The organism is Enterococcus sp. DIV1421a (genome assembly GCF_051711025.1).
Classification (GTDB): Bacteria; Bacillota; Bacilli; order Lactobacillales; family Enterococcaceae; genus Enterococcus_B; species Enterococcus_B hirae.
In genome coordinates this window covers 2,535,857-2,647,500 of the sequence record NZ_JBIOLU010000001.1, presented here as the reverse complement: position 1 = coordinate 2,647,500, position 111,644 = coordinate 2,535,857, and the positions used below count along the sequence as shown (strand labels likewise).

Here is a 111,644-nt window from a genome sequence, read left to right as displayed (position 1 = left end):
AGTGATGCGATCTTGGATGCAATTTTAGCAAAGGATCCAAATGCACGCGTGGCTTGTGAAACATCTGTTACCACTGGTCTTGTATTGGTATTTGGAGAAATCTCAACCACTGCCTACGTGGATATTCAAAAAGTGGTACGTCAAACGATCAAAGAGATTGGCTACACACGAGCAAAATTTGGCTTTGATGGAGATACAGTAGCTGTATTAGCTGCAATTGATGAACAATCACCAGATATCGCTCAAGGTGTTGATGAAGCACTTGAGATTCGTGACGAAGCGAAGAGAGATGTATTGGATGAGATCGGTGCTGGAGACCAAGGATTGATGTTTGGTTTTGCAGTCGATGAAACACCTGAATTAATGCCTTTACCAATTGCATTAAGCCATCGTCTAGTTCGTCGTTTAGCTGATTTACGTAAATCCAATGAATTAACTTATCTACGTCCAGATGCAAAATCACAAGTAACAGTTGAATATGATGACAATGGTCAGCCAGAACGAGTGGATACCATCGTTATTTCAACACAACATGATGATGCAGTGGACAATGAAACAATTCGTCATGACGTCATTGAAAAAGTAATAAAAGAAGTTATTCCAGCTGAATTACTTGATGACGACACAAAATACTACATCAATCCTACTGGTCGCTTTGTTATTGGGGGACCTCAAGGAGATGCTGGGTTGACGGGAAGAAAAATCATCGTTGACACATATGGCGGCTATGCTCGTCATGGTGGTGGAGCATTTTCTGGGAAAGATGCTACTAAGGTTGACCGTTCAGCAAGTTATGCCGCTCGTTACATTGCGAAAAACATTGTAGCAGCTGGTTTGGCAAGAAAAGCTGAAGTTCAGTTAGCCTATGCGATCGGTGTTGCACAACCTGTATCTATTTCAATCAATACTTTTGGTACGTCAACTGTTCCAGAAGAAGACTTGATTGCCGCTGTGAGAGAAAACTTTGATCTACGACCTGCAGGTATTATTGAAATGCTTGATTTACGTCGTCCAATTTATCGTCAAACAGCAGCTTATGGTCATTTCGGTCGTACGGATATCGAATTGCCATGGGAAAAAACAGATAAAGTTGATGCAATTAAAGCAAGCTTAGCAAAATAGCTTTTTGATGGCTGGAATGGTTCTCTTTATGGGATCATTCCAGTTTTTTTTATCCTAACGACTGAAGAGAAATCCATGGTCGTTTTTGATTCGTGTTTTTGATAAATGATAAAGCCTATTTTTTTTGGCTAAAATTTATTTGGTAACAACAAAAAAAGGAGGAATAAGATGAAAAGAGAAACAAACGTCAAATTAGTAACGATCAGTGTGTTTATTGCAACTTTCATGACAGCAATTGAAGGAACGATCGTGACCACTGCTATGCCTACGATCGTCGGCTCTCTTCACGGTATGGAGATCATGAATTGGGTATTTTCGATTTATTTACTAACGAATGCGATGCTGACACCGATCTATGGCAAACTTGCAGATAAAGTGGGGAGAAAACCTATTTTTATCTTTGGAACGCTATTATTTATTATTGGTTCTTTATTTTGTGGACTTTCTCAAACCATGATGGGGTTGATTGCTGCTCGTGCTGTTCAAGGAATGGGCGCTGGAGCAATGATGCCAGTGGCGTTAACGATCATTGGCGATTTATATACGATTGAAAAAAGAGCAAAAGTTTTAGGTTTGAACAGTTCGGCTTGGGGAATTGCTAGTGTTTTTGGACCATTAGCTGGAGGTTTTATTGTAGAAACGATCAGTTGGCATTGGATCTTTTTTATTAATGTACCGATCGGGCTTTTATTGATGGTTTTGATCTGGCTTTATTTGAACGAACCACAGAGAGAACATGAGTCAAAACCGATGGATCTATTCGGGAGCTTTAGTTTGATGGCGATGTTGGTTGCTTTACTTCTTGGATTTCAATTGTTAGGGGATCAAGGATTTACTCCAGTAGTGATCGGGCTTTTGATCGGAAGTCTTCTTCTATTATTTTTATTTATTGCAGCCGAAAAAAGAGCAAAAGACCCTGTGATCATGTTGCATCTTTTTGCTAATCCACTATTTGTGGTCGTGAATCTAGCAGCTGCTTTAGCCAGTGGGTTCTTAATGGGCATCGATGTGTATATCCCAATGTGGATGCAAGGGGTATTAGGGCTAAATGCTGCAGTAGGGGGATTGGTCTTAGCACCGCTTTCACTTGTTTGGATGGTTGGTTCTTTCTTAGCAAGTAAGTGGATGACTCAAATGGCAACGAATTGGGTATTGCGAATTGGTCTATTGATTGCCTCTCTAGGCGGTGCCTGGCTCTGGTTAATGCCATTTGAAAGTAATTTTTTATGGTTCTTTGCTATTTCAACGGTCATTGGTGTAGGACTAGGAATCACGATGACTACCTCAACTGTTAGTGCCCAAAATAGTGTGTCTCGAGATCAACTAGGGGTAGCTACCTCGTTCAATACATTGGTGCGGACGATTGGACAAACTGTGATGGTAGCAGTCTTTGGCTTATTGATCAATGGAGTAACACAACGGGAGCTGAATGCGACTAATTTGACGAATGATGCAGATATCATGAATAAGCTAGTCAACCCACAAACAGCTAAAAACATTGCGTCAGAGTTGATCACGCCTTTACGGAAGATTTTATATGAAGGATTGCATCAAGTCTATTTTGTGGGGCTGTTACTAGTAGTGATTGCTTTTGCATTGACATTTGTCGTTCGTGAAAAAAGTGATAGAATAAGAGAGTAGTAGTACAAGAAAGTAGTACTAAATGTTACTTTGTGAGGTCGTTTGACCAATTATTTCACAACGATAACCGGTGTTAGAATAGTTGTTTTATCAAAATTTGTCATTATTGGTCAGGTCAAAAACACTATTTTTCACACCTTAGAGAGGATGTTTCAACGTGGCATTTATTCAAGCAAATATTTATTCGAATGTTTTAGAGATGGAAGTAAACCTGAATGTAATCCTTCCACAAACAACAAATAAAGTGATCGGTACGAGTTCACAACAAGCGACAACAGATGTTCCTGTCTTATACCTTCTGCACGGAATGGGAGGAAATCATAGTGTCTGGGAGCGTCGGACGTCAATTGAAAGATATGTCGCAGACCATGGATTAGCGGTCATTATGCCTTCTACTGACCTAGGTTGGTATACCGACACGGCCTATGATATGAAATACTGGACGTTTATTTCAGAAGAGCTTCCCGAAATCTGTCATGAACTGTTTCCACAATTAACGACAAAAAGAGAAAAGACTTATGCTGCTGGATTATCAATGGGTGGCTATGGTGCTTTGAAACTTGGACTAGCAAAACCAGAAAATTTTGCTGCAATCATTTCTTTATCAGGAGCCATTTCAGTAGGCAATCGGATGGATGATTTATTGATGATTCGAAAGGCAAAATTCTGGGAGGGCGTATTTGGACCGTTAGATCAGATCAAAGGTTCAGTTAATGATCCTCAGTATTTATTAGAAGAATTAGTAAAGAGTGACAAAACAGCACCTCGTATCTACTTGGCATGTGGGGAATCAGATTTTCTTTATCAAGCAAATCAAGAAATGACTGATTCATTGAAAGCAAATGGGATTGGCGTAACCTTCGAACATGGTCCTGGCGAACATAACTGGGTATTTTGGGATCAGTGGATTCAACGTGCTTTGGAATGGTTATTTGAAGAAAAATAGGTGAAGAACCCTTGATCTTTCTTAGCTTTTGAGACTATTTTTCAGGACGATTGCTAGGGCTCGGACATTGTCTTGGCCTTAGCTTTTTTATAGGACGAATCATTAGGAAATAATTTGAAAGAGGTGTTTTTTTGGAAGAGATAAAGCATTGTAAAGAATCGATAGTCATTCAAACACATCGGATTTTTCCATTCGATCTTAATCCTTTTGGGTTTTTATTTGGTGGAAAATTGATGACGATGATTGATGATGCTGCGTCGATCTCTGTGACAAGACATTGTCGTAGAGGTGCAGTTACCGCTTCTTTAGACAGCTTGAATTTTTTGAAACCATTGCATGAAAACCATTCTGTGTGTGTAGAATCTTATGTAAGTGGTACTCATCATAAATCGATGGAAGTATTCGTTAAAATTATTGGGGAAAATCTGACAACTGGGGAGCGTTACTTAGCCGCAACTTGTTTTACAACATTTGTCGCTGTTCCGTCTCATATGAATGAAGAAACGGAATTTACAGTACCTAAAGTCATACCTGACACGGCAGAAGAAAAACTAGTGTGCGCAGGATACGAAAAACGTCGCAAACAGCGCTTACAAGAACGAGAAGACTACCGAGCTTTTGCTGCTCAATTATCAAAAGACCTTCCTTGGTTAAAAAATGAAGGAATAGATGATTAGACTGCTTCATCTAGGATAAGTGAAATGGCTAAACTAGTAGCTAAACTGACTATTACTTGTGGAATAGGAAGTTTTATTCACGTAGTCAACTCAAACAGTAAACAAAAAATCATGAAGGCAAGTTCGCGAACTTGCCTTCATGTCTTTTTTTGTTTACGATTCTTTTTGTACAGCCAACCCTTGAAGATAGATCGTCACGCTATCAAGAAAGAGTTGTTTTTCATTTTCTTGGTTCTGGTGAGCGGTGATACTAGCCTTTAGTCCAACTAGTGCATTTTCTTCGACATAACTTCTCATAGAAAGAATAGCATCTTTGAGTAAGTGATTACCAGCCATGATTTTGTGCCGAAGATTCTGTTCATGCTGTTGATCCATCAGTTGACCAATCAACAAGTTATGAAGAGCAAACACTGCTTGACGACTACGGTCAATCGAAAAGCCCGCTTGGATAAGAATCTGGATCATCATTTCTAAGTGTTCCAAACGACTCGCATAAGAAGGAACGGTATTGATTTCTAGCTCTGCACCACAAGGAAAGTGGGTGTAAAGGTCGTAGTAGTTTTCCATGAATTGAACAAGACGTTCCTGCCAAGGTAAACGAGGCTCGGGAATGATTAGTTCATTTTCCATGAATTCAGCCATTTTTTGGAGCAAGTCTTGCTTATTTTTGAAATACCAGTAAAGCGCAGGGGCTTTTACTTGAACTTTTTGAGCAAGGTTTCGCATAGATAGTTTTGATAGTTCTTGCGTTTCTGCCAGAATCGCAAAAGCAGATTTGATAATCATTTCTTGGGAAAGCTTTGGTTCCAAATTTAATCAACCTCTTGTATTGCAATATTTTTTTAAACATGGTAAATTGTTAGTCGGCCTTATTTTACAGTGTTAAATAAGACCTGTCAATTTTAATAAAAAGGGGTGTAACAACCAATGGGCTTAATTTTAAGACATGCAAAAAAATACAAAGTTGCTGTATTTATTTCATTGTTTTCTGTAGCGATTATGGTAAGTGCCGCATTATGGCAACCGAAGCTTTTACAACAAGTATTAGAAGCTATTATTACAGAAGATAACGACAAGATGAAAACGATCGGTGTATACTTGATCAGTTTAGCTTTGTTAGGACTAGCAGCTGGAGTTTCAAATACGATTTTTTCAGCGAAAGTGGCACAAGGGATTAGTGCTGATATTCGGGAAGAAGCATTTCGTAAAATCCAGACTTTTTCATTTGGAAATATCGAAAAATTCTCTGCTGGAAATCTGGTAGTTCGACTAACAAATGATATTACACAAATTCAAAACCTAGTCATGATTTCTTTACAATCGCTCTTTAGAATTCCATTTCTGTTTATCGGGGCTTTTGTTTTGGCAATGATGACGATGCCGCAATTATGGTGGATCATTGTCGCATTGATCGTAGCAGTTTTCTTGATTACAGCTTTATCATTTACCAGAATGGGTAAACATTTTATGATCATCCAAAAACTGATTGATAAAGTCAATAGTATTGCCAAAGAAAATCTTATGGGGATCCGTGTAGTCAAATCTTTTGTCCAAGAAGACAATCAATTGAAAGAGTTTAGTAAAGTCAGCGAAGATCTAACGAAACACAACATCATTGTGGGAACCTTGTTTTCTGTGATGATTCCATCCTTTATGTTGGCTGCTAATTTAGCAGTAGTTGGCGCAATCTTTTTTGTTAGTGATTTAGCAAAAGATGATCCAACCTTAATCGGTGGTTTGGCTTCTTTCATGAACTATTTGATGCAGATCATGATGGCAATCATTATTGGTGGAATGATGATGATGATGACATCAAGAGCTGCAGTTTCATTGAAACGGATCAAAGAAATCTTAGACACAGAACCAGATTTAACATACCAAGATGTACCAGAACAGAATTTAACTGGATCAGTCACTTTTGATCATGTTTCTTTCCGTTATCCTGGCGATGATGCAGACACATTGAAAGATATCAGTTTTTCGATCCAACCAGGTGAAATGGTGGGGATTGTTGGTGCAACAGGAGCTGGTAAATCGACACTCGCTCAGTTGATTCCACGATTGTTTGACCCAACAGAAGGAAAAGTGGAAGTAGGGGGCGTAGATTTAAGACAAGTCAATGAAAAAAGCTTACGTCACACTGTATCCTTTGTTTTACAAAAAGCGATCCTTTTCTCTGGAACGATTGCGCAAAACTTGCGTCAAGGGAAAAAAGATGCTTCTGAAAAAGATATGGAACATGCTTCTGCGATTGCTCAAGCACAAGAATTTATCGAAAAATTAGCAGATCGCTATGAGGCTCCTGTGGAAGAACGTAGTAGTAACTTTTCAGGTGGACAGAAACAGCGGTTGTCTATTACCCGAGGTGTCATTGGTGATCCTAAGATTTTGATCTTAGATGATAGTACCAGTGCATTAGATGCACGTTCTGAAAAGTTGGTTCGTGAAGCATTAGCAAAAGAATTAAAAGGCACTACTACGATTGTAATCGCTCAAAAAATCGCTTCTGTTGTCAAAGCAGACCGGATTCTTGTGTTAGATGAAGGCAGATTAGTGGGTGAAGGAACACACGAAGAACTAGTAGCAACCAATCGGGTGTACCAAGAAATTTTCGAAACACAAAAAGGAACGGAGGAGTAGCCATGACTGATTTAATAAAAGCCAGTAAGTTTTTCTATCACTATTTAAAACGGTATAAGGTCTCCTTTTTCTTTATTTTTGTTACAGTTATCATTGCCACTTATCTTCAAGTGAAGGCACCACAATATATCGGAGAAGCCTTTCAAGAACTAGCCAACTATGTTGGGGCTTTGATGCAAGGAGTCGATGATAAGAGTCGCTTCGTTTCCATTATTTGGAAACTATTAATGTTTTATGTTTTAGCGAGTGCCGCAAATTTCATTTACAGTATCTTATTTACGCAAGTGGTGGGTAAATCGACGAATCGGATGCGTATTGGTTTATTCAATAAACTAGAAAAATTGACGATCCGCTTCTTTGATTCTCATCAAGATGGGGAAATTCTTAGTCGATTTACGAGTGATTTAGATAATATCCAAAATAGTTTGAACCAAGCTTTGCTCCAAGTAATCACCAATATCGTTTTACTTTTTGGGATATTGATTATGATGTTCCGCCAAAATATTGAGTTAGCTTGGGCAACAATTGCTTCTACACCAGTGGCAGTTTTGATTGCTGTTTTGATTATCCAAAAGGCAAGAAAATACGTTGATTTACAACAAGACGAAGTTGGGAAATTGAACGGCTATATGGATGAAAAAATCAGTGGTCAACGTGTCATCATCACCAATGGATTACAGGAAGAGACAATTGATGGTTTCTTAGAACACAATGAGACTGTTCGTAAAGCAACGTTTAAAGGACAAGCTTATTCAGGATTGCTTTTCCCAATGATGCAAGGGATGTCTTTAGTGAATACCGCAATCGTCATCTTCTTTGGTGGATGGTTAGCACTGAACGGGGATCTGGAACGCTCGGTTGCTTTAGGATTGGTAGTTACGTTCGTTCAGTATTCCCAACAATATTATCAACCATTGATGCAAATTTCATCTGGTTATAGCATGATCCAATTAGCGATCACAGGGGCACGTAGACTGAATGAGATGTTTGCTGAAAAAGATGAAGTGAAACCAGCGAATGGTCAATCCTTTGATGGGATCGATAAAGGCTTATCTTTGGAACACGTTGATTTTGGTTATAACCCTGATAAATTAGTGTTAAATGATGTATCTATTGATGTAAATAAAGGTGAAATGGTCGCGTTAGTTGGACCGACTGGCTCAGGTAAAACAACGATCATGAATCTATTGAATCGTTTTTATGATGTGAATAGTGGTGCAGTAACGATTGATGGGACAGACATCCGTGAGTATGATTTAGATGCTTTACGAAAACATGTAGGAATCGTTTTACAAGAATCCGTCCTATTCTCGGGTACTATTCGTGACAATATTGTCTTTGGGAAACCTGATGCGACAGATGAAGAAGTGATCAATGCCGCTAAGCAGGCGAATATTCATGACTTTATCATGAATCTAGAAAAAGGGTATGAAACAGAAGTATCTGAAGAAAACAACTTGTTCAGTACCGGTCAGAAACAATTGATCAGTATTGCCAGAACGATCATTACGAATCCTTCATTGTTGATTTTAGATGAAGCAACAAGTAACGTGGACACAGTAACAGAAGCTAAAATCCAAAAAGCCATGGACGAAGCAATCAAAGGACGTACCAGCTTTGTGATTGCCCACCGGTTAAAAACGATTTTAAATGCGGATCGTATTGTTGTTTTACGTGATGGAAAAGTAATCGAAGAAGGAAATCATCATCAGTTGTTGGCAGAAGATGGCTTCTATGCTGAACTTTATCATAATCAGTTTGTCTTTGAATGATCTGTTTTTGATGAACAAATAAGCTAACTAATAGACTACTTAGAAGAGGGAATGGCTCTTTTCTAAGTAGTCTTTTTTTGCATATAGAGATCTCTTTGACTTTAGCTATTGTGAGATAAGAAATGTTATTTTTCAGACTTGTCTGAAAAAGTTGAAGTAAGCTGTTTCAAGAAACCTGTTATATTTCATGTTAAATAAGGCGCTCCTTAAAAACTATAAAAAGGCAGGTAATGGGTATGAAGGTAAAAATAAGGCAGGTGTGCTTACAATTGATGATGCTCTTGACGATTTTGGTTCCTTTGTCCAACCCGCTCTTTTTGATGGGGCCGCTAGTCCATGCTTCCTCAAATGGTCATTTCCATGTAACTGGACAACCAACAGGGTTTCAGTTAGGTGAGACTCACGGGAACAATGATAACGGCGTCCAATTGATGATCGATCCTGAAAAAGACGGCACGTATACGAGTGATTTGCCCGAAACAGGCGTTCCAAGCGATACGAATGTCCGCCTTCAAATCAATTGGTGGTTGGTCGATGACGATATTTATCCTAGTGGCGATCTAATGGCTAATGAACGCTATACGATCATTGAAAATATTCCTGACACATTATTGATTCCAGCAGGTGGTCTATCGGGCGAATTGATGGATGAAACTGGACGATTTTCTTTTGGCACGTTTTATGTAAATGAGGATCGTAGTATAGCAATCCAATTTAATACCCGTATTTATAATTTTAGTGAGATTCAGGGTTCGTTTTCTATTGATACGAGTTTTGATAATATTACCGAAGAATTGATCGTAGATTTGGGAGAATATGGTGTAGTTGAAGTGCCAATCATTGTTAAAGGGGAAGAGATCGTTGAAAAACAGGGGATTAGTTTTAATCGGGATACTGGAATTGTTGAATGGGAAGCGTTGATCAACGAAGAACATCGGGCGTTGACAAATGTGAAAATCACAGATTTCTTTGGTGATAACCAGGAATTTGTGTCAGTTAGTATCCAAAAGAAAGAAGTTGAAGATGAACAGTTCCATCCTTTATTAGCAAGTGATTATAGTCAAGCGCAACAAGACAACCAAATAACTTGGACGATCAGAAATAATGAAGCACCTAAACGAACCGCTTATCGATTAATCATCCGTACCAGAGTCAAAGATCTGAGCCAACCAACTGTTCATAATCAACTCATTGTCGAAAGTGATGAGTTGGGTCGGACAGAAACGAATGACGTCGAATTTGATATCGTAAAACAAGACTTTTCAAAACGAATAGCTAAAAATCCAAATGGATCAGACAAAATTGATTTTTATCAGGCGACAGATGAGCCTGGTCAACCAACGGGGAATCGCGAAGCGTATGACTATGTACTCGTGACTTGGCAAATCGACACGTATTATTACGTCGATGGTGAAAAAGACCCTATCGTCGATCGATTATCCGTCATTCCAGCAAATGCTGCGAGCCATACCTTTGAACAAAACTCACTGCAGATCACTGGAACGAATGCGGAAGGCTTTACAGTCGGTTTCAATGCAGAAAACACAGAGATGACGCTCACACCACCAGGGGATGCGAATGGCACCTACCGAATCACCTACCAAACGAGGATACAAACGACGGATGGACAGGTTTCAGCGGATACGATCCAGTTTTCCAACCATGCGATCCAAGGAAGTTTTGGTGAAGGTAGCGCTGGCGGAATCATTCCTAACCCAAGCATGCCAGGGATCGTAAAACGTGGAGTTGGGGGTGACCAGACTCAGCAGATCCAACATTGGGAGATTTTGTTCAATCAGGAAAACAAATTAGTTGAACAAGTAGAAATCCGTGATTCTTCCATCATCTTTGAAGAGGATCTCGTGCGATTGTTCGATCCTAATAACTATCACGGCTACTATGAGAACAATGTTCGTCCTTTTAAATGGATCTATTATGCTCGCTCATTACTAGAATCGACATTAGTCATCACAGATGACGTAGGCAACACATTAGAAAAGGGTGTTGATTTTGAGTTGGTTTTGCATAATCTTTCTGAACCAGGCGAACGATTGATGTTGCCGGATGGGAGTTATTTACATCAAGCGAATAGTGCTTATCAAACAGGGTTTACGATCCGCTTGATTGGAGATTATGAAACAACGGATCGAACCATTAAGATTCATTTTTCAACGAAAGAGCATCAGTTATCTAGTAGAGGTTATTTAAAAATCTGGGATGAAGACCCTTCTCAGTTCAATAGAAGTAATTACTATTCGAGCGATCCAGTAGTCCAAGGGATCTATCCTTGGTTAGGTGGAACGTATATCCATCCAGATATTACGTTCTTCAACTACGCCAAAGCAACTTGGCGGCAAGGAGACGTTCAGTATTCTCAAGATTCAGTTGGTTATGGAACATTTGGCAATTGGCACTATAGCCTCATAAACGATGGACATAAAAAAGGGTTATTCCTACAGCCAGGGCAAAAGTATGAAGAAGCAATCGCTGAAGATGCAGAACAAGCTGATGCTGGAAATATCGGAACGTTTGAATATTGGACAGATGAAAGTTTTTCAAATGAGAGTCGACAACCGGTCTACACTGGAATCGTTGATCGCTACCAAACACTGTTTCGTCTAGAATTCAATCCTTCCAGTGGTCCATTACCAGCAGGAACCGTCATTGAAGATGATTTTTCGACCCTTGCTGGTTGGGAGTTTAAGCCAGACTCTGTTCACGTCTTTCAGGGGACCGCCAACCTAGCTGGTCCGATTGATCCTGATACGAATCAACACCGCTGGAAAATAGCGGCAGGAGATTATGCAGGGAATGAACGACTAGTGGAAGGTACGGATTATCGCCTAGAATATGATCCGCAAACACAATTGATGCGGATCGTTCTCTTAAAAGAGAGTCATCGACCAATCGTTATCTTCTTCATTGCCGATTATGTTGCCACTCAAGAACTAGCTGATAATCCATTACTAGCAGGTTCTTATAAAAATATAGCGACACTGACAAGTCCTGGTGGGCGCAAGACAGAAGTAGAAACGCAAGTCACGATACCGACAGAAAGTTTAGTGATCAAGACGGGTGAAGTAGCAGACGACGGCGAACATATCACCTACCGCGTGATCGTGAATCCAGGTGGCGCCAAATACCAGAATTTGTATCTCTTTGATCTCATGGATCATGAAGAAGAAACGACGCTTCTGCTAGATCCCGATACTGGAAAATATCGAATCAACGTTTTTGAAGGAAAATACAATCCCCAGACTCAGCAATTTGAAAAAATACGCCGTTTAATTGATGAACAAGATTTTCTACTGTTGGCACCACAACAACTCTTAGTCCCATATTTGCCAGAGTACATTGGCGTAGATGGGCGAGGTGCTTATCAAATCTTTGAATGGCAAGCAAATCCAGAAAATGATACAAGTGAAGCTCATTGGATCAGTCAGCAAACAGGAAGAGCTTTAAGTGAGCCAGGTGTGAAGGCAGAAACCGCCTTTGACCAGTTAGCTGCGGACGGGTTGATCAATTTATCGCAAAAAACTGCTCATTTCCAATTAGTTGTAGGTGATAATACTGGTCAGTCAGAAGTGACAGATAAAACATTGATCGTAGAATATACTGCCCAAACAACCGCTGATTCTGTCAATAATCGTGCAGGTGTTTTCTTGAATGGAAAACAAAAAGTGACGGAAGAATCCATTACGGACATCACGACGGGCGAAGGTTATGCTTCAGGAATCCACCGAATCGTGGAATTCTATAAAGCCGATCACGAAGGAAATGACCTTACAGGTTCAGAATTCCGTTTAGAGAAAAAATCTAAAGATTTTTTCCAAGAACAATTTCCTGAAAGAGTATTAGGGACATTTACGGTAGATAATCCTACTCAGATCGGTGGTGTTCATGAAGAAGAGGCTTATGGATTGACGAACGGAATCTATCGTCTGACAGAGATTACTCCACCAGCAGGTCCGTTTGCTGTACTACCAGAGCCCATTTATTTCAAGGTACAGGCATCAGGAACGACTAGTAGAGAAGAGGAAATTTTTTTCACCGATGAACAAGGGATTCCAGTGACACAAGAACGAGCAACGATCCAATTAGACAATGGACAGTTCAAGTTGACTGTTGAAAACCGACCAAAGCCTTTCATGATCGAAAAAAATTGGGATTTTACCACGCCTAATGCGGCAGTACCAGAGGAGATCAAAGAAGATTATAAAATTACGGTCAATTTATTAAGGGAACAACGGCATGAACAAAGCGATGAGTGGCGCTTGGATGCTTCATTCACACCCATGACTTTCACTTTGAATCAGGAGAATGAGTTTAAAGTGCTGGTCGAAGAGTTAGCCGATTTAGGTGAGGATTATCGATATATCGTAAAAGAAACCAGCATCATCAATACCAAAACAGGAAAAAACCTGCAACCATATTTTGATTTAAGTAGTGGGGAAGAGGGCGATCAGGTTGATAATCTCAATAAGATCGTGAAAGATGCTAATCAGAATTGGCAAATTACCCTGAAAAATAGCACGACACCTGAAAGTACCCCTGAACGCGTCTATGTGGGATTTGAGAAACAATTTGAATTCAGCGATTTAGATTACTCGAGCATTAACTACATTACCTTTGAGTTATTTAGAAGTGTCGAAGAAGGGGAAAAGCAGAAAATCCAAACGATTCTCTTAACGCCAGGAGATACAGGTGAAGGGTTGAAATGGATCAGTAACCGCTTGGAGAAATTTACTCCAGATGGTCAAGCTTATCATTATTACATTAGAGAAATAAGTATCACGGATCACGAAGGTAGTGACCTTTCTGAACGATTTAGGCTAGCTGATACAGATTACATTTTGCTACAACCACATGAAGCTGTCCAAAACTTGGACGAAATGGAAGTCGTACCAATCATGAATACGGAAACGTCTGGCTTATTGCCAATGACGGGTGGACCTGGACTTCGCTTCTTTCTAATTGCAGCCCTCACTACCATTGTTTTATTACTAGGTTGGTTGTTCTATCGCTTGAGAAGTAAGCGAAATAGCAAATAGTAATTAGGACGGTCTGATGGCATTTCAGCAAATGAGAAAGGAGTAGAGGATATGCAGAAAAAAAGAATGTTTCAATGGCTGCTGCTAGGTCTGCTGTTAGTAACCGGATTCTTCCCATATAGAGGCTATGCTACTGATCCTGAGACTGTGACGTTCATCTTACACAAGAGAGTCCTTGTAGATGAGTCGATCACAGATCCACAGACCTCTCCATCAAATGGCAGACAATTGACAGAAAATGAATTGGCTAACTTAAATGGCCTTGGTCTGAGTGTTCCTTATAATGGCGCCACGTTTCATGTCTATCATTTGACGGATTACTATCTTCAAGCACAAGAAGATGCGCAAGCTTTAGCTAAACGCTTGGGACAGATGAACCCGATCCAGATCGAACAATTTATTGCAGAGCAGCAATTAGAAGAAGTGACAGGTAGTCCTGTCCTAACGCAGACTCATGCTGAATTTGGCGAAGGAGTGGGTGTGATCGATGTTCCCAGAAAGCACAACGGTCACTATGGAATTTATCTGATCGTTGAGGATCATTCCCAGCAAACTAGTTATTTCAATGTGACAAATGCTGCACCGATAATGATTGGCTTGCCTCTAATGGACCCATTAAATGAAGTAGAGCTGACTCAGATTCATCTTTATCCTAAAAATGCTGGGTATTTTCGACAACCGTATTTTTACAAATATGGCAAAGAAGAAGACACTGAGCAGACCGAACCTCTCGAAGGTGTGATTTTTTCCCTGTTTCGTTATAACGAAGCTGGGGAAAAAATCTATTTAGCACAAAATCAGGAGGCGTTAGGGGATGTATGGAAACAAAGTGATGATCCCTTAAATGATGAAGCAATCGCAACCTTCATCTCTGATGCTGCAGGGCGTGTCAAGATAGCAGACCATTTTTTGATCGGTGGTGAATACTATTTTGAAGAATTGCAAACTCTTCCGGGGTATGAGATCAGTGAAGAAAATCGGCAGATTCCATTATTTATCCCAAATACTTGGAAAAATGAATCAGGTGAGTTTTTATTCATGACACTTAATGAACAAAAAATGTCGGAACCTTTTTCTGATGAACAGGACGAATCGGTAGAGAAAGGACCTAGAATCTATAACATTTCACGAGCAGGAGAGTCTCAAAAGGACGATGATCTGCCAACGGATGCTGGGGGAGAACAAGGAGGAACAGCGACAGGGAAGGAACAGCTATTCAATCGTCTGTTACCACGTACTGCAGAAATGAGACAAGCGCTAGCTATTTTAGGCATTGCGTTGTTATTACTGGCTTACTTGTTAAGGAAGTACATGAACAAAACTAGGAGGGAAGAAGATGACTGAAAGTAAAAAGAATAAATTCAGGATATTCGTGATGCTTGCTACGTTGTTGTTTTCGGCATTCAGTATTTTAGGAATGAGTCTTCCAGTAGCAGCAGCCCCAGAGCATGTGAATGTCACGCTTCATAAACGTGTTTGGCAGGATGAAATCCCGAAAGAAGCGTATCAACAAAATACTGGTGAACTAATGGAAAACTTTGGCGGCGATCCGTTAGACGGCGTGACATTTTCTGTCTATGATGTCACAGAACAATATTTTCGTTCTATCAGAGAGGATGGGAAAACAGCACGAGAAGCCTTGGAAAGAATCCAGTCTGATGCGGCTTTATATAAAAGAGCCCCTGATTATGCCAGTGGCCCTTTGCAGACTCAAGTGACAGCAACAGCAAGTGGCGAGACCGATCCAAACAGACAGGGGATTGCGGTCTTTGACCAATTACCTCGAAAAGATGCCCAAGGTAGAGATGCTGTTTATCTCTTTGTCGAAGAAGAATCACCAGCGAATATATATGAAATGGCATACCCACTACTTTTGGCTTTGCCAGTCTATGCTGGTGATGGAGAACTAACAGAGATCCACCTCTATCCTAAAAATATTTTGAAAGAACATTCGAAAACTTTAGTAGATAGCGGTCGGTTTAATGAAGTAACAATCACTCAAGATGGGAATCAAGTAACCTACTATGATGTTGGAACAGATGACATCTTAAATTATCTGTTGACGGTTGCTGTTCCCCGTGACTTAGGTAACAAAGCACTTTTCGAAATCACAGATACACCAACTAATGGGTTGCGACTAACGACCCCTGATTCAATCGAAGTATTGATTGATGGTATAGCGGTACCTAGTAGTTATTTTACGATTGATACAGCTACTCCGAATGGTGGGTTTACGATTACTTTCCACATTGACAATGAGGAAGTGGTTGAATTATTACAAGGAAAAACGCTCACGATTTCTTATGACATGTCGCTCACGGGTGATGCAATCACTCAACTATCTGATAATACTGCCACAATCGATTTTGGCTCGGATCCTACGATCTTAGATGGACCAAAAGTCAAGACGAATGAGCATCAATTTAGAAAGATCAATAGTCATGATGGTAATCCATTAAGTGGGGCGGTCTTTCGGATTTTTAAAGATTCTGATGGTCAAGTATTGTACGCACGTCTGAATGAAGAGAATGTCTTGATTGGTTGGGATGATGTCGGGACAGAAATAACCTCAGGACCAGATGGCTATTTTGATATTCGGGGCTTTAAAGCGGGAACCTACACGTTGGAAGAGGTGACGGCTCCAAGTGGTTACGTCATTTTAGATCCTTATACCACTTTTGAAATTGATTCAACTGCTTCAGAGACACCTTTAGTCACGATTGAAAACCAACCTCAAGGGCTTTTACCGGAAACCGGTGGTATGGGTATCTATATTTTCCTGCTGATCGGGGGACTGATTCTCTTAGCAGCTTATGTGGTGTACCGACAAACGAAAAAAAAGCCAATGTAAACAGGTTTTGAAGGAGGGAATATCCAATGTCCCAAAAACAGCGACCAAAAAAGTGGCTTCGGATCGTGATGTATCTCCTTTTTTTAACAGGTGGATTGATTGCGAGTTATCCTTTTTATGTCAATGCCTTCAACCAACTCGTTGATCATTATCGTATCAATGAGTCTCAAAAAACGAAAGCAGAACAGCAACAGACACGAGAAAGAGCCAAAAAGTATAATCAAGAACTAGCAGAAAGAGGCATGGGGGCGATCACGCTCCCAACCTACACTGGACGGAAAGAAGCGGACCTCGCTAATTATTTAGCAAATCACTTGATTGGTTCGATTCAAATTCCTAAGATTAGGGTCAGTGTTCCGCTGTTTGACCATGCAAGCCCAACGATCCTCCAATATGGTGCTGGTGTTTTGGAAGGGACGTCCTACCCTACTGGTGGTAAAAATAACCATAGTGTGATCTCTGCCCATAGTGGGATTCCTGAAAGAAAACTTTTTACGGATCTCGATCAACTGGAGTTGGAGGATATTTTCATTATCACCTATGCAGAAGAAAAGTTGGCCTATGAAGTGAATGACATCACTATTGTGACCCCTGATGACGTTAGCTCTCTAAAAATTTATCCAGAGGAAGATCTCGTGACTTTAGTCACCTGTACACCGTATATGATCAATTCCCATCGATTATTAGTCAGAGGACATCGAGTGCCTTATACAGAAGAACTAGCCCAAAAAGAAGCGAATGCAGAACAAAGACAATGGTGGCTCAATCTCATGATCTTACTCATTTTATTGCTCTTTGTAGGAAGTCTATCCCTGTTCATTCTGCGAGTCATACGTGAAAAGCCAATAGAATAGAAAAAGACATGTTGGATTACTTGAGAGAACCAATAATGAGAAAAAGCCCATAACCATAGAAAGCTTAGTGAAAACTTTCTAGTTATGGGCTTTTTTATATTCGTCAATTAACAAAACTGTCCAAAAAACATTGATAAGCCATAAAGAAGCGAACGGAGTAATTGAACAAAGCCAATTATTTCAACATTTTTTCTTCTCCACACAATACAAAATCGGTGGATTGTTTTTTTGATTAATAAATTGATAGTTTAAAACATTATACTGATCTTGAGAGAGCATTTGACAAAACTGTTGTACCATATCCAGTTCTGATTTCCCACCTTCATGACCATAGTAGACGACGATAATCATGCGTCCTCGAGGGGCTAAACGTTTCAGTATCTCTTCCATTGCGATTTTCGTTGTTTCAGGTAAAGTAATGATTGCTTTGTCACTCTTAGGAAGATAACCTAGATTGAAAATCCCTGCTTTGATTGGTTGCTCTGGAGCCACGACATTCCCCAGTGTCTCATGACCTTGTAAATAAAGAGAGACTCGATCGGTCAATGCTTGTTCAGCGAGTTTTTCTTTCGTGGATTGCAAGGCAGCAGGTTGGATATCAAAACTGTAAACATGTCCGGTCTTCCCGACCAATTCAGCCATAAAAAGCGTATCGTAGCCATTACCCATGGTGGCATCAATAGCATGGTCACCTGGTTGCAGGATTTCTGTTAATAACGTATGGCTAAAGTGTAAAGCAGTTTGTAGCATTAGCAACGCACTCCTTTACGAACATCAAATTTCCCTTGATAACTATTGCGACGAACCAATTCTTCATCTATCGCATTCAAGACTTCCCACTTTTTCAAACTCCACATTGGTCCGATCAACGAATCCCAAGGGGCATCACCGGTAAGCCGATGGATAATGATTTCTTGAGGGATCATTTCCAATTGATCACAAATCACATTGACATAATCAGGACGGGTCATCAGTTGTAAACGACCTTCATGATAATCACGAAGCATCCTTGTTTTGCGCATCAAGTGCATTAAGTGAAGCTTGATTCCTTGGATATCTGAATCAAGGATCGTACGTCGGACATTTTCACGCATCATTTCTAATGTTTCACCAGGTAAACCGTTGATTAAGTGAGTGCAGACACGAATGCCATGTTTTCGTAATTTATTCACACCATCAAGGTAAGTTTGGTAGTCATGTGCGCGATTGATCAGTGTAGAGGTTTCTTCAAAAGTCGTTTGTAATCCTAATTCGACCCACAGATAAAGCCGTTCATTTAGTTCTGCGAGATAATCCACGACCGCATCTGGTAAGCAGTCTGGGCGAGTACCAATCGACAACCCGACAACACCAGGAAGGTTGATCACTTGTTCAAAACGCTCGCGAATGATTTCTACAGGTGCATGAGTATTCGTGAAATTTTGGAAATAAACGATATATTGGGTTACCCCTGGCCATTTTTGATGCATCATATCGATTTCTTTATGGAACTGAATAGGTAATGGGTCTTCGGGAGCGACGATCATATCACCTGATCCAGAAACACTACAAAAAGTACAGCCCCCGTGAGCTACTGTACCATCACGATTGGGGCAGTCAAATCCTCCATCGATTGGCACTTTGAAAATTTTCCCGCCAAATTCATTTCTTAACGCATAATTCCATGAGTGGTAGCGTTTATTTCCATCTGAATATGTAAATTCCATTGTTATCCTTCTTTCTTAATGGTGCTAAATTCATCACTTTCTTCTACTCGTATTGAACGATTCAGATCATTATACCTGATGAATGACGCAAAATCTAAGCACTTTATAACGAGAATCGTTCTTAGAATCAAGTAAAGAGACAGATTAACTAATCATCAAAGAAAAAAGTTAACTGTCTCTCCACAATTTTTTATTGATTTGGATGATTTGTAACAAAAGTTCTCACTAAAAAATACTTGTGTGAGATCAAGACGTTTTCTGCGTGTTTAGCCATTTTTCTTTTTGGGTTCGATAAATTGGATACGTGAAGCATAACCACGAGAGGCTAAGTAAAAAGCCACCTAGAATATCACTTGGAAAATGAACGCCTAAATAAATACGGCTAATCCCAACACTTACTATAATAAACGCTAGAAGTATTTGAATCAATGGACGAAAGACCTTTTTTTGAATAATGACAGGAATTAGAAAAATCAGTGTACCATATAAAATCATACTACCAGCTGCATGACCACTAGGAAAACTGTAACTGTGCTCTACCACAAGGTGTTCAAGGGTTGGGCGAACGCGCATCACGAATAGTTTGATCACAGGATTGATGATCCCAGCAATGGCAATAAAATTAACCGCTAACCAAATCATTTCAGGGCTTTTTTTCTTCCACCATAACAAAAATGAAACCAGCAAGAAGACTAAGATGACCGTGAGTGGATTGCCAAATTTTGTCATAAACAGCTGATAAGCATTCCAATGAGGGTAGGGAGCGCGGATCATTTCTGTTATTGATTGATCAAATCCCGCCAGTAAAGAAATACGGTATTTGACAATGTAGCCTAAGACTAAAAAGAGCAATAAAAAACAAGCTCCAGCTACATGAAAAGTTGTACGTTGCTTCATAAATATCCTCCTTTTCAACAATGACTCATTATAGCATTATTCGCTCTATAAATAATATCCATAATTATTTATAGAATCGAGCACTTAATCAAAAAATAAAAAAAGGTATTTTATTTGTAAATCACTTTGTAATCTCCTAGACATTTTCAAGTAATATAACTGACATACTTTGACTGGGAAAGTTTAAATCGATTATTTGTTAAAAGTCGTTAAAATCAAGCGGGGAAAGGAGCTATTTTTTTCTCAGTGTTGAACATTACGAAAGGTTACAGTCTGATTACAATAAGCAGTCACACACTTAAATAACTTTTAATAAAGATTAAGAGAAGTTATAATTATTATAATAGTATAGAAATTGTAGATAGAAGTTGGAGGATAGAAGATGGAAAACATTGCAAGAAAAGAACGTAGACGTTTAAATGAAACCAAACGTTTTCGTAAAGTAAAACGTAGTGCTGCACTTGTCGGTACGGCGATGGTCGGCTGTTCTGTGGCAGCGCCATTGATTCAGCCTGTACAAGTAGATGCTGATCAAACCCCCACACAATTCGGTGCCAGAATCAATACAGCAGCGTTTATTGCTGAGATTGCTACGTATGCACAACCAATTGCTCAAGCCAACGATTTATATGCCTCAGTCATGATTGCTCAAGCAGTCGTCGAAAGTGGTTGGGGAAGTAGTGCCTTGTCACAAGCACCTTACTATAATCTATTTGGGATTAAAGGAAGTTATCAAGGTCAAACTGTTTATATGGATACACTCGAATATCTTAACAATAAATGGGTATCTAAAAAAGAACCTTTCCGTCAGTACCCTTCTTTTGCAGAGTCATTTAATGACAATGCCTATGTTTTAAGAAATACCTCTTTTGGTAATGGCTATTATTATGCAGGTACTTGGAAAAGCAACACTAAATCTTATACTGATGCTACTGCTTGTTTGACAGGTCGTTATGCAACTGATCCAGGGTATGCTGGAAAACTAAATAATATTATTACAACCTATGGATTGACCAAATACGATACACCAGCTAGCGGCAACGCTGGAGGCGGTGCAACGATTGGAAATGGCGGGAATACGGGAAATACATCCAATTCTGGAAGTACTAGTGGGAACTCAGGCGGTTCTGCAACTACGACTGGTACGACTTATACCGTCAAATCAGGAGACTCCGTTTGGGGAATCTCTCATTCATTTGGAATCACGATGGCGCAGTTAATCGAATGGAATAATATCAAAAATAATTTTATCTATCCAGGACAAAAATTAACAATCAAAGGTGGCCAATCTGCAGGTTCTTCAACCACTAACACTGGTAATAATGCTTCTTCTGGAAATACTTCTGGCAACACGAATACGTCTGGCAGTACGGGGCAAGCAACTGGTGCAAAATATACGGTTAAATCAGGCGATTCTGTTTGGAAAATTGCGAATGATCATGGGATTTCGATGAATCAACTGATCGAATGGAATAACATCAAGAATAACTTTGTTTATCCAGGTCAACAGTTGGTTGTTTCAAAAGGTAGTTCTTCAGCAAGCGGTTCTACTTCTAATACATCGACAGGTAATACATCTAGTAATACGGCAAATACAGGAAGTACTACTTCTGGAAGTACTTATACTGTCAAAGCAGGCGAATCGGTTTGGAGTGTTTCGAATAAATTTGGAATTTCCATGAACCAACTGATTCAATGGAACAATATTAAAAATAATTTTATTTACCCAGGGCAAAAATTGATTGTCAAAGGTGGTTCATCTTCAAGTAATGCGTCCACTTCGACAGCTAATAACAAGAACACCGCATCAAGCAATACCAGCTCAACTGCGACAGGGCAAGCGACTTATACTGTCAAGGCAGGCGAATCAGTATGGGGTGTTGCAAATAAAAATGGGATTTCCATGAACCAGTTGATTGAATGGAATAATATTAAGAATAACTTCATTTATCCAGGACAGAAATTGATCGTCAAAGGTGGAAGCAGTAAAGCAAGCGCAACAGCAACAACCAAACCAACAGCTTCAACGCCAGCTTCTACAACTCCAACGGCTTCTTCAACGGGTGATACGAAGTATACTGTCAAAGCAGGCGAATCGGTGTGGGGCGTTGCCAATAAACACCATATTACGATGGATCAGTTGATTGAATGGAACAACATCAAAAACAATTTTATTTATCCAGGACAAGAAGTCATCGTTAAAAAAGGCACTGCACAATCAACGCCAGCGAAATCAGATGAAAAAACCTATACCGTCAAAGCAGGCGAATCAGTATGGGGCGTTGCCGATAGTCATGGAATCACCATGAATCAATTGATCGAATGGAATAATATCAAGAATAACTTTATTTATCCGGGACAACAGTTGATCGTCAAAAAATAAGTAATGACACATGGCAGGAAATCAGTAAATGTGTGAAATAATATTTGAACTTGTAGCATTTATTTGTTACTATGAATCTACACTTTTGAGTAAATAAAAATCAACGCCTGAAAAGGAAGTAGTAAAAAGTCGAAAGTTTTAGAGAGCACATGGTTGGTGGAAATGTGTACGGACGCTTTTGAACTCGCCTTTGAGTTGCGCCTACTGAAATCACAAACAGAGTAAGTAGGAGCGGTGACGACCGTTACAACGTTTGAGGCCTTTGTGAAAAGGCAAAATTAGGTGGTACCACGTAGATTACGTCCTATAAAAAGAGCAATCTTTTTATAGGACTTTTTTGTTTTCTTCAGATGAAGAAGCAAAAAAGTGAGGGAGACCTCACTACACTTCGACAGATTGATGTGGAAGTACAAATAGATCAGGGGGATAGAAAATGAGTTATAACCATAAAGAAATCGAAAAGAAATGGCAAAAATACTGGGCAAAAAACAATACCTTCAATACCCATGATGATCCTGAAAAACCAAAGTTCTATGCGTTGGATATGTTTCCATACCCATCAGGTCAAGGACTGCATGTTGGACATCCGGAAGGCTATACAGCAACAGATATCTTATCTCGTTTTAAACGCAGTCAAGGATTCAATGTCTTGCATCCGATGGGATGGGATGCGTTTGGACTACCAGCCGAACAGTACGCATTAGATACAGGAAATGATCCAGCTGAATTTACACAAAAAAACATTGAAACATTTCGTCGTCAAATCAATTCTTTAGGGTTTAGTTATGACTGGAATCGTGAAGTCAACACAACTGATCCAGAATATTACAAATGGACACAATGGATCTTTACAAAATTGTACGAAAAAGGCTTGGCATATGAAGCAGAAGTAGCAGTTAACTGGGTACCTGAGCTTGGTACGGTGATCTCTAATGAAGAAGTGATCGATGGAAAAAGTGAACGTGGCGGCTACGATGTCGTCCGCAAACCAATGCGTCAGTGGATGCTGAAGATCACTGCATACGCAGATCGTTTACTTGATGATCTTGATTTAGTAGATTGGCCAGATAGCATCAAAGAAATGCAACGCAACTGGATCGGTCGTTCAGTAGGAGCAAATGTTGAATTTAAAGTTGCTGGAACAGACAAAACGTACACGATTTTTACCACACGACCAGATACACTATTTGGCGCAACGTACTCTGTTTTAGCTCCTGAATTAGACTTGGTGCAAGAAATCACGACACCAGAACAAAAAGCAGCAGTTGAAGCATACATCGAAGAGACAGCTAAAAAATCAGATTTGAAACGTACAGATCTAGCGAAAGAAAAAACGGGTGTCTTTACTGGAGCTTATGCCATCAATCCAGTTAATGGAAAAGAGATCCCGATCTGGATCGCTGACTATGTGTTAGCTTCTTATGGCACTGGAGCAATCATGGCTGTACCTGCTCACGATGAACGTGATTATGAATTTGCAAAAACCTTTGATTTAGAAATTCTTCCCGTGATCGAAGGAGGAAATATTGAAGAGGCTGCTTATACGGAAGATGGTCCTCATATCAATTCTGAATTTTTGAATGGCATGAATAAAGCAGAAGCCATTGCTAAAATGAATGAATGGTTAGAAGAAAATAGTTGTGGGAAAAAAGAAGTCAGCTATCGTTTACGTGACTGGTTATTCTCACGTCAACGTTACTGGGGGGAACCAATTCCGATCATCCATTGGGAAGATGGTACAGTCACAGCTTTACCAGAAGAAGAGCTGCCATTACGTTTGCCTAAAACGACTAATATCAAACCAAGTGGAACAGGAGAATCGCCACTTGCCAACATCGAAGAATGGGTGAATGTTGTCGATCCTGTGACTGGTAAAAAAGGTCGCCGTGAAACCAATACAATGCCACAATGGGCAGGAAGTTCTTGGTATTATTTACGTTATATCGATCCACATAATAAAACAGAATTAGCGAACTATGATAAATTAGAACGCTGGTTGCCAGTAGACATCTACATTGGTGGAGCAGAACATGCCGTTCTTCACTTGCTGTACGCTCGTTTCTGGCACAAATTCTTATATGATATCGGTGTTGTACCTACAAAGGAACCATTCCAAAAATTATACAACCAAGGAATGATCTTGGGAGAAAACAACGAAAAAATGTCTAAATCACGTGGCAATGTCGTTAATCCAGATGATGTCGTGGCCAAATATGGCGCAGATACATTACGTTTATATGAAATGTTTATGGGACCATTAGACGCATCGATTGCTTGGAGTGAAAATGGACTAGAAGGAAGCCGCAAATTCTTAGATCGTGTTTGGCGTTTGATCGTGGATGAAAACAATAAGATGCGTGATCGAATCACCACTTTAAATGATGGGAAATTAGATAAAGTGTATCATCAAACCGTCAAAAAAGTTACGGAAGATTACGAAAATCTTCACTTCAATACAGCCATCTCTCAATTAATGGTGTTTGTCAATGAAGCGTATAAAGTGGATGCACTACCTTATGAATATATCGAAGGATTTGTTCAATTGTTGGCACCGATCGCACCACACATGGGTGAAGAACTATGGGCAATCTTAGGAAATGAGGAAGGTATTTCTTACGCAGCTTGGCCAACTTATGATGAGTCAGCTTTAGTCGAAGATGAAATCGAAGTTGTCTTCCAAATCAATGGTAAGGTCCGAGGAAAAGCTAATGTTTCACGTGACTTACCAAAAGATGAACTTGAAAAAATAGCGATGAACAATGAAACGATCAAAGAAAACATTGCTGGCAAAACTGTTCGTAAAGTGATCGTTGTACCAAATAAATTAGTAAATATCGTGGCTAATTAAAAAGCAGGAACAAGTGAATTATAAGAGATTGTTGAAGGAGCTTTCGATGAAACCCAGAGCCACTTCCAGAATGAAGAACAGATCATTAAAAACAATTTTGGCTGTTTCAGTATTTTAAGATGTTTTATAAGTCGCAATCAGTCCAGCAAGTTTATAACTGAATAAACAAAATAGAGATTATGACAAAAGTGTCTAGCTCTGAGAAATAAGCCGGAAAAGAGGTTGAGCCATGTGTTGGCTCAACCTCTTTCTTCGGCTTATTTTCCGTTAGAGCTTGATACACCGTGGATAAGATCGTGAAAGAGGCGGATAGCTCCGAGCAGATGCTTAAATACTATTTATTTGTCTTGAAGGTCGCTTCCTCTCAAACTCTTTTATAGAAAAATAAAGTGAAGAGAAACTAAAACAAAGAAAATATCAATTGAAGAGTTAGAACCATTCACCGAGTGGAAGTTTGCTGACGTTTTTTTTTGTGAATGACTATCCAAGATGAACAGTTATTTTTTGTTAGTTACAAAAGTGAAAAAAACAAAAAGTGTTTTATTAAAATTGCTTATGTCTCATAATATTTGCATCGTGATACCTTTTGAACGTAAACAAATGACACATTTTTTTAAAACATTGTTATTTTTATTTAGTTGGCATGTTTTCTTTTTTTTTTAATACCAAGCTATAGTATTACGCTATTTTGTTTTTTTTATTTTAGAAAAATGACAGTCCGATGAAACAACCGCAAATCTGTTAAAAATTACCATTCTATCGGTAAAAAAAGGTTTTGTTCTAAGCGGATAATCGTAGATAATTTTAGTGTAGGTGTTTCATATGTTTTTGGAGGTGAGTATACGTAAGATTAAAATGAAAAATTTTTCTTTACATAGTGATTTTTGTTATGTTAATAGTCAAATAAACTATCATCTCATGAGCAAAAAAGTAACCTTTTACAAATATTAGGAACGTTCACACTAGGAATGTTCATAAGAAATAATAAAAATTTTGTTTATTTAATCTTTCCTTTTAGAGAATTTGAGCAAGGAAAAAGAGTGAGTGTATTAGTAAGAGAGGAGGACAGAAAATTTGAAAAGCAAGCATTTGCGAACGATAACAACCTCTTTGTTGTTGTTCCAAAATTGTCTTTATCCATTAACCGTTTTTGCTGAGGAAGCACCACCAGAACTAGATACGGAGTTTGTACAGGATTTACAAAATCAAGGGGAACAACCAGTGATGCAAGAACCTGTTTCACCTGAAACAGCTGCAAACGACTCAACAGAAGAGTCAATCGAGGTAGAGGAGCCAGTAGAAGAAAATACAGAGGAAATCGTAGAAGAAGCACCTGTAGTTGAGGAAGTACCGATCGTTGAAGAACAAGAAGTGGAAGAAGTACCAACTGAAATACCAACTGAACAGCCAACTGAAGTAACGGAACCTGTGACTCCATGGGAAGATCCTGTACCACCAGTCCTTCGACAAAGTGCTGAGTTAAGGAAGAATAATTTACCAAACCTAGATAAATATCGACCTGATCTGATAGCAAATGGGAAAAAAAGTTATATTGAGAAAACGTTAGCGACACAGATTAATCGCACTATTATGTTGGGAGCTGCCGTTGGTTCGAAGACTTCCTTTACTGTGAATGTGCCTACCTATGAGAAGGTCACTCAAGATAAAGATCATGGTTGGATTTCTTGGATAGCAAGTAATCTAACCACAACGGATGATTATCCATACGATACGATGTATTATGGGAATCATTCATCTTACCGCGGAACGTATACGTTAACGATTCCATCTGATCAAAGTGTCAATGGGTACCAAGTGACGGTTACGAAGCCTAGTATTTCTTCTTATGCCGCATCTTTTACCGTCACGATCACTAGGCTGGCATCGACCAGTGCAAAAGAAGATCGATTAGTACTTAACGGAGACGTGAAACTAGGGACGACGGCTGTAGCCTCCCAATACTCTGTTTTAGACTCGATCCCGATCGAAGATGTTTCGTATGTCAATGCTTTGCTGGGAACGATTACAGTGAAGAAAGAGCAACCTGAATTTGAGATCAAAAATGAAGTGACCGTTGAAGCACAAAGAGGAAAAGAACTGTCTACGAGCATCCTAAAATCGTGGTTTTCTACGATATCGGAGAATTCAGGGAATTATGACTATAGTCTGTCTTCCGGACCGGCAGAATGGGCACCTGGAGCAACTGGAAAAGCTACAGTTATTGTCAAAAATAAAACAACGAATAACACGCAAGAATTTACGACTAACTATACTGTTGTAGATACTACTGCACCAAAATACACAGTAATCAGGGATGCACCATTGGAGGCTAGACGAAAAGGGAGTCTTACTGATGAAGAACTAAGGAGTATATTTGAAAAACTAGAAGATAACTGGAGTAAACCGGAGGATCTCCAGATTGAGTTATTTGATTATAACGGTTCCAACGTTCCTTGGGAAATTGCTGGGACTCAACCAGGTGTTGAAATTGTCAAGGTACGTGTGACCGACCAAGCAGGGAATGCTGCTACGGGAAGTGGTTATCGTATCCAAGTGGTTGATACTACGCCTCCTGATGGGAAACTAAAAGACAAAATCGTGATTGAACAAGGAATGGAACTGAAAGATTTAAGAGGTTTACTAGAGGGTGATCCAACCGACAATTGGTCCTTGCCAGAAAAAATCAGTCTTTCGTTGGCTGTTGATGGCGGCAAGCAAGTCTCGGAATTACCTAGGGGAGAGCATAAATTTACGCTAACCTTGACGGATGAGGCTGGAAATCCTAAAGAGCTCAAAGGTACGTTACACGTCGGTGATGCGTTTAAAATCAAATCGGAAGTGGTTGTCCAAGCACAAAGAGCCAAAGAGCTATCAACTGAAATTCTCAAAAGCTGGTTTGAACAATTACCAAACAATCCTGACAGTTATGACTATCGTCTAGTCTCCGGACCGGCAGAATGGGCACCAGACACTAACGGACAAGCAACAGTCGCTGTCACAAATAAAGCAACAAATGAAACAAAAGAATATGAAACGAAATACTCCGTCGTAGACACTAAAGCACCCACCGCAACACTTAAAAAAGAGATCGTGTTTGAAGCAAGGCGTACAGGTGCGCTCACGCAAGCAGAACTACGAGAACTGTTGATTGAGAGTGATCTGCAAGATAATTGGAGTTTACCAGAAAAGATTACGATCGGATTGACTAAAATCGGATCCGCAAATGAACCGTTTGAACTTGTTGGAAAGGCACCAAGTATGTACGGTAACATTTTTATTACTTTAACAGATGAAGCTGGAAATACGGCTCGATACATGAAAAATATTTCAGTCGTTGACACGCAAGCACCAGAGGGCAAGCTTAAGGAGTCACTGTTTTTTGAAAAAGGCAGTAAAGAGCCAGATTTACGAGAGTTATTAGATGGCGAACCCACCGACAACTGGTCGCTACCAGAAAATATCAAACTTGCGTTAAGCTTCAAGGACGGCAAGCAGTTTTCAGAATTACCTGAAGGGGCGCACGAGTTTACGTTAACCTTGACGGATGAAAGAGGAAATGCTAGAGAACTTAAGGGTAAGTTGTACATCGGTGAACGGTTTGAAATAAAGTCTGAAGTGGTTGTTGAAGCACAACGAAGCCAAGAATTATCTCGGACGATTCTAGAATCATGGTTTGATAAACGACCAAAAGATACCGATGATTATGAGTATCGTCTGACTAATGGACCGAAAGAATGGGCACCTGGAGCAACTGGAGAAGTAACAGTTGCTGTGAAAAACAAAACAACGAATCACACGCAAGAACTTACTACTAAATATACAGTAGTAGATACGAAGGCACCGACAGCAGAGTTTGAACGGAGTGTTTCATTTGAAGCAAGACGTACAGGCAGTCTTAGCCGAGAAGAGTTAATGAGTGTGATTAAAGAAGGGACTTTACAAGATAATTGGAGTTTACCAGAAAAGATTACGATTGGGCTGGAGGATCTTCAAGGAGGAAAGTTTGAAATTGCTGGGAAAGTGCCTTCATCTACTGCGTATGTTGTAGCCTCTGTTCTAACAGACGAAGCAGGAAACCAACAACACTTTTCACCTATAAATCTATTGATCGAGGATACAACACCTCCAGAAGGAAAGCTAAGAGATTCACTTGTCTATGAGCAAGGAAGTGAAATGCCGGATTTACGAGAGTTGTTAGATGGCGATCCAACTGACAATTGGTCCTTACCAGAAAATATCCGACTTGAGTTAACTTTCGAGAATGGCTTAGAATTTTCTGAGTTGCCTGCAGACGATCATCGATTTACGCTGAAATTGATTGATGAATTTGGCAATAAAACAGAACTAGACGGAATATTGACGATTACATCTAACGCACAATACATCGATGTCACCATTCCTGCACGTATGAGTTTTGTACAGGAGGATATTCTAGCTGGTATCGCTTCACCAAATTATGAGATCAAAAATAATTCCAACCGTCCGGTATCCGTTTATGTGGATGCCATGACTAGTCTTGAAGAAACCGAACGATTAACTGAACTGACATTAGGTTTGCAAAATACAGATCATGAACAAGAGGTAGTTTTAGTATCAAATGGTCAAAATCTATCAGAAACCGTTGAACTTGTCACTTTAACAAGTGAACAGAATGCTTATGAGTTCTCTTTCTTTGGAACAGCAGGTGACAACATCTTGTCGGAAACCTTAGATGCGCCAATCAGACCTAGTTACTTGATGCAGTTGCATTTTAAAACACCATGAGATATAGACCTATTCAAAAGAGATCGTGAAAGCATCGGATAGTTCCGAAAACAAACAGAAAGAATTTTTTAACCAACTAAAAAAGAAACTGAGGCAAGTTTTAGCTCAGTTTCTTTTTTTGTATGTTTTTTTCTTCCTAATCGATACGGAAGTATTTCTTTTGTAAAGAAAACGTTTACAATCTATACTTTAAATAGAACGAAAAGGAAGGAGCAAATAAAATGAAAAAAGCATTGATTATTTGTGCAGCAGGGATGTCATCTTCTATGATGGCTTCTAAGACCACGGATCTATTCAAACAAAAGGGGGAAGAAATCGAAGTCGATGCGGTATCTGCGACAGAAGGCGATAAAATGATCAAGTCAAGCGACTTTGATTTATTTCTCATTAGTCCTCAAACCACGATGTTTTTAGATAAGTTTGTTAAACTAGGAAAAACGGTTGATAAACCTGTGGTTAGTATCCCCTTTCAAGCGTATGTTCCGATTCCCACAGGTATTCAGAAATTAGCGGAATTGATTGAAGAAAATATCTAACTAGGAGTGGATAAAGATGAAACAGATCGAAAAAGCATTGTTAGGGCTATTGATCAACTACCAAAAAAAATATATCACTAGTCATGAGCTTTCTTCTGAATTGTCTTTATCTGATCGAACAATCCGTAAATACATGGTTGATGTCAAAGAGAAAATTGAAAAAAACGGAGCAAAAATTATTGCCAAACAAGGACAAGGATATCAGTTGGCGATCTTAAAGCCTTTGGCATTTGCATTTTTTTTAAAACATCAAAATATCGCAGCTGATCAAGGCATGTCTGAAATGGAATTTTTTGAAACTGAAGATCGTCAAAAATATCTGTTAAATAAGTTATTGCTAGAAGATGAAGCCATTTTTATGGATGAATTAGAGTCGGAACTCTTTATCAGCCGTTCTAGTTTATCCAATGATCTAAATGAGATAAAGGCAAAAATTGAGCCCTATGCGTTAAAAATTTGTTCTAAACCACGACAAGGAATGTGGATCGAAGGATCAGAGCAAAACAAGCGCCATTTTATTATGGACACGTTTTTTGGTGATCAAGCAGCAAACTCTTTAAAAGATTATTTAGTGAACAGTCACTTTTTCAATGAATTCAATTTTGAAGAGGTTTTAATCATTATTTTAGATGAGATCCGAGAAGCAAATTTAAAAGTTTCTGATTTTATCATGCAAAATCTAGCATTACACCTAGCCTTAACGATCAAGCGAATCAACGAAGGATTCCCCATTGAAGCTTTAGATTTTAGTGAAGAGTTAGTGGATCGCCGTGAATATCAAGTAGCAAAAAAGATCGTTCAACGAATGAATCGTGTGACAAAAGTACCTTTTCCAGAAGCGGAAATTCATTATCTGACGTTGCATTTGGTTGCTAAGTCTAATCCCATCGAAAAAATAAATGATGAGCTGCTTTACGAGGAATTAGCAAGAGTGATTGAGCAGCTTGCCGACTTTTTTGGCGATTCACTGATTGAGGATCAACAATTAAAAAATGGTCTGCTTAATCATTTGACGCCAATGGTGGTTCGTCTACGGCAAGGGATTACTTTAGAGAATCCGTTGACTGAGGATATAAAAAAAGAAAATATGGTCGCCTTTGAACAGACGAAAAGAATATTTAGTCAAATGCCTATGTTACGACAATTCACGATCAATGAAGATGAATGGGCGTATCTTACCTTACACATCATGGCAGCTTTAGAAAAAGTCAGAACAGCGAAAAAAATACGGGTATTGATCATTTGTGCAACTGGTTATGGAAGTGCGCAATTGTTGAAGAATCGTGTGCTTGCTGAGTTTGGCGAAATGCTATTAGTGACTAATGTCAAAGGTTATTACGAGATCAATGAAATGACTTTGATGGGCGTAGATATGATTATTTCATCAATCGATTTATCAACGATGATTTTTAAGATCCCCGTATTACATGTGAGTGTCTTTTTGAATCCACTAGATAGCCAAAAAATTCGACAGACGATTGCGGACTTACAACCTTGTCCGTCAAAAAGAATAAAAACTATTTGCACAGATTCTCCGAAAAAAAGACAGGATTATCATGGCCAGCTTTCTGAAAGATGGTACAAAGTCTATTCTGAAAGACCAACTAAAGAGACGGTGATTTTAGACCTACTCTCGCTTTTAGAAAAAGACGAAGTAAAAGATTATACCCTTGAAATGATGGCACAAATCAGCAAGCGAGAGAAAATGGGACAGATTGTCTTCAGTGAAACCGTTGCAGTCCCACATCCAGCTATTCCAGTAGGGGTCACGACAAAAATTGCAGTCGCAGTGATTCCGGAGGGGATGTTTTGGGATGATTACCAACAGATCAAATTTGTTTTTCTCGTGTCACCATCTTTTATTGAAAACGAAGAAATTACTATAGTGACAAAAGCAATTGTGCAATTAATTGATCGCACAGATTTGCAACAACAAATTTTAATTGAACCAACGTTTGAAAATTTTAGCAATCATTTTGACGAGGTGATTGAATAAGGAGGAATACGTGTGACTGGAAATATGACGAGTGAAGAATTACAAGTCATCGCTTTTGATATTATTTTGCATAGTGGAAATGCCCGAACATTGATTCATGAAGCCTTCAAACTTCTACGGCAAGGAGAAAAAGCGGAAGCGAGTCAACAATTAGATAAAGCAAATGAAGCTATTTTAGAAGCGCATAAAGCCCAGACAAACTTGCTAAAAGAATATGCAAGTGGGCAAAAAATCGAGATGGAGATCATCATGGTCCATGCCCAAGATCATTTAATGACAACAATGACCCTTTTAGAAGTTGCAAATGAAATGAGTTATTTGTATCAACAAAAAGCTTGAAAGAGGAGATTAAGGTGGATGAAACTAAGAAGCAACAATTAGCTTTAGAAAAGAAACAATTTAGTTTGAAAATCATGTACTTCAATCGTTATCTTGTGATTCGTTATTTGACAGCCTTTTTCTTTTTCATCAATCTTAATTGGCTAGTACTACTATTAATCGCAAGAAGCAGTGCCTGGCTACTGCCGCTTAGCTTGCTGGGTTTGATCGTTCCTGCTATCGGTGAACAAGTCATACTTTATCGTACGCACACGAACCGAGCACCTTGGACGAGCAATTATTTTAAGATTCAAGGAATGATGAACGTAGGAATCAGTGGCTTACTACTTACCCCATGGTATCGCTCATTTTTTCCATTTATGGCTAATGATCATAGCACCAAGCTATTTTTACTCGCATTATTTGTAAGCGGTATCTTTATTTGTGGCTTTTGCTGGTTCCGCTTAGAAAAAATTGAACGTAATCAAGACCGTCAATATCAACGTGTTAAACAATATGAAAAGAGTTCACAATTAGGGAAGGGGAGTAACTAATGTTTAAATTTTTGGAAAAGTATTTGATGGGACCGATGGGGAAAATTGCACAAATGAAAATCGTTCGGGCGGTAATGGCAGCAGGGATGGCTTCGATTCCATTTACGATTGTCGGGTCGATGTTTTTGGTTTTGAATATCTTACCTTTACCATTTCCATTTCTTGAAGGGTTTTTCAACGCTACATTTTTTAAAGTCAGTGATTTGTACATGATCATCAACACGATGACCATGGGGATTTTATCCATTTATTTTGCTATTGTTTTTGCTTATGAACTGACTTCAATCGAACGAGATGAACAAGGGTTGAATGTCAATCCTTTAACTGGTTCACTGCTTGCGGTATTTGCTTTCTTCATGTGTATTCCGGAATTAGTGTTATCCGATGGGAAAGTAAGCTTGATTGCTAGTATCTCAGATACGGAAACTGTCGTGAACGGGATTCGGATGGGCTCATTTGTCGAGCGGCTAGGCACTTCCGGTATCTTTACAGCAATCATCATGTCATATATAGCTGTTGAATTATATTGCATCTGTGTCAAACGGAATTGGGTCATCAAGATGCCTGATGTAGTACCTCCAGGTGTTTCTCGTTCCTTTACAGCTTTGATCCCTACATTTGTGATTGGCTTCGTCGTGATGCTTGTTAATGGTCTGTTGGTTGTATTAGGAACAGATATCTTCAAAATGATTGCGATCCCATTCGGATTTGTTACGCAATTAACGAACACATGGTTAGGGATCATGGTGATCTATTTCTTGATCCATGCACTATGGATCGTGGGTATCCACGGCGCCAATATCATTACTTCTTTCTTGACACCAATCGTATTAGCGAACATGGCAGCAAATGCACAGGGAGCGAATTTCCCGCTTGCTGGCGAATTTAATAATTCCTATGTAACAGTAGGAGGATCAGGGGCCACATTAGGATTGATCTTCTTCATTGCCTTTTTGGCTAAATCCGATCAATTAAAAGTACTAGGGAAAGCTTCTCTAGTTCCAGGTATCTTTAATATCAATGAGCCAATTATTTTTGGGATGCCAATTGTTTATAATCCGTATCTGGCTGTTCCATTTTTCCTAGCACCGATGGCATCGGCTTCACTAGCTTATTTTGCCATTCGCTTCGAGATCGTTAAGCCAATGCTGGCGCAAATGCCTTGGCCTTCGCCAGTTGGTGTGGGCGCATTTGTCGGTAGTGGGGGAGACTGGAAGGCGGCTGTTTTAGCAGTATTATGTGCAATTTTAGCGTTCTTCATTTGGTTACCATTCATCAAATACTATGACAATAAACTGTTGACTGAAGAAAGAGAAAAAGCAGCCGAATTAGCTGCGGAATAAAGCCATGTGATTTGCTTCAATTAATTCAATAAAAACAAAGATAGAAAACTACGATAAATATGAAGCGACCTCCAAAAAATCTAATTTTTGGAGGTCGCTTTAATACGTTTCGCATCTCGTATTTTTTATTGTAAACAAGTGGTATTCATTGAAATACTCAGTCTTCAATCAGTTCTTTGACGACTTCATAATCGCCTTTATAAGGAACATCTATCCCATTGATTTTTTGATAAGGATCGACTCCTTTTCCAGCGACTACAACGGAATCTTCGGGATTGCTGATCGCTAATGCTTGTCTGATCGCTTCTGGGCGATCCATTTCATAATGAACCTCAAGTTCAGCATTAGTGATAGCTGCATTGATTTCTTCAGCGATTTTTTGCGGATCTTCAAACGCTGGATCATCCGCTGTTAAAAAGACGACGTCAGCCGTTTCTGATAATACTTTTCCGAAATCCTGACGGCGAGAAACTGCTTTGTTTCCGGGGCTACCTAGAACAACGATGACCCGACCCTTCGGATGTTCTTTTTTGGCAAATTCTAATAATGTTTTTAAACTGAGATAATTATGTGCATAATCGACATAAACATGACTACCATTTTTTTGGATCAACTGATCCATCCGTCCAGGCACACGTGCTGCTTTGAGTCCTTTTTGGGCATCCTCGATGGAGGCGCCAGTCAACGCAGCCGCAATGATAGCACTTGTTGCATTTTCTTGGTTGAAATCACCGGCTAATTGGATCTCATAGTCTGCTTCGATATCAAGTTTTCCGTTGTGTTTGATCAAATGAAAGGCATGGTTCCCTGAAGTTAAACTTTTTACTTCATAATCAGATTCGGCAGAACGTCCATAAGTGATGTAAGGGACGTTTGCTAACTCAGCCGTTTCCTGTAAAAGATCGAAATGATCACTTTCATGATCTAAAATCACAGTTTTAGAATTTAAAATCAATTGACGTTTGCAATAGAAATAATCATCAAAAGTTGGATGTTCAATGGGGCTGATATGATCAGGAGAGATGTTCAGGAAGATTCCTACATCTAGCGTTAAACCATATACCCGTTGCGTTTTGTAAGCTTGTGAGGATACTTCCATCACTAAATGTGTCATGCCATTTTTTACCGCTTCCGCCATCATGCGATACAAGTCTAATGATTCAGGCGTTGTTAAATGGGATTTAAAAAAAGTTTGTCCATCTAAAGTCGTGTTCATTGTTGAAAGCAACGCTGTTTTATTGTTTGTCGCATGATCTAAAATGGCTTTGGTAAAATAAGCTGCCGTTGTTTTTCCCTTAGTTCCAGTGTAGCCGATCACTTGCAATTGGTTTTGGGGATACTGATAAAAAGCCATGGAAAGGATCGCCATCGCTTTGCGAATATCAGTCACGATGATACCAGTTGCTGTATTTTCGTAAGGCTGTTCAGCAACGTAGTAGCTCAAACCATTCGAGATCGCACTTGTTAAATACTCTTCTTTGAAATTCAGACCTTTACAAAAAAACAGCGTCTCATGATCTACTTGGCGTGAGTCATAACTTAACTTTTTGAATACAAATTGCTCAGGAGCATCTAAATGCCAACCTTGAACAGAAACAAATTCTTTTAATAAATTTTCTTTGATCAATAATTTACGGATATCTTCTAAAGAGAAGCTCATTGAATCATCCCTCACTTTATTATTCATTGGGTTCTGATTTATTATAGCATACTTCAAAAGAGTTGCTAAAAAGGGAATCAGCTATCTAAAAAGAGAATAGGAAAGAGAAAAAAACTCAAAACGACCGAACGTGTTGAGCTTTTTCTCTTTTTTATATAAAAATTGCTTGTTACTTGCCTAGCATTACTGACCTATCTGAAACGAATGCATAACACATTGTTCCAACAGAACAGTTCTTGATTTTTTTGCACGTAATTCTTGAATCAACAGTGAGAGCATCACGCCTCTAGATCATTTGTGATCGGATAGATCCGTCCCAATAGCTTTAAGAATAGTGAACTTAAAACGATAGAAAATAAGACATAGAGGGTTTCCCTCAATCCAAACACAAGATAATTCAACCAAACAATGATTAGATTCGTTAAGAGTAATCCTTTAGAAACCGGGATACGGAAGAACTTTTGGAGGATGATTGGTGGGATTGTCACGCCACCGTTTGATGCACCAACTGTATAAAGCGTATAGACACCCGTACTAAAAAGTAGACTTCCCATGATCAACGAAAGAAGATGAGAATAAAAAATCGGTGTTTTAGGAATCACATCTAACACAAGTGGAAAGAGCAAACTACCAAATACTGCTTTAATGAAGATCATTTTTCCTAATAAGAGTATAGCTAATAGCAGCATGATGACATTCACTGACCAAACCGTGATGGATCGTGGAATCAAAAAGGCGGTCTCAACTAAATGTCCGATCGCTCCGACTCCTGCTGAAGCAATGTCATGTGGCAGTAAAAACCAATTCAAACCAATGGCAATAAAAACGACACCTAGTAAAATGATCGGTGTTTTTTTCAATTCTTTCAGCATAAGCGCATCCTCCGTTCGCTAATTATAGAACTAGTATAGCATAAGAAAAAAACAACTCGTTAGTAATTATAAATGTTAAATAATAACGAACATTATTGAGGAGAAACTTTATGATAACTAGAAAGAAAACGTTATCTTAAAAATGTTGAATTTACAGAAAAATCACACAAAAAAGATTGCCAGTTTTCCTTTTTACTATTAAACTGTTAGTAATGTTTTGAAGAAAGTTGGAATCTGATCGATGACTAATCAACGAAAACCAGCAATGGAAAATTTAACACCTCAAGAAAAAATGGCTCGTGGCTCTGCTTGGATGACAGCTAGTAATATCATATCCCGGTTACTCGGGGCTATCTACATTATCCCTTGGTACGCTTGGATGGGGGAGAATGCGAAAGCTGCTAATGGATTATTCAATATGGGCTACAATATTTATGCTTTGTTCCTATTGATTTCGACAGCTGGGATTCCGGCGGCGATCGCCAAGCAAACCGCTCGCTACAATTCATTAAATGAATATGGGACTTCTCGGCGTTTATTTATTCGAGCATTACAGATGATGGGTGTACTAGGACTCTTATTTTCATTATTTATGTATGTGGCTTCGCCTTGGCTCGCACATGCTTCTGGTGGCGGAGCAGAATTGATTCCAACGATGCGATCACTCAGTATTGCGGTACTTGTTTTTCCTTGTATGAGTGTTATACGAGGGTATTTCCAAGGAAACCAAGAAATGATGCCGTATGCACTTTCCCAAATCGTGGAACAAGTCGCACGGATCTTTTACATGTTGCTTGCGACCTTTATTATTATGAAAGTCATGAAAGGCGATTATGTCACAGCAGTTACTCAGTCGACTTTTGCTGCATTTATCGGAATGTTATCAAGTATTTTGGTTTTGTTGTATTTTTTGAAAAAACAACAGGCGTATTCAGCGGCACGTGTCCAGTATAGTCATAACCAAGTCAACGTAGCGACAAAAGAATTGTTACTAGATACGATCAAAGAAGCGATTCCGTTTATTATTGTTGGGTCAGGAGTGACGATCTTTAAATTGGTGGATCAGTTCACCTTTATTAAAATCATGTCAGCAACGACTGAATATTCCAAAGATCAGTTATTGGATCTCTTTTCAATTTTCAGTGCAAACCCAGATAAATTGACGATGGTCGTGATTGCGCTTGCTACTTCCATCGCTTCTACTGGGTTGCCGTTGATCACCGAAGCAGTGACGATCAAAGATCACCGTGGTTTAGCGAAACTGACAAGTGGCAATTTACAATTGTTTTCGTTCTTTATGTTTCCTGCTACCTTTGGCGTGATCCTGCTAGCCTATCCTTTAAATACGTTGTTTTATGCACCTGATAAACTAGGAAGTCACGTGTTGATCCAAGCCAGTTTTGTGGGGCTGTTCCTTGGTCTATATATGTTAGTTTCCAATATGCTTCAAGGGATGTTTGAAAATGCCGCAGCGATCCGTTATCTTGCAATCGGTTTTGTCGTGAAGGTGATCTTGCAATATCCAGCGATCCGTCTGTTTGAAGTCTATGGTCCACTATTTGCGACGATGATCGGTTTTGCTGTTTCTTGCACGCTGATTTTAAAAAAGATGCGTCAAGTGGCACGTTTCAAACCAAGTTTTGTTTGGCGGAGAACACTATTGATTTTTATTTTGACACTGATCATGCTGATAGCAGCTGGGGTCACGAAGTCTGTTTTCGGTTTATTCCTCAATCAAGATAGTAAAATTCAGTCATTGTTCTTGATTTTATTTGTAGCTGGTGTTGGCGGTACGGTGTACGCATACTTAGCGTTAAAAATTCGATTAGCAGAACGTCTTTTAGGGCCAAGTATGGTTCGATTACGCCATCGATTAAGGATCAAGTAGTAAATAAAATTTGAAAAAAGAAGTTAGGAATAATGTTCCCTATTATCCCTTAACTTCTTTTTTCAATCAAATGGAGGAAAAGCATGCGATTAGACAAATTTTTAGCGGATGTCGGATTAGGCAGTCGCAAAGAAGTCAAGGCACTAATCAAAAAAGGGCACATCAAAGTGAACGATCAAACCATTAAAAGTGACAAATTCCAAGTAGATGAATGGAAGGATCAAGTGACTTATGAAGGCGAACAGTTCATTTACCAAAAAGATTTTTATTATATCCTCAATAAACCAGCTGGAGTAATTTCAGCCACTCAAGACAACTACGATCAAACAGTGCTTGATCTATTCGACGATACTTCTTATCGAGAAGACCTTTTTCCAGTCGGGCGTTTAGATAAAGATACAGAAGGGTTATTGGTTGTGACAAATGATGGCGGCTTGGCGCACCGTTTACTATCCCCAAAGAAACACGTCGAAAAAGAGTACTTCGCTGAAGTTAACGGTATCATGACCGAAGCCGATGTACAGGCATTTAGTCAAGGATTGACGATTGATGGTGGCGAAGAAACCAGACCTGCTCAGTTATCGATTGTTTCAGTCAATTCGGAAGATGAAACATCGGTGATTCGCTTGATCCTGCATGAAGGAAAATTCCATCAAGTCAAACGGATGGTCAAAGCCGTAGGAAAAGAAGTCACTTATCTTAAAAGAATCCGAATGGGGAACTTCCTGCTCCCAGAAGACTTAGCACTCGGTGAGTATCGACCAATGACAGCTGAAGAAGTCAAGCAGTTAGAGGGAAAGGAAATGTAATCAAACAAAATACAAGAAGAAACAAAAGCCAGCTAGCCTGTTTTTAGGCTCATTGTCAAATGATAAAATGATAGTTAGGGTATCTTCGATAAGCTGAGTATAAGACATCTTGAATCCTTCGATGAATTGGTTCGCCCAATTCATTCTAAAGGAGTTCAAGGTGTCTTTTCTTATTACAGCCACATCGCTTTAGTTTATATAAAGCAATATAGTTGCTGTTAACAAAAGAGTGAATAGAAGCAGTATAGGATTGATCGTCTGTTCAAAACTCCTGTTCAACTAATCGTGAGTATTGTCTATCTCAAAACGAATATAACTTGTACAGTAGCAACTTAAGTACCTACTAGAATATCAGTGATTTTCATTCTAATGAGCGGCTGATTTTTCTGCATGTTCGACTTCTTTATCTATACCTAACACCCTTTTTTATGCTCATTTCATCCGTGTTTATTTAGAAATTACTGCCATTAGCCAACGATTTTTTGAAAAAATTGATCGCTAAAATTGAACCTCTGCCTAATTTTGTTATCTATATTTTGTATCATTTTATCTATAATTTGTTTATTTATTCCTTTTGTTGTAAGCGCTATAATTGGCTTGTGAATGACACGAAAGGAGTTTTACGATGAAAAAAAGAAAGGGGTTAAATCATTTTTTTGCTAATCTATGGCGCTACAAAGCTTTAGTACTGATGGCTGTGCCGGGGATGCTATGGATGATTTTTTTCTTTTATATCCCAGTATTAGCAAACGTAGTAGCATTTAAAAACTTCCATATTTCTGCTGACGGGTTTTTAGCTAGTTTAAGAGAAAGCCCTTGGGTTGGTTGGGAAAATTTCCGCTTCTTATTTACTTCTGATCAAGCTTTCTTGATCACTAAAAACACCATTTTATATAATGTTACTTTTATTCTTTTGAATTTATTGATTTCCGTTGTTTTTGCCATCATTATGAGTGAATTACGGAATAAACGACTGGTAAAAGTTTACCAAACAATGTCGTTACTTCCTTACTTTCTATCATGGGTCATCATTGGGTATTTTGTTTATGCCTTCTTGAGTCCTGACAAAGGAATCTTTAATCAGTGGATCACTGGGCATGGTGGAGAAGCGATCAACTGGTATAACGAACCGAAGTATTGGCCGTTTATTCTTGTCTTTATCGGCACGTGGAAAGGGATTGGCTATAACAGTATCATTTATTTTGCTTCTGTTATGGGGATCGATCCTACTTATTATGAAGCAGCGATGGTGGATGGTGCCAGCAAATGGCAACAAATCAAACATGTGACGATTCCACAATTGATTCCGTTGATGACGATCTTAACGATTCTAGCTGTCGGGAATATTTTCCGAGCAGACTTTGGTTTATTCTACAATATCCCGAGAAATTCCGGGGCACTTTATGATGTCACACAAGTATTAGATACTTACATTTATAATGGCTTGACCTCTACTGGTGACTTTGGAATGACAGCTGCAGCGGGATTGTATCAATCCGTTGTCGGGTTTGTTCTATTGATGATCACAAATACGATTGCTCGTCGTTTCGACAGCGAATCAGCATTGTTCTAGGGAGGAGAAAGAAATGAAAAAAAAGAAAGTCGAACGAGTACAGATTCGTTCATTTAACAAAACAACCAATTTTTTCTCTAACTTGTTGATCGCATTGTTTGCTCTTTCTTGCATCTTACCGTTTCTATTCGTGATTGCGATTTCTTTTACGAAAGAATCCGCTTTGACACAATATGGCTACAGTTTTTGGCCAAAAGAATTTAGTACATTTGGGTATACTTACTTATTCGGTCAAATGCAAGACAAGATTTTCCAAGCTTTATTTGTGACGATCCTTGTCACTGTTCTAGGGACTTTGATCAATAGTACAGCGACTTCTTTATACGCTTATGCGATTTCAAGATCAAACTTCCCATTTCGGCGCTTCTTTACCGTATTTTGTTTGATCACGATGTTGTTCTCACCAGGGATGGTTGCGAACTATTTAGTAATGACAAATCTCTTGCAGTTAAAAGATACGATCTGGGCATTGATTTTGCCAATGGCGGTCAGTCCGTTCAATATCATCGTGATGCGAACGTTCTTCAAACGCTCGGTTTCAGATTCGATCATTGAATCTGCAAGAATTGATGGAGCTAGTGAGCTGCGAATCTTTGTGCAAATTGTTTTACCACTAGCAATTCCAGGGATTGCAACGATCAGTTTGTTTGCTGCCTTAGGGTATTGGAATGATTGGTTTAATGCGTTGCTTTATATTCAAGATGATAAACTGGTTCCTTTGCAATATTTATTGATGAAGATCCAAAGCAATATTCAATATTTGACACAAAATTCAGGAGCGGGCAGTCAATTGACAGGCGGACTTGCTTCTGTTCCGGGAGAATCAGCTCGAATGGCGATCGTCGTGATTTCTACTTTACCGATTGCGATCAGCTACCCATTCTTCCAGAAACATTTTGTTAAAGGATTAACGATTGGTGGAGTAAAAGAGTAATGCAATAAAAATATAAAACAATTTAGGAGGAAGAAAAATGAAGTTATGGAAGAAATTAGCCTTTACTGGCGTTTCTGCAATGATGGTTGGAACATTGGCAGCCTGCGGATCGGGGACAAAAGAAAAAGCTGAAGCAAGTGATTCAACAACCCTTCAAATGTATCAAATCGGTGATAAACCAGAGAATTTCGATCAGTTGATGGATATTGCAAATAAACGGATCGAAGATAAAATCGGAGTTAAAGTTAACATCAACTACATCGGTTGGGGCGATTACGAGAAGAAAATGAATGTCATTATCTCTTCTGGTGAAAACTACGATATTGCCTTTGCCAACAACTATGTATCAAATGCGCAAAAGGGTGCATTTACTGATTTGACAGAATTAGCACCAAAATATGCAAAAGAAGCGTATGATTCTTTAGATGAAGCGTATATCAAAGGGAATTTAGTTAACGGAAAATTGTATGCCTTTCCAGTAAATGGCAACGTGTTTGCCCAACAAGTGTTGACTTTCAACAAGCCGTTATTAGACAAATACAATTTATCGATTGATGGAATCGAATCTTATCAGGATGCGGAAAAAGTGTTACAAGAATTCCATAAAAAAGATCCAAATACAGCTGCTTTTGCGATTGGACAAGGATTTAAGGTCCAAGGAGATTTCGATTATCCATTAGGGAATACATTACCATTTGCGGTTGATTTGAACGGCGATGACACTAAGATCATCAATCAATACGATAACAAAACGTTTATCGAATTATTACGTACGATGCACAGCTGGTATAAACAAGGATTGATTCCTAGCGATGCTGCTACTAGTAATAAAGATTACCCACTTGAAGGAAATACTTGGTTAATGCGTGGCGAAACGCAAGGACCATACGATTATGGCGATACGATCTTGACTAATGCAGCGAAACAAGAATTGGTTTCAAAAGCAATCACTGTTCCATTGAAGTCAACTGGACAAGCACAAATGGCCAACTTTGTCGTATCAAATACCTCTAAAAACAAAGAAAAATCAGTTGAATTTTTAGGTTTATTAAATAGCGATCCAGAATTATTGAATGGTTTAGTTTGGGGTATCGAAGGCGAAGCATGGAAAAAAGATGGCGATGACAAGATCAAATTATTAGATGGGTACCAACCAAACATGCACATGTCTGCTTGGAATACCGGTAACAATGAAATCTTATACACACAAGATACGATCACAGACGAAATGATCGCTGAAAGAGATAAATCAATTGAAGAAGCAAAAACTTCTCCAATCTTAGGCTTTAGTTTCAATACAGATAGCGTAAAAACAGAACTAAGTAATATCTCAAATGTCATGAATCAATACCTAGATGGATTAAATACTGGGACAGTTGATCCTGATGAAACATTACCAAAACTAAAAGATGCTTTGAACAGAGCAGGTTATGACAAAGTATTAACAGAAATGCAAAAACAATATGATGCATTTCGTAAGGAAAGTAAATAATTCAAGGAACTGAATCAGTTTCTTGAAAGAAGCAGAACTTTTTCCGAAATTTGCATGTCGAATTTTTGGAGAGTTCTGCTTTTTGATTAGTGTCCGAAGAAATGAAAGAAAAGCAACCAAGTAGCTAAAAGTTCATTAGGTTTTTTATCAAACTGGTTCTTTTACTTTTTTACTACTCTTGTATAATGAAAGGGAATACAATGTTTTTTATGGAGGGAATCGCATGTTAGGTAAAGCACTAGAAACATTATTTATCAGAGTGTGGGTGGTCATGAAATTAACTTTTTATTTTTGGATCTATACACTGATGGGAGCCATCGTATTAGGGATTGGACCTGCTTATAAAACAGTCAACGAATTGTTTTATCTTTATGGTTTTGAATATAAAGAGATTACGTTTAAGCGAGGGTGGGAAACATTTAAACAAACATTTGTCCGTGGGAATGTGTTGTTTGGTTTATTTTTAGCGGGGACATTTTTGCTTGGCTATAATTTATACTTATCGGTTCAAATTCAAGGCATTCTTTTTTTGATTACTGATTTTATCCTGATTTTTAGTTTACTTTATATTTACTCCACTTATCAGTATAGCTTGATTTTAGATAGTGAATACGAAATTTCGATTCCTAACCTACTTAAGTTAAGTTTTGTTTCAGGCTTTTCCAGTTTTTCGACCTTTTTGAAATTGTTGATTGGCGGAGGCATTATTTTTTGGCTAACTTGGAATTATAAAGGACTGATTCTCTTTGGTGTGATTGGCTTATTGACTGTTTGGAATGGGCTGGTAACCAAACAATGGCGGGAAAAACTGGATATGCAGTTAGAAAGCTATGAATAAATGGCGTATTTTATTTTCACAAGGAACACTTCTGAATCGTCTTTTCCGAAAATATGCGCTCGTCCTGATTTTATTAACAACGGTGGCGACTGCTATCATCAGTGTTCATACGTGGGTACAAACGCAAGAGCAAGCCAAGCGAACGACAAGTGAGGCGTTACAAAGTACCAGTCGTACACTGAACGATAAAACGACACTAAGTAAAATCATTAAAGACCAATTGTTGGGGAACTCTGATAAAATCGAGAATGCGACTACTTATCTGACAAAACCGATCAATGAATATTTGATGTACGCTTATGATCAACAACAAAAAACGACCGATTTTGTCTCTTTTCCTTATCTAATGAGAGATATTTATGTCAGCTATGAGGAAGTCAGCTCCGTCTATGTTGTTTTCAGTCAATTGCCTGAGTATCTGGAATCTTCTAGAGCAAATAAAGGTGGGGTGATTAAAAGTGGTACGCCTAAATTGACAGATGCTTTTTATATCAAAATGTCGATCACGCAAGGTGGAAGCGAAGTCGGGAGCATGTTCGTCGGTTTTGAAAAAGCGGAATTGGATGCGGCATTAAAGAGTTTGAATACCTTTAGCGGCTTATCATTGTATATGATCTCTGGTACCACCAACCGTTTATACACATTCCATGATCAAGGAATGACAAAGGATAAACTAGCAACCCAAGAACAATTGATTACAACCAGCCTTCAAGAAAATTCCACTTTGCCACTGATAAACCTTGAAAAAAATAATTTCATCCAGTACCAACAATTACCCGATGATTACCGGATATTGGCTACTTTAGATCGTTCGATGGTTAGACGAGCGGTTATCCAAGATTTAGCACCATTGATTTTCGGTGTATTTCTATTAGATGTCAGTCTGTTATTCTTTTTATACCAAACCTTCAAGCGCTATTCGCAACAAGTAGATCTCGTGATGGATGCAATGAATGAAACGGCCAAAGGGAATTTGGAGACGCGGATCGATACGACCCAAACGGAATATGAATTAAAAGACCTTTCTATAGGGATCAATGAGATGTTGGATAGCATCAACCAATATGTTGAAGATATCTATAAATTGGAAATCAAACAGCAAGATGCCCACATGCGTGCATTACAAGCACAAATCAACCCTCATTTTCTCTATAACACGTTAGAGTATATTCGGATGTATGCATTAAGTGAAGGCAGCGAAGAATTGGCAGATGTGGTGTATGCTTTTTCGGCCTTGTTGCGAAACAATACTAATCAAGAAAAGACGATCAGTTTAAAGGAAGAACTGGACTTTTGCGAAAAATATGTCTATTTATATCAGATGCGTTACCCCAACCGGATCGCCTATCATTTTTCCATTGATCCATCATTAGCAAGTATCGAAGTACCGAAGTTTGTGATTCAACCATTGATCGAAAATTATTTTAAACATGGGGTCGATTTTACACGTTTTGATAATGCCTTAAGCGTGAAAGTGTTTCGTGAAGGGCAGCGAGTCCAGATTATTGTGAAGGATAACGGCAAAGGGATCACACCGGAACGCTTGGCAGAGATCGAATCAAGATTGGCGCATCCTAAAGTCGAATTGTACCAATCGATTGGATTGCAAAATGTGAATGAACGTTTGCGTGCTAGTTTTGGACATAGTTATCAGATGAAGCTAAGTACCAATCAAGAAGGAGGATTGTCTGTCACTATTACATTTAAAGAAAAGGGGTAGGAACATGTACCGAGTGTTATTAGTCGACGATGAATATATGATCTTGGCAGGGTTGCAAAAAATTGTTGATTGGGCAAGTTTGGGATTTCAGGTAGTCGCAACGGCAGAAAACGCGATGCAAGGATTGTCTGTTTTAGAAAATCAATCCATTGATTTAGTTATAACAGATGTCACGATGCCCGAAATGAATGGTTTAGAATTTATCGAGGCGGCTCAAAAGGAACATCATGCGTTTGAATTTATGATTCTTTCTGGTTATCAGGAATTTGATTATTTAAAAAGTGGGATGCAATTAGGGGCCATCAATTACTTGATGAAGCCAGTTAATAAAACCGAACTGATTGCTAGTTTAACCAAAGTGAAGCAGCAATTAGATCATCAAATTGAACAGAAAAACCAGCAAGAAATCTATCAAGAAGTCCTTTTTAGTCAGTGGCTCAATGAAGAATTAGATGAAGTGAGTGAAGAAGAGATTTTAGACAAAATCGGAGGGAAACAACGAAGAGTTTTACTCGCTCAAGTGTCTAGATCCGTCGGGAAATCAGTGAATCAGTGGCTGAAAAACCACCAAGAACTTTTTTATTATCAACGAAACTTTGGAGACATGGAACGCTTTACTTTGTTGCTGGAAGAAGCGTCAGTTTCTGCATTTTGCCGCTTCATTCAAGAGAAGAGTATGGAAGAAAACTGGTTGATCAGTATTGGAGATGAAACAGCAGATCCTGATAAGATCCCTGAGAGTTATCAACATGCCAAAGATAATTTACAACTGCATCAATTCTACGGTGAAAAAGACCAACATATCTTTTTTGCCGAACAAGAAGCAGCAAAAGAACAGGCAATTGATTTTTCTTCGTTTAATCGTGTGTTGAAAAGCGGGCAATTGGCTAGTGCCCAACAAATGATCACTCAATTTTTTGACCAATTTCAAACTGCTGTAATGACACCGGATGATATCCGTCATTTTAGTTTTTTGTTGTTTATGGATATCCACCGGGAATTGATTCGGCTAGAAGACGATGAATATTTAAAAGGGATTCAACAGATCAATCAAGCAAAAACAGTCCAAGAACTGCATCAACTCTTACTATCTTTGATCAAGGAACAGCAAAAACAAGTCCGATATAGCGAGAATGTCGAACGAGTGATGACGATCTTACACGAACACTACCGAGAACCTTTAACCTTGAAAGAAGTTTCAGAAAGCCTGCATTTGAATGTGATGTATTTGGGGCAATTATTCAAAAAAGAAACGAAAAAAAGTTTTTCAACTTATTTAAATCATCTCAGAATGGAACAAGCGAAATGGTTGCTGCTGCATAGCAATCAAAATATCAATGAAATTTCTAGTGAGATCGGCTACAACAACACCACCTATTTTTCAAAGTTGTTCAAAAAAATCGTCGGCAAGTCACCAAAAGAATATCGTGAAAAAAATGGAATGATCGTATAAAATCAGCTACTGTGGTTCAGAGGAAAGTGCTCATTACCCTCATCAAGTAAATCCAAGGTACCGGATGTCTTGAAGCTTGTTTAAATTAGTATAATTCGGTACAATTTTTCTAGATGATGTCCAGAATGTTGAAAGAAAGCGAGCATGAAACTTTCTTTTTTCTGGTTGGTGAAAAGAGGATGCAGGATGGATTTTTTACGTAAGTATGGATTTTATTTTTTATTGTCAGGAGTAGTAAGTGATTTTCTGACGCCGTATGTTTTAGGGATTTTTTATCCTAAACTTAATCAAATGACTGCTGTGATCAGTCTTTTTGGGGATGTTGGTAGTCCCGTACGAAAAGCATTTTTGATTTGGTCGGTCATATCTGGCTGCTTGTATGTTTTGGCAATGCCAGCGTTATATCAAGCTTTTGTTACTACTTCAAAACCACTTGCTTTATTAGTGACAGCTGCCATCGGTCTATATGGTGTTACAGATTGTATTTTTACCGGGTTATTTAGTGTGGACACGAACGAAACTTCTTGGAATTTTTCGACTTGGATTCACAATCTTGGTTCAGGGATTGGGTATGGTGGATTTATTTTGTTCCCTTTATTTGTTTTCTTATTGTATCGCAAAATGGGCGATGCACAATTAACTCAATCGTTTTTTATTTTACTAGTTGCCAGCTTGGTTTTTGCAGGAATTTATGGCGCAGCACGTATTCCCGGATTAAATCAATTGCCGGTTTTGAATCAGTTAGGTTTTTGTCAACGGATCAGTTTCTTCTTTAATTATTTACCAATTGTGTGGTTAAGTATCTTACACATTAGGGCATAGCGGACTGTAGCCCTAACTAAATGCTGGAAATTAGTAAAACTGATTGAAACCACAGGACAAATGTGTCAGACTAAACCTTGACCGCACATCGTGATGTGCAAATGTATATCGTAGGGGAGTCTAATGAAAGACATGAGAAATATCAAATTAACGATCGAATATGATGGGAAACGTTACTCAGGCTGGCAACGTCTGGGAGATGACGATAAAACGATCCAAGGCAAAATCGAAGCAATCATCTCACAGATGACTGGAGAAAAAATTGAGATCATTGGATCGGGGCGCACGGATTCTGGGACACATGCCAGAGGACAAGTGGCAAACTTTAAAACGACTTCTCAAATGAGTCGTAATGAAATGCTAACTTTTCTCAACCGCTATCTACCAAGAGATATCGTGATCAAAAAAGTGGAAGAAATGCCTGAACGCTTTCATGCTCGATACAATGCGACAGGGAAAAAATATAGCTATTATGTGTGGAATAATCCCGTTCCAACTGTTTTTGAACGAAATCATAGTTTCTATTTTCCGCAAGAACTAGACCTGGAAAAAATGAATGAAGCTTGTCAAAAACTAATGGGAAGTCATGATTTTATCGGTTTTTCTGCCTTGAAAAAATCAAAAAAATCAACAGTTCGTACGATCCATGAGCTCTCAATCGAACAAGAAGGCGGCATGTTGCACTTTACCTTTGTGGGCAATGGCTTTTTGTATAAGATGGTTCGGATCTTGATGGGTACACTCTTGGAAATCGGTACAGGAAAGTTACCTGTTTCGGCGATTGATGATATTTTTGAGAATAAAGTAAGACAACAGGCAGGAGAAACCGTGCCGGCACATGGTTTATTTTTAGACGAAGTGTATTACCAATAAACATTCATATCAAATAGAACAAACTGAGAGAGTCGTTTGATTGCCTGTAGCAGGCAAAAGAATGGCTGTCTCAGTTTTTTTGAGTAGCCTACTCTCTCCCACGACTCCTCTAAGCGGTCTATTCGCAATTTCGCTAGTTTCGTGATACATTCAGGACGAATTTACATATTTGACCAAGAAGTGAGGGGAAAAGTGGTGGAGCAAGAGCTAGCAGAATTATACAATCTCATTTTAAACCCTAATACCCGTGAATGGGAACGGACATTGTTGATCCAAGCGAAAAACCAAGTAGGGGAAAGAAAACAAAGAAAAGAAATCCTTGAAATGATTGAAGTCTCTTTGCGACCACTAGCACTTCGGGGGAATTTGACGCCTGACGTGATGGACTTTTATTTGAAGATCACCCATGATCCGATGGGACAAGTGTCTTACGACTTTGCGAAACACCAGATCACCGATGAACGCTATCAAGAAAAAGCCGTCTTTGCCGGGGGCTGTTTCTGGTGCTTAGTCGAACCGTTTGAAACACGGCAAGGGATTATTTCCGTGTTGTCCGGATATACTGGCGGGGAGGTCGAACATCCTAACTATGACCAAGTTAGCAGTGGCACGACTGGGCATGTGGAAGCAGTGGAGATTATTTTTGATCGGCGAATGATAAACTATGAAGAACTATTAGCGATTTTTTGGCAAGTCACCGATCCAACAGATGCCTTTGGACAGTTTCAGGATCGTGGGAATCAATACCGCTCCATCATTTTTGTAGAAAATGAAGAACAAAAAATACTAGCAGAAAAATCCAAGCAACAAGTGATCGCTTCGCATCAGTTTGCGGAACCAATCGTCACACAGATCAAGCCAGCAACAACCTTTTGGCCTGCTGAAAATTATCATCAACAATTTTACAAAAAACAACAAAAACGTTATAAGAAGATCAAGAAGTCTCATCAACAATTTTTATTTTTTAAGCGGGCAAAGAAAAAATGGTCTGGAGGAGACGAATAAGTAATCGTGTAAGTGGAAGATGTTCTGTAAAAATCAGTCATTCCCTTAAAATTGCTAGATGATTTAATAACGATTAAAATCTAATAATACTTTTAAGTAAGCGCTGTTGATTAAGTGGTACACTTATTTGAGAAACCTCTCTCAAATAAAAGAAAGAAGGTACCTATGATGAAGAAAAGGCGTTTATTGGTTTTTAGTGTTCTTTTTTTATTTTCAGTATTTTCAATATTTTCAACATTTTTTGTGGTCCATACTTATGAAAAATCAGAAAGCACCCAAACAATTATCACTGAAAGCAAACAGCATTTACTAGACAATGTGGTGGCAAAACAACGTAATAATCGAGTAAATTTGTTGGATTCGGGGTCAGGCATTTCTGCTTCTGAAAATAGTAGACCGCCAAAAGATTTTATTGATGTTTCCTCACATAATGGTTATTTATCTGTCGAAGCATATGAAACAATGAAAAACTATGGGATCACAGGTGTAGTAGTTAAGTTAACAGAAGGGGATTCTTATAGGAACCCACTGGCCCCCGAACAAGTTGCGAATGCTATCCAGGCGGGGTTGAAAGTGAGTGTCTATCATTATGCTTGGTTTAATTATGCAGAAGACACCGAAAAAGAAGCCTACTATTTATTAGCCTATCTAAAAGAATTAAATTTACCTTATTCTACTGTAGTTGTGAACGATAGTGAAAATCCTCAAATGAATCTAGCAAGAGTGACTGAAAATGCGCAAGTGTTTAGTCAGGCCATTCAAGCAGCTGGTTTTTCCCAGGTGGTTCATTATTCCAATCTTTCATGGTTTACGAATGGAACTTTAGACTTGGATGTCTTAGGAAAAGAGAATTGCTGGGTAGCACAATGGCCTCAGAATCCTTCAGAAAACGAACTTTTACATATAGAAAAAGCTGCTTGGCAATGGGCAAGTGATTTATACTTTCCAGAATTTACCGAAAAACAATTCGATATCAACACCGATTACCTAGGGATATTTACCAAATGATCCATGGTGATGATTGAGGCTAAAGAGGATTTTTGTTAGTAATTCGCCAACGATAAGCGTATAATGCACATAGAACGATAGTTATCAAAAACGAAATACACGTACGCATACTAGGAAAAAGAAGTGACGAGTCACATTTTTTGAAAGCGTATACTTGGTTAAGAGGAGGATAAAAAATGTATGTAGCAAATCAGCAGCGATATGAAAAAATGACGTATCGAAAAACTGGAAAATCTGGGTTGAGATTGCCTTTGCTGTCTTTAGGATTATGGCAAAACTTTGGTGATTATGATCCTATAAGTAATCAACGGGAAATTTTACGTGGCGCCTTTGATATGGGGATCACACATTTTGATTTAGCCAATAACTATGGTGGACCAGCAGGAGCAGCAGAGAAAAACTTTGGTCGGATCTTTAAAGAAGACTTTCAAACGTATCGTGATGAAATGATCATTTCAACCAAAGCAGGTTATCACATGTGGGAAGGACCTTATGGGGAATGGGGTTCCCGTAAATCGATCATTGCTAGTTGTGATCAAAGCCTCAAACGGATGGGGTTAGATTACGTAGATATCTTTTATCATCATCGTCCTGATCCAGATACACCTTTGGAAGAAACGGCAGAAGCGCTTATGCAATTAGTTCGTCAAGGGAAAACACTGTATATTGGGATCTCCAACTACAACGGGGAAGACACGAAGAAAATGTCTGCTATCTTACGTGAAATGAACGCTCCATTTATTATCCACCAAATGCGTTACAATATGTTTTCAAGAGAGTTATTAGAAGAAGATTTAGCACCTGTTTTAGAAGAGACCGGTCTGGGAGCTATTACTTTTAGTCCTTTAGCGCAAGGGTTATTAACTAAACGCTATTTACATGGGATTCCAGAAGATTCTCGAGCCCATCGTAAAGAAATTCCTTTTCTATCAGAAGATCAAGTGACACCTACATTGGGTAAGATCAAGCAATTACAGGATTTAGCTGATTTGCGTGGACAGACGTTAGCACAAATGGCTTTAGCATGGAATCTACGACAAGAGTCAGTTACCAGTGTGCTTGTAGGCGCTAGTCGACTTAGTCAATTAGAAGAAAGTGTTCGGATGATGGATAATCTTTCCTTCTCACCTGAAGAAGAACAGAAAATTGAACAAATCTTAGGACACTAATGAAAGCTGTTTTTTCCTTTTTCTCAGAAAAATAACGTAAAGGAGGAGTGGCCATGGCTCATCAAGATTACGTTCATCTGAAAACAATTGATACAGATATTCGTTCATTTATTTTACAAAAAAATAAGAAACTGACCATAGAGTCCCAAATCCCTTTTATTACTTTTATGAATTATCATTTTGAGTATATAAAAGAAAAAATCATTCAAGACCAGAATGAAACAAAAAAAATTAATCAAGAAATGCTAGAGCAGTTGAAAAATAAGCAAATCATTAGTCAAAATTTAAATACAACGATCAATCAAAAAGCGACTTTTGGTCAAAAATCAGCAGATGCAATTGCCAAGTTTGGTGGTAGTTGGCCGTTTATCTTTCTCTTTGTAGTAATTTTAGGTAGTTGGATCTTGTTGAATACGTTACATTTTTTTGGCCTATCATTTGATCGATATCCGTTCATTCTTTTGAACTTAGTGCTTTCTTGTTTAGCTGCTATCCAAGCACCGATCATTATGATGAGTCAAAACAGACAAGCAGCTAGAGATCGGATAGCAGCCGACCATGATTATCAAACAAACCTAAAAGCTGAGTTAGAAATTAGTTTGTTGCATGAAAAAATCGATTATTTGATGTCACAGCAATGGCAACAAATGCTGGAATTACAACAATTACAAATTGAGTTATTAACCCAATTAAACAAAAAATTTCAAGAAACGACCAAAAGTGAATAGTAGGACAAGCAGATGAAAATAAGCTGGAATTCGCTCAAAGGAGTCATTTTTGCGAAACTACGGCTTATTTTTTTTGATACCATGAATGAGCTACACAAATTTATCAGAGAAATGATCAACTTTTGCACACTAATTTTAGTGTGCAAAGAAAAAAGAAGTGTGCATCTATACAGTGTTCTATTGAAAGCGTTAGCACGACAAGGGATTAAAGCGCTTTAAAAGTTGGCACGGTAATTGCTTTATATAAAAGTGTAAGATACAAGAAAGGGAAGTGTAGAAAATGGAAAAGAAAACAATCATGCTTGTATGCTCAGCTGGAATGAGTACTAGTTTATTAGTAACAAAAATGCAAAAAGCGGCAGAAGAAAAAGGAATCGAGGCTGATATCTTTGCAGTATCTGCTTCAGATGCAGACAATCAATTAGAATCAAAAAATGTAGACGTTTTACTTTTAGGTCCACAAGTACGTTTTATGCAAAATCAATTTGCTGAAAAATTAGCACCAAAAGGAATTCCTTTAGATGTAATCAATATGCAAGATTACGGTATGATGAACGGTGCCAAAGTATTAGAACAAGCAGAATCATTAATCAATAAATAATGGAGGAAACCAACAATGCAAGAGCAAAAAAATCTTGAAGCAATCATGGGTTTGATCATGTTTGGCGGAAATGCAAAAAGCGATGCAATGGAAGCGATTGCTGCAGCGAAAAAAGGAGATTTTGAGTTAGCTGATGCAAAAATCAAAGATGCAGAAGAATCTTTAGTGCAAGCTCATCACTCTCAAACAGAAATGTTAACACAAGAAGCACAAGGTAATCATATGGAAGTGACTTTATTGACGGTTCACAGCCAAGACCATCTGATGACTTCGATTGCATTTACAGATTTAGCAAAAGAAATCATTGATTTATATCGACGTTTAGATGCTTAAAGTAAACTGGTGAAATAGAAAAGAGGAAAGAAACATGGATAAATTTGTTGCATTTATGGAGAAACATTTTATACCTGTGGCATCAAAAATTGGTGCTCAACGTCATTTAGTAGCGATTCGTGATTCATTTATGGTCAGTATGCCTTTGATGATTTTAGGTGCGTTAGCAGTAATGATCAATAACTTGCCTATTCCTGGTTTCCAAGAATTAATGAATAAAATTTTTGGTGGCGAAGCTTGGAAAGGATTTGGCGCAGCTGCTTGGAATGGTACATTTGCGATTCTTTCAGTTTTGATCGCCTTTCTACTTGCTTATCATTTGGCAAATGGTTATCGTAAAGACGGCGTTTCTGCTGGAGTAATTTCTTTAGGTTCATTCTTCGCATTAGGCGGAGCGTTGGGCATGAGCTCAAATGGTTTATTTATTGCAATTATTGTTGGGATTATTTCAACAGAAATCTTTGTTCGTTTAAGTGGAAATGAAAAATTAATCATCAAAATGCCTGATGGCGTGCCACCAGCTGTAGCTAAAGCCTTTGCTTCATTATTACCTGCAATGATCACGATCTCATTCTTTGCTTTGATTGCTGCGATCTTTGCTGCATTTGGTGTAGATGATATCGTAGGCGCGTTTTATACAATTGTCCAAGAACCATTCATGGGACTAGCCAATTCTTATCCTTCAGCTTTGTTGTTAGCATTCATTACACCATTCTTATGGTTCTTTGGATTACACGGAGCAAACATGGTAGACCCTTTGATGCAAACAATCAATGCACCAGCAATCGAAGCAAATGTTAATGCGATCGCTGCTGGTCATAGCGCACCATACATTGTAAACAAACCTTTCTTTGATAGCTTTGTCAACTTAGGTGGTACAGGGGCAACATTAGGTCTGTTACTAGCGATTTATTTAGTGGGACGTAGAAATAAACCTTATATGGTTGTTACGAACTTGTCGATCGCACCAGGTGTTTTCAATATCAATGAACCAACAATGTTTGGTTTACCAATCGTATTGAACCCAATTATGTTTATTCCGTTTATTTTAACCCCAATGGTTTTAGTATCTGTTGCTTATTTTGCTACTGCTACCGGACTAGTTCCAGCTGCAACGGTGATGCCACCATGGGTAACACCACCAGTAATCGGTGGGGTATTAGCAACAAAAAGTATCGCTGGCGGTGTCTTAGCTGCTATCAACTTAATCTTATCTGTCTTGATTTACCTACCATTTGTGAAAGTAGCGACAGTTCAAGAAAAAAGAAAAGAAGCATTAAACGGCTAAAAGCACATAAAAGAAAGAAACAGCACATACTATCAAAAGTAACTATTCTTTAGTGAAAAGATCTTGTTTCGTTTAATGAGCGATCAAAAAAAACAGTTGTCTGACAGAGGTCATGACAACTGTTTTTTTTTTTGGATAAATGGCTCAAGGAATGCTTTCTTTTTTCTTAGTGAAAAAGAAGGATAAAAGGAGGTTTTTTTGGAGTTTAAAAAAACCATTTCGATAACAAGCGTGCTATAATAGTGCAAATGTATAGGGGAGTGAAAGGACGAAATGAAAGGTTATGAGTTGGTTAAGATCAGAGAAAGACCTGAATGGTTGGAACAGGCAGCGCAATGGTTTACGTCAAAATGGCATCTTCCGCTTTCCTTTTACCAAGAGAGCATGGAAGATTCTCTTCAATCATCTAACGCTGTTCCTCAATGGTATATAGTCGTGACGTCAGAACAAAAAATTATCGCTGGAGCAGGGGTCATCGCGAATGATTTTCATGATCGTCCAGATTTGACTCCGAATGTTTGTGCATTGTTTGTTGAAAAAGAGTATCGTAATCAAGGAATTGCCAAAGAGATTTTATCATTTATTCGAGAGGATATGGGAGCGCTTGGGATTTCGCAGCTCTATGTAACGACTGATCATACAGGTTTTTATGAAAGATATGAGTGGGAATATCTGACGACGGTGCAAGATAATGAAGGGATCCCGGTTTATTTATATCAACTAGCGATTTTTACAACGTGATCGGAGTTGATTACTCAAAAGGGTTCTTTGTCTGATCAGTAATCTTTTGTTTCTGGTGAGCAATGCCAAGAAAAATCGGAAATTGTTTCTTGATGCTATTTTTGTTGGTATATTGGTTATTCGAGTATTATTTAGTGGACGGTCCCATTTTTTAGCTTCAAAAAAATTCCAGGAGCAATAGAAAGTTCTATCAGTCCTGGAATTTAGAATGGTTGATTTGTTGGAAAAGCATGAATGAGCTCGCTGTCCTAAATAGGCGTTCCGTCTTTTTACCGAAAAATTAGGAAGCTTTCTTATTCATTCTTTTTTTCGCTCTTTTTTTGTTTTTTTTTTCTCGTCATAGATGAAGACATTACGTACTATTTTCAAAATAGGTCGTGCAGTCAAAAAGATCGCTCCTACTAGATAACAATAGGTACTATAACGGTCTGGAATATCTGTTAACAACGCTACGCTTCCAAAAATATAAAAAATCCCTGTTAATAAATCAACTGCAAGAGACAATAATGTATAGCGGTTCTGGAAATAAAGACGAAAACGTTGTCCAGCAATTTCGATATCTTCTTCTTTCCCAATATCTATTTCATGGCTTTTTCGTTTTATTTCTGGCATCTCTCACTCACCTATCTGTGAACAAAGCTAAGGTTTCAAAACAACTTTGATATTTTTATCTTCTTTTTTGTCAAAAATCTCGTATGCTCGGGCAGCATCAGCTAAAGGCATCGCATGTGTGATGATTTGGGTTGGATCGAACAGACCCGCAGCAATCATCTCGTAAATTTTAGGCATCAAATGAACGATCGGTGCCTGACCGTGCTTCACTGTGATATCTCTCATGAAAAATTCTTGTAGTGGGTACGAAGAAGCCGGGGTCATATAAACACCAGTGATTTGTACGGTTCCAAATTTTTTGACAGCTTGCGCAGCCATTTGGATCGGTGAAATCGTCCCGCTTTGCAAACTAACGAGATTCTTAGCTTTTTCTTTCACTGGTTCCAAGCCATCCATCCCTACACAATCAATGATGACATCAGCGCCACCTTTTGCTAATTCGTAAAGTTCTTTCCCAGCAGATTGAGTATCTTCTAACAAATAAGTTTCTACATGATTGTAACGAGCGGCTTTATCAATACGATGTTGGACCGGATCGACAGCAATCACTCGCTCTGCTCCTGCCATAGCGGCAAATTTTTGTGCAAACAACCCAACTGGTCCTGACCCTAAGACCACTACAGTATCGCCTTTTTTTACGTTGGCATTTTGTACGCTCCAATAAGCAGTTGGAAGGATATCAGATAAGAAAAGGACTTTTTCGTCTGCAAGATCATTGTCAGGTACGATAAACGAAGTGCTATCAGCAAACGGTACCCGAAGATACTCAGCTTGACCACCCCAATGATTCCCATTTAAACGGCCAAAGCCAAATAAACCACCATAAAGTTGATCTGGATTTGAGCGATCACATTGACTCTCCATCTCATGGGTACAGAAATGACAATGCCCACAACTAATATTAAAAGGAATAACGACCCGCTGTCCCTTTTTTAGTTTTTTTACTGCAGGACCTACTTCTTCAACAATCCCCATTGGTTCATGACCAACGACATATCCTTTTTCTAAAACAGCCTCCCCATGATGATAGAGGTGAAGATCCGAGCCGCAAATCGCAGTAGCGGTAATTCGAATAATAGCATCTGTCGGTTCCACGATTTTTGGATCATCTACGTTTCTGATTTCCATTTTTTGGTTTCCTTGCCAGGTAACAGCTTTCATGAAATAAAACTCCTTTCTTCAAACCCTATAACATGTCATTTTTTGAACGAACAGCTAATTTCATTCTAAAGGAGGAGCTGGCTTTTGAGTAGTGAAACGCTTTTAGTAAAGGGAAAATCACTTTAAAATAACTAGTGTATTATTTGGTTTACATTGAGAAGCTTTATAGTTAGAAGTATAATTAAATTATGTTGATTTCTTAGGTTAAGTAAATAACAGATTAAAAAATAGATCAAAAGGGAGGTTATTTGTGATAAAAGAAAAAAAGGGAGAACAAATCAGAAAACTGATGGTCACATTTGCTTGTTCAGTGACTTTTTTTGTGATTATTTCCGTAGGAATCATTCAAGTGACGTTTTTTGATCAGGCGTATTTACTCGGTCAAATCGAAAAAACAAAGTATAGCGAATTGATCCTCGCAGAAGCTGCTCAGAATTTTCGGAAAGAAAACACAGAAGAAAGTGAATTTTCAGAGGTCGTTGCAACGGCACTTTCACCAAGTTTTGTCGAAGGAGCCCTTCGACCATTTATCCAACATACATATGAAGAAACAAATTATGAGCTAAGAGACAGCAATGAGGTGAGTGAGAAAATTGCTCAGGCTGTGGCTACAATTGCAACAAAAAAACAACTGACTATCGATAAAGAGGAAAAAAATAAAATCGAGACAATGATCTTTATTTACATGTATCACTTCCAAAGTGCATTAGGTGATCGATACTTGACTATTTTTATCGAAAACATCGTGTCTGCTCGAAAAATAGTGGTACCTCTTTTTTACATCTGTCTGGGTCTTTTGGCGTTTTGGCTAGTCTATTTATATCGGGTAATTAACAAAACACCCTTTTCTTTCCTGCGTTACGGTATGTTTATTTTGGGAACGACTGGAAGTATGTTTTGTGTTTTAGCAGGATTGCTTTATATACAAGACGTTTTACATAATATAGCTTTTCATTCACAAGCGACTTTACAATTAATGACACATTACGTGCAAGATCTACTGATGTATCCAGCGATTATTGGAGGCATTCTTTTGTTTTGTGCTGTATTATTCGGTGGGGGAAGTAAGCTTCTGCAGAAACGGCAAAGTAAAAAGTGGCTGAAAACTGGAAGCAGTACCTTAAAAAAAGCCTGAGATCAATAGCTAAATAAAAATCATTTGTTGAATGATGAAATACTAAAAAACGACTGTCACTTCCATTACTAGGAAGTGACAGTCGTTTTTTGTTGCGGTTGTTCCTTGTTGATAGCTTGTTGCATCGATCATTCAAACATTTTCTTAGCAGCACGCATCAATGTAGGAATATCTTTGTCATATCTTGGAGTTTTAACAAGACGTGACATTGGAATACCAGCAAAATGGAAAGCAGCGATCTCGCCAGAGCGTACGGCACTTTGTTCCGTAAAGATCATTTGATAAGGTTGTTCGACAAATTCTCCAGTAAATGCCAAGTTCGTTGAGTGTTGAGGAATCACTTTTGGTCGGTCGCTTTTTGCTCGATTATTAAATAATGCAGAAGCATAAGGCATATACACAGGAATATTATTCACAACGCTATCAAAAATCTCGGTTTCCTTCGTTCGAATATTTTCAGGACCAGGATCGACTTTCGAAAGTTGTCCGATCAATTCTTCTAACATTTCTTTCCCAGTCATCTTGATATATTGCTTATCCACAAATTCTCCACGACGTCGAGGGTATAAGAAATATCCCCAAATGACGGTTTCGTTTGGTTTTTGTGAAGTAAAATGTGGTTGGTGATGAACGACGATCGACATATTGACATCTTTTTGTCCGAGTGGCGTGATTGGTGTAGTGGAGATAAATGAATTCAATGCATTACCAGGGACTTGTGTCGTGATCCGAGTAATTTCATTTAAAAGCAAATGATCCTTAGTTGTTAAAGTGAAACTAACCCATTCGCTGGCATCACGATCGGCAAAAAATTTGTCAGGGTTACCTAAATTATAGAAACGTTCACTGGCTTTCTTCCACAAACTAGAAGCAGCACCATAATCCATATTTTCAACAGCTGGTGTATCGTAGTCACCTAGTGTAGCCGAATCAGTAATTGATCCGTTAGTGAAAAGCACACCCGTATCACCATCAACCACGACGTGTTCTTCCTCATTGGTTAACGTGTTGATCATTTTTAAGCCAGTCACTGTAATTTCATCTTGCATCGGAGTTTCTTTGAATTCCCAATCGACTACGCGGCGGTTCAAAATGATTTGACATCCTTGGTCTTTTAAATAATTGATCAATGGCAACATGATACTTTCATACTGATTGTAGCGAGTTCGGTTTACTCCTACCAAATGTTCGATTTGTGTAAATTCATAAATCATTTGATGCATATAGCGACGAAGTTCTTGGGCAGAACTACGAGTACGAAAAGCAAAAGTTGTTTCCCACATAAACCAAAAGTTTGTCTCAAAGAAGTGAGGATCATCTTTGAAGTATTCTTCAATTGTGACATTATCTAATTTTTCTTCTTCTGAATCAGGCATGGCGATCAGCTTAGTCAATAACAAACGATCTTTATTGTTAAATCCTAGTTTGCCTCCGTCAATAATTCCTTTGCCGCCTTCCATCAAACGTGCTTTATCAAATGTTCGGTGTTTTGCATCAAAATCTCTAGTATCTTCAGCCGCAGTCATTCCTGGTTCGGTGACAGAGGGGATTCGGCTTAAGAGATCCATCAAATCTACGTATGTTCGATAATTGAGCATACGTCCACCACGGGCGATATAGCCCTTTTTGTTTTCTAAGGGATGATTTTTATTCCAATATTCATCGACAACGGTATCCGTTGGGGCACCATCATTGGAGCCATGGTCATCTAAAGAATAAAACGTAATCTGATCACCACGCCAGTTTCCTTCTTGAATCAAATAAACAGCAGCTGCCATATTGGCGATTCCAGCGCCAATCATTATTGCTTTACTTTTTCTCATTGTGATTCCTCCAGTATTTTACAAGTGAACAGTCTGACGATTCGTTTCTTTGACTAGATCGATTCAAATTCATCATACAAATGACGATCATCTTCTAACAAGCCTGTCTTTTTACCAAGATAAACAGCACCCAATGTTAATATGCCTAGTCCAATACCTAGTTTGATCCATTTTTTACTCATAAGATATTCCTCCTTTGTTTTTTCTCTCGTCCTTCTATGTAAAAGGATAGAACCTTTCATTCTAATTGCCAAATGATAGGGTAACCAAATATCCGAACTTTGGACAGATTGAACAGAGTGTCTAATTTTGAGCAAAAGTAAGTCAATGGAATCGAAAAGTTGGTCAGCTGAAAAAATGGAAAGCTTGGGAAGGAAATCAAGATTGGCAGAAAATCTGGAAAGAATGGTTTGCCAGATAGCAATGAAAAGATATGTAAGAGATTTGCGTTATTTTATATTTGATAAAACATTAGGTAATTAGAATTATTTTTTAAAAAAAGTTTCATTAGATTTGATTTTAAAATCAAAATTCTAAATAAAATGCTTTCAAAAATAAAAATCGCATAAAAATTTTGTGTTATAGTAAAACTGTTAAAAATCCTATATATAACAAAAAAAGGCAAAATAAAAAAGCACCGAGACAGTGCTTGCTTTAAAAGCTGATAACGGACAATGCCTTATTTTAACTCGCTATGTTGATTTGAATGCTACCAACAAATTGATTATAGCATAATACCAAAGAGTTACAAGTAGAAAAAGAAAATCACTTTGTCTAACTATTCATGATGGTTGGCAATTGTAAAGAAGACAACTTGCTAAGTTGTGTAAATGTTAAAAGAAGGGATGGATAGTGAATGACAAAGGACTATACGATTGGTTTAGATATAGGAACCAATTCTGTGGGCTGGGCGGTACTAAAAGATGATTATCAATTAATGAAAAGGAAAATGAGCGTTCACGGAAATACTGAAAAAAAGAAAATCAAAAAAAATTTTTGGGGCGCACGATTATTTGATGAAGGTCAAACAGCGGAGTTTAGAAGAACTAAGCGAACGAATCGCCGAAGATTGGCTCGCAGAAAATATCGACTCAGCAAATTACAAGATCTTTTTGCTGAAGAACTCTGCAAACAAGATGACTGCTTTTTTGTACGTTTGGAAGAAAGCTTCTTAGTTCCAGAAGAAAAACAATACAAACCAGCATCGATTTTCCTCACGTTAGAGGAAGAAAAAGAATATTATCAAAAATATCCGACAATCTATCATTTGCGCCAAAAGTTAGTCGATTCAACGGAAAAAGAAGATCTCCGATTGGTTTATCTGGCATTGGCTCATCTATTGAAATATCGTGGTCATTTTTTGTTTGAAGGAGACTTGGATACGGAGAATACCTCTATTGAAGAAAGTTTTCGTGTTTTTTTAGAACAGTATGGCAAACAATCAGATCAACCACTAATCGTTCACCAACCCGTTTTAACTATTTTGACAGATAAATTATCGAAGACGAAAAAAGTGGAAGAAATCCTCAAATATTATCCTACAGAAAAAATCAACAGCTTTTTTGCTCAATGTTTAAAATTGATCGTTGGGAATCAAGCGAACTTTAAACGTATATTTGATTTGGAAGCAGAAGTAAAACTCCAATTTTCAAAGGAAACCTATGAAGAAGATCTGGAGTCTTTGTTAGAAAAAATCGGTGATGAGTACCTAGATATCTTTTTGCAAGCGAAGAAAGTCCATGATGCGATCTTATTATCAGAGATTATTTCTTCAACTGTCAAACATACGCAAGCAAAACTGTCTTCAGGGATGGTCGAACGGTATGAACGGCATAAAGCTGATTTGGCAAAATTCAAACAATTCGTGAAAGAAAACGTACCACAAAAAGCAACAGCTTTTTTCAAAGATACCACCAAAAATGGTTATGCTGGTTATATCAAAGGAAAAACAACTCAAGAAGAATTTTATAAATTCGTCAAAAAAGAGCTAAGTGGGATAGTAGGAAGTGAACCTTTTCTAGAAAAAATCGATCAAGAAACCTTTTTATTGAAACAACGTACTTATACCAATGGGGTTATTCCTCATCAAGTACATTTAACAGAATTGAAAGCGATCATTGATCAACAAAAACAACATTATCCATTTCTAGAAGAAGCAGGACCAAAAATCATTGCGTTATTCAAATTTCGAATCCCTTATTATGTCGGTCCTTTGGCAAAAGAACAAGAGGCTAGTTCTTTTGCTTGGATCGAGCGGAAAACAGCTGAAAAAATCCTTCCGTGGAATTTTTCAGAAGTCGTAGATATCGAAAAATCAGCGATGCGTTTTATTCAAAGAATGACAAAGCAAGATACGTATTTACCGACAGAAAAAGTACTTCCTAAAAATAGCTTACTTTATCAAAAATATATGATTTTCAATGAACTAACCAAAGTGAGCTATAAAGATGAACGAGGTGTGAAACAGTATTTTTCCGGTGATGAGAAACAGCAGATTTTTAAACAGTTGTTTCAAAAAGAGCGAGGAAAAATCACTGTCAAAAAATTACAAAACTTTTTGTATACGCATTACCATATTGAAAATGCCCAGATTTTTGGTATTGAAAAAGCATTTAATGCTTCGTATAGCACGTATCATGATTTTATGAAATTAGCAAAAACAAACCAAAAAGCCATGCAAGAGTGGTTGGAACAACCCGAAATGGAACCGATTTTTGAGGATATCGTAAAAATACTCACCATTTTTGAAGACCGTCAAATGATTAAACATCAATTAAGTAAGTATCAAGAGGTCTTCGGTGAAAAGTTGCTCAAAGAATTTGCAAGAAAACATTATACTGGCTGGGGAAGATTCTCAGCTAAATTGATCCATGGCATCAGAGATCGAAAAACGAATAAAACGATCCTTGATTATCTAATCAACGATGATGACGTCCCGGCTAACCGTAACCGTAATTTGATGCAGCTGATCAATGATGAGCATTTATCTTTTAAAGAAGAAATTGCAAAAGCAACGGTGTTTTCTAAACATAAATCATTAGTTGACGTCATACAAGACTTACCAGGAAGTCCGGCGATCAAAAAAGGAATTTGGCAAAGTCTTAAAATCGTGGAAGAACTGATTGCGATCATTGGATACAAACCAAAGAATATCGTGATCGAAATGGCAAGAGAAAACCAAAAAACGCATCGGACGAAACCACGTCTTAAAGCTTTAGAAAATGGGTTGAAACAGATAGGAAGCACGTTATTAAAAGAACAGCCAACAGATAACAAAGCGCTCCAAAAAGAACGGTTGTACCTGTACTATTTGCAAAATGGCAGAGATATGTATACGGGAGAACCGCTAGACATCGAGAATCTTCACCAATACGAAGTGGATCATATCATACCGAGAAGTTTTATTGTAGATAATTCTATTGATAACAAGGTGTTAGTTGCTAGTAAACAAAATCAAAAGAAGCGCGACGATGTGCCGAATAAACAAATAGTCAACGAGCAAAGGATCTTTTGGAATCAACTGAAAGAAGCCAAATTGATTAGTCCAAAAAAATATGCGTATTTAACCAAAATTGAACTGACACCAGAGGATAAAGCTCGTTTTATTCAGCGGCAATTAGTCGAAACGAGACAAATCACGAAACATGTTGCGAATATTTTACATCAATCGTTTAATCAGGAAGAGGAAGGAACAGATTGTGATGGGGTACAGATTATTACGCTAAAAGCAACATTGACGAGCCAATTCAGACAAACTTTTGGGCTTTATAAAGTACGTGAGATCAATCCACATCATCATGCGCATGATGCGTATTTAAATGGTTTCATTGCGAATGTTTTGTTAAAACGGTACCCTAAATTAGCACCTGAATTTGTCTATGGAAAGTATGTCAAATATAGTTTAGCAAGAGAAAATAAAGCTACCGCTAAAAAAGAATTTTATTCCAATATTTTAAAGTTCCTTGAATCAGACGAACCGTTTTGAGATGAAAATGGGGAAATTTATTGGGAAAAAAGCCATCATCTCCCACGGATCAAAAAAGTTCTTAGCTCTCATCAAGTGAATGTAGTGAAAAAAGTCGAACAACAAAAAGGTGGTTTCTATAAGGAAACGGTCAATTCAAAAGAAAAACCTGATAAACTGATCGAACGGAAAAATAATTGGGATGTGACGAAGTACGGTGGTTTTGGAAGTCCAGTCATTGCCTATGCCATTGCGTTTGTTTATGCCAAAGGGAAGACACAAAAGAAAACCAGGGCAATTGAAGGAATTACCATCATGGAACAAGCGGCTTTTGAAAAAGATCCGACTACATTTTTAAAAGAAAAAGGCTTTCCTCAGGTGACAGAGTTTATCAAATTGCCAAAATATACCTTGTTTGAGTTTGATAATGGGCGCAGAAGATTCCTGGCAAGTCACAAGGAGTCGCAAAAAGGTAATCCTTTCATCTTATCGGACCAATTAGTAACCTTGTTATACCATGCGCAACATTATGACAAAATCACCTATCAAGAAAGTTTTGATTACGTCAATACTCATCTTTCTGATTTCTCAGCCATCTTAACCGAAGTTCTCGCTTTTGCAGAAAAGTATACACTTGCGGATAAAAATATAGAGCGAATTCAAGAACTCTATGAAGAAAACAAATATGGAGAGATTTCGATGATCGCACAATCCTTTTTGCAGTTGTTACAGTTCAATGCGATAGGTGCTCCAGCAGACTTTAAATTTTTCGGAGTAACGATCCCTCGAAAACGTTATACCAGCTTAACAGAGATTTGGGATGCTACGATCATTTACCAGTCGGTCACTGGTTTATACGAAACGAGGATAAGGATGGGTGACTTATGGGCTGGCGAACAGTAGTAATCAATACCCATTCTAAACTGACTTATGCAAATAATTATCTGGTGTTTAAAAATGCGCAACAAACGGAAAAAATCCATTTGTCTGAGATCGATATCCTTATTTTAGAAACAACCGATATCACGATCACGACAATGTTGTTGAAGCGTTTAACAGATGAAAAAATCTTAGTGATATTTTGCGATGACAAGCGATTGCCGTCATCGCAATTATTCTCCTATTATGGGCGACATGATAGTAGTTTGCAGTTATCTAAACAAATTCAGTGGGAATCGGACTTGAAGAGCGTAGTTTGGACAACGATCATTGCCCAAAAGATCCATAATCAATGTCGTTTTTTACAAGAAAATGATTTTGTTGAAAAGGCATCTGCGCTTTCCAAGTTATCAGAAGAATTGGAAACATTTGATCCGACGAATCGTGAGGGGCATGCGGCAAGAATCTACTTTCAAACGTTGTTTGGTAATCAATTCACGCGGGAGGAGTCGAATGAAATCAATGCGGGGTTAGATTATGGTTATACGCTGCTAATGAGTTTGTTTGCAAGAGAAATCGTTAAAAATGGTTGTATGACACAATTCGGTTTAAAACATGCGAACCAATTTAATGATTTTAATCTAGCAAGTGACTTGATGGAACCATTTCGTCCGCTAGTTGATCAAATTGTTTATACATATCGTGATCAACCTTTCCCGATTATCAAAAGAAGGCTGTTTGATTTGTTTTCACAAAAGTATTTATATGGGAAAAAAGAAATGTTCTTAACGAATATCGTGACGGATTACACCAATAAAACGATTAAAACATTGAATAATGAAGGGAAAGGAGTTCCTTATTTCGGAATATGAGTTATCGTTATATGAGAATGTTATTAATGTTTGGTCTGCCGACAGAGACGAGCGATGATCGAAAAGTTTATCGAAGGTTCAGAAAGTTTTTACTGAGTGAAGGCTTTATCATGCATCAATTTTCAGTATATAGTAAGTTGTTGTTGAACGGTACTGCTAATCAAGCGATGCTCGGTCGATTAAAAGCCCATCATCCTAAAAAGGGCTTAGTTACCTTACTAACGGTCACTGAAAAACAATTTTCACGAATGGTTTATTTGTGTGGGGGAAAAAGACCTGAGTCCAGCTAATTCAGACGAACGAGTCATTTTTTTAGGAGAGGATGTGGAGGATGAACCTTAACTTTTCTTTATTAGAACAACCGATAAGCTTTGAAAAAGCGCTGATTTTTGTAATTGAAGATGTGGAAGTTTTTTCAAAAGTCGTTCATGGAGTTTACCAGTATGGTGAAAATAGCATGTTAAAGTTTTTCAATGATAAATTACAGCTACTCAAACCATCAGAATTGATGGTTGTGACGGATATCTTAAGTTTTGATAGCCAAGCTCCGACTACATTGAAGCTGATCTATGCTGACTTAGAGCAACAATTAAATGAAAACATCGAACTAAAATCAAGGATTGATCAATTAACCACCAAGGTTCAGGAATGGATTAGTGAGGAACTCTTAGAACATGAATTAGATTTAGTCTGTGAAGAAATGAGTATGGTTGAGCTATTCAAATCATTAAAAAAAAGAATTACGACGCAACCAGAATCAATCTTTCAAAAAATAATGGAGATTTTACAGATTTATAAGTATCTAGTGAAAAAGAAATGCTTGGTTTTTATCAATGTTGGAGCGTACTTAACAACCACAGAAATGGCTGAACTACAGGAATACATTTCTTTGTGTCATATGCCTGTCCTTTTTATCGAACCACGAAAAATAAAAGGATTGAAGCAAACTGTTTTAGATCAAGACTATTTTTTGTGTGAAGAAATGTGGTAAAATAAGAACAATCAAAATAACAAAAAAACAGCATGAATGAGCATTCAAGACGAAAGTTTTGCTATGGACGAGTAGCGCGATTACGAGATTTCGTGAGAAAAAAATTTTTCTGCGAGGTTTTAGAGCTATGTTGTTTTGAATGCTTCCAAAACGTCCGTCATTGGATTTATATTATTTCTGGAGTTTTAGAGCTATGTTGTTTTGAATGCTTCCAAAACTAAGGGTTCAACGCAGTACACATTGAGTTTGTTTTAGAGCTATGTTGTTTTGAATGTTTCCAAAATGTAGAAGCGTTGTGCTTTATTCGATCGCTGTTTTAGTTTTGTGTTATTTTGAGTGCTGACCTCATCAACTATGATAAGAGGTAGCTTTAGAGTTATGTTGTTTTGAATGAATGAAGATGCCTACTTTATCATGAAAAGTAGGCTCTTTTTTTACTTATATATAGGAAAGTGTCTTCGGTTGTTGAATCTGCTAAGTTTTGATCATTGAAAGGGGGAATCGTGCCTTTTAAAAATGAATGGATATGTTTACGGAACAGGACACAATTGTTCAGTCTTTTCAACATTGAAACGAATTCATTTTCTCAAAGAAAAGATGAGTTGCTAATTTCGTGCTTTTTCTCTATCATCAAACAGTAGGCATTTGTTCGTGAACTAAAATGAATGTGAGAGGGGACAGTGAGATGTTTGATACAAATTTGATAACTTATTTGGACTGGTTGATCGCAATTTTGAATATTGCTTCAATCATTATTTTGCTGGTAGGGATTTTTTTAGTCTTAAAAAATCTTTTTGACTGGCACCCACTGAAAAAAGACTACGAACAGCGTAATTTCCGAAATGCGGAAGTACGCAAATTATTGGCTAGTTATATTTTGCTGAGTCTAGAGGTGCTAGTGGTAGCAGATATCATTGAATCAGTTATCAAACCAACTTGGACAGATATTTTAAAATTAGCAGTGATCATCATTATTCGAACGATTATTTCCTATTTCTTGAATTTAGAAACACAAGATAAAAAGCAAGTAAAGGTAGGAACACATAATGGAAATTAATTTGATCGAGAAACTTGCCCCTTATTTGGAACTATTAGTCATCGTATTAGACGTTTTTGCTATTTTAATCATTCTCTGGGGTGCTTGGTTAGCTATCAAAGATTTTCTCTACTTTTCTTTTACGGAACGAAGAATCAAAGCAGAGCGGATTAACCAAAACAATGCAATCAAAAAAATGTTAGGTGGCTATATCTTGTTGAGTTTAGAAGTCCTGATCTCAGCTGGTATCATTGAGTCCATTATCAAACCAACCTTGGAAGATGTCTTCCAGTTAGCTGCTTTGGTTGTGATCCGAACGATCATTTCGTTCTTTTTAAATAAAGAAATCGGCTCGGATGCACGACAATAAGTTATAAATATCACGCAACTCGTTTATTACGATGTGCCAACGTAGAAACATTTGCAATATAGAAAAAATCTCAAAACAACTTTCCAGGTTTTGAGATTTTTTGTTTTGCTTTTTAATTGCCTAACATCGGCCAGTTTATAGAACGAACGTTATTAAACAGTTGTGCTAACAACTTGGTTTCTTCACTGGAAGCTGGCTTTCAGTGAAGCATACGCCGGTTTTTCCCAGCACGGCTTATCGAACTGCTTGAACTGCCCAGACAATCGATTTTTCAATTGTGTCTACGGAAACGGGAACAATTGTCGGAAACTGTTCTGCTTCTGGCGTATAGAGAGTTTTTTCACATAAAATTCGAGTGTTTTCTTGTTGTGCAGCACTTTTTATTGCTTCGTCTAAGTGCTGATAAACAACGGGATCGACTTCCATATCGAAAGTAGTGACGGACTCTAAGGCTTCTCGGTAAATCAGATATTTTACGTCTGAGTTGGTAACGATACGGACGTTGAGTTTTGTTTTATTAATGCGTAAAATGCCACTTAATTCAATAACGAAAGCGTCCAAACAATTGATTTTAAGTCGTAGTCTATAAGGTAATTGGGCTAACCATTGGTTGAATAAAGGCTGTATTTCGGCTAATAAGGATTGCTGTTCTGGGGACAAAAGATAAAATTTTTCAGGTACAAAGAGTTGATAATTATCCCATGCGGTGCGCATCAAACGAATTAAAGCGCGTTCGAATGCTCGGTTACCGATGAATTTTCGATTGAAATAGCTTTCAAACTGGGTAATCAGTTGTTTGATTGATTGGCTATCTTCAATGAAAACTTGATGGAGGTGACAGAAGTCTTCTTCGATTGCTTGGTAAGAATTGAAGCCATAATCACTGAGATTAAATAAGATCAAAGCAAAGTATACTTCATTTTCTTGATAATAATATTTTAGTTTAGTTGTATGCCATGCATCCATCACATATTGATAAATGGGGCGTTTTTGAAGTTCGGCTATAAAATCTTGTTCAATCGATAAGGGATGCCTTTTTTGAGACAAATAGCTGATCAACAATCCAATACGTAAGATCTCACGGTTGTCTTTATCGTAGATACGCCTGCTATTAAAGGTTACCGATTCGATAAATTCATCTATTGCCAGGAAGTAGTCTGCTGGAAGTGTTGGGATCTTCAAGGTACCCGTTCGATAAGTCACATTCAATAATAATAAACGACGTTCGATCTCCGTAAATCGTGGAGAGTGGTGTTGGATTTGAATGTCACAATCTTCAAAATAAGCAAGTACTTGTTTTTTTAATGAATACGCTTTGCTAACAGAAATATACTCGATTTCAGTCAGTTGGAGATAATTAGGTTCATTTTCAAGATATAACTGACAAGTTTTAAGAAATAAAGAAGGGCGTGCTAATTTTTGTATCAGGCGAAAACGAGGGATCGTAGGATCAAAATACAAGGAACAAGTATCTTTTTCTCGTTGGCTATAGATGATCTCATCCTTGAGTTCAGTTCGAATCGCTTTGATGTCATTGAGTAACGTTGTTTTGCAGACTTGTAATAAATGGGATAGTTCGTCTAAATCGATTTCTTTTTTGTGATAGAATTGACCGCAAAGAAATAACTGGCGTAAAATATTTTTTTCCAAATAGTCTTCAAACATTAAAACTCCTCCGCTTTGTAGATGGTTGAACAATGTACCATTCATTATGCCATGATTTAAAGTTTAAAACACCTTTATTTTTTTTCATATGAATGAAAAAGCTTGTGTTGACAAGCTTTTTTGTTATAAAACGATGTTTTATAAAAATATAAAGAGAAAAGATTCTTGTGAAAAAAATACAATAAAAGTAAAAAATGGATGAGTAAACGGATAAATAAAATAATTATTTTTTTAATATACGTATTTATTTTTAAACACACTTAAGAAACGACAGTTTTTTATCTCACGTTTTTATAAAATATTCGTTATTATGAGTAGAAAATTCTGAAAAATCAGACTTTCTTTATTTTTTTCTAAAAAAAGGGGTTATTTTACAATGTTATAAAAAAAATTATCTCATTTTTTGTTCTATAGTCAGTAGTGTGATACAGATGGATGGTTTCATCTGCAGTTACAAAATCGTTGGCCAACGAGAACAATATGGAGGTAATAGACATGAAAGATATGGATATCAAAGCCGTCTTTATTGGCGACAAATCAGAAAATGGCGCATTTTACAAAATGCAATTGAACAAGATGGTCGATGAACATTTAGGCTGGAGAGAGAATTATCTTCCTGGTGACGTTGCAGCCATTAGTGAAGCCGACAAACAAGCACCTCGATATATCGCCACTCGTGAGCATATGGTGGAAGTCTTGGATGAAGTCAGTCAACGGATGCGTGCAGGATCAATCCCTTGGCATTCTGCTGGGCGTTATTGGGGGCAAATGAACGCTGAGACATTGATGCCTGCCTTGCTTGCTTATAACTTTGCTATGCTTTGGAATCCGAATAATGTGGCATTGGAATCTTCTATGGCAACTTCACAAATGGAGGCAGAAGTAGGGCAAGATTTTGCTGATTTATTCAATATGACCGGTGGCTGGGGCCATATTACAGCAGATGGCTCGATCGCAAACCTTGAAGGTCTTTGGTATGCACGTTGTATCAAATCTATTCCCCTTGCAGTGAAGGAAGTTTATCCTGAAAAAGTCAAAGATAAAACAGATTGGGAACTATTGAATCTTTCTGTCGAAGAAATCTTAGAAATGGTTGGAACCTTCAGTGATGAAGAATTAGATGCTGTCAAAGCAGCTTCATCTCGTAGTGGGAAACACCTCCAAGAACTTGGCAAATGGTTAGTGCCACAAACGAAGCATTATTCATGGATGAAAGCTTTAGACATTTGCGGGATTGGGTTAGATCAAATGATCGCTATCCCAGTTCAAGAAGATTATCGTATGGATGTTGCTATTTTAGAAAAAACGATCCGTGAATTAGCCGCACAAAAGATTCCAGTCCTAGGTGTGGTAGCGGTCGTTGGGACTACGGAAGAAGGCCAAGTGGATAGTGTAGATAAAATCGTCGAATTGCGAGAAAAATTATACAAAGAAGGAATTTATTTCTATCTTCACGTTGACGCAGCTTATGGCGGGTATGCACGTGCATTGTTCTTAAATGAAGCAGGCGAGTTTGTACCTTATGAATCTCTGCCAGACTTTTTTGAAGAACATCATGTATTTAATTATGATGTTTCCATTGATCAAAGTGTTTACGATGGGTTCAAAGCAATCTCTGAGGCAGATTCGGTCACGATCGATCCGCATAAAATGGGCTATGTTCCTTATGCTGCTGGAGGTATCGTAATCAAACACAAAGAAATGCGTAACATTATTTCCTATTTTGCTCCTTATGTTTTTGAAAAATCAGTAAAAGCACCGGACATGTTAGGCGCCTATATTTTAGAAGGATCAAAAGCCGGGGCAACGGCTGCTGCTGTTTGGACTGCTCATCGTGTATTGCCATTGAACATTACTGGTTATGGTCAATTGATTGGTGCCTCGATTGAAGCAGCTCAACGTTTCCGAGCATTTTTAGAACAATTGAGCTTTACCATCAAAGGGAAAACGATTGAAGTTTATCCTTTGAATCATCCAGATTTTAATATGGTCAATTGGGTATTTAAAGTCAAAGGATGCACGGATTTAAAAACGATCAATGAATTGAATGAAAAAATGTTCAATCGTTCTTCTTATATGGAAGGGGATGTTTATAGTGAACATTTCATTACTTCACATACGACCTTTATGAAAGAAGAATATGGAGATTCCCCACTTCCTTTCATTGAACGGATAGGTCTTTCGAAAGAAGAATGGCAAAAAGAACAAAAAGTGACATTGCTAAGAGCGGCAATTATGACACCCTATCTTAATGATGACAAGATTTTCGAGTTCTATACGCAAGGCATTACCAAAGCCATGGAAAAAACACTCAATGAAATCTTATAACAATAAAAATTAACCGATAAACTGTCTAGTGAAGAACGGTGTTACAGGAAGCTATGATCAAAGAAGATAGATGATGCACGTTGAATTGTTGTATTCAGAGTAGAAAGAGTGGATGTTCAAACGCTTTTCCGATTCAAGATATCAAGATTATGTCAAACTCAGATAGTTGAAGACTAGTGAGTAATCGGGTAAACGCAAGCAGTTCTTTTTCAAAATGAAATACTGCCATTAATTTTTTTCGTTCATAGCTTTTCCCCCCTGTAACGTTCAAATTAGATAGTTTATTCTGTGTTGATGGAAAGAAGGAAAATAACAATGACAGATTCGAAAACTTCACAAATCACTACACTGACATTCATCGGTATGACTTGTGCCTTAGTTGCTAGTGTTCGGAACATTCCTGATGTTGCAGCCACGGGTTGGACGATGCTTTTCTATATGCTTGTAGCGGTATTATTTTATGCTTTTCCTATTTCGTTGATCTCAGGTGAATTTGCTGGGATGTTTCCCCAAAAAGGTGGACCAGAACTCTGGGTCTCAAATTCTTTAGGACGAAAATGGGGCTTTGTTGTCTCATGGCTTTTATGGGTCCAAATGTTTCCAGGGATGGTGATGGTCGCTTCAGCGCTAGCACCTTTATTGGGTAATATGATTGATAACGTTCCTTTAGGGTTGAACAGTAAATTTACTTTGATCGTTATTCTAGTCGTGTATTGGATCATTACATTATTAAATTTGAAATTTGATATGGCTAAAATTGGTGGGAAGATCGGTGTTTGGTTAGGTCTATATATTCCATTAGCAATTATGCTTCTTTTAGGTATTTTTTCATGGATCAAAGTCGGTATCCAACCACATGCAACATTAGGTCATTTTTCTTGGGCTAAATTGATCCCTGATGCCGAAACAGCGAAATCATTCGTTTACTTTGCACCAATCATGTTTATCTTTACGGGGATCGAGATGTCTTCTGTCTACATCACCCGTTTGAAAAATCCTGTAAAAACTTATACTAAAGGGATCTTTGCTGCATTGATTTTTCTCTTCTTTGTGAATACGTTGAATGCGTTAGTCGTAGCAAATGTGGTACCTAAAGGCCAAATGGAGTTGAATAATATTGCGCAATCCATTTCAATCTATTGTCAGATTCTAGGATTACCACATATCATCGTTAATATTTTCAGTCTATTAGTCTTTGTAGGTGTAGCTGTCCAATTATCTGCATGGGCTTCAGGACCAGCAAAAACAGTCACTGCAAGTGCGAGAAAAGGAGCATATCCACCAAAATTCAATTTTTGGAAAACGAACCAATTTGATGTGTCAAAATCAGTGATCTTAACACAATCAACGATTATTTCGATCTTTGCTTTGTTTTATTTGTTGATACCAGGTGTCAATCAGGCATTTCTGATGTTAGTGAACTCCACGACAGTGATTTATTGTATTGTATATGTCATTATGGGGATTGCTATTTTGAAATTAAGAAAAGCCAAACCTGAACTTGCTCGACCATTTAGAATCGGTAAAAAAGGTGGCAAGGGTGATTTAGGTGCATGGATCGTTGTACTTGTTCTTTTTGCAGCAATTGGCTGTTCGGTAGGTTTGACGATGCAAGCTGGAACGTTGATCAACTTTATCGCAGTAACAGTGATTAGTTTGATCCTATTCATTGCCCCATTATGTATTGATAAAATCAGAAAACCATCATGGGAACAAGAAGTCCAACAAAAATTGAATCAAGAATAAAGAAAAGGTGAGTAAGATGGAAAGAACCACAATGAAGAAAACTTTGACGAACCGGAATATCCAGATGATTGCGCTAGGAGGTGCGATCGGGACTGGACTATTCTTAGGTTCTGCCAAAGCAATCAAGTTGGCGGGACCTGCTGTCTTGCTTACTTATTTTGTTTGCGGTCTCGCTATTTATGGGTTGATGTATGCGATGGGTGAGCTCTTTTTATCCAATAATGAGTTTCAATCGATCGGCGATTTCATCCAATACTATTTAGGCGAACGATGGGCATTTTTAGTCAACTGGACGTATTGGTTATGTTGGATGGGTGCTGGATTGACCGAATTGACAGCGATTGGTTTATATATCCGCTTTTGGTTACCAGCACTCTCTCCCTTAATCAGTGGGATCTTCGCACTTATTGCCTTAGTGATCATTAACGTAGTTGCGGTTCGTTGGTTTGGTGAGTTGGAATCCTTGTTTTCAACTATCAAGATTTTTGGGATTTTATTATTTATTCTTTTAGGGATTGGCGTTTGCTTTTTGTACTTCAAGTCACCAAAAATTGGTGTCAGAGAAAATTTTGATCAGCTCCAAACCATTTTTCCATTTGGACTAACCGGCTTAGTTGCTGCTTTTCCAATGGTTTTATTTAGTTTTGCCGGAGTTGAAATGATCGGTTTAACGGTGGGCGAAACAGCAGATCCACAGAAAAACCTTAAAAAAGCGATCCAATGCTTACCCGCACGTATCCTCTTTTTCTATATTGGAACGATCGTGGCGATTTTGTTAGTCGTTCCTTGGCAATCTTTAGATTTAAAAGAAAGTCCGTTGGTCACGATGTTACAGTTCATTCATTGTAGCAAAGGGGCAGGAGTCATCAACTTGATCATCTTGGTTGCTTCCCTTTCTTCCACGAATAGTGCCATTTATAGTACGAGTCGTATCTTATATAATACGGCAAAAGAAAAAAATCTTTCAAAATGGTTTCTAACATTATCTTCTCGGGGTGTGCCCTTGCACGGTATCTTATTTACTGGAGGCATGTTTTTATTAGGTCTTTGTTTACACTTTTTTGTATCAGATAGTCGGATTTTATTTCAATTACTTGCAGGCATGACCACGATTTCGTTCTTATTTGTCTGGTCTGCTATTTTATTTGCCCATCTAAAATTAACGAAAAGTCAGTTGAAAAAATGGAAAGATCGACTCATTCTATGTTTTTTTGGTTTGGTAGGAATCAGTTTATTTTTTGAACCAACTACTCGTATGATTCCCGTAGTTTCCGTTGTTTGGTTTGGTGCCTTGAACTTGATCTATCAACGGATTCGTCAGACCGCTCCAAAATGATTCGATATTTTTCCCCTATTTTTTTCAGGGTCCTCTGAAATAATTGACGTTAAATCAAGTCTCTCCTACCTATAATAAAAGTATCACAACCGAAAGAGGAGGGATTGCGATGGTCTGGTATAAAGAAACAGCCCAAGAAGTGATGAAGACACTCAAAACGACTCCAGATGGGCTAAACCAAGATGAGCGTATCAGTCGTTTAAAAGAAAACGGCTATAATCATATAGAAGTAAAAAAGAAAGTTAGTCCATTACGAAAGTTTTTGAAGCATTTGACAGAATTATTGATGATTATCTTATTGGTTGCTTCTTTGTTAAAATTTTTTACAGGAGAAGTGATTGAAGGCAGTATTATTCTGGCAGTCGTTCTCGTCAATAGTTTTGTTGGTTATTGGCAAGAGCGAAAGGCTGAGGAAGCGTTAAACGGCTTAGAAAAACTTTTAGGACAGAACGCGGTGATTTTCACAGAAGGGATCAAAGAATTGGTTCCAGCTAAAGAATTAGTGCCAGGTGATTTGTTAGCGTTGAAAGCAGGCGATGTTGTACCTGCAGACGTTCGCTTGATTGAGGTCCATGACTTCATGGTAGAAGAAGCCGCATTGACGGGGGAGTCGGAAGCAGTTGAAAAGACTAGCGAACGATTGACGACAACCGTCTCAACCGGTGATCAGAAGAATCTAGCATTTTCTGGTACCTTAGTTCAAACAGGGACTGCGATTGGTGTGGTTATCGAAACGGGAGATACCACTGAAATCGGGAAAATCAATCAGGCACTACAATCAGTCCAACAACAAACTACACCACTCGTTAAAAAGATCAACCAACTAAACAAGCAGATCTTTCGTGGGATTCTTTTCCTTAGCTTGTTCTTACTCTTTTTCACGACATTTAGATATGGCTTGGAAATGAACTTCTTATTTTCAACGATTATTGCTTTGATCGTTTCGATGATCCCGGAAGGTTTACCAGCAGTACTCACGATGATCCTTTCTTTAGGTGTGAACGAAATGGCTAAAGAGCAAGCGATTATTAAAGGTTTGCCTTCTGTGGAAACTCTTGGCTCTATGACCGTGATTTGTTCGGATAAAACAGGAACCCTGACAAAAAACGAAATGAGTGTTGTCGAAACAGTGACGGATCAAGAAGAAACCATGTTGGCAATCATGAAAAACTGCCAAGAGATCCAAACCAAAGCAAATCAAAACGTGGCCGAATTAACAGGAAACCCGACCGAACTTGCTTTACTGCGTTACACGGCAAAAGCATCACTACCTTTGGAGCCAGTCAAAGGAAAAATCCCATTTAGTTCAAGCTATAAATACATGGCAACAATGCATGACAAACAGGAACATGCGATTGTTTATGTCAAAGGGGCACCGGAAGTATTACTAGCAAAAGCGAACTTGACACCGAAACAAGTCGGAAAATGGCAAGAGGAAGCGATGAAACTCGCCCAAAAAGGACAACGAGTCTTAGGCTTTGCTTATAAGACACTTGCTCCTGATCAAGAATTGGGACATGATCAATTGAATGAACTGACCTTTGTAGGGATTGCAGGAATTATCGATCCACCAAAAGAGAGTGCGATCCGAGCAGTCAAAGAATGTCAAAATGCAGGGATCTCGGTGAAAATGATCACAGGAGACCATAAAGACACTGCGCAGGCAATTGCTGAACAAATCGGTCTCAAACACACAAAAAACGTGTTAGAAGGAATTGACATTGATCGCTTATCAGATGAAGAACTAGCGAAACAAGTGAAATCAGTAGATGTATTTGCCCGAACGACACCGGAACACAAGTTACGGATCGTGGATGCTCTTCAAAAAAATGAAGAAATCGTTGGAATGACGGGTGATGGTGTGAATGATGCGCCAGCTTTGAAGCGTGCTGATGTAGGAATCGCTATGGGAATCAAAGGGAGTGAAGTGAGCAAGCAGGCAGCGGACATGGTACTGGGTGATGATAATTTCCATACGATCGCTAAAGCGGTCAAAGAAGGGCGGAGGATTCTCGACAATCTTCAAAAAACAATCAATTTTTTCTTACCAACAGCTTTAGCCCAAGGACTGGTCATTATTTGGGCACTACTCGTTAACCAGCCGTTACCACTGACACCTGTCCAAATTTTATGGGTGAACATGGTTACTACGATCACGTTATCCTATGCTTTAGGATTTGAAAAAGCTGGTAAGGACACGATGAGTCGCTCACCGAGAGATCCAAAGCAAGGGATTCTCACCCGCTACAGTGTGTTTCGAATCTTTTATGTGTCATTGCTGATCATGATTCCTGCTTATTTACTAGCAATGAGCTTTGAAGGACAAGCGCTCCAACAAACCATGCTCTTACAAAATATCGTAGCTGCTCAAGCTGTGTATATGATCAATTGCCGCGAGTTACTGGATCCTTCATTGAATCGTAGTTTATTTGAAAACAAAGCGTTGTTCTTGTCACTCGGGATGTTGGTCCTCTTGCAAGCAGGAGTGATTTACTTACCGATCGCACAACAGCTAATTGGGACAACAAGTCTTTCCCTGACAGAGCAACTACCGATCTTACTAAATATTCTATTACTTTTTGTAATCGTTGAGATCGAAAAGCGGATCAGTAAGATGATCGCCAAAAAAAGAAATGCTGAGTTACCCACGTAAAAAGTACCACCACAAACAGGAAATAAAAGCTTATAAACGTACTCTTTGGCCATTACCAAATAGACATTTATAAGCTTTTGTTAGTTACTTGATCATTGATCGATGTTAAGACAGAGCATAAAAAAACTAAGTGTGAGTTACAAATACGATCGCAACGATAAGTCACTTAAACGATCCAATTCATTTTTTGTCGGGATCGTTGAAAGATAAATGACAGGCATTGGCGGCGTATCGATCGGAATATTTGAAACTAATAGATCATTTTTCTTGATAGTGATATCTGACAATTGACTCAATTCAATTGGCTCCAAGATCACTCGTTTGCCTAAATAAGCATTTAATTCTTGTTGCAAAAAAGCTTTCCATGAAGGTTCCCCTTGAAAAATAAAATAAATCGTTGCTTGATACGGCTGCACGGCTAAAAGTGTCTGTTGGATCAATAAAGAAAGTAAATAAAAGAAATAAGTCTCATTGGTGACCTTTTTGACCATGCTCGTCGATTCTTTGACTTGTTGCAACAAAGCGAATTTATGAGGATATAACTCTGGGTATTCTTGTTCATATTCTTTTAAATAATAGTGATATTGCTTGGTTGTTTGTTCGATCAATAACGGTGATTCATAGTATTTCAGGAGTAGTAAAATCAAATTTTCCGGTAAGTTTGTTTGTTCTAACTCTTTGATAGCTAAGCTTTCTGATAGACGATTTACAAATTCACGAATGTTTGTTTCTGCAGGGTGACGGTGTAAAATATCCAAGATCATAGGCGGGTAAGAGTTGTTATAGTTCCAGCTGTCAAGAAAACAGGAAAAAGCAAACGCTGCTTCTTTATCTTTAAGATAGACCCCTTCAGTTCGGTACAGTTTTTCTAATTCAGGAGCATAGAGTAAAAATAATTGATCCTGGGTAGAAAACAATGAAGTCGGGATTCGACAACCAGCTTTGATCCGAATCGTGTTGATAAAAAACCAACAAATCCCGAATACCTCTTCGGTGTCAACAGCTAACTCAGCTTGTCGTAAACGTTTGAGAAATCGGAAGTAGTGAGATTCATGGATCGAGTAATCCTCGAAGAAATAGTTGTTATGAGTAAACGGCATAAGTAACCGATGATAAAATAGCCGAATGGTTTCTTCTTCACCTGAAAACGACAAACGGTGGCGGTTTTGTTCAATCTGTAATTCGTAGACGACTAATTGTTGATTCAATTTTTTGACATGACGATTCAATGTTTCATAAGACAAGCCGTTACGTGCTAAAAAGGTGGGGGTAGCGACTTCTTTAATCGTTAATAATTCTTTCAATAATTGAACACTGATCGACTGTGTCAGAAAAATTTCCCACAGTTCATTTGTCAGGAGATTCTGTTCGTTTTTTAGTTGAATCCCTGATTGGTCACTATTGATTAGCCAGCCTTTAGGTAATTGGGTTTTGATTGTTTGAAGATCAGAAAAAATCGTACGCTCTGTGGTATTGACAGCTTCGGCTAATTCGTTCACAGTTATTTGCGAGTGATTCAGTAATAGTTCCACTAAAGAGACTTGGCGTTTGATATCTTTTTCAGTAATGATTTTTTTCATTAAAGAATACATCGGATCAACCTTTCTTTGTTAAGTATGACAAGTGAGGAAGACACTCGTTTCGCCGTATCTTCATAATGAAATCTGATTATTTTAGATAGCGCTTACCATTAGTATAATGAAAAAAGGCACAATATCAAATAAAGGATGAGTTTTTTGGATTTTTTTACTTCAATCAGCCTTCGTTTATTTAAAGTAGAAGTTAGCTAAAAAATTTGACTTATACTAAAATAAGTAAAAAGATAGTCATGTGAGAGGAGTGAGTAGAATGGAAACTAGACTAAACGATTATCGCCGCTTACTAGCGATTGCTCAAGCTGGATTGCTTTATGGGAAAGACGTGTTTGACAAAGAACGATATGAAGAGCTGCAAGAAATCTCGTTGAAGCTGCTGAGTGAAGTGGGATTGGAAACAAAGGAAGAATGGACAAGCCTAATAGAAGCTCATGAAGGATATCCAACACCAAAAGTTGACGTACGTGCATGGATCAAACAAGACGAGAAGATTCTATTGATCGAAGATACAAAAACACAAGAATGGTCATTACCAGGAGGATTTGCAGAAGTTGGTTTGTCTCCTAAAGAAAATATACGTAAAGAAGTCAAAGAAGAAACTGGGTTAGAGGTAGAAGTAGGTCAATTATTAGCGATATTTGATACGAATCTGCGCACAGACATCCCTCAAGCCTTTCAGTACTATAAAATTGTTTTTTCTTGCGCTATCTTGTCAGGTACGTTTGTGGCAAACCATGAAACTTCTAATATGAAATTCTTCCACTTAAATGATTTACCAAAACTCTCGCTGAAACGTACGACCAAAGAGCAACTATTGATTTTAGAAAAAGCTACCTTGCCTTATTGTGATTGATCAGGGAAGGTAGTTTTTTATTTTTAGTGATTTTTTTGTTGCAAATGCAATAAAAAAGAGTAAAATCATACTAAAGCTAGATAAGGGAGGGTTAAAATGGACGAAATCATTCGAGAGATTGGAGCAATTGCCCGTGCCTTGGACTCGATTAGTAACATTGAGTTTCAAGAAGTTGATTTGACAAGAGGACAATACCTGTATTTAGTACGAATCTGTGAACATCCTGGCATTATTCAAGAAAAGTTAGCTGAGATGATCAACGTTGACCGAACAACGACGGCACGTGCGGTGAAAAAATTGATAGCAAAAGACCTGATAAAAAGCATGCCAGATAAAAACAATAAAAAGATAAAAAAACTTTACCCAACGGATCGTGGAAAAAAAGTCTATCCGTTTATCCTTCGAGAGCATCATTATTCCAATCAAGTAGCTGTCAAAGGGTTATCCCCGCAAGAAGTTTTGCAATTACACACACTTTTGCAAAAAGTTCGGAAAAATGTGAGTGAAGATTGGCATTATATAAAAAAAGGAAACAAAAGAATTTATTGAAAGGACTGGAGCGGTGAAAACAATCGAAATCGTAGGGATCAAAGAAACGGAAGTAGAAAAATTACAGGCAATTAGTATCGAGACCTATCAAGCTACCTTTGGTGAACACAACAGTGAAGAATTGATGACGGCCTATTTGGATGAAGCTTATGCGCTCGATAAATTGAGGCGAGAACTACAAGAGGAACAGTCAGAATTTTATTGGGCAGTACTAGATGACCGGATTGCTGGCTATCTAAAATTAAATATAGGGCAAGCACAAACAGAAGCAATGGGAGAAGGATTTTTAGAGATCGAACGTATTTATGTCCGATCGCCATTTAAATCTAAAGGGATTGGATCTAGATTGATCGAATTTGCTGTGCAAAAAGCGCAAGAAAAACAAAAAGAGGCGATTTGGTTAGGGGTATGGGAACATAACTATCCTGCCTTAACTTTTTATAAAAAACATGGATTCCAACATCATAGCCAACATATTTTTTATATGGGAGATGATGCTCAGACAGATTATCTATATGTCAAAAATTTACAGAAATAAAAGGAGCAGAAACATGGAAAAAATCATCGCAGAACAAAATTTTTGGGAAGTCTTTCCAGAAGCAACAATTGAAGTTTTGGTAGTCGAAGGTATCGATAATCATGTAGATAAAGCCAAAGAAGAACACTTCCATCAACTATTGAATGATGCAGCGAAAGAAGCAAGAGGATATTTGACAGAAGAAACATTCAGTCAAAATGAAGTCATTGCCCAATGGCGTCAAGCTTTTTCACGTTTTAAAACCAAAAAAGGAGCCCGTTCATCAATTGAAGCGTTATTAAAAAGAGCTAGCCAAGAACGTGAATTTTTCCCTATCAACCCATTAGTCGATATCTATAACAGTATTTCTCTAACATTTGGTGTGCCGTGTGGAGGAGAAGATCAAGAAAAAATCAAAGGGGATCTTCATCTAGGAAAAGCTCACGGTGGTGAAAGTTTCTTACCTCTAGGAGCAGAAGATGATGCACCAGCTTTACCAGAAGAAATCATTTATTACGATAACGAAGGAGCAATCTGTCGCAGTTTCAACTGGCGAGAAGCGCAACGGACAATGTTGACGGAAGACACGACTAAAGCCATTTTGGTTATTGAATCAGTCACAAAAGAGCAAGCATCACGTGGCGCAAAAGCAATGACAGAATTGAAAAAACGCGTGGAACAAACATTTGGCGTAGAAGGGAAAACATTTACGCTAACAAAGGAACATCCAGAAATGAACATTTGAAGTAGGAGCGAAACGTAGGAAGGAAAAGTCGCTCCACCAATAAGATCACATAGAAAAACGAGGGATTTTTCTATGTGATCTTGTTTTCTCTAACGAGTGTAGTTTTGAATGGTTTCGTTTCGCTGTTGTGCTATCAAATCTTATCAAAACAAGACAAACTGACAAAGAATCGTCACAGTCTGTCAAATCTTGTCGGATTTTTCGATTCTTAAACTGAGAATTCTTTGATTATCCGCTTTCATGATATACTTAATGAAAAGGATCAACACCATCAAAGGAGGATCAGAGATGATCGGTAAAACCAGAGTCATGCTTTATGCAGAAAATGTTGAAGTGCTTAGTCAATTTTTTGTCGAAACTCTAGGCGCAACAGTTAGTGAAACGATTGAGTTACCAGAAGAATTTCAAAGTACGATCGTGCAACTTTCACCAGAATTTGAATTAGGGATTTTTCCAAAAGTTTTTGTCCAACGATTTTCGCCAGAAGTGTTAGGTACGACTCCTTCGATCATTTTCTTTACGGATCAATTTGAGGAGATCTATCAAAAAATAGAGAATGCTGGTGAAATCATGGAGAACAATGGCGTAGAGACGTTCAACTTTTCTGATCCAGAAGGAAACTATTTTGTGATCGGTAAGTTGTAATGTTTGAAATCAGAAGAGGTCCTGGTGTTTGAAAAGGAGATGCACAGGACAAGGAATTTAAATAAATGAATAACAAATTTTTGAAGGAAAGGAGAGACTGTCATGAATCTAATCGCAAAAATGGAAGAATATTCACAGAGACGACGAGAAGAAAAAAGTGAAAAAATCCGTCTGAAAAACTTGAAGACAGGGAAAAAGCCAACAAAAGGTTGGGGGAAAATGGTAGATACAGGATATGGCGGCTTGAATTCGTTGACTCATTCTAGTGAAATTAGTAAATATTTTTCGGCAGAAAGTGACATCAAGGGATTCATTGCTGAAGAACAAAAACGCATCGGAAAAGAGCAGCTAAAAGAATAGCTAAAGCAAACCGATTTGGTACGCTATTTTGTTTGAAATGCTCCTTTTCTATTAAAAAAACTGTTAAATCAGTACATAACGATCAAAAAAACTTAAAGTTCGGATTTTGCTTAAAATCCGACTTTTTTGTTTACTTATGTTCTGATTTAGTATATGATTAAACACGTTGTTTTTAAATAATTCAAAATTTTGAGGGACTTTTTTATAAATGTTCGGTTTTAGGGGGATGAAAGATGAAGGAAAAACTACTTTCCTACTTCGAGATTGAAAAATTAGGTACCACCGTCAGAAGAGAAATACTTGCAGGCTTTACAACATTTATCTCAATGGCATATATCTTATTTGTCAATCCAACAGTTTTGGGTGCATCAGGAATGGACGAAGGTGCGGTGTTTACGGCTACAGCATTAGCAAGTGCGATCGGCTGTATTTTAATGGGGGTCTTAGCGCGTTACCCGATTGGTACTGCCCCAGCATTAGGGATCAATGCCTTTTTTGCTTATTCCGTTTGTTTAGGAATGGGGATTCCTTGGGAAACAGCTTTAGCAGGCGTGTTCGTTGCTTCTTTGATTTTTATTTTGATCACGATTTTCAAATTACGTGAAATGATCATTGATGCAATTCCAGCTGATTTAAAATATGCGATCTCAGGTGGGATTGGCTTATTTATTGCTTTCCTTGGCTTAAATGAGGGAGGAGTCATCGTTTCAAATGAATCCACATTAGTGGGGTTAGGATCACTAAGCGTAGGTTCAACATGGTTGACGATTTTTGGGTTAGTTGTGACAGCGATCTTATTGATAAGACGTGTTCCAGGAGGTATTTTTATTGGGATGGTAGCTAGCACGATTCTTGGATTAGTGACTGGACTTATTCCTATGCCTTCTCAATTAGTTTCGGCTGCACCAAGTTTAAAGCCAACATTCTTAGTTGCATTGAAACATATCGGAGACATCAACTCGCTACAAATGTGGGTAGTCGTATTAACCTTTTTATTAGTTACATTCTTTGATACAGCAGGCACGTTAGTCGGTTTAGCTAATCAAGCTGGTTTTATGAAAGATAACAAAATGCCTCGTGTTGGGAAAGCGTTGGCTTCTGATTCAACAGCTATGCTTGCAGGTTCTTTATTAGGAACTTCACCAGTTGGGGCTTTCGTTGAATCTTCTGCCGGAATCGCTGTTGGTGGCCGTTCTGGGATCACTGCAGTAACGACCGGGATCTTATTCCTATTCGGTTTATTCTTTTCACCGTTGCTATCAGTAGTGACTTCACAAGTAACAGCACCAGCACTGATCATTGTCGGTGTATTGATGGCACAATCGTTGCGTCAAATCGAATGGGGCAAGTTAGAGATCGCCATTCCAGCTTTCTTGATCTTGATCGGTATGCCGTTAACTTACAGTATTTCTGATGGGATCGCATTAGGATTTATCTTCTATCCAATTACTATGATCGCAGCAAAACGCGGAAAAGAAGTATCACCGATCATGTATCTGTTATTCTTTGTCTTTATTGGCTTCATGTGGATACTGAACATTAGTTAACTTGATTTAGTTGATTAATTTTTATGATGTGTGACAAGTAAAAAAACCTTGGCAAATGGAGATCTCGCTATTGTTAGCGAGAAAACAAATGCCAGGGTTCTTTTTTGGAAAAAATTGTTATCGGTAACAACTGAAAGTAAAAGACGATAGCATCAAGGTTTAGGCGTGGTGAAAGAAATAAGGAGAATAATGGCTATTTACTCTCGTTTTTGAAAGCGTTACAATTTTTGCGAGGGATCAATAATCTTTAACCAATGGAGGAAAGTATGGAGAAAAAATGGTGGCATCAATCAGTTGTCTATCAAGTATATCCTCGTAGTTTTCAAGATATGAATGGGGATGGAGTCGGGGATTTACAAGGAGTGATCGCTCGATTAGATTATCTGCATTATTTAGGGATCGATACGATATGGTTATCTCCCGTATATGAATCTCCTAACGACGATAACGGTTACGATATCAGTGATTATCAAGCAATCATGGCCGAATTTGGCACGATGGCTGATATGGAGGAACTGATTGCAGAAGCAAAGAAACGTGAAATAAAAATCATTATGGATCTCGTCGTCAACCACACATCAGATGAACATGCTTGGTTTATCGAAGCTCGTCAAAGTAAAGAAAATCCGTATCGGGATTATTACATTTGGCGTGACCCAATCAATGGAAATGAGCCTAATCAATTACGGTCGATATTCAGTGGCTCTGCTTGGCAGTTTGATGAAACAACTAGTCAGTATTATTTACATCTTTATAGTAAAAAGCAACCAGATTTAAACTGGGAAAATCCCCATTTACGTCAAGAAATCTATCAGATGATGAACTTTTGGATCGACAAGGGAATCGGTGGTTTCCGAATGGACGTGATCGATACGATTGGGAAGTTACCTGATCAAGAAATAACAAGTAATGGTCCCAAACTTCATGACTATTTACAAGAGATGAATCAAGCTACTTTTGGAAACAAAGATCTGATGACAGTGGGCGAAACTTGGGGAGCAACCACGGACATTGCCAAGCTTTATTCTGATCCCAAGAGAAATGAACTATCGATGATCTTTCAATTTGAACATGTCGGTTTGGATCAACAGGCAGGAAAAGACAAATGGGATTTAAAACCATTAAGTATTCCTGAGTTGAAACAGGTATTATCAAAATGGCAAACTTCTTTAGGGAATGAAGGATGGAACAGTCTATTTTGGAATAACCATGATTTGCCAAGGATCATCTCACGTTGGGGGAATGATCAAAATTATCGAGAAGAAAGTGGCAAAATGTTTGCGATTTTGCTTCATATGATGAAAGGGACACCTTATATTTATCAAGGAGAAGAAATCGGGATGACAAACTACCCGATCAAGGATATTTCTGAAGCGCAAGATATTGAAACGATCAACATGTATCACGAACGGTTAACTTTAGGATTTACTCCGGAAGAAATCTTGTGTTCGATCAATGCAAAAGGGCGTGACAATGCGCGTACACCGATGCAATGGGATAATAGTGAACATGCTGGATTTACCACAGGAACTCCTTGGCTACACGTCAATCCAAACTACCAAACAATCAATGTGAAAACAGCCTTAGCAAAGAAAGATTCTATTTTTTATACGTATAAGCAATTGATCGAGTTACGGAAAAACAATGAACTCATCGTCTGGGGAGATTACCAGTTGGTAACAGATACGCCCGATGACGTATTTGCCTATTATCGGACGTTGAATAATGAACAATGGTTAGTCGTTTGCAATATGTCTGAAAAAAATCAGCCATACACATTGGCTGATCAAGCGATGACACTGGTCATTTCAAACTATCCACAAAAACAGATACCAACAGGCAAACTGAATTTACGTCCTTATGAAGCTTTTGTTTTGAAGACGAGCAAATAAATGACTTGTCCGAACACCTCAAAAAAGAGTATGATAAAAGAAATTTAGACAAGTGTGAGGACCATGATGAAAGTATTGTTTGATTTGATTCCAAAAAAACAAGAGGAGATGGTACTTTTTCAAGTTCATGAAAAGGTACCATTTTTAACTTCGATTGCTGATATTTTAGAGAAATACAAAGTGGAAACTATTTTAGTGAGAGACTATAAAAAAGAAAGAGATGTCTATTTAGATTTATTCTCGATTTTTTATATCGAATATCTTGATCGCAAATGTTTTTTTTATACGGAAAATGAAGTGTATGAGCGAAGATTGACACTAGCTCAGTTAATGAAAGAACTCCCAGAACCATTTATCCAAATATCGAAAACGACTATTTTAAATATCTATATGGTTAAAGAAATCAATTCGTCGCTTTTAAATGGAAATCTCTATGTCACATTACAAAATACAGAAGAGTTACTCGTTAGCCGTTATTTTTCCAAAGCATTAAAAGAAAAAATTGATCAGACTTTTCGCAACAAGTGACAAGAAAAATGCAAGAAATGACAATCAAACTAGCTTCAATAAGGAAACCTTGTAGAATAAATGTACCTGATAGCTGGTAAGATGAAAAGGAGAGCCCGATGAAATTGATACAACGTATGATGAGAAGTATTGGTATTGGAAGCTTTGCTTTCTTGCTGTTCAAATTAGTTTCACAAACCCATGAGATCACGAGAAATGAGATTCTTTTTGTCTTCTTTCTCTCGGCTTTTATTGGCGTAGTATCGCTGATCGAGCGAATTGAGAAGCTTAATTATCTTCAGATTATACTGCTACATTTTATTAGTACGTATGCCTTTAGTTATTTCTTGTTGGTGCTGTTGAATGGAAGTGTTTCTGTTCATTTTGAGAGATACACGCTAACCTTTGTGAGTATCTATTTCATTGTGTGGCTTTGTTTGATCATCAGGAACTTTTTACGAGCCCGATTGTTAAATAAACGAATCCAAATAATCAATACACGGCATTCAGGAATTTCAGGAAAGAAAGAAGAATAAAACGTGGAACATCTACAAAATTATCTCATTGTGTTAGTATTGATTCTCTTTTTTTTACAGAGATTACTTAAAGAAAGAGCAATCAAAGACACGATGAAAAGTGAAATCATCATTGTATTAGTTGGACTTTATTTAATCATAAGCAACTGGCAAGAAATCATTAAGACTAACCATACACTTATTCTTATTGTTTTGTCTGTTTTGCTGGGATTCATCTTTGGTGTGTTACGTGCCCAAACTGTAAAAATCTATCAAAGACAAAGTGACCAGCAATGGGTAAAAAAGGGAACTTGGCTGACCGTTCTTGTATTTATCATAGGGGTCATCATCAATCGTGTCAGCGTATTGCCTTTTGGTGAAAGCGTACCTGCAGTTGCTGAAACTTTGCATATCGGTGTCTCATTATTAGGTGCCAAAGTAGTTTATCTGAAAAAAGTATAAACCAATCAGCGCATAAACCATACCAATCAGTCGCAGTTTTTTTCTTATTTGGCGGTACCTAGTGACAATTTTTTTGAATCATTCTTTTATGAATGGAATAAGACCTCTCTTCAACAAGGAGAGCATGTGAAAAGATAACAGTATGAAACATCAAGAAAGTAAGAAGACTTCAAAAATGATAAGAAATACCAAGACAATTTTTTGCCGTATCTGTTCTCTACTTATCTTATTTCAAATTTTTGGTGCAGCTCATTGTTTGAAGGTGCTTGAATCTTGTTTCTGCGTTTTTATATCCCCTAAAACAGGTTATATTATTCTTTCTAGGAATTTTACATGCTCTTGTTTTCCCTTGTTACTACAGCCTTTTTTGACAAATAACAAAAATCATACTATGATATGTTACGCGGATATTAGGGGGAGAAAACATGGAGAAACCGATTGAACAAGCGTTAAATGATTGTCTGTTTTTTAGTGTGAAAAAATTAGATCGCCTGTTGAATAAAATGGCAGATGAAGCATTTAAGAAAACGGGTTTGACACCGACATATGGGTTTATTTTATTAATTTTAAAAGAAAAAGATGGGTTACCACAAAAGGATATCGCCCAATTACTTTGTTCTGCACCTTCAACGATTGCTCGTTTTGTCGAAAAATTGGAATACAAAGGCTATATCAAAACAGTCAGTGATGGACGCTTGTCATTAGTTTATCTGACGGATCAAGGACGGGAATTTGTAAAAGAAATCGATAGTAGCTGGGAAGAACTACATCATACGTATCAAGAGATTCTAGGAGCTGCGGAAAGTGAATGTTTATCTAAAGCAATCAATTCAGCCACTGAAAAACTACAAAAAAAATAAATTTTTTTAATCTCGTTAGTTGTATGCGCAACTAATTATGTGTTTTAATAAACGAAGAGAACTGAATGGAGGAATCACCATGGCAAATTTTAACGAAACAATCACTTTTCCTTCTGGTGTGACATTACCTAACCGTTTGATGATGGCACCTATGACCACCCAGTTAAGTTTTTATAATGGTGTGATTACGGAAGATGAGATCACGTATTACCAAGAACGTTCGAAAGGACTAGGCGCAGTTATTACAGGGGCTGCGAATGTGCAAGATATAGGAAAAGGCTGGCCCGGTGAACTTAGCATAGCGCATGATGAAATGATACCTAGGCTCAGTGACTTGGCAAAGGCAATCAAAGAAAATGGGGCAAAAGCGATCGTACAAATCTTCCATGGCGGACGTATGACGAGTCGAGCAACGTTATCAGGCGAACAAACTGTTTCGGCTAGCGCAATCCCTGCAGAACGACCTAATGCGGAAACACCACGTGCCTTGTCAGAAGACGAAATCTTAGAAACAATCAAGGCTTTTGGTGAAGCAACTAGAAGAGCGATCGAAGCTGGATTTGATGGTGTAGAATTACACGGTGCTAATACGTATTTGATCCAACAATTCTTTTCGCCACATTCTAATCGTCGTGAAGATCAATGGGGCGGAAGCTTAGAAAATCGCTATCGCTTTATTGATGAAGTAGTGAAAAGTGTGTTTCAAGCTGTCGAAACATACGCAACAGAGCCTTTTATCGTAGGCTATCGCTTTTCACCAGAAGAATTTGAAACGCCTGGTATCCGTTTTGAAGATACCATATGGCTAATGGAAAAATTACGTGAAACAAAATTGGATTACCTTCATGTTTCATTAAGTACGTATGATCGTGTTGCTCGTTCTGAGCAATACAATGAGCAATCGATGCTTCACTATCTCCATGAAACAGTGCAAGGAAAAATACCATTAGTGGGTGTAGGGAATGTCCGTAATCGCCAAGATGTTGAAGCGGTTTTATCTGATGCAGAGCTTGTCGCAGTTGGACAGCAACTATTAGTTGATCCCGAATGGGCGGTCAAATTAATGGAAAATCGCGATACAGAACTTGTGACCAAACCATTTGCAAAAGCATATCAAGAACTCTATTTACCTAATCCATTGTATAATTTTTTACAGATCCGTTATCAATCAAATACTAATAGATAAGTGAAGATCTATTAGTAAAGAAAGAAGAGAGAACAATGAAAGTATTGATCGTCTTAACGAATGTGGAAAAATATAAAGGAACCGACCGTCCAACAGGTCTGTGGCTGAGTGAGCTGACTCATTTTTACGATGCTTTAGTTAAAAATAATATCTCAGCTGATTTTGTCAGTCCTAAAGGTGGGTATGTTCCTTTGGAGCCGAAGAGTCTGGAAGCGATGGATGAAATCGATTGGAACTATTATCAGGACGAAGATTTCCGTAACCGAGCGTTAGGAAGCACCTTGAGTCCAGCTGAAGTCGACCCAAACGAGTATCGTGCGATTTATTATACCGGTGGACACGGAACCATGTGGGACTTTCCTGAAGCAACGGATCTAGGAAAAATTGCTTCATCGATCTATCAGAATGACGGAATCGTTTCAGCTGTTTGTCATGGTGTAGTCGGATTACTTCCTGTAGTTGACGTTTCTGATCAACCGATTTTAGCGGGAAAAACGGTCACTGGTTTTAGTAACGAAGAAGAAACAGCGAATGGAACAACGGACAAAGTACCTTTTCTAACAGAAGATGCCTTGAAAGAAAAAGGAGCAAACTATCAAGCAGGACCAGCATTTACAGCGGTCGTACATGCAGATGGACAGTTGTTGACCGGACAGAATCCTCAATCTGCGCATCAATTAGGAATCAAAGTCGTTGAATCTTTGAAGAAGTAAGTTGTTAAGGGAAAAAGTTAAGCAAAAAATGAAAATAAACAGTTCCGACGTAGGCCTTCTTATTACAGCATTATAGTAAGTCTGCCAAAAAACAATCCAATTTAACAATAGAAGAAAACTTTATAAAGTAGAGGGTGGAATCTGAAACGTCCTCCAAAATTTAGATTTTTTAGTCTAACTGTTTGGAGTCGCTTCAGATTTTGCCCTCTATTTCTATAAAAAAATAAAAAGAATGGACAACGTAAGTCTAAAAATTGATTTTTTTATGGAGTATGAGAGGTAAAAAACCATGGTAAAATAAAAGCGGATACATAGAAAGTAACTAAGGAAGAAAGGAATGATGAAATGGAGTTGCTAGAAAAAGAAACGTTCTATTATAAGTGTAATTATCATCTGATTGAACCGGTCAATTGTGCTTTTTTTACTGAGGAAAAGGATCGAGGATACGAAAGTCATCGTGAAGCAGTACTTGCCTTTCTCACATATACTAATCGGGTATGGTCGATACGCTTATCAAGATCAATACCAAGGCTAAAAGAAAAAATAGATGAAGTGCCAGAAGTTGAGATTACACTAACCCCAGAAGTCGAGGCAAGAATAGAAGCTGGGGTAGATGCCCAATTAAAAGCAGATATGCAAGCAACGATCAGACATCTTCAAGTAATCGGGCGGAAAGTAAACCTCAAAAAGCTACAAATGGAGTATGAAGAACGCAAACAAGAACGTTACCAAATAATAAAAGAACTTAGAAAAGATCGCGAAGCGCGATTAATCATGTTTCCTCAATTGTATGAACAAACAGCCGAAGTAACGCTCAGTTATATGGGAGAAACCTCGTTTGATACTTATGACGGCTTTCCCATACGGGTCAATCCCAAAATGATGAAAGCTGATAGAATCAGTTCCACAACTTTTTTTGCGAAGGGTGGGGAATACCAAATTGCTTTTTGTAGTTATCTACAGACCCATCGAACAATCGAAGATTTCCAACGAGTCAATCAACTTCTGTTCCCTAATCGAAGTGAGCTAGTCATTTATCAATGGCATACGGATTTTACCAATTTGTATAACGAACCCAGAAGAGATGATGGAGCGTATCTATGGTCAATCTATGACAAAAAAAGAAAACGATTTACAGTGATTGATATTGCCCTAATTATTCCATAAGTGATAAAAAGTGTTTAAGAAAGGAGTTAAGGGAAAAACTTCCTAGCTATTTGGTGTTCAATTCTTTCTCTTTTTATGAAAAAATAGGTTTATGGTAGTTGTCTTACTTCAGTCGGCTTCATGATAAAATAAAGTGAGGCGTAACTAAGTAGAGGAGAGTGGAAAAATGGAATTGCTAGAAAAAGAAACGTTCTATTATAAGTATAACGATCATTTAATTGAACCCGTCCATTGTGCTTTTTTTAAAGAAGACAATAACCAAGGGATTACGAGTCATCAAGAAGCAGTACTGGCCTTTCTCACGTATTTTAATCGGGTATGGTGCATTTGGACACCAAAATTTGTGCCTGGATTAACTCAAAAATTTGCCGAAGTGCCAAAAGTTGAGGTCACACTAACCCCAGAAGTCGAAGCAAGAATAGAAGCTGAGGTAGATGCCCAAATAAAAGGAGATATACAAGGAGAGATCAAATATCTTCAAGCCGTCGGACGAAAAGTAGATCTCAAAAAGCTACAAATTGATCATGAAGAACGCAAACAAGAGCGTTACCAAATGATAAAAGAGCTTAGAAAAGAGCGTGAAGCATTATTGATCAGATTTCCACAACTCTACGAGCGAACTGAAGAAGTAACGCTTACTTATATGGAAGAAACCTCATTTGATACTTATGACGGCTTTCCCATACGGGTCAATCCCGAAATGATGAAAGCTGATGAAATCAGTTCCACCACTTTTTTTGCCAAGGGTGGGGAATACCAAATTGCTTTTTGTAGTTATCTCCAGACCCATCGAACAATCGAAGATTTCCGACGAGTCAATCAACTTCTGTTTCCTGATCGAAGTGAGTTAGTCATTTATCAATGGCATACGGATTTTACCAATTATTATAATGAACCCAGAAGAGATGATGGAGCGTATCTATGGTCGATCTATGACAAAAAAAGGAAACGATTTACAGTGATTGATGTTGCCCTAATTATTCCATAGGTGTTAAAAAGTGTTTAAAAAAGGAGAGTCAAGGGAAGAACTTCCTTGACTCTCTTTTCTTTAAGGGGAAATCAACAAAATCAAGTACATATTTGTAGTTCGATTATTCCATATTACACTATTATTCATAGAGCAAAGTATTTGTTTCTTTTTTATATCTTTTTAGATCCGGAAAAGAAGTGACAATGTAATAATGCCGATTTTTTCGGATTTTTTGATTGGTTTTTTGAATGATCACCTTGGCGTAAGTAATAGAATTATAAGACTTATACGTATTATCGTCTATTTTATAAACTCCTCGCCCAAGAGGCCAAGTTTCAATGGAATCATATTCAATCCGGTTTTTGGATGAATCAAACGAACACTCCCCTAATGGCGCTTTGATCTTTCCATCTAAATAGCGTTGATTCGCGGTATAGATCCCTGCATTGATCGCAATTAGCGCTTGAACAGGATCATAGAAGGTCGAGGCATGAAGCAAAAAAGTACTTCCTTCAAGCCGCTGTTGTAACTCTTTTTCCGTCTTCCCGATATGTCGCATAATCGTGTGGCCTTTTCCGCCTTTTGCAAAAAATTCATCATAGACTAGATCGATGGGCGTATACCAACTAAATTTTTCATCGTCATCTTTATTGTTAGGGTCTTTCTCTTTCAGTTCTTTGATCCGCTCTTTCAGTAGCGCCATACTAGTTGCTGTCCAAGTAGCTCCTAGCGCCCCTTTGATCAAGACGTCCTTGGTCTTACCGTCAATGATATCTCCGGTCTCTTCATCAAGCACGCCACGCCGACCATCAATGGTGAGGGCATCATCATATGGAATAGCATCGGCACTGTAAGAAATCTCAATGGCGTCCCAGTAGTAAGTAGGAACGGCTTGCTTCGTTTCTGCATAAATAAAGTTGCCTGCTTGATCTAACACCACGGCTTGTCCGTATAAGGAAGCAATCATCCCTGATGGATCAAAATCAATCCCATTATTAGTCGGAGCGAGTGCCTCCGTTAAACGATTGGTAATTTGTGCTTTGCGTGTCGTATATTCTTTTGCCATTGCTTGTGCGGTTTCAACTGCTACTGCTGTTGAAGGCACATCAATTGCACCTAATGTATAGGTGGTTGTTTGTTGCACATAGCCAAGTAAGCCATCAAGAGTAGTAATTTGTTCTAAGGCTTGCGTCATAGAGATAGGTAGTTCTTTTGTATATAAAAAGGCTTGTGAGGCACCATTAGCAATATAGAATTTACCAACGATCTCTAAGATTGCTTGATCACTCGCTCTGGAAGGTTCCGCTAGTTCAATACTTTCTAGTACAAAAAATTGGTCGTCTGCATAAGTGTGTTTCGCTACAGATGCATCGCGTCCAAGAATGCAAGCTTGTCCTTGTTCAGACCATAGAAGGTTGTAACTGATGCGCCTACGATACATCGAAGCGTCACTACTTATGGAAAAGCGATAAGCACCATGATCATTTGTGCCGGTGAGGTATTCACGCATTACCGCATGGCTGGTGACGTCCTGCGCATAGCGGGCTTGTAGATTTTGTGAAAAATTATACGTGCTTGTTGTGGAATTCATCCCAGAAAGTGCGAAATCTGTGAGATCTTGTTGCACATTGGAGGTAGAGCCTAATGATTCACGAAGCCCCTTACTGGTTTGAATAAGATCGTTTGTCATGACACCTAAATAGGAACCTAATTGGTAACTGCTATATGCGATACTAGCACCTAGCATGACGGGAATGATGAATGGGGCGGCAGCAGTTTCCAGAAAACTTGCGCCTAAAGTTGCTCCACCAGATAAGGCAGAAGCATATTCTGACAAAGATAAATGGTTAAAGATATTTAAAGGTGAGGCAATTGCTTGTTTTTCCGATGCAAGAGTTGAAGGAATTGGTTGTACCAAGGGAGGCATTTCTTCTTGCAAGACAGCTTGTGGTTCGACCGTGGTTTCTTGAGAATAGACACTCAGTGGGGACGAGAAAAAGGGCAAAAGCAACAACAAGGACATTAGTATAGATCTTTTTTTCATAATTAAACTCCTTTTGATTATTTTTTCACTAACCCAACAAACTTTAATGTTCTCCTTTCTTTGTATTCGCTTACATAAAAGTTGTAAATGAGATAACTAATTAAATCAAAAATCATGTTATTAAAATAACGTTTATTTTTTTGCTTTAAAATAAAAAAGTTTAGAACATTTGACATAATAGTATCTATTTTTTAAAAAAGTGCTAAAAAATAGAAGATTGAATAAAAATCAGTCTATTTTAAATAACTGGGTATATCTATTTTTCAACTGGCTTATTTGTGCCCTTTATTTTTTCACGGCTGTTCTTATGATCGAAGATTTGCTTCGTTTTTGAGTACATTTTTTGAAACATTAACGGTTACATGATACTCTTCAAATAGGCTATTGGAAAAGAGGGAAATGGATGAGGATCGTGATCATTGGTGGTTCTTTTGCGGGGATCTATGCAGCAATTTCTTTGCGAAAAAGTTGTCCTGACAGTGAAATCATACTTTTGGAAAAACAAGACAAGATTGGGTTTATACCGAGTGGACTCAATTTACTGTTAAAAAAGCAACTCACAAGTAAAGAGCAACTTTATTGGTTGACTAAGGAAGAATTGCAAGCGCTATACGCAATTGATGTTCAAGTACGCACGGAAGTCGTTTCACTTGAAATAGCCACGAAGACAGTGTTTATCCAAAATGGGCGTCAGCTTACTTTTGATACGTTAGTGATTGCAACGGGTTCGAGTCAGCAATTCAAAAATGGAAACAAAAGTACGCAGATCCGTTCTGTTAAAGATATCCACTTAAAAGAATCTTTGGAACAAAGTCTTGCGAAGGCACAAAAGATTGCTGTGATTGGTGCGGGACAAGTAGGACTTGAATTAGCAGAAGGGTTATATCATCAGCAAAAAGAAATCCATCTCTATGAAAGTCGACCAACATTGTTGTTCCGTTATTTCGATCCCGAAATGGTTCAACCGTTAACACATGAGTTATTGCAACGGCATATCCAATTGTTTTTGAATGAACAAGTGCAAACGCTCGAAGAAAACGAGCAAGTGGTCGTAGTGACGGATCAAAAAACAGAAAGCTATGATTTAGTTCTGCTAGCGAATCACACGCGTCCAGACCATCATCTCTGGCAAGATCAGTTGAAGCTAAATGAAGATGGTACGATTTGGGTCGATGAGTATTTGCAGACGTCAGCGAAGGATATTTATGCAATCGGTGATGCGATCCAAGTGACGTTCCAACCGACTCAAGAAAAAATGTATGTCTCTTTGGTCAATAATGCACTACGTACGGCACAAGTGGTCAGTCAAACGATTAGTGGCAAACGTACGAAAGATCCGGGAACCTACCGAGCAATTGGAAATCATTGGTTTGGTTATTTTCTAGGAAGTGTCGGGCTAACGGAAGAAGAAAGTATTTTTTATCCGCAGACTGTCCGTAAAACATATTTGCTTGCCCGCTTAGCTGCGACCAATAGTGAAACGGCGAAAATCAAAGTGATGTGCAATGAAAAGGGACAATTACTTGGTGCGCAGTTGCGAAGTCGAGAGGAGATATTCGATTTATTGGATCGATTCACTCTCGCTATTGAGGAAGGCTGGACGTTAGAGAAATTATTCGAACGGGAGTTATTCTTCCAGCCAGAATATCGGTTGCCGCTTCAATTGATAAAGGTGGTTGATACGCTCGATGAAGATTGAACAATTACTAGAGAAAAAAGAGCAGTTGCAAGTGTTGATTCTTAGGGACATGGTGTTGCATGGTGGAACTGTAGGCACGAATCAATTAAGGGAACAAGTCAATCTTTCTAAAACATCATTTGATCAATATATAGCAGAAATCCCAATGATCGGTAGGATGATGGGGAAGAAAGTAGCAATCAAAAGAAATGAATTTCAAGTCACATTAGAGTTGGCTGAAGATGTCAGCTTAGAAAAAATCATTCTATTCTTAGTTCAACAAAGCTTGAAATTCAATCTGCTTATTTATTTATTAGAACATCACCAAGCATCGATCGTTCGTCTAGCGACAGCGTTTAATATCAGTGAATCTTCTGTCTTTCGTAAGATCAAAGAATTGAATCAGTTACTGCAAGAATTTTCTCTACAAATCAAAAATGGCCAACTCTATGGCGAGGAATTGCAAGTTCGTTATTTCTACTATGTGTTATTCCAATTTATCTCTGAATCACAACGTCCCCTTTTTTTACAACAGACGCCTGATAAAGCGCCGCTTATTTTAGGATTGGAGCGAGCCTTAGAAACGACATTCTCTCAAGAGTCAGCTAGTAAAATCGCCTGCTGGCTGGGGATCACTCGAAAACGGCTATTGAGTGAAAAAACGACGTTTGCTACATTGAAAGAAAAGAAAATACTTTACCAAAAGGATCGTTTGTATCAAGCACTTGATCCGGTCATTTCACTTTATTTAAGTCGGACAGCTGCTGAGATCAGTGGCTATGAGCCTTTAATGTTTTACAGTTTTTTTGTCTCGTTTGCGGTGTTATCAGAAGAACATTTTTATCAATATGATTTAACCCGAAGCAAAAAATTACCAACAGCTGTATTAGATACGTACATTAGAGAAACGATGTTGTGGCACTATCGTCCACGAAAGTTGAAGATCAAGGAAGAAAAAGCAGTCGGTTATCAATTAGCTCAAATCGATAATGAGTTTTATTTTTTTCGAGGAGTCATGATGATCTATGAGCCAGAACATCTCTTGCAACAACAGAAAAAGATGTTAGGCCGCTCCCTTAGTCAATTACTCGAACGATTGAAAGAAACAACGCTGACACAACTACCTGCTAAACAAGGTGAAGAAGCTGCTTTAAGTTATCTCATGATTCAGTATGCCAATATTCTTATGATGATCGATTTTTATATTGCGAAATCGGTCACTATCGGAATCGATATTGAAACATTACCGATTTATCGAGTGGCATTTCAACAATTTTTGTTAAGAGAGTTAAAAGGAATCAGTGGGATTGAGATTGAAAATCGACGACCAGGGAAAAAGTATGATTTAGTGATCACATTTAATCAAGAAGATCTTCATCAAAATTATTATTATTTATCAGAGTTTGCTTCAAGCTATGATATCGCAAGGTTAAAGCAAAAAATCGAAGAAGAAAAAAAAGCAAAAAATTAAAAACTGTCAAAAAAACAGAAAATAAATGTTTTTTTGGCAGTTTCTAAAAAATGAATCGGTGTAAGATAAAGATAAATTTAGAAAGCGTTTGCAGATAATGGAGGAGATCAGAATGACAGAATCAACATACATCATGGCGATTGACCAAGGAACGACAAGTTCACGAGCAATTATTTATGACAAAAAAGGTAGACATATCGGTAGTTCACAAAAAGAATTCACGCAATATTTTCCTAAAGAGAGCTGGGTGGAACATGATGCGAATGAAATCTGGAACTCCGTACAGTCGGTCATTGCAGGAGCATTTATTGAATCTGGGATCAAACCGAATCAAATTGCAGGCATCGGGATCACTAACCAACGTGAAACGACGGTGATCTGGGAAAAAGATACTGGACGTCCGATTTATCATGCTGTGGTATGGCAATCTCGTCAATCCGCATCAATTGCTGATAATTTAAAAAAGGAAGGCTACCAAGACTTTTTCCATAAAAAAACAGGTTTAGTGATTGATGCCTATTTTTCTGCTACAAAAATACGTTGGATTCTTGACCATGTAGAGGGAGCGCAAGAACGTGCTGAAAAAGGCGAATTGCTTTTTGGTACGATCGATTCATGGCTGGTATGGAAATTAACAGACGGTCAAGCACATGTGACGGATTATTCCAATGCAAGTCGGACGATGTTGTTTAATATTCACGATCTTGATTGGGATCAGGAAATCCTTGATCTTTTGAACATTCCTCGAGCGATGCTGCCAAAACCGACTTCTAATTCAGAAATTTATGGTTATACACAAGGGTATCATTTCTATGGAAGTGAAGTGCCGATTTCTGGGATGGCTGGTGACCAGCAAGCTGCTTTGTTTGGACAAATGGCTTTTGAACCTGGAATGGTCAAAAATACGTATGGTACAGGATCATTTATCGTCATGAATACTGGGGAAGAACCACAACTATCCAAGAACAATCTATTAACGACGATTGGTTATGGAATCAATGGCAAGGTTTACTATGCACTGGAAGGGAGCATTTTCGTAGCCGGTTCTTCTATCCAATGGTTGCGAGATGGGTTGCAAATGTTACAAAAAGCAAGTGATTCCGAAGAGGCAGCAAAACGTTCCACAAGTGAGGATGAAGTCTATGTCGTGCCAGCATTTGTTGGGTTAGGGGCACCTTATTGGGATCAAGCTGCGAGAGGTTCGATGTTTGGGTTGACACGTGGGACGACCAAAGAAGACATTATCAAAGCAACCTTACAATCGATTGCATACCAAGTAAGAGATATCATTGATACGATGCAAGAAGACACAGGGATCAAAATACCAGTCTTGAAGGTCGATGGTGGCGCAGCGAATAATGAGTATTTGATGCAATTTCAGACAGATATTTTAAATATTCCGATCCAACGAGCAGAAAATCTGGAAACTACGGCATTAGGTGCGGCATTTCTAGCTGGTTTAGCGGTTGGTTTTTGGAAAGATACAGATGAAATCAGAGAATTTTATGAAGCGGGCAAGATGTTTGAAGTAGAGATGCCTGAAGAGCGTAGAGAAAAATTATATGGCGGTTGGAAAAAAGCGGTAGTAGCAACACAAGCATTTGAGTAAAGGGAGGGAATGTCATGTTTTCAAGAGGAACAAGACAAGAAAGTATTGAAAAAATGCAACACGAAAAGTTGGATCTGCTGATTATTGGTGGCGGTATCACAGGGGCTGGTGTGGCGCTTCAAGCTGCTGCATCAGGAATCAAAACGGGGCTAATCGAAATGCAAGACTTTGCAGAAGGTACTTCTTCACGCTCCACAAAATTAGTACACGGAGGGATTCGTTATCTTAAAACTTTTGACGTCGAAGTTGTAGCAGATACTGTAGGCGAACGAGCGGTGGTCCAAGGCATTGCACCGCACATTCCAAAACCTGATCCAATGTTACTACCGATCTATGAAGATGAGGGGGCAACGACGTTTAATATGTTTTCAGTCAAAGTGGCAATGGATCTCTACGATAAATTGGCAAATGTGACTGGAACAAAATATGAAAACTATACGTTGACGCCAGAAGAAGTGTTAGAACGAGAACCATTTTTGAAAAAAGAAGGGTTAAAGGGCGCTGGTGTTTATCTAGATTTTCGGAACAATGATTCACGTTTAGTGATCGATAACATCAAAAAAGCAGCAGAAGATGGCGCTTACCTAGTAAGTAAAATGAAAGCGATTGGCTTTTTATATGAAGGAGATCAAATCGTGGGTGTCAAAGCACGTGATCTGCTAACGGATCAAGTCGTGGAAATCCACGCAAAAATAGTGATCAATACAAGTGGTCCATGGGTCGATAAAATCCGTAACTTGAATTTCAAACGTGCGGTATCACCTAAGATGCGACCAACCAAAGGTGTTCATCTAGTCGTAGATGCTAAAAAACTGCCTGTTCCACAACCAACATATTTTGACACGGGCAAACAAGATGGCCGAATGGTTTTTGCCATTCCACGAGAAAATAAAACGTATTTTGGAACGACAGATACGGACTATCAAGGGGACTATACGGATCCAAAAGTAACGCAAGAAGATGTGGACTATTTATTAGATGTCATCAATCATCGTTACCCAGATGCAAACATCACCCTCGCAGATATCGAATCAAGTTGGGCAGGGTTACGCCCATTATTGATCGGTAATTCTGGTTCTGACTATAACGGTGGTGACAACGGCTCTATTTCAGATAAAAGCTTTAGCAAAGTCGTTGATACGGTTACTGAATATAAAGAAAACAAGGCTTCTCGGTTAGAAGTAGAGGATGTATTGAATCATTTAGAAAACAGCCGTGATGAAAAAGCCCCTTCTTCGATTTCTCGAGGTAGCTCATTAGAACGTGAATCGGATGGTTTGGTGACACTATCAGGTGGGAAGATCACAGACTACCGTAAGATGGCAGAGGGCGCACTAAAATTAATCCGCCAGTTATTGAAAGATGACTACCGGATGTCAGTTAAAGAAATCGATTCGAAACATTATCCCGTTTCCGGAGGAGATTTTGATCCAACGAAACTGGAAGAAACTGTGGAAGAATTGACAAAAATCGGAGTTGAATCTGGTTTAGCAGAAGCTGATGCAAAATACATTGCAGATTTTTATGGAACCAATGCGAAAAAGATTTTTGCTTTGGCAAAAGAAATGACACCGTATGAAGGACTAAGTTTAGCTGAATCTGCTCGTTTACGTTATGGGTTAGAAGAAGAAATGGTATTAGCACCAGGCGACTACTTGATTCGCCGCACGAATCACTTGTTGTTTGAACGTGATCAACTTGATGCAATCAAACAACCGATCATTGATGCCATTGCGTCTTACTTCGCTTGGTCAGCAGAAGAGAAGAAGCGTCAAGAAGCTCATTTAGAAGAATTGATCGCAGAGTCGGATCTACGTGAATTGAAGGGGGAAAAATAGATGAGTGCAGAAATGACGCAGATCATGGGAGAATTTATTGGTACGATGATTTTAGTTTTACTTGGTGATGGGGTATGTGCTGCGGTTAACTTGAACAAGAGTAAAGCCCAAGCTTCTGGTTGGATCGTAATTGCTTTTGGTTGGGGACTAGCCGTTACAATGGCTGTCTATATTTCCGGATTTATGGGACCTGCTCATTTGAATCCAGCCGTATCTTTAGCGATGGCGATGACCGGTGCAATTGGCTGGAACCTAGTGATTCCGTTTATTATTGCGCAAATGTTAGGTGCGATCGTCGGAGCTGTTTTAGTTTGGTTGACGTATTTACCACATTGGAGTGTGACAAAAGACCAAGGCGCAATTTTAGGTACATTTGCGACAGGTCCTGCCATTCGAAATTATCCAGCGAACTTTATCACCGAGTTGATCGGTACTTTCGTTTTAGTACTAGGATTATTAGCGTTTGGACAAAACTCATTTGCCGATGGTACGAATGTCTTTGCTGTCGGAGGTTTGATCTTAGCAATCGGTCTTTCCCTAGGTGGACCAACTGGCTATGCGATCAACCCAGCTCGTGACCTAGGTCCACGTCTGACCCATGCGATTCTACCAATTGCAAACAAAGGAAACTCAGACTGGGGCTATTCATGGATACCAGTAGTAGCGCCAATGGTCGGAGCTGTCGTGGCTGTGGGCATGTATATGTTGATGGTATAAAAAGGCGGTAAAGTGTGTTATTCCTTAATAAATAATATAGAAAACGGTAAAATAGGTCTTCTATTTTACCGTTTTTTAGCACTTGACAAAGAGCAGCGCTTTAAAAAATGGGTTATTGAAGATCGCAAAATCAACGGGGTGCTTTGCTGACAACCAGAAAATTTTTTTAGATTTGTTCATGGGTCTTGATTGAACTAACCAGAGTGAAATAAAGGGCTTTTGTTTTTGATTGACAGTGACAGCTAAACTTGCTATAGTGAATTTGAAAATAAATAAAACCTAGATGAATGAGGTATTTTGATGAGTGTAGCAGGTATCTAACGTAGTAAGTTGAATAGCCAATAGAGCCGTAAGCTTATTTGGCATGCTTATAGATGATACCTGTCATTTCATAACCAACAATTCTATTAATGAGGGATGGGGCGCGTCTTATTTGAGATGTTCCTCATCTTTTTATTTTTCCTAGGTCTTATTTATTTTAGGACAGGTATCTCTTCAAAAAAGGAGAGAATATGAAACAAACAATCGATAAATTACAATTTAATCAAATCAAAGAAGAAGTGAAAAAACGAGCTATTGGACAATATAGCAAAAAACGTATCGAAGAAATGACCCCGCAAACTAATCTACAGACAGTCAAAAATCGCCAAGAAGAAACAAAAGAAGCGCGACAAATCTTAGAAAGTCAGCAACACGTTCCCTTTATGGGATTGACACGGATTGATGCGTTGACTTCACAAGTGAAAAAAGGCTTTTTACTGACACCAACTGAATTGATCGAGTATGCAGACTTTTTAAGAAGTAGTCGAATGATCCGTCGTTTTTTTGAAAAAAATCAATATCAAACACCCTTGTTGCATGTGTATAGTAAGAATATGCCTGATTTGTCGATGGTCGAAGAGTTGATCTATCAACAAATCAAGAACCAAAAAGTGAGTGATGAAGCCTCACGAAATTTACGGAAAGTACGAAAACAATTACAATTAACAGAAAAAGAAATCCAGGATCGTCTTTTAAAGTTTCTAAGACATCCGCATAACAAAGAAATGATCCAAGAAGCAATGATTGTTCAAAAAGGCGATCACTATACGATCCCAATCAAAGCTAGTTATAAAAACAAAGTGCCAGGCACGATTATTGAACAGTCAAATAAAGGGACGACCGTCTTTATTGAACCAACGGCTGTGGAAAAAGCGAGTATGAATTATCAATTGTTAAAAGCAGAAGAAATAGCAGAAGAATATCAAGTTTTAGCTTATTTGACTGGTGCTTTAGCAGAACAAGAACAAGCAATCGATTTGATCATCGAAACGATTACTAGATTAGATATCATTTTCGCCAGAGGGAAGTATAGTCGAGAAATCCATGGTGTGACACCACTGATCAATCAATCAGAATACATCAAGATCAAACAAGGAAGGCATCCGCTGATCCAAGGGAAGGCTGTTCCGTTAGACTTTGAACTTGGTAATGACTATCGAGGATTAGTGATCACTGGAGCAAATGCAGGTGGTAAGACTGTCGTATTAAAGACAGTGGGGTTATTGACGTTGATGGCGATGTTTGGTTTACAGGTTCCGGCGGCCGAAGGAACAGAGCTAGCTGTTTTCGATGAGATTTTTGTGGATATTGGGGATCAGCAAACGATCGAGAATGCGTTAAGTACATTTTCTGGTCATATGCAAAATATTGCCGAGATGTTACGCAAGGTGAGCAGAAATACCCTTGTATTACTTGACGAGATCGGCAGTGGCACAGAACCTAATGAAGGAGCAGCGCTAGCAGTTGCTATCATGGAAGCCATGTATGAACAAGGGGCATTGATCGTTGCAACTACTCATTATGGCGAAATCAAAAAATTTGCGAATGATCATGAAGATTTTATTCCAGCCGCAATGGCATTTGATAAAGAAGCATTGAAACCTAAATACCTTCTTCAAGTGGGGGAAACAGGAGAAAGCCAAGCGCTATGGATCGCTCAAAAAATGAACATGTCGCAAACCTTGATCGAACAAGCCCAATATTATATCCAGCATAAAGCTTATCGGACAACCAAAAAATTGTTTCAGACAACGAAAGTAAACGAGCCTAGGACGAAGACACAAGTGCAACAATTTTCGAAAGGGGATCGAGTATATTCTGCGGTCCACCAACAAGAAGCCTTAGTTTATGAAGATACAGCAGAAGAAACGGTTACGATTTTCTTGGATAAAGAGTTAATCAATGTCCCACGAAAACGTCTCACGTTAAAGATGTCAGCAGAAAAGTTATATCCAGTCGGTTATGAATTAGACCATTTGTTTACAGACTTTCAAACTAGAAAATGGCAAAGAGATCTAGCACGAGGATCGAAAAAAGCGCATAAAAAATTAGCCAAAGAAGCTAAAGAACGACGAGAAAAAAGAGACTAGGGGTTAAATGAAGACATTGTTTTAAAGAGGAATAGCCAATAGCTCTCGTCTTTTTTCGACAGTCGTTCCAGTAGTTTTTATGATCCAAGTATGTGAATAGCTAAATTGGAGTGTTACTCATAACTTTAGACAACGGGAAAAAATTGGCACTTGTACCGATTTAGGTTAAAATGGAACAAAGTTTATTTAGGGAGATGTCATGGATGAAACTGACTTCGAATTGGCGAAAAGAAATAGGAACGATCCCTAATCTTTTATCAATTTTTCGTGTGGTTCTTTTGCCGTTTTATTTTTACTTTGTTTTAGAGCAATCGTTTATGCTTGCCGGTATCTTGATTGCTCTATCAGGAATCACTGACTTTTTAGATGGATTTATTGCTCGTAAGTTCAACCAAATCACGGAATTGGGGAAATTATTAGATCCAGTGGCAGACAAGTTGACGCAACTGGTCTTGATCCTTTCCATGGCTTGGTATCGACCAATGATTTGGTGGATATTCGGTTTATTTCTGATTAAAGAAGGGTTCATGTTTTTTGCTGGTATCATTGGATTGAGAAAAAATGTGAAATTAGATGGGGCAAAATGGTATGGGAAATTAGCAACTGCGGTCATTTACGCAGGCATGGTGCTTTTACTGTTGTTTCCCGAACTTCCTGCGATCTGGGTCAATTGGATCTTTGGATTGATCACTTATAGCTTGCTTCAATCCTTCATTTTGTATATCCGTGAATATCATAAACTATTGAATTAAGAGAGTAATGTCTCAAATACAAATAAAAGAACTCAAACCAAGGAAGTGGTTTGAGTTCTTTTACTTGATGAGGGGATGGATTTCCGCTCATTGTTTTAAATTCTGTAGGAGAACCTTGCTTAACTCTCGAAGCTAGTAGTCTTAAGGTTTGATATAAGCATAGCCTTTTTCTTGTAATTCAATGAGGTCTAAAATACCAGCTGGTACCACGATGACTTTTTCAGGCAAGGATTCTGTACTGATGTGATTGCCACGTAGCGCATTAGCACAAGCGTGGAAGGTAACCCCTAAAGCAAGAAATTCTTCATTTGCTGGATCAAGGTAGCCGTTGATGCCTTCACCGTTGACACTAACCACAATCGTCGTTTCAGGAGCGATTTTCAATAGATTCTTGACGTTATTCATCGTTTCATGCCACTTTCTCGTTTCATCGATATGAAAAACAACTTTCATTTGAGTCTCTCCTTATTTTTTGATGATCAAGTTGATTGCTTGTTTCATTTTTTTGGCTTGCTCTTCTGCGCTGTTTTCTGGATGCTCCAAACAGTCTTTTAAGTTTTCTGCCACGATCATTCCCATGACACGATCAATGCTAGAACGAACGGCACTTAATTGTGTGATAATTGCCATACAGTCTTTCTCTTCTTCAATCATCTTTTGGATGCCGCGAATTTGTCCTTCTGTTCGTTTTAGTCGATTGATGATGTTCTTGTCATTGATTTCCATTTGAAAACCTCCTTTATGCTTCTAGTGAGATGATACCCTATGCAGGTATATTTTGTAAATAATTATGTCGATTTAAAAAAGCTAGAATTTGAATAGTTGACAATTCTCTCTTTTTTGTGTTGAATATACCCCATAAGGTATTTATAAAAATAAAAAAGGTGGAAATAAAGATGTCACTATTTCAAACAGTCAAATCAATCTCAACAGCGGAATTAAAAGAAAAATTGAATGGTTCTATTCAGTTGATCGATGTAAGAACACCAGCAGAATACCGAGGGGGGCATATCAGACAAGCGAAAAATATTCCACTTCAACGTATTCTAAGTTTTAAAGGAAAACAAGAAGCGCCTGTCTATGTCATCTGTCAATCGGGAATGCGGAGCAAACAAGCTACGAAAGAGTTGAAGAAAATGGGGTATGATGTTATCAATGTACGTGGTGGAATGAATCAATGGTTTGAACCAACAGTAGGAGGGAAATAAATGAAAATTGTTATTGTCGGCGGGGTAGCAGGGGGGATGTCTGCTGCTACTAGATTACGTCGTTTAAAAGAAGATGCTGAAATCGTCGTGTTTGAAAAAGGACCGTATGTCTCATTTGCCAATTGCGGGTTACCTTATTATCTCTCTGGGGAGATCAGCGATAGAGAGAATCTTTTGGTACAGACACCAGAATCATTGGCTGCACGTTTTCAATTAGATGTGCGTCCCAATCATGAAGTCACAGCCGTTTATCCAGATGAAAAGAAAGTTGAAGTTTTATCTGACGGGAAAAAATGGCAGGAAAGTTATGATGTGTTGCTTCTTTCCCCAGGGGCAAAACCAGTCAGACCAGCTATTTCAGGATTAGCAGAAGCCAAAAATGTTTATACTGTTAGAAATGTACCGGATATTGATTTGGTAATGACTGCTCTTGAAGAACAACCCAAAAAAGCTGTCGTAGTAGGGGCAGGCTTTATCGGATTGGAAATGGCAGAGAATTTAAAAAAACGTGGACTGGCAGTTTCAATTGTAGAACTGGCACCACATGTCCTGCCTTCTTTAGATGAAGAAATGGCGGTGCATATCCAACATGAACTCATTAAACAAGGCGTCCATGTCCAAACAAAACGTTCTGTCACTGCTTTTGAACATGGTGGCAAGCAGTTACGCTTGGATGATGGCACAACGATCGATTCTGATTTAACGATCCTCTCAGTAGGCGTTCAGCCAGACAGTACATTGGCAAAAATGGCTGGACTTGAAACAGGGCTGCGTGGGGGGATCGTAGTCAATGAACACTACCAAACAAGTGACCCTTCCATCTATGCGGTGGGAGATGCCATCGTTGTCAAACAACAAATTACAGGTGCCGATGCGTTGATTTCTCTTGCTTCTCCTGCTAACCGTCAAGGGCGACAAGCAGCAGATAATATAGCGGGAATCGTTCGTAACAATCGAGGAAGTCTTGGTACGTCAATTGTGCGGGTCTTTGACCTTGCTGCCGCTTCTACTGGATTAACAGAAAGAATGGCCCAGCAAGCCAACTTACCTTTCTCAGTAGTCCATGTTTCTGGGAAAGACCATGCTAGTTACTATCCTGAAGCTACAGATATTTTGTTAAAACTGATCTTTCATCCTAAGACAGGTGAAATCTATGGCGCACAAGGAGTCGGTGCTAAAGGTGTTGATAAACGAATCGATAGTTTAGCCACAGCCATCAAAGGACAACTAACGATTTTTGATTTACCGGAATTAGAATTTACCTATGCGCCACCTTTTGGTTCTGCGAAAGATCCAGTGAATATGTTGGGATATGTGGCCATGAATGTCGCAGAAGGGCTAAGCGAGACGATCCAATGGCATGAATTGCCAGAAGCACTTGCACAAGGAAAAATCTTACTCGATGTTCGTAATGAAGGCGAGTTGCAAAACGGTGCTTTTAAAGATGCGCTGAATATTCCTTTAAATGATTTACGCTGTCGATTGGCGGAATTAGACCATGAGAAAGAATACATTGTCAGCTGTCATAGTGGACTGCGTAGTTACTTAGCAGAACGTATCTTGAAACAAGCAGGCTTTCAAGTCCAAAATCTCGATGGCGCCTTTGCTTTGTATCACGCTGTTCGTCCAGAAGACTTGATTTATCCAGAAAAATAGAGCTTTGCCTTGCATTCTTAGTAAAATGGCGCTAGACTGGTTAGTTCTACTACTTCGAATCAAAGGAGAATGTGTATGGTCAACACACGAAATTTAGAAGAAGCCTATCTAGCGTCAGTTTATCGGCAATTACTAGAAAAGCAGGAAGAGTATCAGCAACTATTACAAGAAACCAGTGCGTACGGACGGGATTCGTTACAAACGATGTCCGAAGATATTCGGATCAATTTTGATAGTTATTTAGACAATCTTGATACGTATTCACTGATTGAGATGAAAAATCGCGAAATCGATCAATTGAATCTCAAGATCCAATCAGCTAATGAGACTTTGAAAAAAATCGAACGGCTATTGATGAGTCCCTATTTTGGGAAGATCGAAATTGATTTTTTAGAGGAAGAAGCACAAGGAAAAAACAGTCACGAAGCTTTTTATATTGGGACGGCTAACTTTACTAATGATGAAGATGAAACCTTGGTTTATGATTGGCGTTCGCCGATTGCTTCTCTTTTCTATAACAATGATTTAGGTCAGTCTTCTTATTTAGTGAATCAAAACCAAATTGAGGTAATGATCCATGAACGACGTCAATTTATCATCAAAAAAGATCAATTGCTCCACTTTTTTGACACCTCGGTAGCAATCCAAGACGATGTCTTACTTGATGCTTTAGAACAAAGTGAGACGTCAGAGATGAAGGCAATCACGGCTACGATCCAATCCGAACAAAATACGATCATCCGAGACACTACAAGCCAAAATATCTTAGTCAATGGCGTGGCAGGCAGTGGGAAAACCTCAACGATCATGCAGCGAATTGCTTATTTGCTTTATCAATACCGAAACCAACTTTCTGCGGATGATTTGCTGATTTTGTCACCGAACCATCAATTTATTGATTATATCGGTAAGGTATTACCTTCGTTAGGTGAAAAAAATCCGTTGAATGTCACGATGCTTCAGTTGGTGGATCAACTTTTTTTAGGGAATGTTGAGTCAGAAAAAGCTTATTTTCATCGGATTACGCAGACGGATGTGGATGACCAGACAGCAGTTCTCAGAAGTCAGGCATTTATGAAGCAGATCGAGCAAGCGACCTCCTTGTTTACTGAACAGGCTGATTTCTTTTTAGCGATCAAAAAGAAGGAAAAAATCGTGATCTCAAAAGAAGTGATCAAAAAAATCTATGATAGCACGCCCGATTACCCGAATCTAAGAGAAAAACTTCAAGCGACTAAAGACCGATTGTTGCGCTACTGGGAAAAGCAATTGCTGAAACAAGCAGGTAGTGATGCCATTAAAGATCAATTATTATCCTTACCAGAAGAGATGCAACAAAAGTATTTCCAACAGTTGATCACCGATGAATCGCCAGAGAAATTAGTCAGTTATGGCAAACAATTGCTTCAAAGAAAATATCGAACAGTAACGAAACAAATCAAACAGATGGCGTGGGTCGATGAACAATTTTTATTTGAGGAGATTTATCAAAGTTATACTGGGAATAAGTATCAGCGAACAACTCCTTGTACATTAGATGAAGCCGTCGCACGTTTGCATGTACGCCATCTGCTGATCGAAAAAATCACCCAAGTCAAAAAGTTCGTGTTGATCGATGAGGTCCAAGATTATACGAGTGCGCAACTTTTGCTCTTGTTAAACGTCTTCCCCAACGCTCGTTTTACACTCGTAGGAGATGAAAATCAGGGGATTTTTAATTCAACGACTTCTTTTGAAGCAATTGAAAGCTATTTTTCAACGGCTGGACGATCTGTGACGAGATATGATTTATTGAATAGTTATCGTTCAAGCGGGGCAATCACGACTCTCTTTACCCAATATTCAGGGGAAAAAGAAAAGATCGCTATTGTTCCCGTTCGTCCTTATGGGGAAGAGCCGG

86 protein-coding genes, 2 pseudogenes and 1 other annotated feature (2 of these 89 running past the window's edge) are annotated in these 111,644 nt (G+C 38.4%); of the genes and pseudogenes, 73 read left to right on the top strand and 15 right to left on the bottom strand.

Features of this window, described 5'->3' with window-relative positions:
- The 4 genes from metK to IGK21_RS11900 form a co-directional block, all read left to right on the top strand.
- Positions 1-1,122 carry the 3' portion of a methionine adenosyltransferase gene (gene metK / locus IGK21_RS11915; RefSeq protein WP_034700522.1) on the top strand. Its footprint begins 72 nt before the window's first position, so only the last 1,122 of its 1,194 coding nucleotides appear in the window; the start codon falls outside the window, past its left edge; the stop codon is at positions 1,120-1,122.
- A 168-nt stretch (positions 1,123-1,290) separates the two neighbouring features.
- Positions 1,291-2,763 (top strand): MDR family MFS transporter, encoded by a 1,473-nt coding sequence (locus IGK21_RS11910; protein WP_034700521.1) that lies wholly within the window; start codon positions 1,291-1,293, stop codon positions 2,761-2,763.
- Between the two features lie 157 nt (positions 2,764-2,920).
- The gene (locus IGK21_RS11905; protein WP_010736957.1) at positions 2,921-3,709 is read left to right on the top strand and encodes an alpha/beta hydrolase; all 789 of its coding nucleotides are present in this window, start codon (positions 2,921-2,923) and stop codon (positions 3,707-3,709) included.
- A 131-nt stretch (positions 3,710-3,840) separates the two neighbouring features.
- Positions 3,841-4,386 carry an acyl-CoA thioesterase gene (locus tag IGK21_RS11900; RefSeq protein WP_034700520.1) on the top strand — a complete coding sequence of 182 codons (546 nt, stop codon included), beginning with the start codon at positions 3,841-3,843 and terminating at the stop codon, positions 4,384-4,386.
- Positions 4,387-4,539: 153 nt separating this feature from the next.
- Here IGK21_RS11900 and IGK21_RS11895 read toward each other — a convergent pair whose 3' ends face one another.
- Positions 4,540-5,196: a TetR family transcriptional regulator gene (locus IGK21_RS11895; protein WP_034700518.1), complete on the bottom strand. Its 657-nt coding sequence runs from the start codon at positions 5,194-5,196 to the stop codon at positions 4,540-4,542.
- A 117-nt stretch (positions 5,197-5,313) separates the two neighbouring features.
- Here IGK21_RS11895 and IGK21_RS11890 point away from each other — a divergent pair, with 117 nt between their 5' ends.
- From IGK21_RS11890 to IGK21_RS11865, 6 genes are all read left to right on the top strand, one after another.
- Positions 5,314-7,026: an ABC transporter ATP-binding protein gene (locus IGK21_RS11890; RefSeq protein ID WP_034700517.1), complete on the top strand. Its 1,713-nt coding sequence runs from the start codon at positions 5,314-5,316 to the stop codon at positions 7,024-7,026.
- Between the two features lie 2 nt (positions 7,027-7,028).
- Positions 7,029-8,798 carry an ABC transporter ATP-binding protein gene (locus IGK21_RS11885; RefSeq protein ID WP_034700515.1) on the top strand — a complete coding sequence of 590 codons (1,770 nt, stop codon included), beginning with the start codon at positions 7,029-7,031 and terminating at the stop codon, positions 8,796-8,798.
- Positions 8,799-9,028: 230 nt separating this feature from the next.
- On the top strand, positions 9,029-13,849 hold the full coding sequence (locus IGK21_RS11880) for a prealbumin-like fold domain-containing protein (RefSeq protein ID WP_181915158.1): 4,821 nt from the start codon (positions 9,029-9,031) through the stop codon (positions 13,847-13,849).
- 51 nt (positions 13,850-13,900) lie between these two features.
- On the top strand, positions 13,901-15,193 hold the full coding sequence (locus tag IGK21_RS11875; protein ID WP_034700511.1) for a pilin N-terminal domain-containing protein: 1,293 nt from the start codon (positions 13,901-13,903) through the stop codon (positions 15,191-15,193).
- Entirely contained in the window at positions 15,186-16,700 is a 1,515-nt protein-coding gene (locus tag IGK21_RS11870; protein ID WP_034700510.1) for a SpaH/EbpB family LPXTG-anchored major pilin, read from the top strand. Before IGK21_RS11875 ends, IGK21_RS11870 begins: the two co-directional genes overlap by 8 nt.
- A 26-nt stretch (positions 16,701-16,726) precedes the next feature.
- Positions 16,727-17,554, top strand: coding sequence for a class C sortase (locus tag IGK21_RS11865; protein ID WP_034700508.1), 828 nt, complete (start codon positions 16,727-16,729; stop codon positions 17,552-17,554).
- Between the two features lie 180 nt (positions 17,555-17,734).
- Here the strand turns inward: IGK21_RS11865 and IGK21_RS11860 are convergent, their stop codons facing one another.
- The 3 genes from IGK21_RS11860 to IGK21_RS11850 form a co-directional block, all read right to left on the bottom strand.
- The gene (locus IGK21_RS11860) at positions 17,735-18,304 is read right to left on the bottom strand and encodes a class I SAM-dependent methyltransferase (RefSeq protein ID WP_034700506.1); all 570 of its coding nucleotides are present in this window, start codon (positions 18,302-18,304) and stop codon (positions 17,735-17,737) included.
- The gene (locus tag IGK21_RS11855; protein ID WP_010736968.1) at positions 18,304-19,260 is read right to left on the bottom strand and encodes a TIGR01212 family radical SAM protein; all 957 of its coding nucleotides are present in this window, start codon (positions 19,258-19,260) and stop codon (positions 18,304-18,306) included. The genes IGK21_RS11860 and IGK21_RS11855 overlap by 1 nt, the downstream gene beginning before the upstream one ends.
- Before the next feature lie 246 nt (positions 19,261-19,506).
- Entirely contained in the window at positions 19,507-20,157 is a 651-nt protein-coding gene (locus IGK21_RS11850) for a phosphatase PAP2 family protein (protein WP_034700503.1), read from the bottom strand.
- Positions 20,158-20,539: 382 nt separating this feature from the next.
- Between IGK21_RS11850 and IGK21_RS11845 the strand changes: the two genes are divergently transcribed.
- The 8 genes from IGK21_RS11845 (at position 20,540) to celB (ending at position 34,899) form a co-directional block, all read left to right on the top strand.
- Positions 20,540-22,540, top strand: coding sequence for a muramidase-2 (locus IGK21_RS11845; protein ID WP_034700501.1), 2,001 nt, complete (start codon positions 20,540-20,542; stop codon positions 22,538-22,540).
- A gap of 99 nt (positions 22,541-22,639) precedes the next feature.
- Positions 22,640-22,850: a binding site (T-box leader), on the top strand.
- 123 nt (positions 22,851-22,973) lie between these two features.
- Positions 22,974-25,388, top strand: coding sequence for a leucine--tRNA ligase (gene leuS, locus IGK21_RS11840; protein WP_034700499.1), 2,415 nt, complete (start codon positions 22,974-22,976; stop codon positions 25,386-25,388).
- 1,074 nt (positions 25,389-26,462) lie between these two features.
- Complete coding sequence (locus IGK21_RS11835) at positions 26,463-30,152, top strand: hypothetical protein (protein ID WP_181915156.1); 3,690 nt, start codon at positions 26,463-26,465, stop codon at positions 30,150-30,152.
- A 221-nt stretch (positions 30,153-30,373) separates the two neighbouring features.
- Positions 30,374-30,688, top strand: a complete 315-nt coding sequence (locus IGK21_RS11830) for a PTS cellobiose transporter subunit IIB (RefSeq protein ID WP_010736972.1) — start codon at positions 30,374-30,376, stop codon at positions 30,686-30,688.
- A 16-nt stretch (positions 30,689-30,704) separates the two neighbouring features.
- Positions 30,705-32,684: a BglG family transcription antiterminator gene (locus IGK21_RS11825; protein WP_034700495.1), complete on the top strand. Its 1,980-nt coding sequence runs from the start codon at positions 30,705-30,707 to the stop codon at positions 32,682-32,684.
- A 24-nt stretch (positions 32,685-32,708) separates the two neighbouring features.
- Entirely contained in the window at positions 32,709-33,023 is a 315-nt protein-coding gene (locus IGK21_RS11820; protein WP_014834421.1) for a PTS cellobiose transporter subunit IIA, read from the top strand.
- Positions 33,024-33,037: 14 nt separating this feature from the next.
- Complete coding sequence (locus tag IGK21_RS11815; protein ID WP_181915155.1) at positions 33,038-33,556, top strand: hypothetical protein; 519 nt, start codon at positions 33,038-33,040, stop codon at positions 33,554-33,556.
- Positions 33,556-34,899, top strand: coding sequence for a PTS cellobiose transporter subunit IIC (celB, locus tag IGK21_RS11810; protein ID WP_010721020.1), 1,344 nt, complete (start codon positions 33,556-33,558; stop codon positions 34,897-34,899). Before IGK21_RS11815 ends, celB begins: the two co-directional genes overlap by 1 nt.
- Before the next feature lie 157 nt (positions 34,900-35,056).
- Here celB and IGK21_RS11805 read toward each other — a convergent pair whose 3' ends face one another.
- Both IGK21_RS11805 and IGK21_RS11800 read right to left on the bottom strand, forming a co-directional pair.
- On the bottom strand, positions 35,057-36,559 hold the full coding sequence (locus tag IGK21_RS11805) for a UDP-N-acetylmuramoyl-L-alanyl-D-glutamate--L-lysine ligase (protein ID WP_181915188.1): 1,503 nt from the start codon (positions 36,557-36,559) through the stop codon (positions 35,057-35,059).
- A gap of 278 nt (positions 36,560-36,837) precedes the next feature.
- Positions 36,838-37,431 carry a YitT family protein gene (locus tag IGK21_RS11800; protein WP_010736976.1) on the bottom strand — a complete coding sequence of 198 codons (594 nt, stop codon included), beginning with the start codon at positions 37,429-37,431 and terminating at the stop codon, positions 36,838-36,840.
- A gap of 241 nt (positions 37,432-37,672) precedes the next feature.
- On the opposite strand from IGK21_RS11800, the gene IGK21_RS11795 reads away from it, so the two are divergent.
- The 18 genes from IGK21_RS11795 (at position 37,673) to IGK21_RS11710 (ending at position 56,706) form a co-directional block, all read left to right on the top strand.
- A complete protein-coding gene (locus IGK21_RS11795; RefSeq protein ID WP_181915154.1) occupies positions 37,673-39,319 on the top strand; it encodes a putative polysaccharide biosynthesis protein in 1,647 nt (548 codons plus the stop codon).
- Positions 39,320-39,402: 83 nt separating this feature from the next.
- Positions 39,403-40,128, top strand: coding sequence for a pseudouridine synthase (locus tag IGK21_RS11790; protein ID WP_010721016.1), 726 nt, complete (start codon positions 39,403-39,405; stop codon positions 40,126-40,128).
- Between the two features lie 625 nt (positions 40,129-40,753).
- Positions 40,754-41,701, top strand: a complete 948-nt coding sequence (locus IGK21_RS11785) for an ABC transporter permease (protein WP_010721015.1) — start codon at positions 40,754-40,756, stop codon at positions 41,699-41,701.
- A 13-nt stretch (positions 41,702-41,714) separates the two neighbouring features.
- Complete coding sequence (locus IGK21_RS11780; RefSeq protein ID WP_010721014.1) at positions 41,715-42,635, top strand: carbohydrate ABC transporter permease; 921 nt, start codon at positions 41,715-41,717, stop codon at positions 42,633-42,635.
- Between the two features lie 37 nt (positions 42,636-42,672).
- The gene (locus IGK21_RS11775; RefSeq protein ID WP_010721013.1) at positions 42,673-44,127 is read left to right on the top strand and encodes an ABC transporter substrate-binding protein; all 1,455 of its coding nucleotides are present in this window, start codon (positions 42,673-42,675) and stop codon (positions 44,125-44,127) included.
- Positions 44,128-44,350: 223 nt separating this feature from the next.
- A complete protein-coding gene (locus IGK21_RS11770) occupies positions 44,351-44,965 on the top strand; it encodes a YesL family protein (protein ID WP_010721012.1) in 615 nt (204 codons plus the stop codon).
- A complete protein-coding gene (locus tag IGK21_RS11765) occupies positions 44,958-46,685 on the top strand; it encodes a sensor histidine kinase (RefSeq protein WP_034700488.1) in 1,728 nt (575 codons plus the stop codon). The genes IGK21_RS11770 and IGK21_RS11765 overlap by 8 nt, the downstream gene beginning before the upstream one ends.
- 4 nt (positions 46,686-46,689) lie before the next feature.
- Positions 46,690-48,138 carry a response regulator transcription factor gene (locus IGK21_RS11760; RefSeq protein ID WP_034867981.1) on the top strand — a complete coding sequence of 483 codons (1,449 nt, stop codon included), beginning with the start codon at positions 46,690-46,692 and terminating at the stop codon, positions 48,136-48,138.
- Between the two features lie 186 nt (positions 48,139-48,324).
- Positions 48,325-48,960 carry a DUF998 domain-containing protein gene (locus tag IGK21_RS11755; protein WP_010721009.1) on the top strand — a complete coding sequence of 212 codons (636 nt, stop codon included), beginning with the start codon at positions 48,325-48,327 and terminating at the stop codon, positions 48,958-48,960.
- A gap of 132 nt (positions 48,961-49,092) precedes the next feature.
- Positions 49,093-49,833, top strand: a complete 741-nt coding sequence (gene truA, locus IGK21_RS11750) for a tRNA pseudouridine(38-40) synthase TruA (RefSeq protein ID WP_053766251.1) — start codon at positions 49,093-49,095, stop codon at positions 49,831-49,833.
- A 192-nt stretch (positions 49,834-50,025) separates the two neighbouring features.
- A complete protein-coding gene (gene msrA / locus IGK21_RS11745; protein ID WP_370566311.1) occupies positions 50,026-50,838 on the top strand; it encodes a peptide-methionine (S)-S-oxide reductase MsrA in 813 nt (270 codons plus the stop codon).
- 168 nt (positions 50,839-51,006) lie between these two features.
- Complete coding sequence (locus tag IGK21_RS11740) at positions 51,007-51,846, top strand: GH25 family lysozyme (RefSeq protein WP_081128853.1); 840 nt, start codon at positions 51,007-51,009, stop codon at positions 51,844-51,846.
- Between the two features lie 176 nt (positions 51,847-52,022).
- Entirely contained in the window at positions 52,023-53,015 is a 993-nt protein-coding gene (locus tag IGK21_RS11735; protein WP_010721005.1) for an aldo/keto reductase, read from the top strand.
- 53 nt (positions 53,016-53,068) lie between these two features.
- Positions 53,069-53,743, top strand: coding sequence for a DUF1003 domain-containing protein (locus IGK21_RS11730; RefSeq protein ID WP_034700483.1), 675 nt, complete (start codon positions 53,069-53,071; stop codon positions 53,741-53,743).
- 280 nt (positions 53,744-54,023) lie between these two features.
- Positions 54,024-54,344, top strand: a complete 321-nt coding sequence (locus IGK21_RS11725; protein ID WP_010721003.1) for a PTS sugar transporter subunit IIB — start codon at positions 54,024-54,026, stop codon at positions 54,342-54,344.
- 15 nt (positions 54,345-54,359) lie between these two features.
- Positions 54,360-54,677 (top strand): PTS lactose/cellobiose transporter subunit IIA, encoded by a 318-nt coding sequence (locus IGK21_RS11720; RefSeq protein WP_010721002.1) that lies wholly within the window; start codon positions 54,360-54,362, stop codon positions 54,675-54,677.
- A gap of 34 nt (positions 54,678-54,711) precedes the next feature.
- Positions 54,712-55,965 carry a PTS sugar transporter subunit IIC gene (locus IGK21_RS11715; RefSeq protein WP_010721001.1) on the top strand — a complete coding sequence of 418 codons (1,254 nt, stop codon included), beginning with the start codon at positions 54,712-54,714 and terminating at the stop codon, positions 55,963-55,965.
- Between the two features lie 273 nt (positions 55,966-56,238).
- The gene (locus tag IGK21_RS11710; RefSeq protein ID WP_438719413.1) at positions 56,239-56,706 is read left to right on the top strand and encodes a GNAT family N-acetyltransferase; all 468 of its coding nucleotides are present in this window, start codon (positions 56,239-56,241) and stop codon (positions 56,704-56,706) included.
- A 297-nt stretch (positions 56,707-57,003) separates the two neighbouring features.
- Here the strand turns inward: IGK21_RS11710 and IGK21_RS11705 are convergent, their stop codons facing one another.
- Together IGK21_RS11705 and IGK21_RS11700 are read right to left on the bottom strand one after the other, a co-directional pair.
- Positions 57,004-57,318, bottom strand: coding sequence for a YrhK family protein (locus IGK21_RS11705; RefSeq protein WP_094940691.1), 315 nt, complete (start codon positions 57,316-57,318; stop codon positions 57,004-57,006).
- A gap of 27 nt (positions 57,319-57,345) precedes the next feature.
- Positions 57,346-58,479, bottom strand: a complete 1,134-nt coding sequence (locus IGK21_RS11700) for an alcohol dehydrogenase catalytic domain-containing protein (protein WP_010737002.1) — start codon at positions 58,477-58,479, stop codon at positions 57,346-57,348.
- Positions 58,480-58,729: 250 nt separating this feature from the next.
- Here IGK21_RS11700 and IGK21_RS11695 point away from each other — a divergent pair, with 250 nt between their 5' ends.
- Positions 58,730-59,614, top strand: a complete 885-nt coding sequence (locus IGK21_RS11695; protein WP_252703170.1) for a hypothetical protein — start codon at positions 58,730-58,732, stop codon at positions 59,612-59,614.
- 128 nt (positions 59,615-59,742) lie between these two features.
- On the opposite strand, the gene IGK21_RS11690 is transcribed toward IGK21_RS11695, so the two are convergent.
- Positions 59,743-61,437 (bottom strand): oleate hydratase, encoded by a 1,695-nt coding sequence (locus IGK21_RS11690; RefSeq protein WP_010720996.1) that lies wholly within the window; start codon positions 61,435-61,437, stop codon positions 59,743-59,745.
- Positions 61,438-61,490: 53 nt separating this feature from the next.
- Positions 61,491-61,619: a hypothetical protein gene (locus IGK21_RS11685; protein WP_010720995.1), complete on the bottom strand. Its 129-nt coding sequence runs from the start codon at positions 61,617-61,619 to the stop codon at positions 61,491-61,493.
- A 674-nt stretch (positions 61,620-62,293) separates the two neighbouring features.
- On the opposite strand from IGK21_RS11685, the pseudogene cas9 reads away from it, so the two are divergent.
- The 6 genes and pseudogenes from cas9 (at position 62,294) to IGK21_RS11655 (ending at position 69,549) form a co-directional block, all read left to right on the top strand.
- Positions 62,294-66,304, top strand: a pseudogene (cas9, locus tag IGK21_RS11680) (type II CRISPR RNA-guided endonuclease Cas9).
- The gene (gene cas1 / locus IGK21_RS11675) at positions 66,286-67,152 is read left to right on the top strand and encodes a type II CRISPR-associated endonuclease Cas1 (protein ID WP_181915152.1); all 867 of its coding nucleotides are present in this window, start codon (positions 66,286-66,288) and stop codon (positions 67,150-67,152) included. Before cas9 ends, cas1 begins: the two are co-directional and overlap by 19 nt.
- A pseudogene (gene cas2 / locus IGK21_RS11670) lies at positions 67,149-67,494 on the top strand (CRISPR-associated endonuclease Cas2). The gene cas1 and the pseudogene cas2 overlap by 4 nt, the downstream one beginning before the upstream one ends.
- Entirely contained in the window at positions 67,484-68,143 is a 660-nt protein-coding gene (csn2, locus tag IGK21_RS11665) for a type II-A CRISPR-associated protein Csn2 (protein ID WP_181915151.1), read from the top strand. Before cas2 ends, csn2 begins: the two are co-directional and overlap by 11 nt.
- Before the next feature lie 685 nt (positions 68,144-68,828).
- A complete protein-coding gene (locus IGK21_RS11660) occupies positions 68,829-69,200 on the top strand; it encodes a DUF1622 domain-containing protein (protein ID WP_010720990.1) in 372 nt (123 codons plus the stop codon).
- Positions 69,190-69,549: a DUF1622 domain-containing protein gene (locus IGK21_RS11655; RefSeq protein WP_010720989.1), complete on the top strand. Its 360-nt coding sequence runs from the start codon at positions 69,190-69,192 to the stop codon at positions 69,547-69,549. Before IGK21_RS11660 ends, IGK21_RS11655 begins: the two co-directional genes overlap by 11 nt.
- Before the next feature lie 234 nt (positions 69,550-69,783).
- Here IGK21_RS11655 and IGK21_RS11650 read toward each other — a convergent pair whose 3' ends face one another.
- Positions 69,784-71,214 (bottom strand): helix-turn-helix domain-containing protein, encoded by a 1,431-nt coding sequence (locus tag IGK21_RS11650; protein WP_094940227.1) that lies wholly within the window; start codon positions 71,212-71,214, stop codon positions 69,784-69,786.
- Between the two features lie 495 nt (positions 71,215-71,709).
- Here IGK21_RS11650 and tdc point away from each other — a divergent pair, with 495 nt between their 5' ends.
- The 4 genes from tdc to IGK21_RS11630 all read left to right on the top strand — a co-directional run bounded on the left by tdc (position 71,710) and on the right by IGK21_RS11630 (position 79,277).
- A complete protein-coding gene (gene tdc, locus IGK21_RS11645) occupies positions 71,710-73,542 on the top strand; it encodes a tyrosine decarboxylase (protein WP_010720987.1) in 1,833 nt (610 codons plus the stop codon).
- Positions 73,543-73,857: 315 nt separating this feature from the next.
- Positions 73,858-75,288 (top strand): amino acid permease, encoded by a 1,431-nt coding sequence (locus IGK21_RS11640; protein ID WP_010720986.1) that lies wholly within the window; start codon positions 73,858-73,860, stop codon positions 75,286-75,288.
- 16 nt (positions 75,289-75,304) lie between these two features.
- Positions 75,305-76,624 (top strand): amino acid permease, encoded by a 1,320-nt coding sequence (locus IGK21_RS11635; RefSeq protein ID WP_181915150.1) that lies wholly within the window; start codon positions 75,305-75,307, stop codon positions 76,622-76,624.
- A 109-nt stretch (positions 76,625-76,733) separates the two neighbouring features.
- On the top strand, positions 76,734-79,277 hold the full coding sequence (locus IGK21_RS11630) for an HAD-IC family P-type ATPase (RefSeq protein WP_034700471.1): 2,544 nt from the start codon (positions 76,734-76,736) through the stop codon (positions 79,275-79,277).
- A gap of 137 nt (positions 79,278-79,414) precedes the next feature.
- On the opposite strand, the gene IGK21_RS11625 is transcribed toward IGK21_RS11630, so the two are convergent.
- Positions 79,415-80,869, bottom strand: a complete 1,455-nt coding sequence (locus tag IGK21_RS11625) for a helix-turn-helix domain-containing protein (RefSeq protein WP_010720983.1) — start codon at positions 80,867-80,869, stop codon at positions 79,415-79,417.
- 256 nt (positions 80,870-81,125) lie between these two features.
- On the opposite strand from IGK21_RS11625, the gene IGK21_RS11620 reads away from it, so the two are divergent.
- From IGK21_RS11620 to IGK21_RS11545, 16 genes are all read left to right on the top strand, one after another.
- Positions 81,126-81,725: an NUDIX hydrolase gene (locus tag IGK21_RS11620; RefSeq protein ID WP_010720982.1), complete on the top strand. Its 600-nt coding sequence runs from the start codon at positions 81,126-81,128 to the stop codon at positions 81,723-81,725.
- A gap of 96 nt (positions 81,726-81,821) precedes the next feature.
- The gene (locus IGK21_RS11615) at positions 81,822-82,274 is read left to right on the top strand and encodes a MarR family winged helix-turn-helix transcriptional regulator (protein WP_010720981.1); all 453 of its coding nucleotides are present in this window, start codon (positions 81,822-81,824) and stop codon (positions 82,272-82,274) included.
- A gap of 13 nt (positions 82,275-82,287) precedes the next feature.
- Complete coding sequence (locus IGK21_RS11610) at positions 82,288-82,812, top strand: GNAT family N-acetyltransferase (protein WP_181915149.1); 525 nt, start codon at positions 82,288-82,290, stop codon at positions 82,810-82,812.
- A gap of 13 nt (positions 82,813-82,825) precedes the next feature.
- Positions 82,826-83,536 (top strand): B3/B4 domain-containing protein, encoded by a 711-nt coding sequence (locus IGK21_RS11605; RefSeq protein ID WP_178306346.1) that lies wholly within the window; start codon positions 82,826-82,828, stop codon positions 83,534-83,536.
- Between the two features lie 288 nt (positions 83,537-83,824).
- The gene (locus IGK21_RS11600) at positions 83,825-84,181 is read left to right on the top strand and encodes a VOC family protein (protein ID WP_010720978.1); all 357 of its coding nucleotides are present in this window, start codon (positions 83,825-83,827) and stop codon (positions 84,179-84,181) included.
- A 102-nt stretch (positions 84,182-84,283) separates the two neighbouring features.
- Entirely contained in the window at positions 84,284-84,541 is a 258-nt protein-coding gene (locus IGK21_RS11595; RefSeq protein WP_096709881.1) for a hypothetical protein, read from the top strand.
- Positions 84,542-84,774: 233 nt separating this feature from the next.
- Positions 84,775-86,088, top strand: a complete 1,314-nt coding sequence (locus IGK21_RS11590; protein ID WP_010737017.1) for an NCS2 family permease — start codon at positions 84,775-84,777, stop codon at positions 86,086-86,088.
- 266 nt (positions 86,089-86,354) lie between these two features.
- Positions 86,355-87,980, top strand: a complete 1,626-nt coding sequence (locus IGK21_RS11585; RefSeq protein ID WP_181915148.1) for a glycoside hydrolase family 13 protein — start codon at positions 86,355-86,357, stop codon at positions 87,978-87,980.
- Positions 87,981-88,043: 63 nt separating this feature from the next.
- Entirely contained in the window at positions 88,044-88,508 is a 465-nt protein-coding gene (locus tag IGK21_RS11580) for a LytTR family DNA-binding domain-containing protein (protein WP_014834434.1), read from the top strand.
- Between the two features lie 98 nt (positions 88,509-88,606).
- Positions 88,607-89,023, top strand: a complete 417-nt coding sequence (locus IGK21_RS11575) for a DUF3021 family protein (RefSeq protein WP_010720973.1) — start codon at positions 88,607-88,609, stop codon at positions 89,021-89,023.
- Positions 89,024-89,026: 3 nt separating this feature from the next.
- Positions 89,027-89,464, top strand: coding sequence for a hypothetical protein (locus IGK21_RS11570; RefSeq protein WP_063627598.1), 438 nt, complete (start codon positions 89,027-89,029; stop codon positions 89,462-89,464).
- Positions 89,465-89,889: 425 nt separating this feature from the next.
- On the top strand, positions 89,890-90,324 hold the full coding sequence (locus tag IGK21_RS11565; protein WP_181915147.1) for a MarR family winged helix-turn-helix transcriptional regulator: 435 nt from the start codon (positions 89,890-89,892) through the stop codon (positions 90,322-90,324).
- A gap of 79 nt (positions 90,325-90,403) precedes the next feature.
- On the top strand, positions 90,404-91,510 hold the full coding sequence (locus tag IGK21_RS11560) for an NADH-dependent flavin oxidoreductase (RefSeq protein ID WP_181915146.1): 1,107 nt from the start codon (positions 90,404-90,406) through the stop codon (positions 91,508-91,510).
- 35 nt (positions 91,511-91,545) lie between these two features.
- Complete coding sequence (locus IGK21_RS11555; protein ID WP_181915145.1) at positions 91,546-92,223, top strand: type 1 glutamine amidotransferase domain-containing protein; 678 nt, start codon at positions 91,546-91,548, stop codon at positions 92,221-92,223.
- Between the two features lie 345 nt (positions 92,224-92,568).
- Positions 92,569-93,390 (top strand): hypothetical protein, encoded by an 822-nt coding sequence (locus IGK21_RS11550; protein WP_181915144.1) that lies wholly within the window; start codon positions 92,569-92,571, stop codon positions 93,388-93,390.
- Between the two features lie 166 nt (positions 93,391-93,556).
- Positions 93,557-94,378 (top strand): hypothetical protein, encoded by an 822-nt coding sequence (locus tag IGK21_RS11545; protein ID WP_181915143.1) that lies wholly within the window; start codon positions 93,557-93,559, stop codon positions 94,376-94,378.
- A gap of 121 nt (positions 94,379-94,499) precedes the next feature.
- Here IGK21_RS11545 and IGK21_RS11540 read toward each other — a convergent pair whose 3' ends face one another.
- Positions 94,500-96,404 carry an RNase A-like domain-containing protein gene (locus IGK21_RS11540; RefSeq protein ID WP_252703169.1) on the bottom strand — a complete coding sequence of 635 codons (1,905 nt, stop codon included), beginning with the start codon at positions 96,402-96,404 and terminating at the stop codon, positions 94,500-94,502.
- Positions 96,405-96,807: 403 nt separating this feature from the next.
- Here IGK21_RS11540 and IGK21_RS11535 point away from each other — a divergent pair, with 403 nt between their 5' ends.
- The 7 genes from IGK21_RS11535 to IGK21_RS11505 all read left to right on the top strand — a co-directional run bounded on the left by IGK21_RS11535 (position 96,808) and on the right by IGK21_RS11505 (position 106,880).
- Positions 96,808-98,103, top strand: coding sequence for an FAD-dependent oxidoreductase (locus IGK21_RS11535; protein WP_181915142.1), 1,296 nt, complete (start codon positions 96,808-96,810; stop codon positions 98,101-98,103).
- Complete coding sequence (locus IGK21_RS11530) at positions 98,093-99,553, top strand: helix-turn-helix domain-containing protein (RefSeq protein WP_181915141.1); 1,461 nt, start codon at positions 98,093-98,095, stop codon at positions 99,551-99,553. The genes IGK21_RS11535 and IGK21_RS11530 overlap by 11 nt, the downstream gene beginning before the upstream one ends.
- 112 nt (positions 99,554-99,665) lie before the next feature.
- The gene (gene glpK, locus IGK21_RS11525; protein ID WP_010720962.1) at positions 99,666-101,162 is read left to right on the top strand and encodes a glycerol kinase GlpK; all 1,497 of its coding nucleotides are present in this window, start codon (positions 99,666-99,668) and stop codon (positions 101,160-101,162) included.
- A 14-nt stretch (positions 101,163-101,176) separates the two neighbouring features.
- Positions 101,177-103,000: a type 1 glycerol-3-phosphate oxidase gene (gene glpO, locus IGK21_RS11520; protein ID WP_010737029.1), complete on the top strand. Its 1,824-nt coding sequence runs from the start codon at positions 101,177-101,179 to the stop codon at positions 102,998-103,000.
- On the top strand, positions 103,001-103,717 hold the full coding sequence (locus tag IGK21_RS11515; RefSeq protein WP_010720960.1) for an MIP/aquaporin family protein: 717 nt from the start codon (positions 103,001-103,003) through the stop codon (positions 103,715-103,717).
- Positions 103,718-104,229: 512 nt separating this feature from the next.
- Positions 104,230-106,128, top strand: coding sequence for an endonuclease MutS2 (locus IGK21_RS11510; RefSeq protein ID WP_181915140.1), 1,899 nt, complete (start codon positions 104,230-104,232; stop codon positions 106,126-106,128).
- Between the two features lie 203 nt (positions 106,129-106,331).
- The gene (locus IGK21_RS11505; protein WP_181915139.1) at positions 106,332-106,880 is read left to right on the top strand and encodes a CDP-alcohol phosphatidyltransferase family protein; all 549 of its coding nucleotides are present in this window, start codon (positions 106,332-106,334) and stop codon (positions 106,878-106,880) included.
- A gap of 141 nt (positions 106,881-107,021) precedes the next feature.
- Here the strand turns inward: IGK21_RS11505 and IGK21_RS11500 are convergent, their stop codons facing one another.
- Both IGK21_RS11500 and IGK21_RS11495 read right to left on the bottom strand, forming a co-directional pair.
- Positions 107,022-107,333 carry a DsrE family protein gene (locus IGK21_RS11500; protein ID WP_181915138.1) on the bottom strand — a complete coding sequence of 104 codons (312 nt, stop codon included), beginning with the start codon at positions 107,331-107,333 and terminating at the stop codon, positions 107,022-107,024.
- Between the two features lie 12 nt (positions 107,334-107,345).
- Positions 107,346-107,606, bottom strand: a complete 261-nt coding sequence (locus tag IGK21_RS11495) for a metal-sensitive transcriptional regulator (RefSeq protein WP_181915137.1) — start codon at positions 107,604-107,606, stop codon at positions 107,346-107,348.
- A 170-nt stretch (positions 107,607-107,776) separates the two neighbouring features.
- On the opposite strand from IGK21_RS11495, the gene IGK21_RS11490 reads away from it, so the two are divergent.
- From IGK21_RS11490 to IGK21_RS11480, 3 genes are all read left to right on the top strand, one after another.
- Complete coding sequence (locus tag IGK21_RS11490) at positions 107,777-108,088, top strand: rhodanese-like domain-containing protein (RefSeq protein ID WP_181915136.1); 312 nt, start codon at positions 107,777-107,779, stop codon at positions 108,086-108,088.
- A complete protein-coding gene (locus tag IGK21_RS11485) occupies positions 108,089-109,744 on the top strand; it encodes an FAD-dependent oxidoreductase (protein ID WP_181915135.1) in 1,656 nt (551 codons plus the stop codon). It abuts the gene before it with no gap.
- Positions 109,745-109,819: 75 nt separating this feature from the next.
- A protein-coding gene (locus tag IGK21_RS11480; protein ID WP_181915134.1) for a HelD family protein crosses the window boundary here: on the top strand, positions 109,820-111,644 show its 5' portion. Its footprint extends 311 nt past the window's final position; 1,825 of the gene's 2,136 nt are visible here — the first part of the coding sequence; the start codon lies at positions 109,820-109,822; the stop codon falls past the right edge of the window.

Excerpts from the sequence above, each read along its gene's own strand:
- IGK21_RS11605 (WP_178306346.1), top strand. The coding sequence starts at position 82,826 with ATGGAAAAAATCATCGCAGAACAAAATTTTTGGGAAGTCTTTCCAGAA.
- IGK21_RS11580 (WP_014834434.1), top strand. The coding sequence starts at position 88,044 with ATGATGAAAGTATTGTTTGATTTGATTCCAAAAAAACAAGAGGAGATG.
- IGK21_RS11885 (WP_034700515.1), top strand. The coding sequence starts at position 7,029 with ATGACTGATTTAATAAAAGCCAGTAAGTTTTTCTATCACTATTTAAAA.
- IGK21_RS11510 (WP_181915140.1), top strand. The coding sequence starts at position 104,230 with ATGAAACAAACAATCGATAAATTACAATTTAATCAAATCAAAGAAGAA.
- IGK21_RS11820 (WP_014834421.1), top strand. The coding sequence starts at position 32,709 with ATGACGAGTGAAGAATTACAAGTCATCGCTTTTGATATTATTTTGCAT.
- IGK21_RS11690 (WP_010720996.1), bottom strand. The coding sequence starts at position 61,437 with ATGAGAAAAAGTAAAGCAATAATGATTGGCGCTGGAATCGCCAATATG.
- IGK21_RS11830 (WP_010736972.1), top strand. The coding sequence starts at position 30,374 with ATGAAAAAAGCATTGATTATTTGTGCAGCAGGGATGTCATCTTCTATG.
- celB (WP_010721020.1), top strand. The coding sequence starts at position 33,556 with ATGTTTAAATTTTTGGAAAAGTATTTGATGGGACCGATGGGGAAAATT.
- IGK21_RS11530 (WP_181915141.1), top strand. The coding sequence starts at position 98,093 with ATGAAGATTGAACAATTACTAGAGAAAAAAGAGCAGTTGCAAGTGTTG.
- IGK21_RS11845 (WP_034700501.1), top strand. The coding sequence starts at position 20,540 with ATGGAAAACATTGCAAGAAAAGAACGTAGACGTTTAAATGAAACCAAA.
- IGK21_RS11795 (WP_181915154.1), top strand. The coding sequence starts at position 37,673 with ATGACTAATCAACGAAAACCAGCAATGGAAAATTTAACACCTCAAGAA.
- IGK21_RS11825 (WP_034700495.1), top strand. The coding sequence starts at position 30,705 with ATGAAACAGATCGAAAAAGCATTGTTAGGGCTATTGATCAACTACCAA.
- IGK21_RS11650 (WP_094940227.1), bottom strand. The coding sequence starts at position 71,214 with ATGTTTGAAGACTATTTGGAAAAAAATATTTTACGCCAGTTATTTCTT.
- IGK21_RS11630 (WP_034700471.1), top strand. The coding sequence starts at position 76,734 with ATGGTCTGGTATAAAGAAACAGCCCAAGAAGTGATGAAGACACTCAAA.
- glpK (WP_010720962.1), top strand. The coding sequence starts at position 99,666 with ATGACAGAATCAACATACATCATGGCGATTGACCAAGGAACGACAAGT.
- csn2 (WP_181915151.1), top strand. The coding sequence starts at position 67,484 with ATGAACCTTAACTTTTCTTTATTAGAACAACCGATAAGCTTTGAAAAA.
- IGK21_RS11875 (WP_034700511.1), top strand. The coding sequence starts at position 13,901 with ATGCAGAAAAAAAGAATGTTTCAATGGCTGCTGCTAGGTCTGCTGTTA.
- IGK21_RS11540 (WP_252703169.1), bottom strand. The coding sequence starts at position 96,404 with ATGAAAAAAAGATCTATACTAATGTCCTTGTTGTTGCTTTTGCCCTTT.
- IGK21_RS11850 (WP_034700503.1), bottom strand. The coding sequence starts at position 20,157 with ATGAAGCAACGTACAACTTTTCATGTAGCTGGAGCTTGTTTTTTATTG.
- IGK21_RS11560 (WP_181915146.1), top strand. The coding sequence starts at position 90,404 with ATGGCAAATTTTAACGAAACAATCACTTTTCCTTCTGGTGTGACATTA.
- IGK21_RS11625 (WP_010720983.1), bottom strand. The coding sequence starts at position 80,869 with ATGTATTCTTTAATGAAAAAAATCATTACTGAAAAAGATATCAAACGC.
- tdc (WP_010720987.1), top strand. The coding sequence starts at position 71,710 with ATGAAAGATATGGATATCAAAGCCGTCTTTATTGGCGACAAATCAGAA.
- IGK21_RS11505 (WP_181915139.1), top strand. The coding sequence starts at position 106,332 with ATGAAACTGACTTCGAATTGGCGAAAAGAAATAGGAACGATCCCTAAT.
- IGK21_RS11755 (WP_010721009.1), top strand. The coding sequence starts at position 48,325 with ATGGATTTTTTACGTAAGTATGGATTTTATTTTTTATTGTCAGGAGTA.
- IGK21_RS11485 (WP_181915135.1), top strand. The coding sequence starts at position 108,089 with ATGAAAATTGTTATTGTCGGCGGGGTAGCAGGGGGGATGTCTGCTGCT.
- IGK21_RS11615 (WP_010720981.1), top strand. The coding sequence starts at position 81,822 with ATGGACGAAATCATTCGAGAGATTGGAGCAATTGCCCGTGCCTTGGAC.
- IGK21_RS11725 (WP_010721003.1), top strand. The coding sequence starts at position 54,024 with ATGGAAAAGAAAACAATCATGCTTGTATGCTCAGCTGGAATGAGTACT.
- IGK21_RS11870 (WP_034700510.1), top strand. The coding sequence starts at position 15,186 with ATGACTGAAAGTAAAAAGAATAAATTCAGGATATTCGTGATGCTTGCT.
- IGK21_RS11620 (WP_010720982.1), top strand. The coding sequence starts at position 81,126 with ATGGAAACTAGACTAAACGATTATCGCCGCTTACTAGCGATTGCTCAA.
- IGK21_RS11515 (WP_010720960.1), top strand. The coding sequence starts at position 103,001 with ATGAGTGCAGAAATGACGCAGATCATGGGAGAATTTATTGGTACGATG.
- IGK21_RS11735 (WP_010721005.1), top strand. The coding sequence starts at position 52,023 with ATGTATGTAGCAAATCAGCAGCGATATGAAAAAATGACGTATCGAAAA.
- IGK21_RS11855 (WP_010736968.1), bottom strand. The coding sequence starts at position 19,260 with ATGGAATTTACATATTCAGATGGAAATAAACGCTACCACTCATGGAAT.
- truA (WP_053766251.1), top strand. The coding sequence starts at position 49,093 with ATGAGAAATATCAAATTAACGATCGAATATGATGGGAAACGTTACTCA.
- IGK21_RS11710 (WP_438719413.1), top strand. The coding sequence starts at position 56,239 with ATGAAAGGTTATGAGTTGGTTAAGATCAGAGAAAGACCTGAATGGTTG.
- IGK21_RS11595 (WP_096709881.1), top strand. The coding sequence starts at position 84,284 with ATGAATCTAATCGCAAAAATGGAAGAATATTCACAGAGACGACGAGAA.
- IGK21_RS11890 (WP_034700517.1), top strand. The coding sequence starts at position 5,314 with ATGGGCTTAATTTTAAGACATGCAAAAAAATACAAAGTTGCTGTATTT.
- IGK21_RS11775 (WP_010721013.1), top strand. The coding sequence starts at position 42,673 with ATGAAGTTATGGAAGAAATTAGCCTTTACTGGCGTTTCTGCAATGATG.
- IGK21_RS11565 (WP_181915147.1), top strand. The coding sequence starts at position 89,890 with ATGGAGAAACCGATTGAACAAGCGTTAAATGATTGTCTGTTTTTTAGT.
- IGK21_RS11785 (WP_010721015.1), top strand. The coding sequence starts at position 40,754 with ATGAAAAAAAGAAAGGGGTTAAATCATTTTTTTGCTAATCTATGGCGC.
- IGK21_RS11500 (WP_181915138.1), bottom strand. The coding sequence starts at position 107,333 with ATGAAAGTTGTTTTTCATATCGATGAAACGAGAAAGTGGCATGAAACG.
- IGK21_RS11865 (WP_034700508.1), top strand. The coding sequence starts at position 16,727 with ATGTCCCAAAAACAGCGACCAAAAAAGTGGCTTCGGATCGTGATGTAT.
- IGK21_RS11760 (WP_034867981.1), top strand. The coding sequence starts at position 46,690 with ATGTACCGAGTGTTATTAGTCGACGATGAATATATGATCTTGGCAGGG.
- IGK21_RS11555 (WP_181915145.1), top strand. The coding sequence starts at position 91,546 with ATGAAAGTATTGATCGTCTTAACGAATGTGGAAAAATATAAAGGAACC.
- IGK21_RS11780 (WP_010721014.1), top strand. The coding sequence starts at position 41,715 with ATGAAAAAAAAGAAAGTCGAACGAGTACAGATTCGTTCATTTAACAAA.
- IGK21_RS11550 (WP_181915144.1), top strand. The coding sequence starts at position 92,569 with ATGGAGTTGCTAGAAAAAGAAACGTTCTATTATAAGTGTAATTATCAT.
- IGK21_RS11910 (WP_034700521.1), top strand. The coding sequence starts at position 1,291 with ATGAAAAGAGAAACAAACGTCAAATTAGTAACGATCAGTGTGTTTATT.
- IGK21_RS11880 (WP_181915158.1), top strand. The coding sequence starts at position 9,029 with ATGGGTATGAAGGTAAAAATAAGGCAGGTGTGCTTACAATTGATGATG.
- IGK21_RS11585 (WP_181915148.1), top strand. The coding sequence starts at position 86,355 with ATGGAGAAAAAATGGTGGCATCAATCAGTTGTCTATCAAGTATATCCT.
- IGK21_RS11575 (WP_010720973.1), top strand. The coding sequence starts at position 88,607 with ATGAAATTGATACAACGTATGATGAGAAGTATTGGTATTGGAAGCTTT.
- IGK21_RS11770 (WP_010721012.1), top strand. The coding sequence starts at position 44,351 with ATGTTAGGTAAAGCACTAGAAACATTATTTATCAGAGTGTGGGTGGTC.
- IGK21_RS11600 (WP_010720978.1), top strand. The coding sequence starts at position 83,825 with ATGATCGGTAAAACCAGAGTCATGCTTTATGCAGAAAATGTTGAAGTG.
- IGK21_RS11805 (WP_181915188.1), bottom strand. The coding sequence starts at position 36,559 with ATGAGCTTCTCTTTAGAAGATATCCGTAAATTATTGATCAAAGAAAAT.
- IGK21_RS11715 (WP_010721001.1), top strand. The coding sequence starts at position 54,712 with ATGGATAAATTTGTTGCATTTATGGAGAAACATTTTATACCTGTGGCA.
- IGK21_RS11490 (WP_181915136.1), top strand. The coding sequence starts at position 107,777 with ATGTCACTATTTCAAACAGTCAAATCAATCTCAACAGCGGAATTAAAA.
- IGK21_RS11660 (WP_010720990.1), top strand. The coding sequence starts at position 68,829 with ATGTTTGATACAAATTTGATAACTTATTTGGACTGGTTGATCGCAATT.
- IGK21_RS11720 (WP_010721002.1), top strand. The coding sequence starts at position 54,360 with ATGCAAGAGCAAAAAAATCTTGAAGCAATCATGGGTTTGATCATGTTT.
- IGK21_RS11790 (WP_010721016.1), top strand. The coding sequence starts at position 39,403 with ATGCGATTAGACAAATTTTTAGCGGATGTCGGATTAGGCAGTCGCAAA.
- IGK21_RS11800 (WP_010736976.1), bottom strand. The coding sequence starts at position 37,431 with ATGCTGAAAGAATTGAAAAAAACACCGATCATTTTACTAGGTGTCGTT.
- IGK21_RS11495 (WP_181915137.1), bottom strand. The coding sequence starts at position 107,606 with ATGGAAATCAATGACAAGAACATCATCAATCGACTAAAACGAACAGAA.
- IGK21_RS11730 (WP_034700483.1), top strand. The coding sequence starts at position 53,069 with ATGGCTCATCAAGATTACGTTCATCTGAAAACAATTGATACAGATATT.
- IGK21_RS11765 (WP_034700488.1), top strand. The coding sequence starts at position 44,958 with ATGAATAAATGGCGTATTTTATTTTCACAAGGAACACTTCTGAATCGT.
- IGK21_RS11655 (WP_010720989.1), top strand. The coding sequence starts at position 69,190 with ATGGAAATTAATTTGATCGAGAAACTTGCCCCTTATTTGGAACTATTA.
- IGK21_RS11545 (WP_181915143.1), top strand. The coding sequence starts at position 93,557 with ATGGAATTGCTAGAAAAAGAAACGTTCTATTATAAGTATAACGATCAT.
- IGK21_RS11590 (WP_010737017.1), top strand. The coding sequence starts at position 84,775 with ATGAAGGAAAAACTACTTTCCTACTTCGAGATTGAAAAATTAGGTACC.
- glpO (WP_010737029.1), top strand. The coding sequence starts at position 101,177 with ATGTTTTCAAGAGGAACAAGACAAGAAAGTATTGAAAAAATGCAACAC.
- cas1 (WP_181915152.1), top strand. The coding sequence starts at position 66,286 with ATGGGCTGGCGAACAGTAGTAATCAATACCCATTCTAAACTGACTTAT.
- IGK21_RS11740 (WP_081128853.1), top strand. The coding sequence starts at position 51,007 with ATGAAGAAAAGGCGTTTATTGGTTTTTAGTGTTCTTTTTTTATTTTCA.
- IGK21_RS11535 (WP_181915142.1), top strand. The coding sequence starts at position 96,808 with ATGAGGATCGTGATCATTGGTGGTTCTTTTGCGGGGATCTATGCAGCA.
- IGK21_RS11640 (WP_010720986.1), top strand. The coding sequence starts at position 73,858 with ATGACAGATTCGAAAACTTCACAAATCACTACACTGACATTCATCGGT.
- IGK21_RS11700 (WP_010737002.1), bottom strand. The coding sequence starts at position 58,479 with ATGAAAGCTGTTACCTGGCAAGGAAACCAAAAAATGGAAATCAGAAAC.
- leuS (WP_034700499.1), top strand. The coding sequence starts at position 22,974 with ATGAGTTATAACCATAAAGAAATCGAAAAGAAATGGCAAAAATACTGG.
- IGK21_RS11635 (WP_181915150.1), top strand. The coding sequence starts at position 75,305 with ATGGAAAGAACCACAATGAAGAAAACTTTGACGAACCGGAATATCCAG.
- IGK21_RS11860 (WP_034700506.1), bottom strand. The coding sequence starts at position 18,304 with ATGCTACAAACTGCTTTACACTTTAGCCATACGTTATTAACAGAAATC.
- IGK21_RS11705 (WP_094940691.1), bottom strand. The coding sequence starts at position 57,318 with ATGCCAGAAATAAAACGAAAAAGCCATGAAATAGATATTGGGAAAGAA.
- IGK21_RS11685 (WP_010720995.1), bottom strand. The coding sequence starts at position 61,619 with ATGAGTAAAAAATGGATCAAACTAGGTATTGGACTAGGCATATTAACA.